117 protein-coding genes and 1 tRNA gene (2 of these 118 cut by a window edge) are annotated in these 115,343 nt (G+C 34.7%); 63 read left to right on the top strand and 55 right to left on the bottom strand.

Features of this window, described 5'->3' with window-relative positions; all coding sequences use genetic code 11:
* The 6 genes from serS to CHB80_RS05885 form a co-directional block, all read right to left on the bottom strand.
* A protein-coding gene (gene serS, locus CHB80_RS05910; RefSeq protein ID WP_089370487.1) for a serine--tRNA ligase crosses the window boundary here: on the bottom strand, positions 1–385 show its 5' portion. Its footprint begins 890 nt before the window's first position; the window shows 385 of its 1,275 coding nt (coding positions 1–385); its start codon is at positions 383–385; its stop codon lies off the left edge, out of view.
* 156 nt (positions 386–541) lie between these two features.
* A complete protein-coding gene (locus CHB80_RS05905; RefSeq protein WP_089370486.1) occupies positions 542–1,885 on the bottom strand; it encodes an HTTM domain-containing protein in 1,344 nt (447 codons plus the stop codon).
* A 17-nt stretch (positions 1,886–1,902) separates the two neighbouring features.
* The gene (locus tag CHB80_RS05900) at positions 1,903–2,838 is read right to left on the bottom strand and encodes a bifunctional riboflavin kinase/FAD synthetase (RefSeq protein WP_089370485.1); all 936 of its coding nucleotides are present in this window, start codon (positions 2,836–2,838) and stop codon (positions 1,903–1,905) included.
* A 2-nt stretch (positions 2,839–2,840) separates the two neighbouring features.
* Positions 2,841–3,470, bottom strand: a complete 630-nt coding sequence (pth, locus tag CHB80_RS05895) for an aminoacyl-tRNA hydrolase (protein ID WP_089370484.1) — start codon at positions 3,468–3,470, stop codon at positions 2,841–2,843.
* 156 nt (positions 3,471–3,626) lie between these two features.
* Complete coding sequence (locus CHB80_RS05890; protein ID WP_089370483.1) at positions 3,627–4,244, bottom strand: 50S ribosomal protein L25/general stress protein Ctc; 618 nt, start codon at positions 4,242–4,244, stop codon at positions 3,627–3,629.
* 26 nt (positions 4,245–4,270) lie between these two features.
* A complete protein-coding gene (locus CHB80_RS05885) occupies positions 4,271–5,212 on the bottom strand; it encodes a ribose-phosphate pyrophosphokinase (protein ID WP_089370482.1) in 942 nt (313 codons plus the stop codon).
* Positions 5,213–5,442: 230 nt separating this feature from the next.
* Here CHB80_RS05885 and CHB80_RS05880 point away from each other — a divergent pair, with 230 nt between their 5' ends.
* The 3 genes from CHB80_RS05880 to CHB80_RS05870 all read left to right on the top strand — a co-directional run bounded on the left by CHB80_RS05880 (position 5,443) and on the right by CHB80_RS05870 (position 6,162).
* Positions 5,443–5,688 (top strand): GIY-YIG nuclease family protein, encoded by a 246-nt coding sequence (locus CHB80_RS05880; RefSeq protein WP_089370481.1) that lies wholly within the window; start codon positions 5,443–5,445, stop codon positions 5,686–5,688.
* A gap of 8 nt (positions 5,689–5,696) precedes the next feature.
* A tRNA-Leu gene (locus tag CHB80_RS05875) sits at positions 5,697–5,776 on the top strand.
* 206 nt (positions 5,777–5,982) lie between these two features.
* Positions 5,983–6,162, top strand: a complete 180-nt coding sequence (locus CHB80_RS05870) for a hypothetical protein (RefSeq protein WP_089370480.1) — start codon at positions 5,983–5,985, stop codon at positions 6,160–6,162.
* Between the two features lie 123 nt (positions 6,163–6,285).
* Here CHB80_RS05870 and CHB80_RS05865 read toward each other — a convergent pair whose 3' ends face one another.
* The gene (locus CHB80_RS05865) at positions 6,286–8,745 is read right to left on the bottom strand and encodes a tetratricopeptide repeat protein (protein ID WP_089370479.1); all 2,460 of its coding nucleotides are present in this window, start codon (positions 8,743–8,745) and stop codon (positions 6,286–6,288) included.
* A gap of 288 nt (positions 8,746–9,033) precedes the next feature.
* Here CHB80_RS05865 and CHB80_RS05860 point away from each other — a divergent pair, with 288 nt between their 5' ends.
* Together CHB80_RS05860 and CHB80_RS05855 are read left to right on the top strand one after the other, a co-directional pair.
* Positions 9,034–9,225, top strand: a complete 192-nt coding sequence (locus CHB80_RS05860; RefSeq protein WP_143337059.1) for a hypothetical protein — start codon at positions 9,034–9,036, stop codon at positions 9,223–9,225.
* Between the two features lie 181 nt (positions 9,226–9,406).
* Positions 9,407–9,616 (top strand): hypothetical protein, encoded by a 210-nt coding sequence (locus tag CHB80_RS05855; protein WP_143337058.1) that lies wholly within the window; start codon positions 9,407–9,409, stop codon positions 9,614–9,616.
* A 110-nt stretch (positions 9,617–9,726) separates the two neighbouring features.
* Here CHB80_RS05855 and CHB80_RS05850 read toward each other — a convergent pair whose 3' ends face one another.
* Positions 9,727–10,764, bottom strand: coding sequence for a hypothetical protein (locus CHB80_RS05850; protein ID WP_089370476.1), 1,038 nt, complete (start codon positions 10,762–10,764; stop codon positions 9,727–9,729).
* Between the two features lie 681 nt (positions 10,765–11,445).
* The gene (locus CHB80_RS05845; RefSeq protein ID WP_089370475.1) at positions 11,446–11,799 is read right to left on the bottom strand and encodes a hypothetical protein; all 354 of its coding nucleotides are present in this window, start codon (positions 11,797–11,799) and stop codon (positions 11,446–11,448) included.
* 273 nt (positions 11,800–12,072) lie between these two features.
* On the opposite strand from CHB80_RS05845, the gene CHB80_RS05840 reads away from it, so the two are divergent.
* The 9 genes from CHB80_RS05840 (at position 12,073) to CHB80_RS05800 (ending at position 20,300) form a co-directional block, all read left to right on the top strand.
* Positions 12,073–12,567, top strand: coding sequence for a CAP domain-containing protein (locus CHB80_RS05840; protein ID WP_089370474.1), 495 nt, complete (start codon positions 12,073–12,075; stop codon positions 12,565–12,567).
* A 135-nt stretch (positions 12,568–12,702) separates the two neighbouring features.
* The gene (locus tag CHB80_RS05835) at positions 12,703–13,242 is read left to right on the top strand and encodes a 3-hydroxyanthranilate 3,4-dioxygenase (RefSeq protein WP_089370783.1); all 540 of its coding nucleotides are present in this window, start codon (positions 12,703–12,705) and stop codon (positions 13,240–13,242) included.
* A 3-nt stretch (positions 13,243–13,245) separates the two neighbouring features.
* A complete protein-coding gene (locus tag CHB80_RS05830) occupies positions 13,246–13,833 on the top strand; it encodes a pyridoxine/pyridoxamine 5'-phosphate oxidase (RefSeq protein WP_089370473.1) in 588 nt (195 codons plus the stop codon).
* 81 nt (positions 13,834–13,914) lie between these two features.
* Positions 13,915–15,468, top strand: coding sequence for an L-piperidine-6-carboxylate dehydrogenase (gene amaB / locus CHB80_RS05825; RefSeq protein ID WP_089370472.1), 1,554 nt, complete (start codon positions 13,915–13,917; stop codon positions 15,466–15,468).
* Positions 15,469–15,812: 344 nt separating this feature from the next.
* Positions 15,813–16,997, top strand: a complete 1,185-nt coding sequence (locus CHB80_RS05820) for an MFS transporter (RefSeq protein WP_229746900.1) — start codon at positions 15,813–15,815, stop codon at positions 16,995–16,997.
* Between the two features lie 191 nt (positions 16,998–17,188).
* Positions 17,189–18,139, top strand: coding sequence for an OmpA family protein (locus tag CHB80_RS05815; RefSeq protein WP_089370471.1), 951 nt, complete (start codon positions 17,189–17,191; stop codon positions 18,137–18,139).
* Positions 18,140–18,155: 16 nt separating this feature from the next.
* Positions 18,156–18,758, top strand: a complete 603-nt coding sequence (locus CHB80_RS05810; RefSeq protein ID WP_089370470.1) for a hypothetical protein — start codon at positions 18,156–18,158, stop codon at positions 18,756–18,758.
* A gap of 134 nt (positions 18,759–18,892) precedes the next feature.
* Positions 18,893–19,555: an inorganic phosphate transporter gene (locus CHB80_RS05805; RefSeq protein WP_089370469.1), complete on the top strand. Its 663-nt coding sequence runs from the start codon at positions 18,893–18,895 to the stop codon at positions 19,553–19,555.
* Positions 19,556–19,571: 16 nt separating this feature from the next.
* On the top strand, positions 19,572–20,300 hold the full coding sequence (locus CHB80_RS05800; protein ID WP_089370468.1) for a glycerophosphodiester phosphodiesterase family protein: 729 nt from the start codon (positions 19,572–19,574) through the stop codon (positions 20,298–20,300).
* A 59-nt stretch (positions 20,301–20,359) separates the two neighbouring features.
* Here the strand turns inward: CHB80_RS05800 and CHB80_RS05795 are convergent, their stop codons facing one another.
* Both CHB80_RS05795 and CHB80_RS05790 read right to left on the bottom strand, forming a co-directional pair.
* Entirely contained in the window at positions 20,360–21,481 is a 1,122-nt protein-coding gene (locus CHB80_RS05795; RefSeq protein WP_089370467.1) for a DNA helicase PriA, read from the bottom strand.
* Between the two features lie 58 nt (positions 21,482–21,539).
* Complete coding sequence (locus CHB80_RS05790) at positions 21,540–22,673, bottom strand: SPFH domain-containing protein (RefSeq protein ID WP_089370466.1); 1,134 nt, start codon at positions 22,671–22,673, stop codon at positions 21,540–21,542.
* Between the two features lie 417 nt (positions 22,674–23,090).
* Between CHB80_RS05790 and CHB80_RS05785 the strand changes: the two genes are divergently transcribed.
* Complete coding sequence (locus tag CHB80_RS05785) at positions 23,091–24,518, top strand: PcfJ domain-containing protein (protein WP_089370465.1); 1,428 nt, start codon at positions 23,091–23,093, stop codon at positions 24,516–24,518.
* Positions 24,519–24,870: 352 nt separating this feature from the next.
* Here the strand turns inward: CHB80_RS05785 and CHB80_RS05780 are convergent, their stop codons facing one another.
* The 4 genes from CHB80_RS05780 to CHB80_RS05765 all read right to left on the bottom strand — a co-directional run bounded on the left by CHB80_RS05780 (position 24,871) and on the right by CHB80_RS05765 (position 28,486).
* Entirely contained in the window at positions 24,871–25,632 is a 762-nt protein-coding gene (locus tag CHB80_RS05780; RefSeq protein ID WP_089370464.1) for a metallophosphoesterase family protein, read from the bottom strand.
* A gap of 1 nt (position 25,633) precedes the next feature.
* On the bottom strand, positions 25,634–26,770 hold the full coding sequence (locus CHB80_RS05775; RefSeq protein ID WP_089370463.1) for an ATP-binding protein: 1,137 nt from the start codon (positions 26,768–26,770) through the stop codon (positions 25,634–25,636).
* A 17-nt stretch (positions 26,771–26,787) separates the two neighbouring features.
* Positions 26,788–27,537: an SDR family NAD(P)-dependent oxidoreductase gene (locus CHB80_RS05770; protein ID WP_089370462.1), complete on the bottom strand. Its 750-nt coding sequence runs from the start codon at positions 27,535–27,537 to the stop codon at positions 26,788–26,790.
* Between the two features lie 76 nt (positions 27,538–27,613).
* The gene (locus CHB80_RS05765) at positions 27,614–28,486 is read right to left on the bottom strand and encodes an aldo/keto reductase (RefSeq protein WP_089370461.1); all 873 of its coding nucleotides are present in this window, start codon (positions 28,484–28,486) and stop codon (positions 27,614–27,616) included.
* A 162-nt stretch (positions 28,487–28,648) separates the two neighbouring features.
* Between CHB80_RS05765 and CHB80_RS05760 the strand changes: the two genes are divergently transcribed.
* From CHB80_RS05760 to CHB80_RS05700, 13 genes are all read left to right on the top strand, one after another.
* Complete coding sequence (locus tag CHB80_RS05760) at positions 28,649–29,653, top strand: AAA family ATPase (RefSeq protein ID WP_089370460.1); 1,005 nt, start codon at positions 28,649–28,651, stop codon at positions 29,651–29,653.
* Between the two features lie 79 nt (positions 29,654–29,732).
* Complete coding sequence (locus CHB80_RS05755; RefSeq protein ID WP_089370459.1) at positions 29,733–30,599, top strand: DUF58 domain-containing protein; 867 nt, start codon at positions 29,733–29,735, stop codon at positions 30,597–30,599.
* An 11-nt stretch (positions 30,600–30,610) separates the two neighbouring features.
* Positions 30,611–32,272, top strand: coding sequence for a BatD family protein (locus CHB80_RS05750; protein WP_089370458.1), 1,662 nt, complete (start codon positions 30,611–30,613; stop codon positions 32,270–32,272).
* Positions 32,272–33,276, top strand: coding sequence for a vWA domain-containing protein (locus tag CHB80_RS05745; RefSeq protein WP_089370457.1), 1,005 nt, complete (start codon positions 32,272–32,274; stop codon positions 33,274–33,276). The genes CHB80_RS05750 and CHB80_RS05745 overlap by 1 nt, the downstream gene beginning before the upstream one ends.
* 37 nt (positions 33,277–33,313) lie before the next feature.
* Positions 33,314–33,799, top strand: a complete 486-nt coding sequence (locus CHB80_RS05740; protein WP_089370456.1) for a hypothetical protein — start codon at positions 33,314–33,316, stop codon at positions 33,797–33,799.
* A gap of 73 nt (positions 33,800–33,872) precedes the next feature.
* Positions 33,873–34,907: a vWA domain-containing protein gene (locus CHB80_RS05735; RefSeq protein ID WP_089370455.1), complete on the top strand. Its 1,035-nt coding sequence runs from the start codon at positions 33,873–33,875 to the stop codon at positions 34,905–34,907.
* A gap of 9 nt (positions 34,908–34,916) precedes the next feature.
* A complete protein-coding gene (locus CHB80_RS05730; protein WP_089370454.1) occupies positions 34,917–35,792 on the top strand; it encodes a tetratricopeptide repeat protein in 876 nt (291 codons plus the stop codon).
* 16 nt (positions 35,793–35,808) lie between these two features.
* Positions 35,809–37,584 (top strand): BatD family protein, encoded by a 1,776-nt coding sequence (locus CHB80_RS05725; RefSeq protein WP_089370453.1) that lies wholly within the window; start codon positions 35,809–35,811, stop codon positions 37,582–37,584.
* A 1-nt stretch (position 37,585) separates the two neighbouring features.
* On the top strand, positions 37,586–38,359 hold the full coding sequence (locus CHB80_RS05720; RefSeq protein WP_089370452.1) for a tetratricopeptide repeat protein: 774 nt from the start codon (positions 37,586–37,588) through the stop codon (positions 38,357–38,359).
* Between the two features lie 45 nt (positions 38,360–38,404).
* Positions 38,405–38,704: a hypothetical protein gene (locus tag CHB80_RS05715; protein ID WP_143337057.1), complete on the top strand. Its 300-nt coding sequence runs from the start codon at positions 38,405–38,407 to the stop codon at positions 38,702–38,704.
* Between the two features lie 133 nt (positions 38,705–38,837).
* A complete protein-coding gene (locus CHB80_RS05710; RefSeq protein ID WP_089370450.1) occupies positions 38,838–40,412 on the top strand; it encodes a SulP family inorganic anion transporter in 1,575 nt (524 codons plus the stop codon).
* A 2-nt stretch (positions 40,413–40,414) separates the two neighbouring features.
* Positions 40,415–41,062 (top strand): carbonic anhydrase family protein, encoded by a 648-nt coding sequence (locus CHB80_RS05705; protein WP_089370449.1) that lies wholly within the window; start codon positions 40,415–40,417, stop codon positions 41,060–41,062.
* Positions 41,063–41,158: 96 nt separating this feature from the next.
* The gene (locus CHB80_RS05700) at positions 41,159–43,057 is read left to right on the top strand and encodes a SulP family inorganic anion transporter (protein WP_089370448.1); all 1,899 of its coding nucleotides are present in this window, start codon (positions 41,159–41,161) and stop codon (positions 43,055–43,057) included.
* Positions 43,058–43,152: 95 nt separating this feature from the next.
* Here the strand turns inward: CHB80_RS05700 and CHB80_RS05695 are convergent, their stop codons facing one another.
* The gene (locus CHB80_RS05695; RefSeq protein ID WP_089370447.1) at positions 43,153–43,686 is read right to left on the bottom strand and encodes a CvpA family protein; all 534 of its coding nucleotides are present in this window, start codon (positions 43,684–43,686) and stop codon (positions 43,153–43,155) included.
* A 50-nt stretch (positions 43,687–43,736) separates the two neighbouring features.
* Here CHB80_RS05695 and CHB80_RS05690 point away from each other — a divergent pair, with 50 nt between their 5' ends.
* Together CHB80_RS05690 and CHB80_RS05685 are read left to right on the top strand one after the other, a co-directional pair.
* Complete coding sequence (locus CHB80_RS05690) at positions 43,737–44,093, top strand: hypothetical protein (RefSeq protein WP_089370446.1); 357 nt, start codon at positions 43,737–43,739, stop codon at positions 44,091–44,093.
* A gap of 6 nt (positions 44,094–44,099) precedes the next feature.
* Positions 44,100–44,651 (top strand): tyrosine-protein phosphatase, encoded by a 552-nt coding sequence (locus CHB80_RS05685; RefSeq protein WP_089370445.1) that lies wholly within the window; start codon positions 44,100–44,102, stop codon positions 44,649–44,651.
* A 126-nt stretch (positions 44,652–44,777) separates the two neighbouring features.
* Here CHB80_RS05685 and CHB80_RS24530 read toward each other — a convergent pair whose 3' ends face one another.
* On the bottom strand, positions 44,778–44,954 hold the full coding sequence (locus tag CHB80_RS24530) for a hypothetical protein (protein WP_179218092.1): 177 nt from the start codon (positions 44,952–44,954) through the stop codon (positions 44,778–44,780).
* Between the two features lie 277 nt (positions 44,955–45,231).
* Here CHB80_RS24530 and pheS point away from each other — a divergent pair, with 277 nt between their 5' ends.
* From pheS to CHB80_RS05665, 3 genes are all read left to right on the top strand, one after another.
* Entirely contained in the window at positions 45,232–46,254 is a 1,023-nt protein-coding gene (pheS, locus tag CHB80_RS05675; protein ID WP_089370443.1) for a phenylalanine--tRNA ligase subunit alpha, read from the top strand.
* Between the two features lie 158 nt (positions 46,255–46,412).
* Positions 46,413–46,937, top strand: coding sequence for a GNAT family N-acetyltransferase (locus CHB80_RS05670; RefSeq protein WP_089370442.1), 525 nt, complete (start codon positions 46,413–46,415; stop codon positions 46,935–46,937).
* A complete protein-coding gene (locus tag CHB80_RS05665) occupies positions 46,930–47,325 on the top strand; it encodes a hypothetical protein (protein WP_089370441.1) in 396 nt (131 codons plus the stop codon). The genes CHB80_RS05670 and CHB80_RS05665 overlap by 8 nt, the downstream gene beginning before the upstream one ends.
* Here CHB80_RS05665 and CHB80_RS05660 read toward each other — a convergent pair.
* The gene (locus CHB80_RS05660) at positions 47,322–48,323 is read right to left on the bottom strand and encodes an NAD(P)H-dependent glycerol-3-phosphate dehydrogenase (protein ID WP_089370440.1); all 1,002 of its coding nucleotides are present in this window, start codon (positions 48,321–48,323) and stop codon (positions 47,322–47,324) included. The two genes, CHB80_RS05665 and CHB80_RS05660, sit on opposite strands and share 4 nt — an antisense overlap.
* Positions 48,324–48,505: 182 nt before the next feature.
* Between CHB80_RS05660 and CHB80_RS05655 the strand changes: the two genes are divergently transcribed.
* A complete protein-coding gene (locus tag CHB80_RS05655; protein WP_089370439.1) occupies positions 48,506–49,471 on the top strand; it encodes a nicotinic acid mononucleotide adenyltransferase in 966 nt (321 codons plus the stop codon).
* 249 nt (positions 49,472–49,720) lie between these two features.
* Positions 49,721–50,329: a hypothetical protein gene (locus tag CHB80_RS05650; RefSeq protein ID WP_089370438.1), complete on the top strand. Its 609-nt coding sequence runs from the start codon at positions 49,721–49,723 to the stop codon at positions 50,327–50,329.
* 63 nt (positions 50,330–50,392) lie between these two features.
* Here CHB80_RS05650 and CHB80_RS05645 read toward each other — a convergent pair whose 3' ends face one another.
* The 11 genes from CHB80_RS05645 to CHB80_RS05595 form a co-directional block, all read right to left on the bottom strand.
* A complete protein-coding gene (locus CHB80_RS05645; RefSeq protein ID WP_089370437.1) occupies positions 50,393–50,704 on the bottom strand; it encodes a hypothetical protein in 312 nt (103 codons plus the stop codon).
* A gap of 2 nt (positions 50,705–50,706) precedes the next feature.
* Positions 50,707–51,288 carry a nicotinate (nicotinamide) nucleotide adenylyltransferase gene (gene nadD, locus CHB80_RS05640; protein ID WP_179218091.1) on the bottom strand — a complete coding sequence of 194 codons (582 nt, stop codon included), beginning with the start codon at positions 51,286–51,288 and terminating at the stop codon, positions 50,707–50,709.
* An 18-nt stretch (positions 51,289–51,306) separates the two neighbouring features.
* A complete protein-coding gene (gmk, locus tag CHB80_RS05635) occupies positions 51,307–51,924 on the bottom strand; it encodes a guanylate kinase (RefSeq protein WP_089370435.1) in 618 nt (205 codons plus the stop codon).
* Positions 51,925–51,934: 10 nt separating this feature from the next.
* Positions 51,935–52,792: a YicC/YloC family endoribonuclease gene (locus CHB80_RS05630; RefSeq protein WP_089370434.1), complete on the bottom strand. Its 858-nt coding sequence runs from the start codon at positions 52,790–52,792 to the stop codon at positions 51,935–51,937.
* A 203-nt stretch (positions 52,793–52,995) separates the two neighbouring features.
* The gene (locus tag CHB80_RS25000; protein WP_089370433.1) at positions 52,996–53,346 is read right to left on the bottom strand and encodes an SdpI family protein; all 351 of its coding nucleotides are present in this window, start codon (positions 53,344–53,346) and stop codon (positions 52,996–52,998) included.
* A 54-nt stretch (positions 53,347–53,400) separates the two neighbouring features.
* Positions 53,401–54,153: a 3-keto-disaccharide hydrolase gene (locus CHB80_RS05620; RefSeq protein WP_089370432.1), complete on the bottom strand. Its 753-nt coding sequence runs from the start codon at positions 54,151–54,153 to the stop codon at positions 53,401–53,403.
* 12 nt (positions 54,154–54,165) lie between these two features.
* On the bottom strand, positions 54,166–55,218 hold the full coding sequence (locus CHB80_RS05615; protein WP_089370431.1) for a sugar phosphate isomerase/epimerase family protein: 1,053 nt from the start codon (positions 55,216–55,218) through the stop codon (positions 54,166–54,168).
* An 80-nt stretch (positions 55,219–55,298) separates the two neighbouring features.
* Positions 55,299–55,850, bottom strand: coding sequence for a hypothetical protein (locus CHB80_RS05610; RefSeq protein ID WP_089370430.1), 552 nt, complete (start codon positions 55,848–55,850; stop codon positions 55,299–55,301).
* A gap of 2 nt (positions 55,851–55,852) precedes the next feature.
* A complete protein-coding gene (locus CHB80_RS05605) occupies positions 55,853–56,992 on the bottom strand; it encodes a Gfo/Idh/MocA family protein (RefSeq protein ID WP_089370429.1) in 1,140 nt (379 codons plus the stop codon).
* Between the two features lie 7 nt (positions 56,993–56,999).
* A complete protein-coding gene (locus CHB80_RS05600) occupies positions 57,000–58,223 on the bottom strand; it encodes a nucleoside permease (protein ID WP_089370428.1) in 1,224 nt (407 codons plus the stop codon).
* A gap of 6 nt (positions 58,224–58,229) precedes the next feature.
* Positions 58,230–59,228 (bottom strand): sugar phosphate isomerase/epimerase family protein, encoded by a 999-nt coding sequence (locus tag CHB80_RS05595; protein WP_089370427.1) that lies wholly within the window; start codon positions 59,226–59,228, stop codon positions 58,230–58,232.
* A 190-nt stretch (positions 59,229–59,418) separates the two neighbouring features.
* Here CHB80_RS05595 and CHB80_RS05590 point away from each other — a divergent pair, with 190 nt between their 5' ends.
* The 4 genes from CHB80_RS05590 to CHB80_RS05575 all read left to right on the top strand — a co-directional run bounded on the left by CHB80_RS05590 (position 59,419) and on the right by CHB80_RS05575 (position 64,282).
* Entirely contained in the window at positions 59,419–61,098 is a 1,680-nt protein-coding gene (locus CHB80_RS05590; RefSeq protein ID WP_089370426.1) for a GMC oxidoreductase, read from the top strand.
* Between the two features lies 1 nt (position 61,099).
* Positions 61,100–61,741: a gluconate 2-dehydrogenase subunit 3 family protein gene (locus tag CHB80_RS05585; RefSeq protein ID WP_089370425.1), complete on the top strand. Its 642-nt coding sequence runs from the start codon at positions 61,100–61,102 to the stop codon at positions 61,739–61,741.
* A gap of 93 nt (positions 61,742–61,834) precedes the next feature.
* A complete protein-coding gene (locus tag CHB80_RS05580; RefSeq protein WP_089370424.1) occupies positions 61,835–62,782 on the top strand; it encodes a hydroxypyruvate isomerase family protein in 948 nt (315 codons plus the stop codon).
* A 261-nt stretch (positions 62,783–63,043) separates the two neighbouring features.
* Positions 63,044–64,282 carry a S8 family peptidase gene (locus CHB80_RS05575; RefSeq protein WP_218823076.1) on the top strand — a complete coding sequence of 413 codons (1,239 nt, stop codon included), beginning with the start codon at positions 63,044–63,046 and terminating at the stop codon, positions 64,280–64,282.
* 79 nt (positions 64,283–64,361) lie between these two features.
* On the opposite strand, the gene azu is transcribed toward CHB80_RS05575, so the two are convergent.
* Positions 64,362–64,871 carry an azurin gene (gene azu / locus CHB80_RS05570; protein ID WP_179218090.1) on the bottom strand — a complete coding sequence of 170 codons (510 nt, stop codon included), beginning with the start codon at positions 64,869–64,871 and terminating at the stop codon, positions 64,362–64,364.
* 145 nt (positions 64,872–65,016) lie between these two features.
* Positions 65,017–65,976 carry a YheT family hydrolase gene (locus CHB80_RS05565; RefSeq protein WP_229746899.1) on the bottom strand — a complete coding sequence of 320 codons (960 nt, stop codon included), beginning with the start codon at positions 65,974–65,976 and terminating at the stop codon, positions 65,017–65,019.
* A gap of 181 nt (positions 65,977–66,157) precedes the next feature.
* On the opposite strand from CHB80_RS05565, the gene CHB80_RS05560 reads away from it, so the two are divergent.
* From CHB80_RS05560 to CHB80_RS05535, 6 genes are all read left to right on the top strand, one after another.
* The gene (locus CHB80_RS05560; RefSeq protein WP_089370421.1) at positions 66,158–66,739 is read left to right on the top strand and encodes a TetR/AcrR family transcriptional regulator; all 582 of its coding nucleotides are present in this window, start codon (positions 66,158–66,160) and stop codon (positions 66,737–66,739) included.
* 49 nt (positions 66,740–66,788) lie between these two features.
* Entirely contained in the window at positions 66,789–67,373 is a 585-nt protein-coding gene (locus tag CHB80_RS05555) for an FMN-dependent NADH-azoreductase (RefSeq protein WP_089370420.1), read from the top strand.
* A 20-nt stretch (positions 67,374–67,393) separates the two neighbouring features.
* Positions 67,394–68,146, top strand: a complete 753-nt coding sequence (locus CHB80_RS05550; protein WP_089370419.1) for an SDR family oxidoreductase — start codon at positions 67,394–67,396, stop codon at positions 68,144–68,146.
* 108 nt (positions 68,147–68,254) lie between these two features.
* Positions 68,255–68,845, top strand: coding sequence for a TetR/AcrR family transcriptional regulator (locus CHB80_RS05545; RefSeq protein WP_089370418.1), 591 nt, complete (start codon positions 68,255–68,257; stop codon positions 68,843–68,845).
* Positions 68,846–68,894: 49 nt separating this feature from the next.
* Entirely contained in the window at positions 68,895–69,749 is an 855-nt protein-coding gene (locus tag CHB80_RS05540; protein WP_089370417.1) for an alpha/beta hydrolase, read from the top strand.
* On the top strand, positions 69,739–70,227 hold the full coding sequence (locus CHB80_RS05535) for an acyl-CoA thioesterase (RefSeq protein WP_089370416.1): 489 nt from the start codon (positions 69,739–69,741) through the stop codon (positions 70,225–70,227). Before CHB80_RS05540 ends, CHB80_RS05535 begins: the two co-directional genes overlap by 11 nt.
* A gap of 44 nt (positions 70,228–70,271) precedes the next feature.
* Here the strand turns inward: CHB80_RS05535 and CHB80_RS05530 are convergent, their stop codons facing one another.
* Positions 70,272–70,643, bottom strand: coding sequence for a nuclear transport factor 2 family protein (locus CHB80_RS05530; protein ID WP_089370415.1), 372 nt, complete (start codon positions 70,641–70,643; stop codon positions 70,272–70,274).
* Between the two features lie 158 nt (positions 70,644–70,801).
* Between CHB80_RS05530 and CHB80_RS05525 the strand changes: the two genes are divergently transcribed.
* The gene (locus tag CHB80_RS05525) at positions 70,802–71,239 is read left to right on the top strand and encodes a DUF1761 domain-containing protein (protein ID WP_089370414.1); all 438 of its coding nucleotides are present in this window, start codon (positions 70,802–70,804) and stop codon (positions 71,237–71,239) included.
* Between the two features lie 51 nt (positions 71,240–71,290).
* Here CHB80_RS05525 and CHB80_RS05520 read toward each other — a convergent pair whose 3' ends face one another.
* Genes CHB80_RS05520 through CHB80_RS05510 form a run of 3 tightly spaced genes read right to left on the bottom strand, consistent with a single transcriptional unit; the run spans position 71,291 to position 73,672 of the window.
* On the bottom strand, positions 71,291–72,427 hold the full coding sequence (locus CHB80_RS05520) for a GNAT family N-acetyltransferase (protein WP_089370413.1): 1,137 nt from the start codon (positions 72,425–72,427) through the stop codon (positions 71,291–71,293).
* Complete coding sequence (locus tag CHB80_RS05515; protein WP_089370412.1) at positions 72,420–73,319, bottom strand: DMT family transporter; 900 nt, start codon at positions 73,317–73,319, stop codon at positions 72,420–72,422. Before CHB80_RS05515 ends, CHB80_RS05520 begins: the two co-directional genes overlap by 8 nt.
* A gap of 2 nt (positions 73,320–73,321) precedes the next feature.
* Positions 73,322–73,672, bottom strand: a complete 351-nt coding sequence (locus tag CHB80_RS05510; protein WP_089370780.1) for an arsenate reductase family protein — start codon at positions 73,670–73,672, stop codon at positions 73,322–73,324.
* Positions 73,673–73,754: 82 nt separating this feature from the next.
* Here CHB80_RS05510 and CHB80_RS05505 point away from each other — a divergent pair, with 82 nt between their 5' ends.
* Positions 73,755–74,213: a DinB family protein gene (locus CHB80_RS05505; protein WP_089370411.1), complete on the top strand. Its 459-nt coding sequence runs from the start codon at positions 73,755–73,757 to the stop codon at positions 74,211–74,213.
* Between the two features lie 77 nt (positions 74,214–74,290).
* On the opposite strand, the gene CHB80_RS05500 is transcribed toward CHB80_RS05505, so the two are convergent.
* Positions 74,291–77,722 carry a T9SS type A sorting domain-containing protein gene (locus CHB80_RS05500; RefSeq protein ID WP_179218089.1) on the bottom strand — a complete coding sequence of 1,144 codons (3,432 nt, stop codon included), beginning with the start codon at positions 77,720–77,722 and terminating at the stop codon, positions 74,291–74,293.
* Between the two features lie 455 nt (positions 77,723–78,177).
* On the opposite strand from CHB80_RS05500, the gene CHB80_RS05495 reads away from it, so the two are divergent.
* Positions 78,178–79,317 carry a cystathionine gamma-synthase gene (locus CHB80_RS05495; protein WP_089370409.1) on the top strand — a complete coding sequence of 380 codons (1,140 nt, stop codon included), beginning with the start codon at positions 78,178–78,180 and terminating at the stop codon, positions 79,315–79,317.
* Between the two features lie 92 nt (positions 79,318–79,409).
* On the opposite strand, the gene CHB80_RS05490 is transcribed toward CHB80_RS05495, so the two are convergent.
* Complete coding sequence (locus CHB80_RS05490; RefSeq protein WP_089370408.1) at positions 79,410–80,234, bottom strand: THC0290_0291 family protein; 825 nt, start codon at positions 80,232–80,234, stop codon at positions 79,410–79,412.
* Between the two features lie 217 nt (positions 80,235–80,451).
* Here CHB80_RS05490 and gdhA point away from each other — a divergent pair, with 217 nt between their 5' ends.
* The 4 genes from gdhA to CHB80_RS05470 all read left to right on the top strand — a co-directional run bounded on the left by gdhA (position 80,452) and on the right by CHB80_RS05470 (position 87,375).
* A complete protein-coding gene (gdhA, locus tag CHB80_RS05485) occupies positions 80,452–81,795 on the top strand; it encodes an NADP-specific glutamate dehydrogenase (RefSeq protein ID WP_089370407.1) in 1,344 nt (447 codons plus the stop codon).
* 160 nt (positions 81,796–81,955) lie between these two features.
* A complete protein-coding gene (gene porZ, locus CHB80_RS05480; protein ID WP_089370406.1) occupies positions 81,956–84,235 on the top strand; it encodes a type IX secretion system anionic LPS delivery protein PorZ in 2,280 nt (759 codons plus the stop codon).
* On the top strand, positions 84,235–84,954 hold the full coding sequence (gene recO / locus CHB80_RS05475; RefSeq protein ID WP_089370405.1) for a DNA repair protein RecO: 720 nt from the start codon (positions 84,235–84,237) through the stop codon (positions 84,952–84,954). Before porZ ends, recO begins: the two co-directional genes overlap by 1 nt.
* Positions 84,955–87,375 carry a TonB-dependent receptor plug domain-containing protein gene (locus CHB80_RS05470; RefSeq protein ID WP_089370404.1) on the top strand — a complete coding sequence of 807 codons (2,421 nt, stop codon included), beginning with the start codon at positions 84,955–84,957 and terminating at the stop codon, positions 87,373–87,375.
* 7 nt (positions 87,376–87,382) lie between these two features.
* Here CHB80_RS05470 and CHB80_RS05465 read toward each other — a convergent pair whose 3' ends face one another.
* The 4 genes from CHB80_RS05465 to CHB80_RS05450 all read right to left on the bottom strand — a co-directional run bounded on the left by CHB80_RS05465 (position 87,383) and on the right by CHB80_RS05450 (position 89,960).
* Complete coding sequence (locus tag CHB80_RS05465; RefSeq protein WP_089370403.1) at positions 87,383–87,958, bottom strand: uracil-DNA glycosylase family protein; 576 nt, start codon at positions 87,956–87,958, stop codon at positions 87,383–87,385.
* Between the two features lie 102 nt (positions 87,959–88,060).
* Positions 88,061–88,741 (bottom strand): 16S rRNA (cytidine(1402)-2'-O)-methyltransferase, encoded by a 681-nt coding sequence (gene rsmI, locus CHB80_RS05460; RefSeq protein ID WP_089370402.1) that lies wholly within the window; start codon positions 88,739–88,741, stop codon positions 88,061–88,063.
* Complete coding sequence (locus CHB80_RS05455; RefSeq protein WP_089370401.1) at positions 88,734–89,099, bottom strand: DoxX family protein; 366 nt, start codon at positions 89,097–89,099, stop codon at positions 88,734–88,736. Before CHB80_RS05455 ends, rsmI begins: the two co-directional genes overlap by 8 nt.
* A gap of 9 nt (positions 89,100–89,108) precedes the next feature.
* Positions 89,109–89,960 (bottom strand): hypothetical protein, encoded by an 852-nt coding sequence (locus CHB80_RS05450; protein WP_089370400.1) that lies wholly within the window; start codon positions 89,958–89,960, stop codon positions 89,109–89,111.
* Positions 89,961–90,062: 102 nt separating this feature from the next.
* On the opposite strand from CHB80_RS05450, the gene CHB80_RS05445 reads away from it, so the two are divergent.
* From CHB80_RS05445 to CHB80_RS05410, 8 genes are all read left to right on the top strand, one after another.
* Entirely contained in the window at positions 90,063–90,719 is a 657-nt protein-coding gene (locus CHB80_RS05445; protein WP_089370399.1) for a thymidine kinase, read from the top strand.
* A gap of 6 nt (positions 90,720–90,725) precedes the next feature.
* A complete protein-coding gene (alr, locus tag CHB80_RS05440) occupies positions 90,726–91,823 on the top strand; it encodes an alanine racemase (RefSeq protein WP_089370398.1) in 1,098 nt (365 codons plus the stop codon).
* 84 nt (positions 91,824–91,907) lie between these two features.
* Positions 91,908–92,312: a large conductance mechanosensitive channel protein MscL gene (gene mscL / locus CHB80_RS05435; protein ID WP_089370397.1), complete on the top strand. Its 405-nt coding sequence runs from the start codon at positions 91,908–91,910 to the stop codon at positions 92,310–92,312.
* A gap of 207 nt (positions 92,313–92,519) precedes the next feature.
* Positions 92,520–93,509 carry an aspartate-semialdehyde dehydrogenase gene (locus CHB80_RS05430; RefSeq protein ID WP_089370396.1) on the top strand — a complete coding sequence of 330 codons (990 nt, stop codon included), beginning with the start codon at positions 92,520–92,522 and terminating at the stop codon, positions 93,507–93,509.
* Positions 93,510–93,590: 81 nt separating this feature from the next.
* A complete protein-coding gene (locus CHB80_RS05425) occupies positions 93,591–94,325 on the top strand; it encodes a hypothetical protein (protein WP_089370395.1) in 735 nt (244 codons plus the stop codon).
* Between the two features lie 10 nt (positions 94,326–94,335).
* Complete coding sequence (locus CHB80_RS05420; RefSeq protein ID WP_089370394.1) at positions 94,336–94,959, top strand: chloramphenicol acetyltransferase; 624 nt, start codon at positions 94,336–94,338, stop codon at positions 94,957–94,959.
* 104 nt (positions 94,960–95,063) lie between these two features.
* On the top strand, positions 95,064–95,441 hold the full coding sequence (locus CHB80_RS05415; protein WP_089370393.1) for a DoxX family membrane protein: 378 nt from the start codon (positions 95,064–95,066) through the stop codon (positions 95,439–95,441).
* Between the two features lie 148 nt (positions 95,442–95,589).
* On the top strand, positions 95,590–97,746 hold the full coding sequence (locus CHB80_RS05410) for a prolyl oligopeptidase family serine peptidase (protein WP_089370392.1): 2,157 nt from the start codon (positions 95,590–95,592) through the stop codon (positions 97,744–97,746).
* A 112-nt stretch (positions 97,747–97,858) separates the two neighbouring features.
* Here the strand turns inward: CHB80_RS05410 and dprA are convergent, their stop codons facing one another.
* The gene (dprA, locus tag CHB80_RS05405) at positions 97,859–98,962 is read right to left on the bottom strand and encodes a DNA-processing protein DprA (RefSeq protein ID WP_089370391.1); all 1,104 of its coding nucleotides are present in this window, start codon (positions 98,960–98,962) and stop codon (positions 97,859–97,861) included.
* Positions 98,963–99,187: 225 nt separating this feature from the next.
* Here dprA and CHB80_RS05400 point away from each other — a divergent pair, with 225 nt between their 5' ends.
* From CHB80_RS05400 to CHB80_RS05385, 3 genes are all read left to right on the top strand, one after another.
* Positions 99,188–100,123, top strand: a complete 936-nt coding sequence (locus CHB80_RS05400; protein WP_089370390.1) for an HU domain-containing protein — start codon at positions 99,188–99,190, stop codon at positions 100,121–100,123.
* Positions 100,124–100,258: 135 nt separating this feature from the next.
* A complete protein-coding gene (locus CHB80_RS05395) occupies positions 100,259–100,768 on the top strand; it encodes an acyl-CoA thioesterase (RefSeq protein ID WP_089370389.1) in 510 nt (169 codons plus the stop codon).
* Positions 100,769–101,036: 268 nt separating this feature from the next.
* On the top strand, positions 101,037–102,092 hold the full coding sequence (locus CHB80_RS05385; RefSeq protein ID WP_089370387.1) for a T9SS type A sorting domain-containing protein: 1,056 nt from the start codon (positions 101,037–101,039) through the stop codon (positions 102,090–102,092).
* 6 nt (positions 102,093–102,098) lie between these two features.
* Here CHB80_RS05385 and CHB80_RS05380 read toward each other — a convergent pair whose 3' ends face one another.
* The 13 genes from CHB80_RS05380 to atpH all read right to left on the bottom strand — a co-directional run.
* On the bottom strand, positions 102,099–102,599 hold the full coding sequence (locus tag CHB80_RS05380) for a hypothetical protein (protein WP_089370386.1): 501 nt from the start codon (positions 102,597–102,599) through the stop codon (positions 102,099–102,101).
* Positions 102,600–102,708: 109 nt separating this feature from the next.
* Positions 102,709–103,296 (bottom strand): hypothetical protein, encoded by a 588-nt coding sequence (locus CHB80_RS05375; RefSeq protein ID WP_143337056.1) that lies wholly within the window; start codon positions 103,294–103,296, stop codon positions 102,709–102,711.
* Between the two features lie 19 nt (positions 103,297–103,315).
* Complete coding sequence (locus CHB80_RS05370) at positions 103,316–104,029, bottom strand: hypothetical protein (RefSeq protein ID WP_143337055.1); 714 nt, start codon at positions 104,027–104,029, stop codon at positions 103,316–103,318.
* A gap of 57 nt (positions 104,030–104,086) precedes the next feature.
* Positions 104,087–105,319: a murein hydrolase activator EnvC family protein gene (locus CHB80_RS05365; RefSeq protein ID WP_089370383.1), complete on the bottom strand. Its 1,233-nt coding sequence runs from the start codon at positions 105,317–105,319 to the stop codon at positions 104,087–104,089.
* Positions 105,309–106,085 (bottom strand): DUF4292 domain-containing protein, encoded by a 777-nt coding sequence (locus tag CHB80_RS05360; protein ID WP_089370382.1) that lies wholly within the window; start codon positions 106,083–106,085, stop codon positions 105,309–105,311. The genes CHB80_RS05365 and CHB80_RS05360 overlap by 11 nt, the downstream gene beginning before the upstream one ends.
* Complete coding sequence (locus CHB80_RS05355; RefSeq protein ID WP_143337054.1) at positions 106,082–107,461, bottom strand: tetratricopeptide repeat protein; 1,380 nt, start codon at positions 107,459–107,461, stop codon at positions 106,082–106,084. The genes CHB80_RS05360 and CHB80_RS05355 overlap by 4 nt, the downstream gene beginning before the upstream one ends.
* 27 nt (positions 107,462–107,488) lie before the next feature.
* Positions 107,489–108,508 (bottom strand): sugar nucleotidyltransferase, encoded by a 1,020-nt coding sequence (locus tag CHB80_RS05350; RefSeq protein ID WP_089370380.1) that lies wholly within the window; start codon positions 108,506–108,508, stop codon positions 107,489–107,491.
* A gap of 47 nt (positions 108,509–108,555) precedes the next feature.
* Positions 108,556–109,731 carry a tetratricopeptide repeat protein gene (locus CHB80_RS05345; protein WP_089370379.1) on the bottom strand — a complete coding sequence of 392 codons (1,176 nt, stop codon included), beginning with the start codon at positions 109,729–109,731 and terminating at the stop codon, positions 108,556–108,558.
* 9 nt (positions 109,732–109,740) lie between these two features.
* Entirely contained in the window at positions 109,741–110,175 is a 435-nt protein-coding gene (gene dut, locus CHB80_RS05340; RefSeq protein ID WP_089370378.1) for a dUTP diphosphatase, read from the bottom strand.
* Positions 110,165–111,643, bottom strand: coding sequence for a lipopolysaccharide biosynthesis protein (locus CHB80_RS05335; RefSeq protein WP_089370377.1), 1,479 nt, complete (start codon positions 111,641–111,643; stop codon positions 110,165–110,167). The genes dut and CHB80_RS05335 overlap by 11 nt, the downstream gene beginning before the upstream one ends.
* 906 nt (positions 111,644–112,549) lie before the next feature.
* Positions 112,550–113,410, bottom strand: coding sequence for an ATP synthase F1 subunit gamma (gene atpG, locus CHB80_RS05325; RefSeq protein WP_089370375.1), 861 nt, complete (start codon positions 113,408–113,410; stop codon positions 112,550–112,552).
* Positions 113,411–113,494: 84 nt separating this feature from the next.
* Positions 113,495–115,072, bottom strand: coding sequence for a F0F1 ATP synthase subunit alpha (atpA, locus tag CHB80_RS05320; protein WP_089370374.1), 1,578 nt, complete (start codon positions 115,070–115,072; stop codon positions 113,495–113,497).
* Between the two features lie 33 nt (positions 115,073–115,105).
* A protein-coding gene (gene atpH, locus CHB80_RS05315) for an ATP synthase F1 subunit delta (protein ID WP_089370373.1) crosses the window boundary here: on the bottom strand, positions 115,106–115,343 show its 3' end. The gene runs 305 nt beyond the window's last position; 238 of the gene's 543 nt are visible here — the last part of the coding sequence; the start codon falls outside the window, past its right edge; its stop codon occupies positions 115,106–115,108.

Raw genomic sequence — 115,343 nt, 5'->3', positions numbered from 1 at the left:
GGAATACTTCTTCATTATCTTCGTCTGTATTTCCTTCTGGAACACTTTCATGTGGAATATTGGGGATGGTGAACAATAGTTTTTCAAGTGCATCACTTGCTTCATTTAATTGCTCTTGCAATACCTTAGATTGCTCTCTTAACCCTGTCGCTTTTTCTTTAAGAAGGTTTGCTTTTTGAGCTTCTCCATTTTTAAAAAGAATTCCGATCTCTTTTGAAAACTTGTTACTATCTGCTAATACTTGATCTAATTGGGATTGTGTTGAACGACGAGTTTCATCTGCAGCAACAACTTGATCTAATAATCCAGCTGCATCTATATTCCTTTTTTGAAGTGCTTTTACATAAGCATCTTTGTGTTCTCTAATTTGAGCTACTTCTAGCATGATAGTATCTTCTTTTTATTGGCACCGCCAAAGGGTTTACTACTTCGAGGCAAGCCTCGAAATTAAAATTCAGTTTCGTATAAATGCCTCATGAGCTTTGCCTAGAGGTCCTTTATTTAAGATGGCAAATTTAAGCAAATAGTAAAACAAGAGGTACTATTCTTTATCTAAATAATCTTTACTATCTAACAACCACGTTGTATGATTCCATGGATCCCATGGAATAGCTGCCAGGTCTACTTTAGGATCTATAAGTCTAGCTGATTTTCTTCCATTTATTCGGACACGACAATTTACAAATACAGAAATATCTTGACCTTTAGCAGCATATTCTCTTTTGAGACGTTGTGCAAATTGCCAAATTACGTCAGGTTTTGTCCTGATATTTCGCATTTGCTTCTTTGATAAATAGTCTTTAAGATTAACATTTTCTTTTTTCTTAGTCTCTTTATCTAGTATTGTAAAATGGCTTGTTCCTGACTTTGTACGTAACATCATACGCCAGCTTAATCGATGCCCTTCTTCAGACCATAATACATTATCATCTATTAACCAATGTCTAGAAGGCAACGCTATTTGTACAATTAAGTATGTGATAATTACTACCAGTCCTATGTTTCTGAGTTTTGGAACTCGAATCTCATCTGTTTTTTGATAAAATAGCTTCCATTTTTTTACAAATATGCGATGTATAACATCCGTAGGAAAGAAAAATAAGGTAAATGCCAGAGACATATATGGGAAGATGCCTATTTGAAATACGACAGAATTAAACAAGTGAAAGAAAATAGAAATTCCAAAAGCCCATTTTCGAGTTTTTTTCCAAAGCAATGCTGGGATAATAAGTCCATCAAAAAGAATTCCTACATATGCTACTACCCAAGGAACCCAAGACCATTGTAACATGTCTCCTATAAGCCAAGTACCTTTTCTTCCTGACATCAGCAAGCGAGTGGCCGTTCCATCAAGCCAATCTGGATATAGCTTTGCAATAGAGGCATACGTATATACAATCCATAGTTGTGCTATAATAAGAATAGGCACCCATCTTGGCATACTCTCATCTCGTATAGTAGGGTTTCTTTTAGCATCTAGTGAAAAAGACGTATGTGCTGGAAATAGGGCCATAATCCATAACAACAACATCAACAAATAATAGTGGTTGTTATAAGCAGATTTTTGCATAAGATATACGGCACTCCACATAATGGCATATCCTATAATGGCTAATCTATAACGATAGCCTAACATGACCATGAGCCCAAAGATACCCATCACTACAAAGTAAACATACATTTGCGGTCCTGTACCCGGAAAGGTTTGTAAAAAATCAAACCCAATAAAATTAAATGTAAACTCCGGATCTACAAAAATGCGTTTTACCCAACCTGTAGCAATCGCTCCCCATGCTTCTAGCATAATTAATAACCCAAAGAACACCCTAAAAACAACTAGTGGGCTATTATCTATACGTGAAAAAAGAAATTGATTCACTTTCATATAGGTTCTTTTTACTATTACACTTTTAGTGATTGGATATACGTCCTCGAAAATATCTCGTCTTCTTTCATTGCTTCTATAAGTAGCTCTACAGATTCAAAATTTTGCTCGCTACGTATTTTACAAAGAATTTCTATAGATAGTCGCTTTCCATACAAATCACTATCAAAATCAAAGAAATAAGTTTCTATCGTTTGTGCTACACCTCCTACGGTAGGATTCGTTCCAATGTTCATCATTCCATATACAATAGCTCCTTCTATATAAGAGCGCACTACATACACTCCTTGCCCAGGAATGAGTTTATAGTCTTCCTGAATGTGAAGATTTGCTGTAGGGTATCCTAATTTCTTACCAAGGCTTTTCCCGTAAACCACATTCCCTTCTAGCATGATAGGATATCCTAAATAGGCATTTGCCTTATCAATATCACCTTCATGTAAAGCAGTTCTAATTTTAGTAGAACTCACCGCTACATCTTCTAGTTCTTGTTTAGAAATCTCTTCTACTTCAAATCCAAATTGTGCTCCAAATTGTTTTAAATCATCAATATTTGCTGTACGATTACGTCCAAAACGATGATCATATCCTATAATGACTTTCTTAGCATGTAAGGCATTTACAAGAATCTCTTCTACAAAATCTTCGGCATGCATTCTCGAAAAATCAATAGTAAATGGGTGTACTACAAGATGATCTAATCCTAGTTTTTCTAATAAATCTCCTCGTTCTGTAATGGTATTAATTAATTTTATATCGGCATCTTTTTGTAATAACATACGAGGATGCGGAAAAAAAGTAAGCACTACAGATTCCCACTGATTTACTTGGGCACTTTCTGTAAGTCTAGCGATGATTTTTTTATGTCCAATATGAACACCATCAAAAGTTCCTATAGTAACTACAGTTCCTTTCTCGCTAGTAAATGTATGTGCGCTTGAATGTGTTTTCAATCTTATTTGCCGTTATATGCATTCATCGTATTCCCTATTCCTGCTCCTATAAAAGAGGTAATTACCTCACAACTTTTTTCTAATCGTTCAGGAAGTGCCGCATCTTCATCTGGGGTCCATTCTCCAAGAACATAATCTACCTGACGTCCTTTTGAGAATTGGTCACTTATACCAAACCGAAATCTATTGTATTTTGTTGTGTTAAGTTGTGCCTGAATATCTTTTAGACCATTATGTCCACCGTCACTTCCTTTGGTTTTTACTCTGATGGTTCCAAATTCTAGATTTAAATCATCTGTGATGACAAGTAGATTTTCTAATGGGATTTTTTCTTGTTGTAACCAGTATCGCACTGCTTTTCCACTTAAATTCATATAGGTACTAGGCTTGAGAAGAACTACTGTTTTTCCTTTTATTTTGGTTTTGACGATGTCGCCTAATTTTTCTGTTTCAAAAGTGGCTTCTTTAGCTTTCGCGAAAGCGTCCAAAACTTTAAAACCAATGTTATGTCTTGTATTTGTGTATTTGGGACCTATATTACCCAAACCTACAATGAGAAATTTTTTCATAGGATCTTCAGCAGGGAGTTTTCTCTCTTTTTTCTTAAAAATGCGATTCAAAAAAGAAAACATAATACGCTGTTCGTTTAAAATATAAAAGTACTAAATGCATCACGCCTTGACAAATATCGCGTGCACTAAAAATCTATTCTTGTATTTGTAAAGCGTACAATAAAAAAAGCGCCCTGATATAGGACGCTTTTAATAGTATTATTTAGAAGAGTATACTTATTCTGCTGCAGCTTCGGCTGGAGCAGCTTCAGTTGCCTCATCTTCGTCTTCTTCTTCATCCTCTGCAACAGCGTTACGAGATGTTCTTACTTGACATACTACTGTGTTATCAGGGTGCATGAACGTGTAATCATCATTCTCAAGTGCAGTTACATATAATTTGTTACCAATCTTAAGCTCTGTAATATCTGCCTCGATAAAATCAGGAAGATTATCTGGTAATGCTTTTACTCTTAATTTACGGTTGTTCTTACGTAGAACACCTCCATTAAGTACACCTTTTGAACTTCCTACAAATTTTACTGGGATGATCATAGTTACTTCCTTGTCATCAAAAATTTGATAGAAATCGATATGTAAGATACGATCTGTTACTGGGTGAAATTGGATGTCTTGAAGGATTGCACGGTAAGTAGCTCCTTCAAGCTCAATCTCTACAGTATGCGCATCTGGTGTGTATACCAAACCTTTAAACGCTAATTCTCCTGCGCTAAAATGCATTGGCTGATCCCCTCCGTAGATTACGCAAGGTACCTGTCCAGCATTACGTAAGGCCTTAGTAGCTTTCTTGCCCACGCTTTCTCTTTTAGATCCTTTGATCGAAATTGACTTCATTTTAAAATATATTAAGTATTAATTAATTACATAACAAACTTAGATGCGATACTCGTGTTGCTATTTACACGGTGCATTACATCTGCAAATAGTGGTGCACAGCTCAATACTTTTACTTTATCGCTTCTGTGCTCTCTAGGAATAGAATCTGTTACGATTAATTCTTTGAGTTTACTATTTTCTAATTTTTCATAGGCATTACCGCTTAAAATTGCGTGTGTACAAATAGCACGTACACTTAATGCGCCTTTCTCCATCATCAAATCTGCAGCTTTTGTTAAGGTACCGGCAGTGTCTACCATATCATCTACAAGCACTACATGCTGTCCTTCTACATCACCTATAAGTTCCATGTGAGAAATCACATTTGCCTTAGCACGTTGCTTATAACAAATCACCACATCACTTTCCATTGCTTTACTATAGGCATAGGCTCTTTTACTACCTCCCATATCTGGAGAGGCAATGGTAAGATTTTCTAATCCTAAGTCTTGTAAGTAGGGTAGGAATATCGTCGAAGCAAATAAATGATCTACTGGCTTCTCAAAAAATCCTTGGATTTGATCTGCGTGTAAATCCATAGTGATAATACGTGTAGCTCCAGCAGTTTCTAATAAGCTTGCTTTTAGTTTTGCTGCGATAGGAACTCTAGGCTTGTCTTTACGATCTTGACGCGCCCATCCAAAATAAGGAATTACGGCAGTAATGTGTCTAGCCGACGCACGTTTTGCCGCATCTAGCATTAACAACATTTCCATGAGGTTATCACTGTTAGGCATCGTGCTTCCAATGATAAAAACTCTAGAACCACGTACCGACTCTTCAAAAGAAGGTTGGAATTCTCCATCACTATAGGTAGAGGTAATAACATTTCCTAGTGGTTGCCCAAAAGCTTTAGCGATTGCATCTGCAAGAACTTTACTTTTTTGACAAGCAAATATTTTAGGTTGTGGTACTGTAGCGGCCATCTTTGGTAACGGTTAAACAGATTGATTATTAATTCCTTTTTCAAAAGGAGGTGCAAAAATAGTAATAAAAATAAGTCTAGCCTTAGAAAAGTCAGTGTTTTATGTTGTTTGATCGAATTTATTCTTTAATTTTGCTGTCCACTTAGCCGAAATGGCGGAATTGGTAGACCTGTCTGCCGACAGGCAGGCGCGCTGCGACTCACTATCGTAGCCATTGAAATTTTGAAGAAATGATCTATGTTTACGCACTCTCTAGTATACATCATAACTATATTTATGTAGGAATGACTGAGAATCTAGAAGAACGTTTTCATAGACATAATACAGGAAGAGAACGTACTACCAAACCGTATCTTCCTTATAAAATTATTTATCAAGAAGCATGTCTTGATAGACCCAGTGCTCGGAAACGAGAAAAATACTGGAAATCTGGGGTTGGAAAAGAACAGCTCAGAATTATCAGAGATACACTTTGATAACAAATGCCTTGGTGGCGGAATTGGTAGACGCGCGCGACTCAAACTCGCGTTCCTAGGAGTGTGGGTTCGATTCCCACCCAAGGTACTAAAGACTTCTTGTTTTACAAGGAGTCTTTTTGGTTTAAGAATACTATTCTAGCATAAATAACTGATAAATTATATTGATAATCTGTCTAAATCTCAAGTCAATTTTTAAAAACACTAACACCACTTATTGTGCATGCTAAATACATAGAAATCAATTAATTTTAATATCTTTAGCTTAGAATACTAACTCTAAAATTAATCATTATGCTAAAAAATATTTCAAACCTTGAAGGAGTTCAAGAGTTAAACAAGCAAGAACAAAAAAATATTAATGGAGGATCTATACGATGTAATTTGACACATAGTTTATGTCATAATCTTTTGGATAGTGATAATAATTATGAGCAATGCATGACGCTACTCGGTTGTGGTGATGAACTATAATAGTGGTGATGAACTATATATAATATATTACAAAGCGAACTTATGTTCGCTTTTCATTTTTATTTTCCCGTTATTTCTTTTTAACTAGGGTAATGATTAATTTGTGTTTTTGTTGCCAGATCTTTATTGATTTTCCATTTCTTTTATTATTACACTTAAATTACCTTTCACAATTTTGGTGTTAGGGTGCTCACCTCCTAGTTTATTTAAAAAGATTTGATAAGCTTTTTCCAATAAAACCTTTGCACCTTCATAATTTCCTAAATCTTTATGTACAGTAGCCAAATTAGAATATCGATTTGCAGTAGCAGGGTGATGTTCCCCAAAGTTCTTTATATCGGATGCTATTGCCTTTTCCAATAAATCCTTGGCGCCTTCATAATTTCCTAAATCTTGAAGCACCAATGCTAAATTTGAATAGCTAGTAGTAGTGTATGGATGATCCATTCCTAAATTTCTTTCATAAGAAGACATCGCCTTTTCCATTAAATCCTTTGCGCCCTCATAATCCCCTATACCTCGAAGTGTGGTTGCTAAATTTAAATAACTAGTCGCAGTATTAAGATGGTGGTCTCCAAAGTTCTTCTCATCTGATACTAATGCTTTTTCTAATAAATTCTTTGCGCCCCTATAGTCCTTTAAATCTTTAAGTACTAATCCCAAAATCGAATAACTAATTGCAGTATTAGGATGATCTTCTCCAAAATTTTTCTCATCAGAAGACACTACTCTTTCTATTAAATTCTTTGCGCCTCTATAGTCTCCTATATCTTGAAGAAAGAGCGCAAAATTAGAATAACTACTAATAGTATTAGGATGATCTTCCCCAAAATACTTCTCATGAGACTCTACTGACTTTTCCAATACACCCTTAGCACCCACATAATCTCCTAAATCCCTAAGTATTAACCCTAAATTATTTTGAATTGTAGATACATTTATGGCTGTATTCTCTTCGAATTGCTTTAAAAACGTTTTCCCATATGGAATCCATTTAAATTTTGAGATGGGATTGTCTTTATTTTCAATATTAAAGCTTAAAACTGATTGCAATGAGATTATAAGTGGTTCCAAAAACTCAGCATCATGCGTAAACTTAGATTTTACAACCTCCTGAATAATTTGATGTAGTTTATAAGCATCTTCCGATGGGTTATATAACACCCATCCTTTTTTTAGTAATTCTGCACGCCCTCTAGGCAAGATATCTGGTAAAAAAGAGAGTACCTCTTCCAAATCTTCATTTTGCAGGTATTCAGAAGGTAATACACTTATATATTTTAATACGGTAATACCATCTTTAGTTAACTCACTCATATCAAAAACAGCTGTTAAATAAGACAAGATTTTACCTATTTTTTTATTGCGATGCCTTGTGATAATATCTGTCTCCATATTGTTTACAATGGCGGCATTCAATGCTGTTGGAGACATTCGCAATTCTTGGGCAGTTTTGGCCAATATTTCTATAGTGAGGGTATGGTATTCAATACCCGCTACCAATTCTTTAATATCCTTATTTTGAAGTTTCTGGTACTTGTAGTGTTCTTTAAAAAGTTGTACGGCTTCGGGTTCACTTAAAAAACCAATCTCCATCGTATCAAAAAAATCAATTTTCTCTCGTGAAGTCACTAGTAAATGCCACTTAGGTTGACTAGGCAAATAAGAAGCATAAATAGCCAGATCTTCTGTAGCATTATCTATAATTAATAAATTTTTGCCTTTGAGGCTGTTCAGCTTTGCTTTTACGGCATTGTATGTTTCTTCTGGAGTACCTCCTAATTCTATTCGTAAAGATTCCAAAAGTCCAGCTGCCGCAACCACATCATTATAGAATCCATTTTGAGTGGCGCTTATCCAAGCAATATGATTATATTCATTAAAAAACTCTGTTAAGTATACGGTCGCTAGGGTTGTCTTTCCTATCCCTCCCATACCATTAACCAAAACGACTTGTTTATTGTCAAATAAGCTTTTTTTAAGTTTTTCCAGTTCTGATCTTCTTCCTACAATTTTCCTTTTTTCTAACTTAGGTAGTAGGGTTGTGAGTTCTTTGGGAATTTGAGAAGAGACCCCTCCGTCTAATCGTTTAATAATTTCTTGAGTATCGTCTTTTACAGAAGTAGTTAAATTAATTAAACTCTTCAGTTTTTCAGTATTGGAAAATATTTGTTTTTGATAATTTTCACTGATAAACAGATCCTTTAGTTTTTGATCTTGAACTACATTGTCCAAAAACAACTGATAGAATGCTTCAAGTTCTTCTTTGGTTGGAGGTATAATGTTTGTGTTTTCTTTAAAGGCAATATCTAACGTTTCCTTTGAGCCTTCATTAAATAAAACATAGCGACTTAAAGCATCAAAAAGCAAGTGACTTTTATAAAAAGGAAATTTACCTGTCACTTTAGAGCTAGGATGTTCTTTTTCAAAATCTTCTATGGTTTTTAAAATCACATGATACAAGCTTGCTTCATACGATTCTTTATCCCCAAAAAGAGGGGTGATTTTATTTTTTAAAGCTGTTTTGAAAGCCAGTCTAGCAATACTCTTCCCTACATATATTAAAATGGATTCTATCGTCATTCTTTCTTATAATTAAAGCTTCATGCATCTTTTTAGATACTAATAAACACTTCTTTTATTGTATTTACAAACCTTACAAATCTTATTGATTATCAAACCTTTAAATATAGAAAGAAAAATACAGAGTATTGTCTTGCCTATCGTACGGTTTCCCTTAATGAGTGATACGCTTTCGCGAAAGCGTATACAACACACTTCATATACACATTACGCGAAAACCGTAACATGTTGATTATCAATTTATTTTAATTATATTAACTGCATTATTAACCCAATAAATCATGAAGTATGTTAAAAAACATGTCAACCTTAGGAATTACTTTAGACAAGGCAGATCAGAAAAAAATAGCTGGAGGTTTACCGCCTCTTATTCCTAATGTATGTGGTGGTACAGGAGGAAAAAGAACAAACTATTCACAAGCTCAATGTTTTGGTTATGGATACTCTTGGGAGTATGGAGCCTGTTATATTTGTTACTAAACACTTCATTTCTAGATTAAGCGAACTTCGGTTCGCTTTTCTTTTACCTTATAATTCCATAAAAATACTCTTATGAAGTGCTCTCTAGCAGTTTTACAGCTTTTACACGCGTATATACATGCACTATTGTATGCATGCTATAGTTGCTTTAATTTCAGGTATTCATCTTAAATATATCATTATGAAAAAAAAGAGTATCAAAAGCCTAGCGCTTAACAAAGAAGTTATTTCTAGATTCAATAGTATGTCAATTCAAGGAGGTAAAGCACTCCCTAAGAGAACAACACCAGGAAATGGGTGTGATACTGCTCAATCATTTTGTGAGGGCGCTACTTGTGGTGTAGATTGTGAGGTTCAAACTGCTTCAGAGCAAACCGTATGTTGCAACTAAATTAATAAAGTGATGCAATCACTTTATTTTTCATAGTAATTTCTAAAAAAAAGCCTTGATGTATTCATACATCAAGGCTTTGTAGGTACTGCATAAAACCATATTAGATTTTATAGAGCTTTAGATGAGAATATATCCATACATCTTTGATAATAAAGAATAGTTTGTCTTAATAAATGTAACCCCTCAAGGAGTGTTTTACAAACAGGAATTAATTCTTTTTCAATTACTACTTTTGACGCTTCTTTTACTTTGTGGAGTATCGATTGTAGCTGTAATGGTTTTTTAACCTCAAATGAAAAGGAAGGAATCTTAACTTGCTCATCAATTTCGTCTCCGGTATAAACATCTATAATTGTTTCCTTAGTGCTTAACACTTTATCTGCAACAAGTGTAATAGTTTTTGTTTGTTGCTGTAACGCCTTGCTAAATCCTTGATCATATTCTTTATCATGTAAGGTGTTTATTTTTTTTAGCTCTACAAATACTTCTTTATACATTTCTATTTTATTCTGTAACAGAATACATTTTTCAATAAACAATTGCTGTTTTTGGTCTTTAATTCCAATCTCAGAAACATTTATTTCTGCATCAAGCAATTCTTTTGTGATGACAACAGTTGCATTTGCTATCATTGTAAACTTTTGATACTGTTCTTCTGTAAATAGCACATCTTCATGATAGGTATCATTTTGCTGACTAAAATCAATAAACGTTTTTAAAAATTCATTGGTTACTAATAAACGGATAAGCGCTTCTTTAACAACTAATGACTGTTTCTCTACAATTTGATATATCAGATTTTCCCATAAAAATATCTCTTGTGCTTCCGATAATAAGGTAGTCTGTTTTATATTTCTTTTAATAGAATGATAGGAAAAATCTTCTTTATGTGCTGCTAGCCATAGTGAAAAGTCATATAATGATGGTAATGCACTACGAATCTCTAAACTGTTTTCAAATACATTATACATTCTTACTGCTTTTTTCATAGCAGCTGCTCTCTTGTCTTGATTTTTTATACGAGTAATCTTAATAAAATGACTTGTTTTATTTGCTGGAGGATATATAAGATACTGGTTATTGCTCTTTGTATTTAATGCTGGGTCAATTAAGGCCACATCTGCCTTTGAAGAATATTTCTTCATGTGAATCTCTTTTTAAATTATTTGTTGTAATTGCTCTTAGGGAGAGCACTAATATGCTTTTTAGATGTGGTGCATAAAAAGTCATAGTACTGATATTTCTCATAAAGAAATACCATCATATCAAGCTATAATACATATGGTTACCTATACTATAGCTTACGATTCATCTAATAGGTATCGTCCCCCAACGACGTCTATTTTAGTCTCGATTTTAGTGCTCTCAAACATAAGAGCAAGTACTTATTTTAAACTTTCCTTAAAGTGTGGTTGTAGAAAAGGAATTATTACTATTCTTTATGATAAAAAGAATATTAGGTTACTGTTTTTAAATCATGCCTTGCACGTAAAAACATAAAGAAGTTTAGTTGCTTTTTCAATACTTTAAAAATTAAATTATACTATGTTTTATTTATAAAAACAAAACGCTTTTCTAAAGTGGTGCATGAAAGCGAACTGATACCTAAAAAAGGAATCTATTGTTTTTGATTTAGGGTGTATTATGTACAACGGACAAATACTAATTATCGTATAAAAAACAGCATGTTACCTCCATTTTTTATATCCCCTCGTATATATATCAAACTTAAAAAATCTTTTTAAAGATTCATAATAAATACGCGTTAAACGTATCACAAAAACTAAGCCACAAGCTCAATAGGTTTTTATAACTGACAATTATTCTTATGTTTTACGTTTCACAAGGGCATAATACTCACCGCCATCTATGGGTAAATATCCTTGATCATACACAAAATAATATATCGTCCCTGCCTTGGTAGTATATATACTAGTGAAATAATTAAAATCAAAACCTGCAGTAGTGAGTTTTGATTTTGTTGTTTTTGTTTTTTCGTCAGGATTAAGCGCTTCTAGAATACGGTAGTTTTTACGTAATCTATTATTTATATTACGCACAAGGTTTTTAGAATCTTTATTGAATTTATTATTATAACTATTACGACACGAATCATTACAAAACTTCTTGTCAGAACGACCTATAATACGTGTTCCGCATTCAAGACAATTTTTCTCCATAGTATATAGTGTTCTTTTTTAGTTGTATACTAATTATTACTTCTAGTGTAAAAATGATAACTTACATTCACAAAACTTCGTTTCTTACCTTTTAAAAGTAATAAATTAATTACTAGTGATTTTTATAATTCCCTTTTCTTCTTGTAAGAATTCCAATAGTTTCATTAAAAATATTGTAGGAATTTGTGTATTTCATCGATTAAATATACAATTATAACGTTTATCTGCATTTTTATTTTATATTAGTAATCCCAAATCATAATACCCCAAATCATGAAGTTAATTACAAATGCCCTGTTTGTCATGGGATTCGTATGCCTTTTCGTATCATGTAGTACAGATGAAATCGATGATCCATCTGCCTCTGTAAATTTTGAAAGCGAATTCATTGTTGAAAATAATGATGCTATGTCTAATGAGATTTTAGCTATTATAAATGACCATAGAGCAACGCTGAATCTTCCACCTTTTTCCCAACACACTTTAGCCAAAGAAGAAGCTTTGGATCATACGGCGTACATGATTGTAAATAATAAAGTAAGCCATGATAATTTCTTTCAACGTTCAGATTACTTAAGAGCAAATGGCGCAGATGCCGTGAGTGAAAATGTTGCCTTTGGGTACCGTACTGCTCAAGCTGTAGTAGATGGATGGTTGAATAGTCCAGATCATAAAGAAGCAATAGAAAGCGATTTTACCCATTCAGGGATAAGTGTCGCACAAACAGAAAGTGGTGTGAATTTCTTTACACACATTTTTGTTAAATAAGAACCCCAAACCATAATTGGTTTACAGCCCCATTAGTATTTTACTGGTGGGGTTGTTTTTTGCATATGAATTAGAATCTTCCATGAAGCTACCTAAAAGAGATTGTTGTATTTTTATACAAATTCTTTTAAGATTATGGCTATAGCAAAACCTTTCAACCTAAATCAATGGATAGAAGAAAATAGAGATCTTCTTAAACCACCTGTAGGAAACAAAAATTTATACAAAGATGCTGGAGACTATATCGTAATGGTAGTAGGTGGTCCAAATGCACGAAAAGACTATCATTACAACGAAACAGAAGAATTGTTTTATCAACTTGAAGGACATATTGAAGTACATATTCAAGAAGACGGACAAAAAAAGACAATGAAATTAGGACCTGGAGATATGTATTTACATCCCGCAGGTGTACCTCATTCTCCTGTACGACATGAAAATTCTATTGGTCTTGTGATAGAGCGTAAACGTATTCATTTAAACGGAAAAGACGGATTACTTTGGTTTTGTGATAACTGTAATACCAAACTATATGAAGTACGCTTTCTTTTAGAAGATGTTGAAAAAGATTTCTTAGGTCATTTTATAGATTTTTACGGTGACGAGAAAAAACGCACCTGCTCTAATTGTGGAGAAATAATGCCTACAGATAAACGCTTTGTTCCGCAAGAATAATTCATGAACAAACAAGAGTATCCAGAACCCATAGATACATTTGCACACTGGCTACAGGAATACGTATCCATTACCAAAAACAACTACCCATCTGCGTGTGTCCTATCTACTCAAGGACTAGATGGTTTTCCTAATGCTCGAAATGTATCTCTCAAATCTATAGAAAAACCATATCTCATCATCACTGGATCTACCTTATCCAGAAAAGGAAAAGAAATCGATGCACATCCCAAAGTAGCACTTACATTTTGGTGGGAAGAAACCAAACGTCAGGTACGCATTCAAGGAACAGCTTCTGTAATTTCCGAAGAAGATGCCCTTTTCTTTTTTAATGATAGGAGTTACGAATCCCAAATTGTGAGTACCATAAGTACACAAGGAGCCCCTGCAAAAGATTTAGAATTATTAAGGGTACGCTTTCGCGAAAGCGTAAAAAGACAGCAACCCATCAATAAACCAGCTCATTGGAGTGGTTGGAAAATCAAACCTTACCGTATCGAATTTTTAGAATTTAATGCCTCTAGGTTCCACAACAGAGTATTATATACACAATCTGAAGAAGGGTGGGATATTATCCAACTGGAACCATAAGAAAGATGCTCTATTCTTTTACAGGCATAGTATTATCTGTATCTTCGCAAACGATTTCTTAAATATAAAAAACGAAACAAAATGAGTACAGTCGCTACAGATTTTGGAATGGATCAAGCTTTAAAACAACTTGGTTTAAAAGATATAAACGATGGAACTTCCACAGGAAATAATTGGTTTTCTAACGGAGCTATCATCGAGTCACACTCTCCGGTTGATGGCCAACTTATAGGAAAAGTAACCAGCACAACACGTGAAGATTATGATCAAGTAATGGATGCGGCTACTGCTGCTTTCAAAACTTGGAGAACAAAACCAGCTCCATTAAGAGGAGAAATAGTACGTCAGTTTGGACAAAAACTACGCGAACTTAAAGAGCCTTTAGGAAAATTGGTTTCTTACGAAATGGGGAAATCATATCAAGAAGGTCTTGGAGAAGTACAAGAAATGATAGACATCTGTGATTTTGCAGTTGGTCTTTCACGTCAGTTACACGGCCTTACAATGCACTCAGAACGTCCTGGACACCGTATGTATGAACAATATCATCCATTAGGAGTTGTAGGAATTATTTCTGCCTTTAATTTTCCCGTAGCTGTATGGGCTTGGAATACTGCACTTGCTTGGATATGTGGAGATGTATGTGTTTGGAAACCTTCAGAAAAAACACCTTTATGTGGTGTTGCCTGCCAAAATATCATTGCAGATGTATTAAAAGAAAATGACCTTCCTGAAGGTATTTCTTGTCTTATTAATGGCGATTATAAAGTAGGTGAATACTTAACTACAGATACTCGAATTCCATTAGTTTCTGCAACAGGAAGTACACGTATGGGTAAAATAGTTTCTCGTACTGTAGGAGAGCGTCTAGGTACTTCTTTATTAGAATTAGGAGGAAATAATGCTATCATTGTAACTCCAGATGCAGATATCAAGATGACTGTTATTGGAGGTGTATTTGGAGCTGTGGGAACTTGTGGTCAACGTTGTACCTCAACAAGACGTCTTATTATTCATGAAAGTATTTATGACAAAGTAAGAGATGCTGTTGTAGATGCATACGGGCAATTACGCATAGGAAATCCATTAGATGAAAATAATCATGTGGGTCCATTAATCGATACAGATGCTGTTGCAAATTATAATAATGCCTTAGAGCAAGTAGTTGCACAAGGAGGTAAAATTATTGTTGAAGGTGGCGTGTTATCTGGAGAAGGATATGAAAGTGGATGCTATGTAAAACCAGCTATTGCCGAAGCAGATAATAGCTTCCCAATTGTACAGCACGAAACATTTGCTCCTGTATTATATCTTCTTAAATATTCTGGAAGTGTAGAAGATGCTATTGAACTTCAAAATGGTGTTGCACAAGGATTATCTAGTTCTATTATGACTAATAATCTTCGTGAGGCTGAGCGTTTCTTAAGTGTTGCTGGGTCTGATTGTGGAATAGCAAATGTAAATATTGGAACTTCTGGTGCAGAAATAGGAGGTGCCTTTGGAGGAGAAAAAGATACAGGAGGAGGGCGCGAGTCTGGTTCTGATGCTTGGAAAGTATATATGCGCCGTCAAACAAATACAATTAATTATACGACACAATTGCCACTAGCTCAAGGAATCAAATTTGATCTATAAGCTATAGGTATTAGTATATAAAACTAAAACCCCCTCATAATATATATTATGCGGGGGTTTCTTTTGTGTAGTTTTGTAGTTTCGATTAAGAATTTCTTAACTGTACTTTCTAAACAGAGATAGCATAAGTAGGATTAAGATCTAGTAGTCTTGTTATGATTTCCAGTTAAAAAAACTTAATTCTAATCAGTAGGATTAATACGTTTGCTTATTAAACAACAGAAAAGCAATAACTCCTACCCTATATTTTCATTTTATTTGAAAAAAATAAAATTGATGTCATAAAATGATAGTAATTCTCTATTTTACAGACATATATTACCACATACTAATCTATAATAGTTTTGATCAATAATACACCCATCCCTAAATGGATTTTACCAGTTATTGTAGTTTCTCAATTTTGTGGCACATCACTTTGGTTTTCTAGTAATGCAATATTACAAGATCTTATTATTCATTTTTCGCTTCCAGAAAACACACTCGCCCATATAACCTCTGCGGTCCAATTTGGGTTTATAGCAGGGACGCTCTTATTTGCTATTTTTACGATTGCCGATAGATTTTCTCCTTCAAAAGTATTTTTAATAAGCGCCTTCATTGCTGCTATTTTTAACCTTGCAATTGTTTGGAATCACAATTCTCTTACAAGTATTCTTATTTTACGCTTTTTGACTGGTTTTTTCTTAGCAGGTATTTATCCTGTAGGAATGAAAATTGCTGCCGATTATTACAATAAGGGATTAGGAAAGTCTTTAGGTTTTCTCGTGGGAGCTCTAGTATTAGGAACTGCCTTTCCACATATTTTAAAAGGTTTTACAGAACAACTTCCTTGGAAAACAATCGTAGTAATTACATCAATTATTGCTTTGCTAGGAGGACTCCTTTTAGCTTTTCTAGTTCCAGATGGTCCTTATAGAAAAAAAAGCGCCACTTTAGATTTTTCTGTAATCCATAACATTTTTAAAAATAAAAAATTCAAAGCCGCAGCTTTCGGTTACTTTGGACACATGTGGGAGTTATATGCATTTTGGGCATTTGTTCCTATGATTATAGCTTCCTATAATACATTACATCCTGAAAGCACTTTAAACATCGCCATTTCTTCTTTTATTGTAATAGGGATAGGAGCTATTTCTTGTATAATAGCTGGTTATGTATCCCTTAAAAAAGGAACAAAAAAAACAGCCACTATAGCTCTTGCACTCTCTGGTGTTTTTTGTTTTATGTCACCCTTATTATTTGAAATACCTTCACAATTGTTATTTATGACCTTACTAGCTGTATGGGGGATGGTTGTTATCGCAGATTCGCCTTTATTTTCAACACTTGTTGCTCAAAATGCCGACCCTGTATACAAAGGAACAGCTCTTACTATTGTAAATTGTATTGGTTTTGCAATTACCATTGTAAGTATTCAATTATTACTTCTATTACAAGCATTTATAAATCCTTCCTATTTATTTTTAGTATTAGGAATAGGTCCATTATTTGGTTTAATTTCTATTTATAGAAAAAGAAGTAATTGATTATTTTTATGATACAACAATGAGCCTTGTATAGTTACTTTATTTAAAACAAAAAACGTTTCTTAAGTTCTTTATCGACAACCGTAGCATCTCTATCGATTATTTACAAAATATTCTTCCAAAAAACGCTAATGCGTTTCTTTAACATTTTTTAGTAACTTTAAAACACTATTAACCAAAAACTAACCAAAATGAGTAAGAAAACGAAATACCTCTTCGGTATTTTGCTTACGATTATTATTGGAATGATTTTAATGTGGTTTTTCTGTTGTAAAGATGCAACACACAAGGAAGAATCTAAAGAAGATCAACACCTAAATAATCAAAAAGAAGCAGTAGCTGAAACAACGCCTCCAACTGCTACAAACATGGGCTTTACTTTTAAAGACCCCGACGGAAACTTTGCATATTCAAGCAATGATAATTTTAACTTTACTATTTCTGACTTTAACCCATTAACCCCTATCTCTGATAAAATAAACATAGGAATAGATGAGTTGCAAAGATATCTTGATGAGAATAATGAGAAATATTTAGATATTACAGGACTTTATACCTCTACTGAAAATAACCCCTCTGCATTTCCTAATTTGGGAGTTGCTAGAGCAAATGCTGTAAAGAATTACTTAAGTTCAAAAGGAATATCTTCTAGGCAACTAAATATTTTTGGAAAAGAAGACAATTCTTTAATAGCAAATGATTCTATATTTAAAGGACCTATAAATTATTTAATACATAATAGAGCCGCAAATACTGATGAAGCCAGTGATTTAAAAGAATTAGAAAATCTCAAAAAACGTATTAATGACGATCCGTTAATTCTTCATTTCGGTAATGCGCAAGCATCCATAAACCTTACGACAGAACAGCGTCAAAAAATAGCAGATATTAGTCGTTATTTAGACAAAGTAGAAGGTTCTTCTATAACTATAGAAGGGCATACAGATAATAGTGGTAGTCGTGCTACAAACATGCCTTTAGGTAAAAAAAGAGCCGATTATGTAAAAGGATATTTTAAAGGTAATGGAATACCTGAATCCAAAATCATTACTACCTCAAAAGGGCCAGACGAACCTATAGCTTCTAATGAAACCGAAGAAGGTAAAGCAAAAAACAGACGCTCTATCGTCAGAATAAACTAACTAAAAAATTAAAGAAATGAATTTATTAATAATAGACTTATCAAACATACCGTGCTGGCTCATACCGCTTCTTGTTGGCCTTATATGCGCAATTTTAGGATACTTATTAGGACGTCTTGCTGGAAAAGGCAATGATTCTAGTGATGACCTCGATTTATGGAAACGTAAAAATGCTTCTTTAAAGGCAGATTTAGAAGCATGCCGTTCACAACTTAAAACAGCAACTGCAGCACCTGTTGCCGCTAGTAGTACTGCGAGTATGTCTTCATCATTTGCGGCTCAAACGGAAACAATTCCTGAACCTACTATTACCATTGTTCCTTATGATCCTGCAGCTGCAAAAGCAGCTTTTGGAAAAACTATTAAAGAAGATGATCTTACCGTGGTAGAAGGAATTGGTCCAAAAATAAGAGAACTATTTCACAATTTTGATATCAAGACATGGGCCTCTTTAGGAGACACTACTGTAGAAAAATGCCAAGAAGTTCTTCAAAGTGGTGGAAAACGTTTTGAAATACATCGTCCTCAATCATGGCCTATGCAAGCAAAACTAGCTGCCGAAGGAAAATGGGGTGAACTTAAAAAATGGCAAGATGAACATGATTACGGGAAAGAATAGACAACTCTTTCTCTAATTTAACACAAAAAGCCTCTTCTATAGAAGGGGCTTTTTATTGCTCTATAAAATTAATGTATATTGATCTCACAAAACCCTCCTATTCTAATAATTAAAAACAATTAACCATTCAAATTATGACAAGAGAAGAACATCTTCAATTTTGTAAAAAATGTACTAACCGAGAATTAGATATGGAACAGGGTCTCTTATGCAGCCTTACTAAAAGGAAAGCTGATTTTGAAGGAGAATGTCGAGATTATAATTACGACGAAACTGTATTAGAACAAATGGATGACACAGAAGCACTTGATAGACAAGTTGCAATGGCTAGAGTCTCAGAGAAAGCATTAGAAAAATACAGATCAGAGCAAAATCTTCCTGCAGCTATAGGCACAGGGGTTTTGGTAGGCTTTATTGGCGCCTTATTATGGGCTGCAATCACAGTGGCCACAGGGTATCAGATTGGTTATATGGCCATTGCCATAGGTGCTGGTGTAGGAATTTCTATGCGTATTTTCGGTAAAGGGATGGATCAAATTTTTGGAATCTCAGGTGCTATTATTGCTATTGTTAGTTGTCTTTTAGGAAACTACTTTAGCCTTGTAGGCTCTATAGCTAATTATGAAAATCTTGGTTATTTTGAGACTTTTAGTTTAATCAATCTTTCCGAAATCATCCCTATGATGAAAGAAACTTTCAGTGGTATGGATTTATTCTTCTATGCTATTGCCGGATATGAAGGATACAAATTTGCTTTTAGAGCTTTTACAGAAAAAGAACTTGCAGAAGAAGCATAATTAACACACCCTTGAAGTGAAAAAGATTGCTACATGGCTTACCACTAGACCTATTGCTCATCGTGGTTTACATGATGGCAATCTTAAAATTCCGGAAAATTCTTTATCCGCTTTCGCGAAAGCAATAAAAGAAAATTACCCGATAGAACTTGACATACAGATTATAAAGGACGGAACCGTTATTGTTTTTCACGATACCGATTTAAAACGAGTTTGTAATAGTTCAAAAAAAACAAAATCACTCACTAAAACAACATTAAAAAACCACTCTCTTTTTAATACATCTCAAACAATTCCTACACTTCAAGAAGTATTGCACTTTGTAAAAGGGCAAGTACCTTTATTAATAGAATTTAAAACACATAGTCTCTCAAAAAAACTAGAAAAAAATACATTGTCATTACTTAAAGAGTATAAAGGCGATGTCGCTTTACAGTCCTTTAATAGATCTTCTGTAAAATGGCTAAGTAAGCAAACTCACACCTACAATGTAGGACAACTTGCAGAGCCTTCTACGTTAATTTTTCCAATAAATCATATCTATAATTATTTTCAATTGAACAAGCGTATGTCTCCTGATTTTGTCGCATACGACATAGACGATTTACCTAATAAAAGAGTGTCTTACTTTAAAGAGAAGGGAGTCCCTATACTATTGTGGACAGCTCGTAGTCAGTCACAAATTGAGCTTTATAAAGCACTTTACGATACTATTATTTTTGAAGGATTTATTCCTAGTTTATAAAAAGGGGTATTATACTTATTTCTTTTGGATCATTTATTAAATAAATAATAGATATAAAATCAGTAAGAAGCACCTTCAGAGGCTTGCGCTATAAACACAATAGTTACAATCAATAGGATAGCAAAGACAACAGCAAAAAAGATTTTCCAAAAAGAATACGGCCTACTTCCAGAAATAGTCCCAGTTTCTCCATTTACAAAGAAATTATATTCTTTTCCATTATATCTATATGAGCTCACATAAACTGGAAGTAATATATGCTTAAAAGTTTCTTCAGAAAGCTTCATATCTATACTGCTTACACGTTGTGTATCTCCTCCTATATCTCTTCTACACCAACGATCTGCTATACGACGTGCTTCTTCTTTGGATTCTAAATGTCCTTCTTGCAAAGGAATTGTATATTTTTCTGTGATAAATCCTCTTAAAAAACTACTATTAAAAGGTTGTAGTTTTTGCAGATTCCATCGTGCAATTTTCTTAGGAATACGCCCTGTTTTTTGTTGTGAAGCTTTTATAAGAGTATCATCTATAAAACCCGATATTCTGCCTGATGCAGGATACCATCGTGTTTTACGAACTTGTCGTGTGCGTGAGTTTCCTTTACTATCTTTATATCGTTGTGTTTCGTAGTAATATACGCCTCGTTGTCCAGTATAAGTAGCTCTTAGCTGTGCATCAAAAGTCCAATAAGGTAAATACAAGCCTTTTGTGAACTGAGGATCAAGAGATGCCTTTTTAAGGTTATTAGGAGCCCACCAAAGACCGCTCACCCATTTTTTAAAGGTTTGGAATGATTGTTTTTGATCTATTTGAAAAGGCAATACAGCACCTGGCAATATCCAATCTTCTGTATACATGTCTTCAACAATTAAAGGCATACTACAATACACACAATGTAGTGATTTGTAATTCTCCTCTATATGTTGATTGGCACCACAATTTTTACAATGTAACATAGAGATTTTCTCACTATGTGACTGTGCTCCCATTTCCTTAAGATATAATGAGAGTTCCAGTTCTTCAAAACCATTAGGATCTACTGTGATTTCTTCTTTGTGACCACAATACTCACAAGTAACAGATGTAGTTCCGGGCTTATATTTAAGCTCGGCTCCACAATTGATACATGACCTTTTAAGTTCTGTGTGTTGTTGTACAGTAGATTCTGGTGTTGACATACATTGAGATAGTTGCGCTTTAAAAAGCGCAACTTATTATGAATTTAAAAATCTCTATTTATTGTTGTGGTAATGGTGGTGGTGTATTTCCTCCCAAGAATGATTTCAATTCTTCAACATCCTTAAGTGCTGTCCAATTAGCCATTCCTTGCTTCCATATTAAACTATCACGATTTATAGTTCTACTTGCAAAAAGCGCTTTCAATTGCTCAAAAGAAACGGGCCCTTGTTGTGTCCCATTTGCCGCATAAAAATACTGTGTTTGTGCTGGCATTGGAGGTGGTACTCCAGGCGCTTGTTGTTGCATCGGTTGTTGTCCTCCCATTTGAGGGCTCATCATTCCTCCCATCTGTTGTGCCAATACAAAGCCCATTCCCATTCCCATTCCTGCTCCTGCGGTACCTCCTTCATTAGCTGCGGCTGCCTCGATAGCCTTAGCTGTTTTGAATTTAGTTAACTTATCTAGGTCCAATTTATCGATACGACTATATTCGAAGATCTCCTTTTTAAGCTCTTCCGGCATAGAGACATTTTCTATATAAAAACGCTCTAATGAAATTCCCACAGAGGTAAATTCAGGTTGCATTACTTCTTGACAGGTTTCTGACAACTCTGAAGTATTTGCCGCATATAACTCTATAGGGAGATTTGCCTCTCCTACCGTATCTGTAAAACGAGTAGCAATTAAACTTTTTAGATGCTCATTAATCTCAAAGTTGGTAAAATTACTATCTGTACCTACAATATCTATAATAAATTTCCCTGGGTCTGACACTTTAAAAGCATACGTTCCAAAGGCACGTATTTCGACAAGACCAAAACGCTCATCACTTAAAGTAATAGGGTTTTTAGTCCCCCATTTCTCATCCGTAAAAAGATGCGTGTTTACAAAATACACCTCAGCTTTGAATGGAGAATTAAATCCATACTTCCATCCCTTAAGTGTTGTTAAAATCGGTAAATTCTGTGTTGTAAGATCATAAGAGCCTGGTGTAAATACATCTGCAAGTTGTCCTTCGTTCACAAAAACGGCTGCTTGTCCCTCTCGTACAATTAATTTTGCGCCATTCTTAATCTCATTCTGATAGCGCTCAAAACGATGCGCTATTGTATCATCTGTATAATCAAGCCACTCAACAATGTCAATAAATTCATTGGTAAGTTTCTCTTTTATTTTATCAAAAAGTCCCATAGTTGATTGGTTTTTAATTGGAGTACTAAATCTACAAAATACAAGGCATATGCAAAAAATAAAATGCCTGAATAAAAATTAGACTAAATATAAATAACACATTAAATTTTGAAATCATAAAAAAGCCTTTAGATTTGCATCCTCATAAACAAAACGTTTATGAGATAAACAAAGAAAAAATGTCAATAGTAATTACATATCAAGAAATTTCCGAGGCACATGCGCAGCTCACGGCACGATATTGTAGTTAATTAATAGTCAACAATATATAGAACCCCAGAGCTTCAAAACTCTGGGGTTTTTGTTTTAAATACAATTAAAAAGCAATCATATGCTATCAAATACAAACAGCAAACTATAGGCTGAAAACATCACAGTGTTTCCAGTCTTTCATCTAAAATTAAAGTTTATGAAATCATGGAAACATTATACAATACACAACCACCCGAAGTAACTACAACTTCAAAAAATAAGAGTAAATACATTCTTCTCGTAGAAAAAATCTACCATGCAGAAAACAAACCTCAAGAAAATAAAGGCACAGTAGAGTCATTTCTATGGAGTTCATTTTCAAAAATGAGCAAAACACGCCATACTTGGAAACGTGCAACATTTAAAGATTTACTTATACTCATGCATACACAAGGGTGTTATAAAATCTTAAGGAGTCCGTTATATATACAAGTACTAGCAAACATAAGTACGTTTGGACTTAAGATAGTACGTCCTATTGAAATGTGGCAACGCCCAAGTTTTGATCCTGAAGAGCAACTGGAAGATGTAATCGACTATTGCTTTGCAAAATATCCTACTCCTGTCTTTTTGATTAGTTCTTTTTATGAATCTTCATTAAGACATCAGCTTTGGTATGTACAGTTAGGTTTTGGTAAAAGTGTTAAATCACTAAGTGGTTTGCCAGATAAATTCACATCAAAAATGATGCACGAGTTTAGAAATACCCCTAGAGGATTTAGTGTGCCAGAAGCGATTGTTCGTGCACAAGCATTAGGATATGGAGCATCACAACAAATGGCTATGGAGCTTACAAGATCAAAATTGCCTCAAATAGAAGGAAACACTTCATTTTGGAGAAGTGTAGTTCAATTTTTTTCAATTCAAAAACAAGTCAATCATTGGGATCTCTATAAAGCATTGGAGTATCTGGAGGCTAGAATTCAAAGAGATAGATATTTTTCTATGAAAGGAAGATCCCTTGAGGCACTTTTAAATCAAGCACAAGAATGGCATCTAGAAATGCAAAAAATGCGTAATAAGGCTAATTACTTATCATGGCTTCCTAGTGGTATCAAAGGGATGCATTTAGAAATTGTAAAAAATGACGCTCCTATTCTATACAGTGCAAAAGAGCTTTTGACTTCTGAAGAGTTATATCAGGAGGGATGTGACATGAATCACTGTGTAGCAGATTATATTGATGATTGTTATGCTAAAAAAACAAGTATTTTCTCACTAAGAAAACAAGAAGGAGATACTATAAAGAAATTAGCAACTGTAGAAATTAATCCATATACACTAGAAGTTTTGCAGGCAGAAGGTAAATGTAATACTCCACTTTCAGAAGAGGCAGCTATGGCATTTAACCATTGGATGCATATACTTGGAAGTAATGAAAAGATAATTGTTTCTCATCAAGAGCAACACGTTGCTCAAGATATGCCGCCGCAAGCTCCTATCGAAAGAAGAGAGGTGGTCCAACATGTAAATTATGGACACGAACCTCCTGCTCCTATTAAAAGTTTCTCAGATATAAATCTAGAAACAAAAGGATGGTGGGTGATTCTATTTTTAATTATTAGAATAATTATAGCGCTTTCTAATCTTTAAAAAGAATACCCCTTTGTGAACTATTAATCAAAGGTGTACATCTTACATATATCCATAAAAAAACGTCCTCTACTCCCCCAAGTATTGGACGTTTTCTATATTCAAAATGACTATAGTGGTGCATATAGTCACATAAGCATTTTTACAAAATCCACGTAAAGCTATTTCCCCTTTTAAACTCTAAACACTAACATACGCTAGCATTCAAATCATTATTTATAAACAATGTCTATAACTCGTGAATAGGATTATAAATAAAGCCTACTATTTTGAATGGTTAATACATTGCAAATATCAAATAGCTTTAGAAGTATCACAAGGGGTAAATGCCCCTTTTTTTATTTATTTCTAGTTATATGAGGGCCTTTGCCCCTAAAAAAGAGTGACTATTTCTCCCTTTTTCTTCTGGATATAGCTCCCAAACTGGGTCACTCTGCCAAAAATCTTTAGTATCTACATCTAAAACCGAGATACTTCCCTTAAAAGCAGCTCCTGTATCTATATTCCAAACATTTGCTTTTTGCAGAGGAACCGTTGCTCCTACTCGTGTTACGGGTGTATGTCCAATATATATTTCTTTAAAAAGCTGTAAACGTTTTGGGTATAGCTTATCTAAGGGTGACAAATCTTCTCTCATTGCACACACCATTTCCCATAAAGTACGATCCCAATAAAATGCGGTACTATGCCATTCATGACTCGGCCCATTGAGATTCTGAAAGCCTGCATGACAGTACATACGATTTTGATCATCTATATAATAATCTTTTAGTCTTTCATAAAAAGGGAGATGTTCATATCGCTCTTCACTTGATAATTTTGCATATGCATCTTTTGTAGTCTGCCCGCCATGTTGTATCCACTTAGCACTCATCTCTTTGCCTTTCAACCATTGATATACTAAATCATCATGATTCCCTCTAATTAAAGTAATTTCCTGATGTAATGACATCTCCGTAAGAAAATCAATAACACCAACACTATCACTCCAGCCATCTACATAATCTCCCAAAAAGACCAGATGATCTTCTTTTGTCACTTCTGCTCTCTTCAACACTTGCTTCAGCGCTAGTAAGCCTCCATGTATATCTCCTACAACTAATGTTCTTCCCATATTAATTATATCTTACTTTACGCAAAATGCGCATTGTCTCTTTATAACGACTATAAATAGCTCCTTTGTATTTTTTAAGAAACGGTTTTACTTCTTCTAATTTATGAATGGCGCCTTCAAAACCATTAAGATAACATATCAAATAGGTGTTAGGCAACTCATACAAATCATTATATTCCCCCTGATTCAGAGTTATTTGACGTTTCATTTTATAAAAAATAACATTGTTATTATTATATATATGATACAATGTACGTTTATCTACTTTTGGAGGATCAAAAATTAATTCCGTGTCAATCGTGTAGGTTCCGCTTTCGCGAAAGCGTATCACTACTTCTTCCAAAGGGTAATATTTAAACTGCTCTTGAACGCCTAAATGCACATACTCTAATATAGAAAACGAATCTTCGTCATAATGTATAGACACCTCATCCAGTGCCGAATAAAATAATCGTACTTGCTCATTAATAAGTTCAATATCTACTCTTGAGTAATAGGTTTCTCCTTTAACTACCTTTTTATGTCCTGCCCAACAAAGCACAAATTGTTCTTTAAACACCTTGTACCGACTCTCCATATCGTTATGACGATGATTTATAAAATCAATCACCCCATCTAATGTCAACTCAATACTATTTTTTGCGTGATTTTCTATGGAAGCAACGATCTCGCTATTTACATCTTCTACATCAGATTTAAAAACCTTAGGCATAGACATACTTCCATCTCTAAAAAAAACAGTTCCGCCCCAGTATTTCCAAATATTCTTTTTTAATGCTGTAAGCTTATCCTGCTCCCTAATAGTAACTAAACCTACCACTCTATCTTCTGGCAAGTGTGGAAAAGGGATATTCTCATATGATATGAGGGGTGGGTTCTCTAAATAGGCGTTAATAAGATTTTGCAACTTACTATCATCAAAGAAAGGAACGCCTATAATTTTATTTTCACCATCATCTACTCCTATAACAATAAAAGAATTGTTTTTGGGATTTGAATTAGAAAGTGCACAAATGTGTTTTAAAAACTTAGCCTTTCCCTCTTTACTTCCAATATCAATCTTACGCTTCTTATCATAAAAGCTATTCTCATCATTATGAGAAAGTAAGTTTTTAATAAGTAGTCGTTTATTAATCAAAATAGGAGAAGGAGTCTTTAGTTCTTATTAATAATTGTACTACTAGCTTGTGCTGTAGACATCACGACAAGGTCTGCAATATTTACATGATAAGGTCTTGATACTACAAAATAGATAATGTCTGCAATATCTTCTGGTTTTAACACATCAAAACCTTGATATACTTTATCTGCTCGTTCTGTATCTCCTTTAAAACGCACCTCACTAAATTCTGTATGGACCATTCCTGGATTGACCGCTCCTACTTTAATATTATGTTTATTAAGATCTATGCGCATTCCCTGATTGATAGCATCTACTGCATGTTTACTAGCACAGTATACATTTCCGTTGGGGTATACTTCTTTCCCTGCTGTAGATCCTATATTAATAATGTGCCCTTCTTTTCTATCTGTCATTTGTGGGATAATGGCTTTACTCACATATAATAATCCCTTTACATTTATATCTAACATCGCATCCCAATCATCGGTATTCCCCGTTTGAATAGGGTCAAGACCATGAGCATTTCCAGCATTATTAATCAAAATATCTATGCGCTTAAAGTCATCAGGTAATCCAGCTATTGCTTGTACTACTTTTTCTTTATCACGCACATCAAAATTTAATGTATGTACTTTTACCTGACTTTGAAAAGCTTGTTGCAATTCATCAAGACGTTCTTGTCTTCTTCCGCAAAGAATTAAGTTAATCCCTTCTTTAGCAAACCGTTCTGCCGTTGCTTTTCCGATACCACTGGTGGTCCCTGTTATTAATGCTGTCTTCATATATATGCCCGCAAAGACGGGTATCTTTTAGTATTCAAACTAATTTTAACTAATTTTTTCTGTGGTAGTTAGATAATTACGGCACTTTATGTCCTTGACTTTCTATCAATAATGCAAACCAGTCTTGTAACTCAAGTGTAATGCTTACTGCTTTTACAGCGTTAGTAATACGCTCTTTATTGGTTGTCCCAATTACTGGATGTACTCCAGATGGATGTTGCATAATCCATGCAAGTAACAATTGATCTTCTGTTGCATTGTATTTTTCTGTCAATGTACCTAATAAAGTTTTGATACGCTGTGTTTGTGGTGTCTCTTCTCTAAATACACTTCCTAAAGGACTCCAGCTCATGGGTACAATACCTTTGGTTTGCATATGATCTAACGTTCCATCATGCATTGCCGTATGTTGCGTCAAGCTAAATTCAATTTGATTTACAGAAATAGGAGATTTTGTGCTAATCAAATCTATTTGAGAAGGTGTAAAATTAGACACCCCAAAGTCAAGTATTTTACCAGAAGCTTTTAATTGTTCAATGGCTTTTTGAACTTCATCAGATTGCATTAAAGGACTTGGGCGATGCAATAATAAGAGATCTAAATACTCTGTTTGTAATAATTGAAGTGACCTTTCTGCACTCCAAATAATATATTTTGCTGTATACTCATAATGCTTTACACGATTTTCTGGTCGTGCATTTCCGGTATATTGAATACCACATTTTGAAATTAATTGAATAGTAGATCGGTCTATATTCGCTTTCGCGAAAGCGGTTCCAAAATCCTCTTCTGTGCTGTAATCGCCATAGATGTCGGCGTGATCAAACGTAGTGATGCCCTGTGATATACAGTGATTCATCAGATCAATCATTTGAGTGTCATTGAGTTGTTTCCCCCAAGCACCCCAGGTCATACATCCCTGAATTATTTTTGAAAATTTTTTATTCATTTTATATTTTGCGTTCTCATTAAAAATACGGGTTACCAAGATAGAAAAATACGTGTGAAGCCCTTTATTTAATAGAATTTTTAACCAATTGTTAACAAGAAGTTTGGGAATAAAACCCCACTTTGCAATGTTTTAAAATCCCACTAAATTTAATTTTAAAGTATGGAAGAAAATATGACGACGATAGATATAAGCGCTATCAACGAAAAGATAGAAAAAGAAAGTGCTTTTATAGATATCTTGACCATGGAGATGAATAAGGTGATTGTAGGTCAAAAACACATGATAGAACGGTTACTTATTGGGCTTCTGGGTCGTGGCCACATCTTACTAGAAGGTGTTCCTGGTCTAGCAAAAACACTTGCTATTAATACACTTGCTCAAGCAGTACACGGTTCTTTTAGTCGTATACAATTTACTCCTGATTTACTTCCTGCCGATGTAGTAGGTACCATGATATATAATATGAAAGTCAATGACTTTAGTATTAAGAAAGGTCCCATCTTTGCCAACTTTGTACTTGCCGATGAGATTAACCGTGCTCCTGCAAAAGTGCAATCTGCACTCTTGGAAGCTATGCAAGAAAAGCAAGTAACTATAGGTGATGAGACGTTTATATTAGACAAGCCATTTTTAGTAATGGCAACTCAAAACCCAGTAGAACAAGAAGGAACATATCCATTACCTGAAGCGCAGGTAGACCGTTTTATGCTTAAAACAGTGATTGATTATCCTAAAATACAAGATGAGCAAATGATTATTCGTCAAAATCTAAAAGGTGGTTTTGAAAAAGTAAATGCTGTCGTTTCTGTAGAACAAATACTTCGTGCGCAAGAAGCAGTAAAGGAAGTATATATGGATGAGAAAATCGAAAAATATATTCTAGATATCATCTTTGCTACACGTTATCCAGAAAATTACAAATTGGCAGATCTAAAACCACTTATCAATTTTGGAGCTTCTCCTCGTGGAAGTATTAACCTTGCTACTGCAGCAAAATGTTATGCTTTTATAAAACGTCGCGGATATGTTATTCCTGAAGATGTAAGAGCTGTTGTACATGATATTTTACGTCATCGTATTGGTATTACGTATGAAGCAGAAGCAGAAAACATTACTTCTGTAGATATCATTAACAAGATTGTAAACCAAATTGAAGTACCATAGGATTTAAGATCAACGAATGTTGATTGCTGATTTAAAAATTGGCAATCGTAAATCGTAAATCAACAATCTAAAATCAATAATGGATACAAAGGAATTACTTAAAAAAGTACGTAAGATCGAGATCAAGACACGACGCCTGTCTGATCATATTTTTGGAGGAGAGTATCACTCTACTTTCAAAGGTCGAGGTATGACTTTTAGTGAAGTAAGGCAATATCAGTTTGGAGATGATGTGCGTAATATCGATTGGAATGTTACGGCTCGTTATAACGAACCTTTTGTCAAAGTTTTTGAAGAAGAGCGAGAGCTTACCATGATGCTTGTAGCCGATGTAAGTGGTTCTGAGTTTTTTGGAACAGATAAACAATTTAAAAATGAAATTGTAACTGAAGTAGCCGCTACATTAGCATTTAGTGCGATGCAAAATAATGATAAGATAGGACTGATCTTATTTACTGATGAAATAGAACTATTTATTCCACCTAAAAAAGGAAAATCGCACGTACTGCGAATTATACGCGAACTTTTAGAGTTTAAGCCAAAGTCTAAAAAAACAGACATTGCCCAAGCTATTAAGTTCTTAAGTAGTGTCATGAAGAAAAAAGCAATTACGTTTATCCTTTCTGATTTTATTGCCGACGGGTATGAACAAACACTCAAAATTGCAGGTAATAAACATGATATTACAGGGATTCGTATTTATGACCAACGCGAAGAAGTCATTCCTAGTTTAGGGATGGTACAAATGGAAGATGAAGAAACTGGAGAATTGATGCTCATAAATACTTCTTCAAAAAAAGTACGAAGAAATTATGAAGCGTATTATAAAGAACGTGTTTCTTATTATGAAGAAAGTTTTAGAAGAAGCGGTTCGGGTGTTATAAATGTTCGTACTGACGAGAGTTATGTAAAAAAATTATTAGGTTATTTTAAACGAAGAGGATAATAAAAAAGGAGATGACATACCCCCATAATAACATATCAAGAACAAAAAACACAACCTATGCATATGGCATGGCTGTACTTTTTATTCTTTTCTCTTTTTTATCAGTAAGCGCTCAAGTGGAGCCTACTGTAAAATCAAAGATTGACACTACCAAAATTCGTCTTGGTGAACAAATTAACTATACCGTAATTGTAGAAGCAGATCAACTTGCCAATGTTATTTTTCCAGAAGGACAAACATTCTCTCCTTTAGAAATGATTGAGAGTTATAAAGTAGATACTTCTTTCGCGGAAGCGAAAATGACATTAATTAAAAAATATGGTCTTACGCAATTTGATAGCGGATCCTATAAAATTCCAAGACAACGTATCATTATAGGCGATCGTACTATACAAACAGACTCTTTTCAAGTAGATGTTGCCAATGTAAAGTTAGATACTTTAACACAAGGTCTATATGATATCAAACCTGCTATAGAACTTCCTACAGATTATAGTAAGTTTTGGAAATATCTCTTATGGATACTTCCTATTTTAATTGCTATAGCTTTATTTTTATTTTGGTTATTACGCAGGCACAAAAAACGCATTGAAGCAGAAAAATACATTCCACCTTTTGAACAAGCATTAGCTTCTTTACGCCAACTTGACCAAACAGATTTTATCGTTTCTGCAAAGTATAAAGAATACTACTCTACTCTTACAGATACTCTACGTCGCTATTATGAAGAAAAAGTATACGACAGGGCACTAGAAAGTACTACAGATGAGCTTATAGCAAGATTAGAAGCAGAAAAAGATAGTGGTCACATTGATTTCAATCCAGAAACAATACAACAACTTAAAGATATTTTTAAACGTGCAGATCTAGTTAAGTTTGCGCGTATTAATCCCCCTTCCGGGAAAGCAGAAGCAGACCGCCATGCAATAGAGCAAATTGTAAAAGAAACCAAAGAAGCACTTCCTGAGCCAACGATAGAAGAGCTCATGAAAGATCAAGATTTTCGGGAAGCGATGGAACGCAGACGCACTCGTAAATTATGGCTTACGGGAGTTTCAGGTGTCTTGGGAATTTTATTAATAGCACTTATTGCAGGAATTGTGATAAAAGGATATGATGAGGTTAAAGATTATCTCTTAGGGAATCAAACAAGAGAATTAGCAGAAGGTAATTGGATCACAAGTGAATATGGCTATCCAAGTGTTGTAATAAGCACACCTAAAGTATTAGAAAGACTAGAAACCCCAATTCCAGATGATCTTAAGGATAAAATGCAAGCTAATGCTTTTGGTTGGCAAACAGATCCTCCAGCCATTAGTGTTGCTGTAATTCAAATAATTCTTCCTAAAGGCACAGAACCTCCTATAAAAGAAATTATAGACGGACAAGTTGCCAAATTAGAAGAGAAAGGATTTGTAGCAGATATTGTAAAACAAGAAGAGTTTAAAACCCCTAATGGAGCAGAAGGTATTAAAACGTTTGGTACTGGAAAATTTATGATTGATAAAGAAAAAAATATTTCTATATCTGGAGAATATGCAATGTTAAATTTTGTAGCAGAAAATATTATTCAACAAGTGATCATTACTTGGGACAAAGACGATACTTACAGTTCCGAAATAGCAGAACGTATTATCAATAGTGTTGAACTTCAAAAAGCCGAAACAAAATAATGTTTGATAATATTGAGTTTTCTAATCCGCAGTTTTTCTGGTTGTTTTTAGCATTACCAGTAGCCATTGCTTGGTATATATGGAAGCGTAAAAAACAAACTCCATCGGTAAAGCTTTCAACCATAAAAGGTTTTAAAGTAACAAATAGCATTTTACCTAAACTACGCCCTTTCTTGTTTTTATTAAGATTGCTTGCGATAGCTGCTCTTATTACAGCAATGGCACGGCCTCAAACAAAGGATGTTTCTACCCGTACTAAAAGTACAAAAGGTATTGATATTATTATTGCCATAGATGTCTCTGCAAGTATGCTTGCAAAAGATTTACGCCCTAATCGCCTGGAAGCTTTAAAACTAGTCGCTGCAGATTTTATTAAAGGTAGACCTAACGATCGTATCGGACTTGTAGAGTATGCAGGAGAAAGTTATACAAAAACACCTATCACAAGTGATAAGAGTATTGTGTTAAGCTCCCTTAACAGTATACGATATAATAATATTATAGAAGGTGGTACGGCTATAGGAATGGGACTATCTACTTCTGTAAATAGGTTAAAAGATAGTAAGGCCCTAAGTAAAGTGATTATTTTAATGACAGATGGGGTTAATAATGCTGGTTTTATAGATCCTAAAATAGCTAGTGAGCTCGCTTTAGAATTTGGTATTAAAACCTACACCATTGGTGTAGGAACTAATGGAACGGCACGATCACCCGTTGGAATAAATAACAATGGATCTTTTGTATATGACAATGTCCCTGTAGAGATAGACGAAGATTTATTAAAAGAAATTGCAGAAGTTACAGGAGGAAAATACTTCCGAGCAACAAATAATGAAAAATTAAAAGAAATTTACGACGAAATAGATAAACTAGAAAAAACAGAAGTAGAAGAGTTCAAGTACACCAATTTTGAAGAAAAGTACCGCCCTCTTATTCTATTAGCTGGCATCTTATTGCTACTAGAATTACTACTTAAGTTTACGGTGTTTAGAAGTTTTGTTTAATAAAAATAAATACGCTTTCGCGAAAGCAAAAAAAACGATGAAACATGTACTGCTCATATTCATAATAGTGACTTTTAATAGCACATTTGCCCAATCACCTAAAGTTTTAGTAAAAACAAATAGTGAAGGGAATGTATCTGAAGGATCTATAGAATCTTTAATACAAGCCATTCGGGAAGGAAATGACATACGTGTTGGTTGGTCATTAGATTTTGATAAAGATGGAAAACCTGATGTAGAACATCTAATAGACGCAAAATTTCTAACAATATTAAACGGTCATGTTTTCAATCAGATTGATCCTATTTATGCTCAAGCACCTAACGCAAAGATTCCTCAAATACAAATAGGGAATAATAATATAAAGTGGATGGCAATCATAGGAACCAATGGCGTTCTAATGAGTCGTTTTATAATACCAGATATAGAAGATCAAAAAAATGAAGATTATAAAAAACAACTAGAAATGATGTCTAAAGTATCAGAAGATATTGTGGAAACAAGTTGGTATTTAAAATCATAATAAAAAATAAATACGCTTTCGGCATAGTCAAAGTTGATATTGAACCTGTCGAAGTACGAAAGCACCTATAACAATGTATCTATTAGAAGAAAAAATATGGTTTTGGTTATTACTGGCAATCCCAGCAATAATCTTATTATTCTTAGGCGTTCTTTTCTGGCAACGTACTGCACAAAAACGCTTTGCAGATAGTGCTTTGCTAAAAAAATTAAGCCCAGAACGTTCCCTATTTAAACCAGCGCTCAAAATCCTCGTAATAAGTCTTTCTATTTTTTTCCTAGTTGTTGCTTTAGTAAACCCTAAAATGGGAACAAAACTAGAAACTGTAAAACGAGAAGGAGTAGATGTTGTATTTGCTATTGATGTTTCAAAAAGTATGCTGGCAGAAGATATTGCTCCCAATCGTATGGAGAAATCCAAACAGTTAGTTACTCAAATTATCAATAATCTAGGAAGTGACCGTATAGGGATTATTGCCTATGCAGGAAGTGCTTATCCTCAATTGCCTATTACTACAGATTACAGTAGTGCAAAATTGTTTTTGAGTCAGATGAATACTAATATGCTTTCCAGTCAAGGAACTGCAATTAGTGAAGCCATAGAACTTGCAAAGACCTATTATAATGATGAAGAGCAAACAAATAGAGTACTCTTTATTGTTTCTGATGGAGAAGATCATGTAGGAGAATCATCAAATATTGCAGAACAAGCGAATCAGGAAGGAATTCGCATTTTCACAATAGGAGTAGGCGAAACTACAGGAGGTCCTATCCCTCTAAAACGTAATGGTGTTATCCAATCTTATAAGAAAAATCAAAACGGAGAAACGGTTATCACAAAACTGGACGAACAAACCCTACAAGATATTGCTTCAGAAGCCAATGGAGAATATATTTATGGGAAAAACACCGCAGATGTTACTGAGAAAGTAAAAGAAATTCTTAACGGAATGAACAAAAAAGAATTTGAAGCAAAACAGTTTGCAGATTTTAAAGATCAATTCCAATGGTTTTTAGGAGCTGGGTTATTACTTCTTTTTTTAGATATCTTTTTACTAGATCGCAAAACGAGTTGGCTAAAAAAATTAAATTTATTTAATGAAAATTAAAAGAACGTCATGAAACACCTTCTTTACATATATTTTATAAGCTTTTCTTTGACAGTAATTGCTCAGAATAAGAACAAGAAGCAAGCTCCTATAAATCCGTATGCAGATACGGCAAGAGAACTTGTGCTAGATGGCAATGAGCATCTTACTGACAACGCTTTCGCGAAAGCGGAAGTAGCCTATAGAGAAGCTATCGCATTAGACCCTTCTAGTGTTCCTGCAAAATACAATGCTGGAAATAATTACTACCGTAATGAAAAATACGAAGAGAGTACTGCTTCTTTAGTAAAAGCAACGGGAGTAGCCCAAACCAAAAAAGAAAAACACAAAGCCTACCATAACTTAGGAAATGCATTATACCAACAAGAAAATTGGGAAGGTGCCGTAGAAGCGTATAAAAATGCATTACGTAATGATCCTACAGATGAAGAAACACGTTATAACCTTATGTTAGCCAAAAAAGAAAAAGATAAAAATGGCGGCGGTGGCGGTGGCGGTGACGATGAAAACGAAAATCAAGATAAAGATCAGAATCAAGATAAAGATAAAAACGAAAAAGATAAAGACGGAGAAGGAGACGAGAAAGAAAGTGACGACGGCGAAAAGAAAGAAACTGATGATGAAGGAGAAGAAAAAGAAGATAAAGGAGAACAGAAAGAAGATGAAAATGGAAAGCCTGAGGATAAAGAAAAAGAAGAATCTAGCGACAAAGGAGAAGAAAAGAAAGAGAAACCTAAACAACAAGCTCCTCAGCCTGGTCAATTATCACCTCAACAAGTACGAAGTCTCTTAGAGGCGATGCGTAATGAAGAGCAAAAGACGCAAGAAAAAATAAATGCCAAAAAGCAAAAAGGAGCAAAAGTAAAAACCGAGAAAGATTGGTAAATTCGTAAACATTTATATGAAACTAAAACTGTACATATTCTCTATCATATTGTTATCTATAGCAACGGTATCTGCACAGGATGTGTCCTTTAATGCCAAAGTAAATAAGAAAAAACTAGGTGTTAATGAACGATTACGTATTGATTTTGAGGTAAATCAGGATGGAGATAATTTTAAAAGACCTGATTTTAAAGGATTCACTGTGTATTCAGGCCCCAATCAAGCGGTGAGCAGAAGTTGGGTAAATGGCAAAGGAACCTATTCTAAAACCTTTAGCTATATTCTCATTCCTACAAAAAGAGGGAAATTTACCATAGGACAAGCAGAGATTACGATTAAAGGAGAGGTGTATAAGTCTCCTCCTCTAGAAGTAACAGTAACTGCTGCTGTAGATAAACCAAAAGACGGAAATGATGCTGCATACATAGCTTCAGAAAAGATTCACCTTGTTGCAGAAGTCTCTAAAAACAATCCATATCTCAATCAAGCATTTACTGTTGTTTATAAATTATATGTATCACCAGAAACAAGTGTAAGTAACTGGAGAGAAATAGATTCTCCAAAATTTGCCGATTTCTGGAGTCAAAATATAGACGAAAAACAATTTAAAATATACGAAGGAGAATATCAAGGCGAACCTTATAGATATGTGATTTTAAGACGTACTGTACTATATCCTCAAAAAACAGGAAAACTCAATATTGAGCCCTTAAGCCTAAGCGTATCTGTTGCAGTACCCACAAACAGACGTGATCTTTTTGGACGTTTTTTAACCCAAAACGCAAACATTACAGTAGCTGCAAAAAACAGAACTGTTGATGTAAAACCACTCCCGTTAGACGGAAGGCCTGATGACTTTACAGGAGCTGTTGGAGAGTTTGACTTTACTGTAAAAACAGATAAAAACTCACTTGATGCATCTGAAGCTTTTCAATTAAGTGTTGAAGCAAAAGGTAATGGGAATTTAAAACTCTTTAATCTTCCAAAACCTAATTTACCAAGTAAATTAGAAGTATATGAACCAGAAAATGCAGATAGAGTACGTACTAATTTAAGCGGAATGAGCGGTCTTAAAAGAAGTACATATACAGTAGTTCCTGCTTATAAAGGAAAATACCCTATTCCGCCTATATCATTTAGTTACTTCAATCCAAAAACAGAGCGTTATGAACGTAAAACTTCTGATGAGATTGTTGTTGAAGTAATGAACGGTCCTGTAGACTCAAATGCAGATGCAAACACCTCTGCCACTACTAGTGGAACAAATAAGCAACAAGTAATTGCTGCCGACAAGCAATTTGCCTATATAAAATCTACTCCTAATCTTCAATCTATAACAAAAAAGCAATTCTTTAAATCTGGGCTATTCTGGACCTTATTAGGAGCGCCTTTTTTATTGATTCCTATCGCGATGTTTGTTCGTAAAAAACGACAAGCCTATACAAGTGATGTGCAAGGAAATCGTATTAGAAAAGCAGATAAGCTTGCACGTAAGTTCTTGAGTGAAGCTAAAAAGAATTTAGGAAGTCAAAAAGAATTTTACATTGCTATGGAACGCGCACTTCATAACTATTTAAAAGCAAAACTCAATATCCAAACTAGTGAGATGAGTAAAGATCGTATTACACGATTGCTTAAAGAGCGCGAAGTAGATACTTCTAACACTATTGAATTTATCGGACTTTTAGAAAGTTGTGAGTTTGCTAGATATACACCTTCTAGTAATGTAGCGATGCAACAAGATTATGAGAAGGCAGTACGCGTAATATCAACCATGGATAAACAGTTATAAGATGACAAAAATTTCAAAATTCCTTCTTGTTGTCGTAGCTTTTCTTTTAAGTTGCACAACCTATGCGCAACAAACAGACTTACTGTTTAAAGCTGGTAATGATCACTATGCACAAGGAAGATTTCAAGAAGCAATAGACGCTTACAAAAGAATATTAGATCAAAAAGTAGAATCTGCTGCTCTTTATTATAATCTTGCAAATGCACATTATAAATTAAATAATGTAGCACCCACCGTATATTATTATGAAAAGGCATTACAACTTGCGCCAGGAGATCCAGATATACGTAATAATGCAGCTTTTGCAGAAAACATGAAAATAGATGCAATAGAGCCTCTTCCAGAAAATACACTTCAGGAATGGACCAATAGTGTTATTAGTCTCTTTACAATAGATGGATGGGCAAAAGCCGCGGTACTATGCGTTATTCTTTTTATCCTCTTTTTCTTAGGGTATTATTTCTCATATACAACTATCAAAAAACGTGCATTTTTTATTTCATCTTTAGTCGTATTTATCATAGCTATTATGAGCGTTAGTTTTGCTTATACCGCTTTCGCGAAAGCGCAACAAGATAATCCTGCTATTGTTTTTACTCCTGAAGTAGAAGTAAAAAGCGAACCCAACTTATCTAGCACCTTAGCTTTTACTTTACATGAAGGGACTAAAGTTTTTGTGCTAGAAGAAGTAAATGAATGGAATCGCATCAAACTCATAGACGGTAAAACTGGCTGGATCCCAACTGGAGACATCAAACTATTAAATAATTTTTAAATCTCTGTAACTTAATTTACCATAAATTTATTTAACTTAGTTTTTTTGAAAAGTATCGCTATCATATCATTATCATTTATGTTGTCCCTTTCTATTTTAGGGCCTTCTTTTTTGATGCTTATTGATGGTCACTGTGATATAGAAATTGCATTAGATTTAGGGGAAGAAGAAAACAAAAAGGATACAAAGAAAGAACTTGATGAAAAAGACGCTTTTTTTCAATTATATACAACACCTATAATTGCTAAAAAATGTCATCAAATTTCTCTAAATAATCATATACTACATCAGTATAGAAGTCATATAGTTGATGTACAGTCTCCACCTCCAAAATATTTTATCTAGGTATTAAGCTGTATTCATACTTTGATAGGAAAAGAAGTACCATTCATTATTTTCTATCTTAGCAACATACCCATTATTATTTTAAACTAAACAGCTATGTGTTTTTTTAACCATAGCATTATATGTATTTATCATGTTCAAATATTTAAAGAACGATCTACCTGCTAGTATCGTTGTATTTTTTGTAGCACTTCCCTTATGTCTAGGGATTGCGCTTGCCAGTGGCGCACCTCTTTTTTCAGGGCTTATTGCTGGAATTATTGGAGGTATTGTAGTAGGAGCCATAAGTGGTTCTCAAATAGGGGTTAGTGGTCCTGCTGCTGGACTTGCCGCTATTGTATTTGCTGCTATTGATCAATTAGGGTTTCAAATTTTTCTGTCTGCTGTCGTAATAGGAGGTGTTATTCAAGTACTTTTTGGTATAGCACGATTAGGAATTATAGGATATTATTTTCCTAGTTCTGTAATACGAGGAATGCTCACAGGTATTGGAATCATTATTATATTAAAACAAATACCTCACTTCCTTGGTGATGATGATGATCCAGAAGGAGATTTTGCATTTTTTCAAATAGATGGAGAAAACACTTTTACTGAAATTATAAATGCTATTGGAGATCCTAGTCTTGGACCTACTTTAGTAGGTTTAATTTCATTAGCAATACTCATACTATGGAGTAATGTTTTAGCTAAAAAATCTAAAATATTTCAATTAGTTCAAGGACCATTAGTTGTAGTTGTTATAGGTATTGTTTACCATTTATTAACTCAAGGAACTGATTTTGGGATTTCTCAGCAACATTTGGTTTCTCTAAGTGAAGATAGAAATACTGATAATTTATTAACACAGTTCGTAACACCTGACTGGAGTCAAGCATTTACTACTCCTGTTCTTATTACGGCTTTTACAATTGCATTGGTGGCGAGTTTAGAAACCTTACTGTGTGTAGAAGCGACTGACAAGCTAGATCCAGACAAACGAGTAACTCCTACAAATCGTGAGTTATTAGCACAAGGAGCTGGAAATATTATTTCAGGATTTATAGGAGGATTGCCAATTACTCAGGTAATTGTACGTTCATCTGCCAATATTCAATCGGGTGGAAAGACAAAATCGTCAGCTATTATTCATGGATTTCTATTAATTGCATCTGTAGCAGCTATACCTTTTTTATTACAAATGATTCCGCTCTCTGTTCTAGCTGCGGTACTATTTATTGTAGGATATAAATTAGCAAAGCCTTCAACTTTTAAAGCTATGTATGATGGAGGTTGGACACAGTTTGTTCCTTTTATAGTTACTGTATTAGGTATTGTTCTTACAGATTTACTAAAGGGACTAGCCCTAGGATTAATTGTGGGGGTTGTTATTGTGCTCTATAAGAGTTATAAAAATTCACATTTCTTACATAAAGAAAATGATGATCCTACAGATGGAAAAGTAAAAATGACACTTGCAGAAGAAGTAACTTTTTTTAATAAAGGTTCTATCTTAAAAGAATTAGATGCATTGCCTGAAAATTCATTCTTAGAGCTTGATGTCAGAAAAACACGTTATTTAGATCCAGATATTGTTGAAATACTTGAAGATTTTGCTCATAAAGCAAAACAACGTAACATAGATATCAAACTCGTTTCAGAACGTGGGATTGTAGAAAACCCACCTAGTTACATTGAATTTTTTAAACTTAGACCTAAAACATCATAACTATGAAAGCATTAAATAAAGATACACAAGCAGCAATTACGCCTTCAGATTCATTACAAAGATTAAAAGAAGGTAATACAAGGTTTACTTCAACTTCTCCGGCGCAACGCGATCTACTACAGCAAGTAAGTGATACTTCTGGTGGTCAGTGGCCTCATGCAGTTGTTTTAAGTTGTATAGATTCTCGTGTTCCAGTAGAAACTATTTTTGATCAAGGGATTGGAGATGTTTTTAGTGCAAGAGTTGCGGGTAATGTAGTAAGTCCTGATATTACAGCAAGTATCGAATATGGATGTAAAGTTGCTGGATCAAGAACAGTTGTTGTACTTGGTCACACCGGTTGTGGAGCTGTAAAAACAGCCATCCAAGATGCTAATTCAGCAAGCCCTTTACAATTAGGAAGCATTAGATCATTACTTGATGGGATAAAACCTTCTGTACATGCGGTACAAACACCAGATAAAATTAGTGAACGCACGTATGAGAATAAAGAGTTTTTTGATGCTGTTGTCTATAAAAACGTTGCTCTTACTATAGAAAATCTTAGAAATGATTCTCCAGTATTAAAAGAAATGGAAGATAATAAAGAGATAAAAATCGTAGGTGCTGTATATAGCGTAAGCGATGGAAAAGTAACTTTTATGGACTAATCACATAAAATGTAGTATTTTTAAAAGGCTGATTTTTTAAAATTAAAATAATCAGCCTTTTATTTTTTTATCTAATTAACCATAATCAGTAATTCAGTGAAAGATTTTTTTAAACATTTAAAAGGAGATGCCTTTGGAGGTATCACAGCAGGTATTGTTGCATTGCCTTTAGCACTAGCTTTTGGGGTATCTTCTGGTTTAGGGCCTAGTGCTGGACTCTACGGTGCGATATTTATTGCTTTTTTTGCAGCACTTTTTGGAGGTACTTCTACACAAATATCTGGACCTACAGCTCCTATGACTGCTGTAAGTATGGTCGTAATAGCAAGTATCGTTTCTACTAATGATGGAGACGCCTCTAAAGCATTACCGATTATACTAACAGTTTTTCTATTAGCAGGACTCATACAGATAGGATTAGGTCTCTTAGGAATTGGGAAATATATTAAATACATCCCCTACCCCGTTGTATCAGGTTTTATGACTGCTATTGGGGTCATGATTATCATTACACAAATCTTACCTGCATTAGGGTATTATCCTAAAGAAGACACTACCTATGTAGACACTTTTAAAGCTCAGGCAAACGAAGTTATTCTAGAGAATACATTAAAAGAAGAAAAAGGAGAAGATTTCCTTGTGCTAAATGATTTTAAAGAAACTACTAAAGCAGGCGAAGCTATTACGCAAGATCAAATCAATACAGAAGCCGAAACATTGGCTGCTTCAAATGCATCTGGGGTTGTAGGTGCTGTAAAACTTTTGCCTAGAGCTATAAAAAACATGAACAATCCGGAAAAAAATAGTTATCTGGAACTCATTCTAGCATTAGCAACTATTTTAATTATTTACGGTTTTAAAAGAATTACCAAAGCTATTCCTAGCACCTTGGTCGCATTAGTCGTAGTTTCTGGCATTGCATATTTTGCAAAACTAGAGTATCGCTCTATTCAGGAAATCCCTTTTGGGTTTCCTTTACCAAATACCGAGATCTTTACCAGTTTTAGTCTAAGTGCCATTACGCCTTATATACTAGCCTCTGTATCTTTGGCTTTTTTAGGAACTATAGATTCGCTACTTACTTCTGTGATTGCAGATAATATGACCAAAACCAAACACAAACCCAATAAAGAACTCGTTGGTCAAGGAATTGGAAATGCTATAGCCTCTATCTTTGGAGGAATTCCTGGAGCTGGAGCAACCATACGTACTGTTGTTAATATTAATGCCGGAGGTAAAACAAAACTTTCGGGTATGATTGCCGCTGTCCTTTTATTAGTGGTTTTATTAGCATTAGGTCCTGTAGCTTCAAAAATTCCAGCTGCCGTTCTTGCTGGTATCTTACTAACAGTTGGTATTGGTGTTATGGATTATAAAGGATTAAAAGCTATACCTGATCTTCCAAAAGATATTAAACTATTAGGTGGTATAAAACTAAGCTCTGAAGTGCTTATCATGCTTATTGTTTTAATTCTATCTGTATTTTGGAATTTGATTAATGCCGTAGGTGTTGGGCTTATTCTCTCTTCATTAATGTTTATGAAAAAAATGGGAGATTTTACTGCAAGACAATCTAAAGTGCTAAATTATATAGATACTCAAGAAAATGAAATCTTATGGAGTGATGAAGCTTCATTCCCAGAAAGTTTAAAAGAAGAAATCTTTATAAAACACTTAAGTGGCCCTTTATTTTTCGGTTATACTAATGAGTTTCAAGAGTTATCACAACAAATACCGGATACTGCATCTCACGTGATTTTACGTATGGACAAAGTACCTTATATGGATCAATCGGGTGTATATGCCGTAGAAGACACGGTGCTGGCATTACAGCTACGCGGCATTAGTGTTTATATTGTTGGGGTTCAAAAACAACCGTTGTTTATGATGGAACGTATTGACATTATCCCAGATTTAGTTCCAAAGGAATGTATTTTTAAAACATTTGATGAGTGTATGAATTACTTAAAGACTTTTGTGAAAAATACGAATTAGTCCTTATACGCTTTAACGCTTCGCTCTCCCTTAGGTCGTGAATCTCAAAAATTCGATTTCGCGAAAGCGTACTCAGCAAAACTTAAAAGGGGAATCTATTCAGATTCCTCTTCTTTTTTATCTGGATTGTATATATTCTCTTCTTTCGCTTTGGCTAAAATAGAAGGAAGGATAAGTGGTGCAACTGATTTTACAGGGTTAAAAAGAACAGATTCTTCCATAGCTTCTTCACTTACAAAACCAATACGATCATTTGCGGCATTTAAAAACATAATCACGACACTCAATAAAAAAGCAAATTTGAGTACTGAAAAAACAGCTCCTGCAATTTTATTAACGATACCAAGCATGGCAAAATCTGCAATTTTAGTAAGGAGTTTCCCAGCCATAGAAATCGCTACCACAATAATAATAAAGGTGATAGCAAAAGCCGTAAGATTAATTACTTGCTCGCTCCAAGAGGTTTTTTCTGCAAGCCAATCTCCCACAAAATGGGAAAAATAAATAGCTCCAAAGATTCCTGCAATAAGCCCTACCAAAGATGCCAATTCTACAAATAAGCCTTTTTTATACCCTTGTATAGCCCCCAAAATGAGAATAATCCCAAAAACAATATCGATCGTATTCATAGCATAAATATAGTAATTTAACCTATGTAAAGTTATCTTTGCGATTATCTATGGCAAGAGACGAACAATTAAAAGAACGATGGGAAACTGTTGTAAGTCTACTTTCAGAACGTTTTGCTGAAGGAGACACATTAGATCTTGATAGTATTATATACTTAATAGGCATTCAAGAATTAGGACAACTAGGAACTACCTTTAAAAAAGACGATAAGGTCAATCTTATGCATATTGCAATATGTAGACTACTTGAGCCTTTTGGGTATTATCAATTTGATTTTGAAGATCCTGATGGGTGGCCGCATTATAAAGTTATAGAACCATTACCTCCCTTAAAAGCGGGCGAGCAACAAATTTTAATGAAAGAAGCTATTGTCCAATATTTTATTGAGAAAGAATTGATTTCATAAAATACGATGGGCTTAGATTATACAGATGGTTGTGTAAATTTTAGAGATGTAGGTGTTTTTATACATCTAATTTCTGGAAATAAATTACTTCCCGAACAACGTATTTATAGAGGAGGCAGTATTGATTATGTAACAACACATAAAGAAATTGACCACGTAAAATCGGTTATTAATCTTAGAAATGGTCCAGATCCTGATGAATTTGATATAGATTATCTACACTTCCCTATGTCAAACAAAATTGAAAAATACGATACCACACAAAAAGAAGTTCGCGTTTGGCTGAATAAAATTATAGGTGCTTTCGAAAACCCAAATCTAAGATTTCCTGTATTAATACATTGTCTTTCAGGAAAAGATCGAACAGGTATTGTCATAGCTGCCATATTGCTCATTTTAGGAATCGATAAAAAAATAATTATAGAAGAATATTTATTAAGTGATGGAGATGTAAATGAAGAGCTTATCTCAATGTCTATAGAAGGAATGAAAAATATAGATGAATATTTTAATAGAGTAGATCTTGTAAAAGTTAAAGAACAACTACTTAAAAAGTAATACACTAAAACACACTATTATTTATTGGAATTTATTTCTACTTGAGGGACTTTATTCTATAGAGAGAGAAGAATAAACAAGTTCTTAGAAATAAAGGTGCATTTTAGTATATAATCTACTCCTTATTTACCAAGGAATACACTCTCCATTTAAACATGATCCTGGGCAATGTTTTCCGCCTCTGTAGCAGTTTGATCCATTTGGCCCGCTACATGGATAAGGTACATAACCTCCGCTTACTGCTTTTTGATCATTTGAACTAATCTCCTTAGCTCCTTTAAATTCTAACATTTTTTTTAACATAATATAAATTTTTGATTCCTTATAAAGATAGTCAAAAAAGGTGTTGGACATTGTTAATTTTATTTTTTAACTATTTGTTTTTCAGACATAAACAACACTTTTAATTCTTTCAAAAAGAAACTTATTTGTAATAAAAATATCGACTACTTAAAGAAAGATTCCTATTTTTATTTATAATCATTTACTAAAAAGTATTATTCTTTAGATATCAACCACAAATACACCTTTTTTACTAAATTTGCACCTCCCGATTTTTAAAGGGATAAAATGAGGAATTATGTTAGATAGAATAAAGCAACTTATGTCCGAGGTAGAGGCTTTTACAGCAAACTCTAAAGAGGAGGTTGAGGCATTCCGTATTAAGTATTCTGGAAAGAAAGGATTGGTTAATGATATTATAGCCGATTTTAGGGACGTTCCTAATGAAATGAAAAGGGATTATGGGCGTGCAATGAACATGCTTAAGAGTGCTGCTTTAGAAAAAGTAAATACACTTAAAGAAGCATTAGAAGATGCTAATGATATATCTTCAAGTAGTATTAATGATACTTCTAGACCCGGTGAAGCGATAGAGATAGGTGCACGTCATCCTATATCTATTGTAAAAAATCAAATCATCGATATATTTTCTCGAATTGGGTTTAATGTTTCTGAAGGTCCGGAAATTGAAGACGATTGGCATAATTTTACCGCATTAAATTTACCTGAATATCACCCTGCTCGTGATATGCAAGACACATTCTTTATTCAGACAGATCCAGATGTGTTATTACGTACACATACCTCATCGGTACAAGTACGCTATATGGAGAATAATAAACCTCCTATACGTACTATATCTCCAGGACGTGTATATCGTAATGAAGCGATAAGTGGTCGCTCTCACTGTTTTTTCCATCAAGTAGAAGGACTTTATATAGATAAGGATGTTTCTTTTGCTGATTTAAAACAAACACTTCAATACTTTACAACAGAAATGTTCGGGAAAAGTAAAATCAGATTACGTCCTTCTTACTTTCCTTTTACAGAACCTAGTGCAGAGGTTGATGTGTATTGGGGTCTGGAAACAGAAACCGATTACAAAATGACTAAAGGAACAGGGTGGTTAGAAATCATGGGTTGTGGGATGGTAGATCCTAATGTACTTGAAAACTGTGGTATTGATAGTAAAGAGTATAGTGGGTTTGCATTTGGTATGGGAATAGACCGTATCGCGCTATTACTGCACCAAATTTCTGATATCCGTATGCTTAGTGAAAATGATATACGTTTCTTAGAGCAATTTAAAAGTGCTTTATAAGCTTTCGCGAAATCGAATTCTTGAGACCTGACTACCGTCAAGCAAGTTCGCGATCTAAGGGAGAGTGAAGCGTTAAAGCAGAATAAAAAAGCCTAAAATCCAAAGTCAAAAGTCTCTAGTTTAAGTGATCATTTTGTCTTATCCTGAAGTTAAAAGCTATGGAAGAGTATACTTTTGAAACTGAACGTCTTTATATGCGACCTACGTCTATAGAGGATGCTTCTTTTGTTTTAGAATTACTCAACACTCCAAAATGGCTTCAATACATAGGAAATCGTAAGGTATATACCGAAGAAGACGCTGTACATTATATCACATCAAAAATGCTCCCTCAGTTTGAAGAAAAGCGGTTTGGCAATTACACCGTCATTAGAAAAGAAGATCATCATAAAATAGGGTGTTGCGGTCTTTATGATAGAGAAGGCTTAGAAGGGATTGATGTTGGTTTTGCCTTTTTGCCCTCGTATGAAGGAAAAGGGTATGGATATGAGAGTACTGCTAAACTCATGGAGTATGGGAAAGAAGTACACGGGATTACCAATGTAAACGGAATCACCGTTAAAGAAAATATAGGGTCACAAAAACTGCTTGAAAAGTTAGGGCTCCATTATATAAAAACAATTACGCTCCCTAAAGACCCTGAGCCTCTATTATTTTATTCTAATTCTAAAGATCATGCGTAAAGACATAGATATTCCTGAAGTAAAAGATGTATACATAGCTGCTGTAAAAGAATTCAATGACAAATTCAAAACAGACGATTGGAACGTCTATATCGTTAATAATGGAAATGAACCTCTAGAAATTGTTCTTATTATAGCACAAGGGTATAATAAAACACAAATGACCTCACATATGCGTCATAAAATTGAGGTGCTTCCTGCAAAAGGATTTGCTAAAATTGAATTTATAGAAGAGAGTGTCTTTACATTAAACAACTTTTACTCTGTCACCTATTTTTTAAATAACAAGATGTATGAAAAACGTTGGGAGTTTCCTGCAAATAGTATTAAAGATTCCAATGTTGCAATGGTGCCAGTTATGAATAAAAAAGGGGTTTTAGCTATCTAATCCAATCTATCTGCAAGCTTTTTAAAAACCTTTTTAGGTTCTTTCCCTTTATATAAGATACTATGCACTGCTTCTATAATAGGAATACGTGCTTTTTTCTCTCGAGTATTATTAAGATCTAAAGCGCTTTTTGCCGCATAATATCCCTCGGCAACCATAGACATTTCCATTTGTGCACTCTTCACGGTATATCCTTTCCCTATCATATTACCAAACATTCTATTTCTACTAAAAACAGAATACCCAGTTACTAATAAATCACCTAAATAAGCAGAACCATTAATATCACGTTTCATCTTGTGTGCACGCTTTACATACCGTTTAATCTCTCGTATAGCATTACTCATTAAAACACTCTGAAAGTTATCTCCATACCCTAAACCATGTGCAATTCCTGCTGCAATAGCATATATATTCTTTAAGGTAGCTGCATATTCTATTCCTATAATGTCATCACTTGTCGTACATTTTATATAGTGACATGATACATGGTCTGCTACTGTTTGAGCAATCTCATTGTTTGCACAAGCAATGGTTAAATATGATAATCGTTCAAGCGCTACTTCCTCTGCGTGACAAGGCCCAGAGATAACGCCTATATTCTCAAATGGAATATCATAAATGTCATGAAAATGAGCCCCAACTAGCTTACCGCTTTCTGGCATAATTCCTTTAATGGCAGAAAAAATGATTTTCCCTTGTAATGAAGCCGTCATGTTTTTAAGTTCACCACCTATAAAAGCAGAAGGAACAGCAAAAACAATAATATCTGCATAGTTTATAATCTCATTAATATCATTACTTAATAGCAATTGATTAGGATCAAACTCTACAGCACTTAAGTAACTAGGGTTATGTTGCTCTCTTTTTAAATGCTCTATAGCATATACACTTCGCATATACCACCCTACTTGATCTAAATTTTCGCAAAGCATTTTTACAATAGCTGTTGCCCAACTTCCCCCTCCAATAACCCCAAATGTTGGTTTTTGTTTCATCTATCTAAAATTATGACTATGATGTAAAAATAAGACATTTTTATCATTAGCTCTTATAGATTTAGGGCTAAGTACGCTTTCGCGAAAGCGTAAAAAATAATATTAAAATATTGATTATTAGATATTTATATTTTTGGCACGCCATTTGGTTTTATATAAGCAAATCAAAAAACAGCAAGATTATGAAGACGATCAAACTCCTTTCGGCATTTGCACTAGTGGCAACTTTATGTACTTCGTGTTATACAGAAGTAGTTATTGAAGATGATATTGTGGTAGTAGATGCGCCCGTAATTACATTAAATGACGTATTAAATGATTATGAAATCTGGTATGTAGATATTAATCGCTCATCAGGTAATACAGCGATTCCTTTTTTACAGAAAGCATTTACGATCTCTTTCAGAAACGGAAATATCTTTGCAAATAATAATCTTTCAGGTATTGGTAGTAACGGAGGAGGTTTTGGGATAGATGTAGGGTATTATGATACTTTTAATTTTGAATTAGATGCATTTCATGACCTAGACGGATCTTATAGTTTTGATGTGCGCCAGCTGTCTGTAAATGAAATAGAATTATTTCATCCTAATACTGGAGCAACCTATATTTTAGAAGGATATCAAAGAAGCACTTTTGATTATGACCTTGTATTTTATGAGAACATCCATTACTTCTTACAAGAGTTTGAAGCTTGGGAAAAAACCTATACAAGTGATGAAGGAACTATCAATCCATTTGATAATGAAAACTTCCTTCAATTCCTTCCAGCTGGACAAAGTGGTAATTTTAGGAGTTCAGAAGATGTAAATGGCACGGCTATTGATAATATATTTTGGGATTATGACGGTATTTATGATGTAGATGATATTCCTGGAAATTTGTATCAAAAAACTTTAACATTAGATTATAACTTTCCAGACAATGAATTTTTTGAACTGATCGTTATAGATGACGAAACCATAGAATTGTTTCAAGTAAGTACTGGAACAACCTATGAATTTAAAGGAAGAGGTTACATACAGTTTAGAACCTCTGAAGAAAATAAAGATAAAAATGTTCCTAAGTATAGAAAGAAAACGGAGGACATTAAAAAAGACATACAAGCGCTTAAAACAAAAAAGCTTCAAAAGCTAACAGCGCTATAAAAATTTTGGTTGGTTATTTAGTTTGAAACCGCTCACCTAGTGTTAATTTATAGTGTGGGCGGTTTCTTTTTGTGTAAAATATTATTCATAATAAATAACAAAAACAGTACTGTTTATCCGTAATATTTTAACAGTTTTTCTATAGATTTAATAATAATTTGTGTATTACATCGAATAATTATGTTTTTTGCCGATTATATTCTTCTTAATCTTTAGATTTAGCCCGATTAACCCCAAATCAATATTATTATGAAGAAAATTACTTTGCAACTTTTTGCATTAGTTACATTCCTAATGCTAAGTTGTTCCCCTGAACAAATTGAAGACGATTCTCTGAATCTTACACTAGATCCTAATTTTAGAGTTGCTGATGCTACAATTAAAGACGCAACTGAGTACAATAGAAATGCAGAAGAAGAACATTGTCTTACTACAAATCTTATTGCTGGACAACATCATATTGCTGGAACTGTTACTGTAGATATAGATGGCGATGATATTATTATCACTTATACTACAAATGAAGATTGGAGCATTGGAGCTACACATTTAAGTATAGGTAATTGTGCAGAACAAAGCATTCCTACTACGGGTTCTGGAAATCCTAAAGTAGGTCGCTTTGAACATTCAACCACTCATAGTGATGGCACCAATCAAGTAGTGTATATCTTCGATGCCTCTGTCTTAGATGACAATTATTGTTTTGCAGCACATGCTGAAGTTTCTGGGCCTACAGGTGGAGAAACAGCATGGGCAGAAGGTGAAGATTTTGATGGTAACAACTGGGCGATGTATGTAAGCGCTCTGCTATCAGATTGTGATACAGGTTCAAATGACGATAATCCAATTATCTTTTAAAAGAATATTCTTAATTACATTTTTTATTCATAAAGGCTGGTTATTTATAATCAGCCTTTATTTTTAAAGACTAACTGAGAATAACTCTCTAATTAAAAGAATAATATAAACCACTGACCCTATCGCTAAAAAAGTAGCTACTACTTTTTTTATAGAATTATGTTCATTTCTAGCCTTGTAAATAGCATACATACACATAAAACTACAAAAGAGAAATAGAATGGTAAGTATTAAAGGGAGTATAATAGGAAGCTCTAGTCTCGCATACTTATCCAGACTTAATAACCCTTGTGTTGCAAGAAATGATATCAAAGCAATAATCCCAAAGTAATAAGCTCTTTTAGTGTATAAATGACCGTCATCTAGTTTAGGCATACTTATGATTTATAAAAATTCATCTCATCAAGATATTGAAACACCTCATAAGGAAGTAAGGGACGTATACTTTTCTTTTCTTTAATCCCATTGCGTATCGCAGTAGAAGAGATTTCCATAATAGGGGCAGCTACTCGATGTATTTTAGGGTGATTATCAAATCGAGTTTCTATCACACCTTCAGAAATGCGAGGGTATACGTACACCTCATGGTTTTCTAATATAGCTTCATAGTTTTTCCACTTATGCAAGCTTTTCAAGTTGTCTTCTCCCATAATGAGACAAAACTCATGATCTGGATATTTTTCTTGTAAATGCACCAGTGTATAAACTGTATAATTAGGTTGCGGGAGGGAAAACTCTATAGTGCTTGCTTCAATTTTTGGATATTCCTCTAATGCCCTTTGTACCATCTGATATCGATGATGGTTATCGAGTAAACTACTTTTCTTCTTAAAAGGATTATGTGGGGTAATGACCATCCATATTTTATCTAAGTCACTATACTCTGCCATATGATTTGCAATAGCGAGATGTCCTACATGTATAGGATTAAATGTGCCAAAATACAGTCCTATTTTCATAATTAATCGTAGGCTTATTTATTCTTCCTCTTCTTCGTCTCTTCGCACGGGGACTTTAAGAAATTCTTCTACAAGATTTTCTGCCTCTCCTAATGCTTTCTCTAAATTGTCATTAAGAATTATATGGTCAAACTGAGGCGCCGTTGCTAGTTCTACAGAAGCTTTTGCAATACGCATATTGATTTTATCTTCGCTCTCTGTTTTGCGCTTTTTAAGGCGTATTTTAAGTTCGTCCACACTAGGTGGTTTTACAAAAACTGCCAGTGTTCTCTCAGGAAACTTCTTTTTAATACGTAATCCGCCTACTACATCAATATCAAAGATTACATGCTTTCCCATCCCCCAAATACGATGTACTTCCTCTTTAAGAGTGCCGTAAAAATTATCTCTATATACTTCTTCCCACTCTAAAAAGTCTTCATCTTTAATATGCTGCTTAAACTGTTTAAGAGAGATAAAGTAATAATCTTTTCCGTCTTGTTCTTCGCCTCTAGCCTCACGGCTTGTTGCAGAAATACTAAATTCTAAATTGAATTCTTCTTGTGCTAAAAGATGTCGCACAATGGTTGTTTTACCACTTCCTGAAGGAGCCGAAAAAACAATAAGTTTGCCAAAATGTTCTTTTACTTCTGTCACGTTTTATCCCTTAAAGTACGTTAAGCATTTGTTCTTTTACTTTCTCTAATTCGTCTTTCATTTGTACAACTAATTGTTGCATTGGTGCATAATTAGATTTTGAACCTATTGTATTGATCTCACGACCTATCTCCTGACTGATAAATCCTAATTTTTTTCCATTTGAATTCTCAGAGTTTAACGCCTCCGTAAAATATTCTAAATGGTTTTTAAGACGCACTTTTTCTTCAGTGATATCATATTTTTCTAGGTAATAAACAAGTTCTTGTTCAAAACGATTTTCATCAAGCTCTACCTTAAGATCTGCTACCGCTCTTTCTAAACGTACTTTTACAGTATCCAGACGGTCTACATCCATCACAACCACTTTCTCTAATAGTTCTTGTAAATTTTTAATGCGAAGGTCAAATTCAACTTTTAGTGATGCCCCTTCATCAGATCGGTATACATTAATTTCTTCTAGCGCTTTATCTAATGTAGTGACAATACTTTTATATTCATCCTCATTCATCTCTTCTCGCTCCGTTTTTAAAGCATCTGGAAGACGTACTGCCATTTTTAAGAGTTCTGTGTCGTCACTGTTAGTTACATTTCCTAACTGCCTCATATACTCTTTTACAATGGACTCATTCACCTTGGTATTTGTGTTTTCACCTGTGCTTTCTACATATAATGCAAAGTCTACCTTGCCACGCACTAATGATTTTGCTACACGATTACGCATTACAAGTTCTTTTTCTCTATACGTAGATGGGATACGCGCGTTTAAGTCTAAACTCTTACTATTAAGAGATTTAATCTCGATTGTGATTTTCTTTCCGGGAAGTTGTATAACACTTTTCCCAAAACCCGTCATTGATTTTATCATATGAGCAAATATACGGGTTTTGAAATCACTACATCAGCTATTTTTTTTAAGAAAAAGATGGCTATATATGCTTTCGCGAAAGCGAACTCATAAGATTCACAACCACTGAGAGAGCAAAGCCTTAAAGCGTATTCTTAAAGAAACTTCTATACAGTCCGACAGGATGTTCAGATTATAAAAATCACAGAGAAGTATTGAAGGGTTTATCCTTTTTTATTTCCGTTTTTATCGAAAAATTTATCAATCTCTTTTTCAGTGTGCCATACAGAAATACCTAATCCTATAAGCAATACGCCAACTTGTATAAACACTTTAAAAGAAATGTCAAAGAGGAGTAAGATGACTCCTATAGCTACTGTAGCAATCGCTACACGCCAAAAATCCTTAGCGCTTTGACGGTTTGCAAAATCCCAAATTTCTTGATTAGCCATAGATCGCCTAGTGCGATACCCATACAAATGGTTGATCTTTTTGGGAGGTTTTTTTAGATAATAATAAGCAAGTGATAAAAACAAAATCCCTTGAAATAAAAGTGCACTATTTTCTACAGTCATACACGATCAGGATTTGTTTTTATCACTTGTTTTTTTGTTTCTTTCTAGAAACAATTAATCAATTCTTTTAATCTTAATATTACGATACCATACTTTATCACTATGATCTTGTAGTCCAATATGGCCATTTTGATATTTACCAAATCCTTTCCACTCTGCAAATTTAGATGTCGCTACCATAGCATCCCATTCTGCGCCATGTGCAGGAAACGTATACATTTCTGTACCGTTCATAGTTACTTTCCCTAGGTTTGTTTTATGATTTACTTCTAGCACAACAGCATTCCATTCTCCTGCAGGTTTTACAATATTATCCATAGGAGCTATCATATCATAGAGAGCACCCGCTCTATGCGTTTTTCCTCCTCTATTTGCATCTGGATGCTTTGCATCGTCTAATACTTGGATTTCTGGTCCTGTTTCATAGGCTTCTTTAAAATCTGAAGACTCATGGACTCCCCAGAAAATACCACTATTTCCCGCTTCTGAAATTTTCCATTCTAATGAAAGCACAAAATTCTCATAGGTGTCTTTTGTAATAATATTTTTACCTCCTTCTTCTCCTGGAGTAAAAGCCATAGCGCCATCTACAATTTCCCATTCTGAGTGCATCGTTTCAGAACCATATCCTCTCCATTGGTCCATAGAAGTTCCGTCAAATAATGTAATCCATTCGGATGTGTTTTCTTCCATTTTTTTCTCAACTACGGTTGTGTCTTCGGTAACAGCTTCTGTTTTTGTGTCTTTTGTTTCATTTTTACAACTAAATAGAGCCACAGCTACAGAAAGTACGATTAGTTTTTTCATTGGTTTCAAGTTTTATAATCCTAATATTTTCTTTAATAATTCTTTATCGATATCAGCTCCTGCAAAATCATCAAATCGTTTTTGTGTAGCCTCTATAATATGGCTTGCGATAAATGGAGCACCTTCTCTAGCTCCTTGCTCTGGGCTTTTTACACAACATTCCCATTCCATAACAGCCCAAACATCACAACCATATTCGGTCAATTTTGTAAAGATAGTTTTAAAATCTATTTGTCCATCACCTGGAGAACGGTAACGCCCTGCCCTGTCTTGCCAGTCACTATAGCCTCCAAAAGTCCCTCGTTTTCCATCGGGTTTGAATTCAGAATCTTTTACGTGAAAAGCCTTTATAAAGGAATGGTAATGATCTATATATTCTATATAATCTAATTGTTGCAATACAAAATGGCTTGGATCATAAAGTATATTAACACGCTTATGATTATGAGTAGCTTCTAAAAAACGTTCAAAGGTAACACCGTCGTGTAAATCTTCTCCAGGGTGGATTTCATACGCAACATCAACCCCATTTTCATCATACTCATTTAATAGTGGAAGCCATCTATTTGCGAGCTCTTCAAATCCTAATTCTACCAATCCTGCGGGACGTTGTGGCCATGGGTGCATGGTATGCCATAGTAGAGAACCGCTAAAAGTAGCACTTACATTCAATCCTAAATGCTTACTTGCTCGTGCAGCACTTATCATTTGTTGGCGTGCCCATTCTGTACGTTTTTTAGGATTGTTTTTGCAATCATCTGGGGCAAAATTATCAAACATCAAGTCGTATGCCGGATGTACCGCCACAAGTTGTCCTTGTAAGTGTGTAGAAAGCTCTGTGATTTCAAGGCCATAATCATTGATTTTCCCTTTCAGTTCATCACAATACGTTTTGCTTTCTCCTGCTTTGGTTAAATCTATCAATCTACTTTCCCAAGTTGGGATTTGGATTCCTTTATATCCTAAATCTGCTGCCCATTTACAAAGTCCGTCTAGTGAATTAAACGGTGCTTTATCATCCATAAATTGCGCTAAAAATACCGCTGGTCCTTTTATTGTTTTCATAGTATTCTTTTCATTCCTATTTCCGCGTAAGCAGAAATCTTTTATTTATTTTCCTTTATACGCTTTCGCGAAAGCGTATACTACATTTTTTTCATTCTTTCCCAAGCGTTAGGGTCTACCTCTGTCCAGTAGGCTTCATAAAAATCTCTTTTTTTACTATCGTTATCTTTAATTAACTGAGACAGTTTATTTATTATTTTCTTATTCTCTGAAGAACTCAACATATCTTCTCCTGAATTATTAAAAACCATCGCAGATGCATATACCGTATTTTTCTTTTCAGCGCCATAAGCAGCTATGTTATATTGTTCTATTTGTCCTGCAAATAGCATGCGATTGTTCCATATAAGAATTGGGTGTTTTTGACCCTGTACATAAATGGCCTTATCCCAAACTCCATAGGTATCATACAAACCTTTTTTTATTGCAAATGAAGTGTTTATACATTCAAATCTGGCTTCGGTGAGTTGCAAAGAATCCTTGGTAATTGATTTCGAAAATTGTACATATACAATTCTCTTAAAATCATTCTTATACGTTTTCGAACATGCTTTTTCTTCTTGTTTTGTGTTTGAAACAGAACATGCCACAAACAAAAAGATAATTCCGAAAACGTATATTAAAAATTTCATGCTTAAGATTCTAACGTCACCCAGACATTCCCATCACGATGAGACTGCACGGATTTTTCTATAAAATTCATTCCGCGTACGCCGTCTGTCATTCCTGGGAATTCACCTTCATGGAATTTTTCTCCACGTATGGCTTTTGCAACACCTTTATAGATATTACCCATCGCATCAAATATCCCTTCTGGATGCCCAGGAGGAAGCTTGGTTCCATCTAATGAGAACTCACTATTATAACCATGCCCAGGTTTTAAAACACGTAAGGGTTGTCCTTCTTCCAGTAAATACAAGTAATTAGGATTTTCTTGCTCCCATTTTAATGCTGCTTTTTTACCATAAATCGCAACTGTAAAGTTGTTTTCTTCTCCAGTAGCAATCTGACTTGATCGAAGTACTCCTTTAGTATATTCTCCTAAACGGAGTAATACAGTACCATCAATATCCATTTGATTATCGGCATATAGATGATTTAAATCTGCAAGAATGGATTGTACCTTCTGACCCGTCACATATTCTAACATTTGATAGGCATGTACCCCTATATCTCCCATACAACAGCTTATTCCTGATTTTTCAGGATTTAAACGCCATGTCGTAGCGCGTTGCTCTTGGTCGTGTATTAATGGATTGATCCACCCTTGATAATATTGTGCATCTACTTTTTGAACAGCACCTATCTCTCCATTGGCAATCATTTGTTTCATTTGACGCACCATCGGATATCCCGTATAGGTGTGTGTCAACCCAAAGATATTTTCATTTTTTTGTTGAATTTTCTGTAGCTCCAATGCTTCTTCATAGGTCATGGTCATTGGTTTTTCACAAATCACATGAAATCCAGCTTCCAATAGCTGTTTTGCCATTGGGAAGTGTAGAAAGTTAGGTGTTAATATTGAAAATACTTGAATACGATCTTCTTCAGGACGTGCTAGTTCTGCAGCAATCATATCATCTAGATTGGCATGAATACGATCTGTAGAGATCCCTATTTGTTTCGCGAAAGCGAGACTTACATGTACATCAGGATTAAAAACAGCGCCTGTAAGTTGATAGGCATCAAACATACTGGCTGCCACACGATGTAGCACACCTATCAAGCTGTCACCCCCGCCACCTAAGACGCCCCATTTTATTTTATTACTCATAGTCTATTTATTCTGTGTATTCTATTTTTTCATTTTTAAATGCTAAGGCAAAAATTACAAATACGGCCGCCGCAAAAATCGCTGGGAAAATCCATATTGAATTCCAATCATGACCTTCTCCTACAATATTAGCATCTGTTATCCTTCCTGCAACATAAAACCCAACAAGCATTCCTACTCCATAGGTTGCAAGTGTGATTAATCCTTGTGCTGCGCTTTTAATTTTTTCTCCAGCTTTACTATCTGTATAAATCTGTCCTGACACAAAAAAGAAATCATAACAAATTCCGTGTAACACAATTCCAGTTATAACCATAAAGAATAAATCTCCTGTATTTCCATATGCAAATAAAAGATAGCGAAGAGTCCAAGCCAGCATTCCTACTAAAATGGTCTTCTTAAAACCATATTTTTTAAAGAAAAATGGTAGTAACAGCATAAATACAACTTCAGATACTTGACCAATAGATGCTAATGCTGTAGAATTTTCAACTCCAGATTCTGTTAAGAAAGGGCTTAAATTCTGATAATAAAAAGCCAGTGGGATACATATTAATACTGAAGAAAGAAAAAATACTAGAAAGTTTCTATCTTTTAATAGTTTCAATGCATCTAATCCTAAAATATCTGAAACACTTACTTTTTCTCCTTTTCCACTAGGAGGAGTTTTAGGTAATGTAAAACTAAAAATACCTAGCAAAGCAGACGCAATAGCAGTCATTAAAAATGTGTTTGCTAATAATCCGTTTCCAATACTCTCTGCAGAATCCCATTTGAAAGCAAAACTAATTAATAGTCCTGCAACAATCCATCCTATAGTTCCCCATACACGAATGAATGGAAAGTCTTTTGATGGATCTGTCATTTGGTTAAAGGATACAGAATTTACTAAGGCTAATGTTGGCATATAGGCAATCATGTATCCTAATACGTATGGATAAAACACATTAAAATCTGTTGTCTGCGACATTTGATACATTAGTACAGCTCCAATAAGGTGTAATACTGCTAGAATTTTTTCTGCGTTAAAAAAACGATCTGCAATCAATCCTATAATAAAAGGGGCTATGATAGCTCCCCATGATTGTGTTGAATAAGCCATTCCTGTTTCTGCTCCAGAGGCAGATAAGTTATTACCTAAAAAAGTTCCCATGGTTACAAACCATCCTCCCCAAATAAAGAACTCAAGGAACATCATAATGGATAACTGTACTCTAGTTGATGCTTTCATAATATATTATTTAAGGTTATTGATTGATTTTTCAACCAATGCTTTGGTTAATTTAACGCCTTCTTTAGGATCTTCAAGAGGTCCTTCATATTCTGTTCCTATATAATCACGGAAACGATCTGTTTTAAAATCATTTACGATTTGTATAAGTTTTTGGTAATCTAGTTTTGTTTCATCCCCATTTTCATCAAAGTTATAGGATTTTGCACTTGCACCAACCGCAAATTCCATAAGCTCTTGAGTACCTTTATACGTATCATACTCTTCTACACACGGTGCTCCCCAGCGTTCTCCTCCTTCACGTTTCACACAAAAGTTTCCAAAATCAGGAAGTGTTCCTACGGTTTCCATATTCACTTCTTTCATAACTGCAACAAGTTTAGAAGCATCGCTAGACCATCCACCATGATTCTCAATAATAATATTAACACCTATTTCTTTACCGTAGGCTCCTAACTCTTTAAGTGAGGCAACTGATAATGCATGCCATTTTACAGGATCTAATTCACCAAAAAGATTGGCTCTTACCGAGTGTGCTCCCATAAGATTTGCTGCATCCATCCAAATTTTATGATTTTCGATAGCTTCTTTCAGTTTCTCTGGATCAGGATCTGCTAGCTCTCCAGCATGATCTACCATAATAAGTACGTTATCCATTTCGGCTTGTTTACTTATTTCATGAAGTTTACTGGCTAGGGTCATTACACGTTCTTTATAATTATCTCCAGTCTCAAGTACAGATGGATATAATTGTGTCACATACTCTACTCCTGTAAACCCTAAATCTTTTGCTATATGAGCAAAATCCATAGGATCCATACTTCCGTCTCGGAATGGTTTATTTAATGACCATTGTGCTAAAGAATGTTTGAAATCATTGTTTTTTGTCACAACTTCTGTTTTTGGTTCTTCTTTTTGCGTGTTTTCATCCTCTTTTTTTGCATCATTTTTACAAGAAATAAAGACAAATACGCATACTAATGCAATCGTAAAATAATTTTTCATGGAGTTCTAATTAATTAATGCCGTACTATAACGTTTTCGCTCGCGATCAACTGTTAAATCTACGGTTTGACTAAGTTAGTCTTTTTTTAAAATTGACAAAAAACAACTTAAAATTTATATATTTGGTAAAATAGATCACAATATTTTTTCATAAACATATATTATAGTGAATACAGTTACAGAAAACGAAATGTACGACGCGATTGTCGTAGGTTCAGGAATCAGTGGTGGATGGGCTGCTAAAGAACTATGCGAAAACGGTTTAAAAACGCTCGTTCTTGAACGAGGTCGAATGGTTAAGCATATTGAAGATTACCCAACAATGCATGTAGATCCATGGGACTCTAAATTTAAAGGAGAAAACACTGCCGAAATTAATGCTCGTTACGAGAAACAATCTCGTACAGGATATGTTCATAAAGCTGAACGTCGTCACTTTTTTGTAGATGATATAGATCATCCTTATAATGAAACAAAACGTTTTGACTGGATACGTGGGTATCACGTAGGAGGTCGTTCTATTATGTGGGGAAGACAAAGTTATCGCTTATCTGACATTGACTTTGAAGCAAATAAAAAAGAAGGAATCGCTGTAGACTGGCCTGTACGTTATAAAGATATTGCACCTTGGTATGATAAAGTAGAAGAATATATTTCTGTTTCTGGGGAAAGCTTAGGGTTGGAAGTCTTACCTGATGGTAAATTCTCTCCTCCTATGGAATTGAACTGTGTAGAAGAAGTGCTCAAAAAGAATATGGCAGAAAGCTATAAAGATGGTCGCTTACTTACTATAGGTCGTGTTGCACATATTACAGGTAACAAGACATATGACGGTCGTTCGGCTTGTCAATTTAGAAATAGATGCATGAGAGGATGTCCGTTTGGAGGTTATTTTTCAAGTAACTCATCTACACTTCCTGCTGCCGAGCGTACTGGAAATATGACACTTCGTCCATATTCTATTGTAACCGAAGTGATGTATGATGAAAAAACTGGAAAAGCAACAGGCGTTAAAGTGACTGACCAAGAGACTATGGAAAAGCTAGAATTTAAAGCTAAAGTAGTTTTCTTGTGTGCATCGGCTATTGCAAGTGCTAGTATTTTAATGCAATCTAAGAGTGATCGTTTTCCTAATGGAATGGGTAATGACTCTGGAGAACTTGGACATAATTTAATGGATCACCACTTCAAAGCAGGAGCTACTGGAAAATGGGATGGTGATAAAGACAAATATTATAAAGGACGTCGTCCTAATGGAATATACATTCCTCGTTTTAGAAATTTAGGAGGTGAGACAGATCAACCTAATTTTAAGAGAGGATATGGATATCAAGGAGGTGCTGGACGAGGAGATTATCAACCTCAAATTGCAGAAGCAGGATATGGAGCAGGCCTTAAAAAAGTAATTCAAGAACCAGGTGGTTGGACTATGGGATTAATGGGCTTTGGTGAATGTCTTCCATACCACGAAAATAAAATGACCTTAGATTATGATGATCTTGATAAATGGGGATTACCTAAGGTAAACTTTGATGCAGAGTGGAAAGAAAATGAGTGGGAAATGCGTAAGGATATGATTGCAAGTGCAAAAGACATGCTTGAAAAAGCTGGATTTACAGATATTCAACCAATGGATGACCCAAGTGCTCCTGGAAATGGAATTCATGAGATGGGAACTGCTCGTATGGGTCGTGATCCTAAAACTTCTGTATGTAATGGAAATAACCAACTACATGCAGTCCCTAATGTTTACGTAACTGATGGTGCGTTTATGACCTCAGCAAGTTGTGTAAACCCTTCACTTACGTATATGGCATTTACCGCACGCGCTGCAAATCACGCTGCTGCCCAATTAAAAAAAGAAGCATAAGATGAATAGAAGACAAGTACTTAAAAATTTAGGGTTAGGAGCCACAGCACTTGTAGCTACACCTGCGATAATGAGCTTATTACAAAGCTGTACAAATGAACCTGAGTTTATTCCAAACTTTTTAACAAAAGGAGAAGGACACGCACTACGTCGTATTGTAGATCTTATCATTCCATCTGATGCTGCTATTCCTGGAGCTGTAGATGTAGGTGTACATCAGTTTATAGATAATTTCTGGAATGAAGCAATTCCAGAAGAAGGAAAAGCACAAGTACGTATGGGATTCAAAGGCCTCGCTGAAGAGTTTAAAAAAACATTTTCAAAAGAATTAGAAGCTGGGAAATCTGAAGAATTTGATCAATTATTAGGAAAATATCTTGCCGTAGATAAAGAAGAGCAAAAAGCATTTAACAAACGTTTTGGAGAGTTTTATCAAGGGTTTGTAAAAGATCCAAGTACTAAGCTAGATAGTGATCTCGCCTGTAATCAATTATTTGGGCAATTAAGAGGAATGACTATCTGGGGATGGAAAAACTCTGAAGAAATTGGAGAAAAAGTCTTGAAATATGAACCTATTCCTGGGCAACAAGTTGGGTGTCTTCCTGTAAGCGAAGCTACTGGAGGAAAGGCATATTCTTTATAATTAATTCCCGCGTAGGCGGGAATCTCAGACATATAACTAAGTAATAGCGATGACGGTATAAGATATCCGCCTTCGCGGATATGAAACCACATTATGAAACGAAGAAAGTTTATTCAAAAAGGAGCCCTCACAGGTTCCTTTTTGTCTTTAGGCGGATTAGGAATCCATGCTATGGCAACAACTGAGCATAATTCCGCTTTCGCGAAAGCGGACACAGCATCACACAATTTCAATTTAAAATATGCACCACATATAGGCATGTTTAAAAACCATGCTGGTGAAGATCCTGTTGCGCAATTAGAATTTATGGCCGCACAAGGGTTTACTGCTTTTGAAGATAATGAAATGCGTAATCGTCCTATAGCACAACAAGAAGCCATGGCAAAAACCATGGCAAAACATGGTATGACTATGGGTGTTTTTGTAGCACATAAAATCTATTGGACAGAACCTAATCTTGCCAGTGGTAAACAAGCGTGGCGTGATGAGTTTCTAGCTGATATTAAAAGTTCTATCGATGTTGCCAAGCGTGTAAAAGCAAAATGGATGACTGTTGTACCGGGTCATATAGACTTACGCCAGAATATGGCATATCAAACTGCTCACGTAATTGAAACACTCAAACAAGCCAGTGCTATCCTTGAACCACACGGTATTACGATGGTATTAGAGCCTTTGAATTTTAGAAATCATCCTGGGCTTTTCTTATCAGAGTCTCCGCAAGCGTATCAGATATGTAAGGCAGTAAATAGTCCTTCGTGTAAAATACTCTTTGATATTTATCATCAACAAATTCAAGAAGGAAACTTGATTCCGAATATTGAAAAATGTTGGGATGAAATCGCGTATTTCCAAATAGGTGATAATCCTGGACGTAATGAACCTACCTCCGGAGAAATTAACTATAAAAATGTATTTAAATACATTCATAGTAAAGGCTTTAATGGTGTATTGGGTATGGAGCATGGAAATTCTATAGATGGTACAACTGGAGAGCAACGTGTGATCGACGCATATAAAGAGTGTGATCAGTTTTTATAAACACAAATTCCTCTCAATACAAAAAGCGCTGTTATTTTAAAATAACAGCGCTTTTTGCATGAAACTTAACACTCATTATAGATGAAGCAAAAATCAATAACGTTAAACAAAATAAACATCATACGCAATCGATTTCGTAAATGTTGATGTATTTTTAATTAAAAACGTGTATTTCGTCGAAAAATACTACAGTTGTTAATTTTTTTAACAATTATTCCTATATATTGTTTAACTATTAACAACAAAATCAAAATATTTATTATGAAGATTAATTTTTTTAAGTACACAATGTTAACAGCATTAGGTGTAGCAGTAATTAGTTGTCAACCAGACAGTGAAGATGGTGCAGTAACCGATAGTGCTTCTTTAGAAGTTCAAGTACAAGTAGAAACTGTTACTGGTGATAATGTAACACCTATAGAAGGACGTTATATAATCACTTATAACGATATCAATAACCGAATGCCTTCATTAAAAAAAGCAACTTCAATACAGGATTACAAAACGCAAATTAATTCTAAAAAGGACATTTTTATTAGTGAGTTTTCTAAAATTGGACTTACTGAACAAAACATTAAAGCTACTTACGGATATACTTTTAATGGGTTTGCAGCAGAATTATCTGATGTACAACTTAACGAGTTAAGAAAAGATCCTCGTGTGGCTAGTATTGAGCAAGACTTTACTATCAAAATGGGTAAACCAGGAAATGGAAATGGTGGCGGTGGTGACCCAGCGCAAGTAACTCCTTATGGTACAACAAGAGTAGGCGGTGGTACAACTGCTTCTTCTAACACTGCTTGGGTAATTGATAGTGGTATTGATTTAACACACCCAGATTTAAATGTTGATACTGGACGTAGTATTTCTTTTCTTTCTGGATCTCCTAATAACCAATCTCCTAATGATCAAAATGGTCATGGTACACATGTAGCTGGAACAATAGCAGCTATCGATAACGCAATAGGATCTGTAGGAGTTGCTCCAGGAACTACTGTAGTTGCTGTAAGAGTATTAGATAGAAGAGGAAGCGGTTCTAACTCTGGTGTAATTGCAGGTGTAGATTACGTAGCTGCAAATGGAGCTAATGGAGATGTAGCAAATATGAGTTTAGGTGGTGGTGTTTCTACAGCACTTGATAATGCTGTGATTTCGGCAGCTTCAACAGGTGTGAAGTTTGTACTTGCTGCTGGTAATGAATCTCAAGACGCTAATAATTCTTCTCCTGCAAGAGCTAATGGAAACAATGTATATACGATCTCTGCAATGGATATCAATGATAACTTTGCTAATTTCTCAAACTTTGGATCTCCTGTAGATTATGCAGCTCCAGGTGTTGCTGTATTTTCAACTTGGAAAAGTGGAGGATATAATACTATAAGTGGTACATCAATGGCTGCTCCACATGCCGCTGGTGTTCTTTTATTGAGTAATGGTTCTACTGATGGTTTTGTAAACAATGATCCTGATGGAAATCCTGATCCAATCATTCACCTATAAGGTATTATACTAATAAACTAATAGAGCGGTTATCTTCATAAAGATAACCGCTCTTCTTTTTATGAGTATTTCGTAAAGATTATTCTACAATAAACTTTCCTTTCATAAGACCCGAATGTCCTGGAAAGCTACAGATAAAATCATAGGTTCCGGCAGCAGGTGCTGTAAATGTAACCGTAGTCGTTTGTCCTCCACCTATCATTTTTGTATGAGCAATCACATCTTTTCCTCCATCAGGAATCCAATCTGATCCTTGTCCTGCAGAAGCAGCACTAGCAGAAAACGCAGGAATTTCAGTCCCTGATTTTAACAGTACAAAATTATGCCCCATCACCTTCACATCTATCTTTCCTGTATGGCGTAATGTAAGTGTTACTTCTTGACCTGCTTTTACCTTAAATTCTTTTTTGTCAAATTGCATAAGGTCATTTCCTGAAAGCGCAAGATTTACTTTAGAGTCATCTTTTTTCTTTTCAGTTTTAGCACCACCTATTTTTACTTTTTCTTTCTTTTCTTCTTTTGTATCACCACCACAACTCACCAACAGCCCTATAAGAGCAAATGCCATTAAAATTCTTGTCATTTTCATTTTTTAGTCGTTTTATTGGCACCGCCAAAGGGTTTAATATCCAAAAGCTTGCCTATAAATTAGAATTCAGTTTTGTATAAATATCTCGGGAGCTTGTCTCGAGGGAACTTATTTTAGAACGTCGAAGATACTAAACTTCCTTATTTTACGGGGTTTTTTCTTCAAAAAAGTCTAGTGTACGCTGCTCACTATAGTAAAATTCACCTCGTTTATAAAATCCTACATGGCCTCCATGATCTGGAGTTTCTAAAAATAGATCATTGGAAGAAGTGGCATGCTCATACGGATAACAATCTCCGTGTAAAAAAGAGTCGTTTTTTGCATTCAAAATTAATGTAGGTAATTCAATTTCAGGAAGTAACTCAAAACTACTTGCTTTCTCATAATAATCCAATGCATTTTTAAAACCATGAGCTGGTGCCGTGTATACATCATCAAAATCTTTGAGGGTTTTTATAGTTGCATATACCTCTGAAGTCATGAGTTCTGGGTATTTTACCATTTTCTTTCTATATTTTCCTCTTAAATCTACAAGAAAAGAGGTGCGATACACCCAATTTTCGCTATAATTTAATTGTTCAAGAGATGCTTTCAAATCAGCTGGTACACCTACAGTAGCTATTGCTTTTACTTGAGACGGTATCCCTTTCTTTTCTCCAGCATATTTAAGGAGTGCATTTCCTCCAAGGCTCACTCCATATAGAAAAATCTCATTATAGAGATCTTTTTCTGCAATCATTTGTATAATAAAGCGCATATCGTCTGTCTCTCCACTATGATAGGAACGATACAATAGGTTATCACTGCCACTGCATCCTCTAAAATTTACGGCAGCAACATCATATCCATTTCGGATCAATAATTTTGCCATGGCAAGCATGTAGGTGCGTTGCGCATTTCCTTCTAACCCATGAAATAGTAAGGCCACTTTCTGAGTACGCTTTCGCGAAAGCGTATACGACCAATCTATATCTACAAAATCCCCATCTGGCAATGTAACACGCTCACGTTCTTGATGCACTCCCTTTACTTGCCGAATTTTAGCAGAGTAAATGGTAGAAAAGTGTGTGTTTTTAAAGAGTCCGTTTGCACGAAACTCAGACATTACTAAAGGCATTGATTGAGTATAAGTGATTTTCTACAAGACGATAAAAATACACATTTGATACACAGAAATCAAAGCATTTATAAAGCCGCTTATAAAACATTGAAATCATAAATTTTTCTAAAAATTCATTTTGTACCAATCGTTTCAATTATATTTGTACCAATCATTTCAAATAAAAATGCCAAGAGTCGAAGTTTTTGATAGAGTTCAAGTGTTAGAAAAAGTAAAACACTTATTTTGGGACAAAGGTTTCAATGGGACATCTATGCAAGATCTTGTAGATGTTACTGGACTTAACAGAAGCAGCATTTATAATTCTTTTGGAAATAAAAAAGCACTTTATGAATTGGTTTTAAAACAATATCAAGAAGAAGGGAAAGCGCTTTTTGAAACGGCATTATCACAAACTGAAAATGCTTTTGAGGGAATCGGTCTTGTATTTGATAACATGATTCAGGCTATTTTACAAGACGTAGAAGGCAAAGGGTGCTTTAATATGAATTGCACAACAGAATTATCTCGTGCTGATATAAGTATAAGAGGATTTTTGACGTCTAGACAAGAATATACTATCTCCATTTTTAAGGATTTAATAGATAAAGGTCAAGAACAAGGTGTGATTAATAAAGATGACTCTTCAAATAATTATGCGTATTATTTATTTAGTGCTTTTCAGGGGTTAAGAATGACAGGTATGCTAACACGTGATGAGCAAAAACTAAAAAAAATAGTAGCAAACACATTAAAAATATTAAACTAAATTTTTTTGAATCTTTTTGGAACGATTGTTTCAAATAAAAATATATACAATGAAAACACTATTAAGAATAGACGGTAGCCCTAGAAAAGAAACTTCGATTAGTCGCCAACTTGCCACTACCCTTCAGGAGCATCTTCAACGAGAAGGAGATATCGTTTTACATAGAGATGTATATTATGATGACCTCGTACAGTTAGGAAACCAAGATCAGGTAGATGCATTCTTTACTCCTGAAAATCAACAAACAGAAGCGCAAAAAGCTGCTGTATACAATTCAAATGTACTTGCTCAAGAATTTGCAAATGCAGACACCTATATTATTACATCACCTATGTATAATTTTTCGGTAACCGCAGGACTTAAAACCTACATAGATTCTATATCTAGAGCTGGTATTAGCTTTCAATACACAGAAAATGGTCCTATAGGTTTACTTAAAGACAAAAAAGCATATGTGATTATAACAACGGGAGGCACAAAATTAAAATCTCCTGTAGATCACGTGACCACCTACCTTACCACTTTTTTAAACTTTTTAGGTATCACAGATATCACATTTATACCTGCCGATGAAGTAGTGGCAAATCAAGATCTAGCTATTTCAAACGCAAAAGAATTAATCTCAACATTTTAAACAATCAAAAATTAAATACTATGAAAAAATTAGAAAATAAAGTTGCTGTAATTACTGGAGGTAATTCAGGAATAGGATTTGCAACAGTACAACGTTTTTTAGAAGAAGGAGCAAAAGTTGTTTTTTCAGGAAGAAGACAAGAAGCATTAGATGAGGCTTCTTCATTATTAGAAGGTGATTTTAAAGCCGTACTTTCAGATCAATCTAATCCTGCAGATAGCAAACGTCTTATCGAAGAAGCAGTAAATACTTATGGGAAAATTGATGTGCTTTTTGCAAATGCAGGTGTCGCTCAATTTGCTCCCTCTGATCAAATTACTGAAGACTTTTTTGACAATCAATTTAATACAAACATTAAAGGCCCTGCTTTTCTTGTAAAAGAGGCAATTCCTAATCTTAATGATGGAGCTAGTATCATTTTTAACACCTCTATTGTTCATCAAAAAGGATTTGAAGGTGCTGGAGTTTATAGTGCAACAAAAGGTGCCTTACGATCCTATGCACGTGTTTTGACAAGCGAACTTGCTTCTAGAGGGATTCGTGTGAATAGTATTGCTCCTGGACCTATAGGAACACCTATTTACAATAAAATGGAAGGTATGACAGAAGAACAAGTACAAGAAATGGGCGCTAGTTTTGCTCAAGGCGTTCCTCTTAAACGTTTTGGAGAAGCAAGAGAAATTGCCGGTGCAGCAGCTTTCTTAGCAAGCAATGATGCTAGTTATGTAAATGGTGTTGAAATTGAAATTGATGGAGGAATGAGTCAAATCTAATATTGATCATTATAAAATCTATACCCCCTTTTTTAGGGGGTTTTTTATTTAAATACTTCTCAAAAATAAAAATATTGCATATATAGATACCAATCGGTATCTTTGTGTATGCGAAATCCTGAAGCTACAAAAGAACTTATTATATTAAAAAGCGCCGATCTCTTTAATACACAAGGATATAAAGCCACTTCCCTATCTGATATAACGAAAGCTACAGGATTTACAAAAGGAGCTATTTATCGTCATTTTGAAAACAAAGAAGACTTAGAACGGCAAGCTTTACATAGCCTTTCTAAACGTATGTTTAAAGAGATAAGTACTTCTATAAAAGCCGCCACCAATTTCCAGGAAAAAATGGAAGCTATTTTCATTTTCTTTGAAGGTTATATGGAAACACCTTTGTATCAAGGAGGCTGTCCTTTACTAAATGCCGCTATAGAATCTGATGATGCAAATCCCATTATAAAGGAACAAGCATTAGTAATGTTGTCTCGCTTAAAGGAGTCTATGCATATTTTATTCCAAAATGGGATTAAAAACAACCAAATAAAATCAACAATAGCTATAGATTATTATATAACTATTTTTATTGCAATACTAGAAGGAGGTATTATGATGAGTAGGTTAGAAAATAATAAAACAGCTATTACACATGCCATTAATCATTTAAGAAATCTTGTAAAAGAAATCGTAATCTAAAAAAAAATTTAACCTTATAGATACCGATTGGTATCATAAATAAATCGTTATGGAAAAATTAGTATTAAAGTGTATCGGTTTTTACATTAATGCCACTACTATATTCACAAAGTATAATCAAGAGCTTCAATTTAAGTTACTTTGTAAAGTAAAGAAACCTCCACTAAAGCCTGCTACAAAAGCTTTTTTTGAAAAAGGCACGACTATCCTATTACCAACTTCTAGGGGAACAAATGTGGCTTTACATCATTGGGGGACGGGAGATAAAAAACTACTATTCTTACATGGTTGGACGAGTAATAGCAAACAATGGCAACCATATGTAGAGCAGCTAGATTTACAAGAATATACCATCTATGCGTTAGATGCGCCCGCTCATGGCGCTTCTGAAGGAAATCATCTTAATGTAGAATTATATAGAGAAACCATTCAATCTGCAGTGTATCATATAGGGGAAGTAGATTGTGCCATTTGTCATTCTTTAGGGTCTCTATCTACGAGTTACCAATATTTATTAAATTCTAAAACGCCTATAGGTGCTTATGTCATCATGGGAACTCCTACAGGAATAGATGCTATTCTGCAATATTCCAAAGAAATGCTTTTTCTTTCAAAAAAGGCATTAAAAAATCTTCGTAATAAAATAGATACAGTCCTTAAAATTCCTTTTGAGGAAGTAACTTTGCAACGATTCTTTGAAAAGGTAGATGTTCCTTGTTTAGTCATTCACGAGGAGTCAGATAGTGTAACTCCCTTAGCACCTATTAAAGATGCAATTAAGCATTTACCGCACATAGGTCGAAAATATATTCAAGGTCAAAATCATATGTTGAAAGGCCAAGAAACTATAGATAGTATTAAAGAATTTTTAAAATATAAAACGGTAAATAATTATGTACTTTAAAGAGTTTGATATCCGATGGAGTGATATAGATGCAAATAGGCATCTAGCCAATAGTGCTTATGTAAATTTTATGAGTCACACCCGTATGGGTTTTATGATTGAAAATGGATTAAGCCAAAAAGAAATGGTCATTCATAACATTGGCCCTGTTGTATTTCATGAACAATTATTCTTTTTTAAAGAAGCCTTTCAAGGCAAACCTATTCGTGTAAGTTTTGAATTAGGAGGTAGTAGTCCAGATGGTATGTTTTTTAAGTTTGTACACAATTTTTACGACTACAAGGGACGTAATATAGCTCGTGGTACTATGCAAGGAGGATGGATAGATCTAACTACACGTAAATTATGTGGTCTCCCCGAGGCATTACTACCTATGTTAGAAAATGCTCCAAAAACACCAGATTATAAAGTATTAACCAAAGAAGATATGCGTGCACATGGACAAGCCCCTGTGCATTTGGAAGAATCGGTTTCATAAAAATAAAAGCCTGAGTACATTTTCATACTCAGGCTTTTTTATAACTACTCACTAGGTGGCATATCATAAAAGAACTGTTCTTTTACAATTTTGCCATCTTGTACTTGGTATACTGCAATTTCTGAAGATTGAGAGCGATGTCCGCTTGGTCGATGTGTGGTATCCATTTCAAAGCGTACAGAAAACCAATTATCAGCCACCGTAGGTTCACTTACTTTACTACTGTGCACTTCAAAGGTTTCTTCCCACCAAGCTCCTTTTTGAGCTACGGCTTCCATTCCTTGTACTTCTTCCATTTGGGCTCCTTTGGGTTCAATACTTACAATATTTGGGCTATACAAATTTTGGTAACAACTAGCATAATCTCCTTGATTACACCAGCTCACTAATTTTTCTGCGATTTCTTTTGTCTCCATAATTATAGAATTGTTTTTTATTTATCTATTGTGTATATAACACCTTGTTTTGTTTAAAATTACAATCCTTAAAGCAGCATTACAAGTCTTTTATGTTAAACAAAGTTTACTTTTTTTAGTAACTTTAATTCATAACTAATCAAAAAATATTAAAATTTATGGGAGATTATGACATTAATTGGATAGCACTTCTAGTAGCTGCTGCTTCCTCTCTGGTTGTAGGTTTTGTATGGTATGGCCCCTTATTTGGCAAAGCCTGGATGAAAGAATCTGGGATGACTGAAGAAAAAGTGAAAGAAGGCAATATGGCGCTTATCTTTGGATTGAGTTTTATTTTTGCTTGTTTTCTATCATTCACTATGTGGGCGCAAGTCATGATAGGTGGTGGTGGTGGAGAAATCCATGGGCAAGAACCTTTCCTTACATTTAAACATGGGGCTTTTCATGGTACACTCATGGGGCTTTTTGTAATACTCCCTGTTCTTGGAACTATCGCTTTATATGAACGTAAATCTATCAAATATGTTTTGATTGCTGCTGGATATTGGACAGTAACACTAGCTATAATGGGAGGTATTATCAACGCTTGGATATAATTACATACTGAACTATACTACAAAAGCTCATTAAATTATTTAATGAGCTTTTTATATTTTAAAAGGTGTATGCTGTTTGTACTCTTTCATCTTGATCTGTCTAACCAAAGGCTTAAATAGTAAGGTCGCCACAGTTCTGCGATGTCGCACATAGCACGTAAGATTTTCTGGGACGGCACCTAGCGTACTTTTAATTTCTGATGAGGTTCTTCCAAAGTTAACTTCTTTAGCTTTCGTTTCGATTCCTAGACGTACATAATCATTTAGAATTCTAGGATAAATGGACAACTCTTTATTGTAATCATAATCTATCCCAATAAAGTGTGCATCTACTCTATTTTCCACCATAAATGCGGTTGCAAAGCCTACGATACGATCCTTAAACCAGTAGGTGTTTATGAGTACGCTTTCGCGAAAGCGTAACTTCAATAATCGATACGTTTCAATTTCTAAATCTATGGTCTTAAACAATGCCCGATCTGTGATATTGCAGTATAGTTGTTGCAATTCTTTACGGTGTGTGTCTATGTCTTCTGATTCAAAAGATCGTATAGTTAATGGTGCGCTTTTTTTATCTGCCTTATTAACTTTTACACGATACTTTGACTTTAACGAAGCCTTGTATTGATCAAAATCTGTCCATTCTTCTTGTATACTAAGACACATATTTGGTTCTACCGCAAATGGCTGAAACTGGTGTTTCTCTACTTCAGAAACTACCGGAATATCAAGACTAGTAAAGTCTTTAAAGAAAAAAACAGAGGCTTTCTTTTTTGTGTGAACCTTCTTTATTTCCTGAGCAACCTTCTTATAAATGGGATTTTGAGGAATTTCATCTTTTATAATAACTCCGTAGTTTCCACTTAAAAATACGTTACCACATACGATGGTGTGTATTTTTCGAGCGCTTATATAGCATTGTAACGAGCGTGCTATACGTTCTGAAAAAGGAAGATGCTCTTGTGCATTGTCTATAGCCACACTCATTCGTTGTAAAATAGCTAAAGACACAACTTCATTATCTTGAGAAAGCACTAAATAACAGTATTCTATTTTTGGGTTTGCTTTTTCAAAAGCATAAAGAAATTCCTTTGTAAAATATAAAGTGTGATTACATGCTAATGTTTCGAATACCGTATCAGAGACTTCTTGTACCGTAGTATAATATGTAACTTTTAAATCACTCAACCGTAGTAGTTGTTTTACGTTTTGTACTTAAATATACTCCTAAAAAAATCAATGCTGCCGCAAAAACACGAATTCCGGTTAAAGAATCTGCTCCTAGGACTATAGCTACTAATGTTGCTAATAACGGCTGAAGGTAAATAAATGCTCCAATGGTAGATGGCCTAAGTGTACGTAATGCAAAAACATTAAATAGGTATGTAAGATAAGTGGTTCCAACTACTACAAAAATCATTACTCCAATTACTGACATTGGTAATGTAGACCACTGTACTTCCATAAATTCAGGTAATGCAACGGGTAAATTTGTAAATACAGCTATTAAAAAAAACCATTTCATTAGTGTAATGGATGAATATTTGGCAGTCAATGGTTTTACTATAATTAGATACACAGAATATGCTGTAGCATTTACTATAAATAAGATATTTCCTAAAGGGATATTAGGGGCATTCTCTTGTGTTTTTGCTCCAAAAAGAATCAAAACAAGTGCTCCTACTAATCCTATACCGATACCAGAGCCTTTAAACCATGTGATTTTTTCTTTTAAAAAAATAGCAGATAACACCAATAAAATAACCGGAGATAATGTAATGACTACACTACTATTTATGGGAGTAGATAACGCTAGTCCTTTAAAAAACATGAGCATATTGATAGTCATTCCAAACAAAGCACAAAGAACAATACGCCCCCAATCTTTACGATCTATCTTTTCTTTGGGAAAAAATAAACTAGTCATCCAAAACAACAGTGCAGCTCCTAAAACTCGTAGCATAATAAACCCAAAAGGTTTAATATATGTGGGCATTAGATCTTTTGCAAGTGTATGGTTTACACCGTAAATAAAACTAGCTCCAAATGCTGCTAGTAATGCTAAATGACGCTTACTCATGATTATTTAAACGCCTCTATAGCTTGTGCAACTACTTTTTTGCTATTTCCAACAAAAATGGCATCATTTACAATCATTACTGGGCGTTTTAAGAAGGTATAATGCTCCAAAATAAGGTTTTTATAATCTTCTTCAGAAAGGGTTTGTTCGTTTAAATTACGCTGACGATATAGCTGCGCTCTTTTACTAAACAAAGCTTCATAGCTTCCAGTAAAAGCATGCATCGCTTCCAATTGCTCTTTAGTAATCGCTACAGTTTTTATGTCTTGTAATTCTACATCATTGCTTGTATTAATTTCTTGTATAATACGTTGGCAGGTATTACAAGTAGAGAGATGGTATATTTTTTTCACAACAAAATAGCTATATGAGTTATCATCACAAAATTCGGTCATTTATTATGAAATAAACTACTTTTAATAAAAAATTCACATCATGATTTACGACTTTGACATTTGTCAAAAAAACCGACAATTACTACACAATCTAATGGAGAAGTTAACTCCTGAGCAACTCAACAAAATTCCCGATGGTTATAATAATAACATTCTTTGGAATATTGGACATAGTATAGCGACACAACAGTTGTTAGTATATGGGCTATCTGGAGAAGATATTCAGATTCCAAAACATATTATTGATCTCTATAAAAAAGGAACAAAACCTGAAAAACCAGCCTCCTTAGAAGAAATAGAAGAAATAAAACAGTTATTATTTTCAACAATAAACCAGTTAGAAAAAGATTATAGTGAGGGTGTTTTTAAAACGTTTAAAACTTATACTTTAAGTACAAGTGGAGGAACGCTTCATAAAGTAGAAGATGCTATCGCATTTAATAATTTTCATGAAGGTTTACACTTAGGGTACGCTATGGCATTAGTAAAAGCTATTTAAAACACAGATACCATTAAAAAAGAAAGCCCATCACTTTCGAGTGATGGGCTTTTTAAGTTTAGTTTTTAAGAAAATTACTATTTCTTAATCACTCTATATACTCCTGTTACACCATTAGAAGTTACTTGCATTAAGTAAGTTCCTTTAGCCATAGTACTTACATTTAATTGATACGTAGATGATCCATCTACTTTTTGTTCAAGTACTTTTTGACCTAATAGGTTAAACATTGTTACATTTTCTATTCCTGTTCTAGCATCAAGATTAATTACATCTTGTACTGGATTAGGGAAGAAGTTAAATCCTTCTAATGTATTCTCTTCTACAGATAAAGTACAACTAGAAGTTAATGTTCCTGACTCAATATTATTATCTGCATCACCAGATGCGATAACAGTAGTTCCATCAACTGCTAAAATGTTATAGCTTATTTCTTCAGGGAATCCTCCTGGTGTTACTAGAACTGTTGTAATATCTTCACCTGGGTTGATCTCAAAAGGTATAGATCCTGTAGTTCCATCATTAGCTGGATCATCATCAAGAGAAACACCATTAAGAATGATCAATCCATCTCTTAAAACATTGATAGTTGCTCCATTCCATCCGTCACCAAATGAATCAAACATCTCTAATGTATACTCACATTCTCCTGGAGGAGCTGCTTCTTCACAAGATACAGCTAGAGAGAAATCTCCTACTGATGCTCCAAATCCTTCAACCATTATAGTATAAGTAGTTGTTCCATCTGAAGTAAATGTTACTTGTGATTGAAGTCCACAGAAATCATCATTAAAAGCAATTTCGTTTACTAGTTCACAACCATCATCAAATACACGGATAAAAGAGTCATATGTTGTTAATCCATCACATAAAGATAACGTAACAAATTCAGTAGCCCCATTTCCTGTGTAAGTATAGAATACATCTGCAGAAGGGTTCTGTCCAGAATCCATTCCTCCTAATGTTGTTCCTGCAACTGTAGTACCACATTCTAATGCAATAGCTTCTTCACAATCATCATTAGGTGGAGGTAATAAGAATTGGAAATCTATAGAAACAAATATACTAGAATCGTCTTCTGTACAGAATGATTGTACGTATAATGTGTAGAAGTTTCCACTTATGAAAGGTCCAACAGCTGAATCTGTTGTCATATCAATTGTAGAACCAGAAGCGATAGGATCTGGAGTACCTTGTGGCACACCTTGATCTTGAATCTCCCAGATATATCCTAATGCATCCATAAAAGGATCCCAAGAAATATCAACAGTACCAGGCATAAAGTTACCTGCCATTAAGTTTTGAGGAGCTACACAAGAAGGGCAATCAGCTGTAAGTGTTCCTGACATAATATCAGTAGCAGGATCTGCTGTACCACTTGCTACTTCTATACCATTAACATCTAATATTCTATATGAAACCTCTCCTGGGAATCCACCTCCATCTATAAACATTGTAGTAACATCTGCTGTAGAGTTTACTGGGAAAGTAAGAATTCCTTGTACTCCGTCATTGTTAGGATCGTCATCTAAAGAAACGTCATCTAAAACAACAACACCATCTACAAGAACATCCATAATTGCTCCATTCCATCCATCTCCAAATGAGTCATTCATTTCAAGTGTATATTCACACATTTCACAAACTCCTCCTTCGTCAACTCTATCTATAAGAATTGGGTTAGAAAGATCAAAACATCCATCAAGATCTCCTATGTTAGCTCCCATATCAAGACCTACAAGTCCATCTTCATAACGTACATAATATACAGCGCAAACTCCTGGCTCAACACCATCTAAATCAAATGGAGGTGCCATAGGTAATCCTAAAATCTCTCCTGTTGCATTATCTGTAATAATCCATCCATTATTTGTTCCAACTGGATCTCCAACGATAGTAACATCAATTGGGTCTGGCATATCATCACCAACACAAATGCTTACTTCTGTATCACCTGTAGAAGTTTCGATTTCTGCAGCATTTACTGGACAATTACTATATGCAGCAACTTGGAAAGGTCCGAAGCCTCCGCCTCCCCATTCCCAAACGCGAACGTAAAGAACAGCTCCAGGCTCTTGATCAGTTAAATCTACTAAAGAAAATAATCCGTTTCCACCATCATCATCACATCCTATTTCAACTAATGCTCCTATTTCTCCACTATATAGAGCCATACCGGTATCAGTAATACCACCTGCAGTATCAGTTTCTATTGTTAATTGTCCTGTACTTGGAGGAACAACAGTAAACCATACGTCAGCTCCACCATAGTTTCCACAAGATGGATCATCTATTGCTGTATCTGTAGCACTTACATTAGAAGCAGTTACTGGGAAATCTGTAAATACAGCTCCTAGTGTTAAAGGAATAGCTCCTTCTGGATCATCATTTGTTGGAGGAGGTGTATCGTATGCAGACATTTGGAAAGTTCCTAGAGAACCTCCGTTCCATTCCCATACACGTGCATATAGTACTTCTCCTGGTGTACGTCCTTCTACTTCTGCTAAAGAGAATAAGCCAATTCCACCATCATCATTACAAACTACTTCAACTAAAGAACCTATTTCTCCTTCATATATACTTATAGCTGTATCTGTAATAGAACCATCATCTTCTTGAGATTCTACAGTAACAGAACCACTATCAGGTACTACAAAGCTATACCATAAATCTGCTTCAGTAAAGTTTCCACAAGATGGATCATCAATAGCCGTTGCTGTTGCTTCTGTATTATCTGCGATAACTGGGAAATCTTCAAAAACTAATCCTACTGTTAAGCTTGCAGCCGTTTCAGGATCGTCATTAAGTGGTGGTGGTGCACAAGTACCATATAATAGTTGAGCAACAAGCTCTACATTTGCTCCACTAAGATCTTCTAATTCTAAACTTACAATAGTTTCTGCTGCTAGAATACCTACAAAAACAGGTCCTGTACTAGTAACATCTACTGTTACAGTATCTATTAATCCTCCTTCTCCAATCACTCTAATATCTACACTAGATCCACCAGTAAGAGAATATAAGTCAAATCCCGTACTTGTTACTGGATCAGCTCCTGTAAAATTAATGACTGTAAAATCAGTAAATGTGTTAGAACCTACTGCTGGGTCTAGAGTACCAAATCCATCAGCTGGATCTAAGTATACAGTTACGTTTCCAGGAGTATTTACAGTAATTTCAAACCCTTCCTGTAATTCACCAGCTGGATAACAAGTATCTCCTGCAGAGCTTAATATTTCTCCACATCCTATAAGAGCTCCAGGACCTCCTGCAAAATCTTCTAGTATTAACATGTCTCCATTTGAACAGTTTGCTAGATAATCGTCTCTGTCATCAAAAGTAGTAACATTTGCTCCTCTAGCTTGAATAGAAGCAACAGAACCATCTGGTTTGTCAATAGTTGCTACCTCTTTTTGTAAACCAGCGTCTACATACTCTTGAAGAGTAAGAGGATTTTGCCCAAATGCCGCGACGGCAAAAAGGCATAGTAATAGTGTAATTTTTTTCATGTTTGGTTTATTTTTAAAGTGAAATCGCATAAAAATGCGGACCTAAAAGATAAATACTCTAAATCTTTTTTAAGAAAAATGTAACATATTTTCGATGAGTGACACCTATTAATCGCCATAAAACATAAAATTTTACCAAAAGGCTACAATATTAACATCAAAAACGCGTTTACGAATATCTCATTTATGCCTGAAAATGTTAAAAAACAGACATCTCATTTCTTGATTCTTCTAAATAAATCAAATAATCAGTCTTTTTTCATTTTTTAAAAACAGTTTTCTCAAATACTTATATATAATATATGCTTTCGCGAAAGCGTATACCTTCTAATACGTAACCTAAGTCATAAACAGTTCTTTTGTATATAGTAATGTTTAATTGTATTTTGAGCAGAAAAGAAAGTCAAGCAACAGTCTAACGTCTTTTTGTTTTCTTAAATAGATGATACATTATTATGAAGTTCAACACCAAAACGATACACGGGGGTCAAGAATATGACAAAGCCTATGGCGCTGTAATGCCACCTATATACCAAACATCTACATATGCACAATCTACCCCTGGTGGACACAAAGGCTATGAATATAGTAGAACACATAATCCCACTAGAGCCGCTCTTGAGAATGCCTTTGCCAGTATAGAGAATGGAAATCATGGTCTTGCCTTTGGATCTGGTCTTGCTGCAATAGATGCTATCTTAAAACTTTTAAAGCAAGGGGATGAGGTTATTTCTACAAATGATCTTTATGGCGGAACTTACAGACTATTTACTAAGATATTTGAAAGTTTTGGTATCAAGTTTCATTTTATAGGAATGGAAAATGCCAATGCTATAGAAAACTATATCACTCATAAAACAAAACTCATATGGGTTGAAACTCCTACAAACCCTATGATGAATATTATAGATATTAAAGCGACTGCTTTCATTGCAAAAAAACATAATATCCTTCTTGCTGTAGATAATACTTTTGCCACACCTTATTTGCAACAACCATTAGATTTAGGAGCTGATATAGTCATGCATAGTGCTACAAAATATATAGGTGGTCATAGTGATCTTGTCATGGGAGCACTTATTGTAAAAGATAAGGCACTTGCTGAAAAATTATATTTTATCCAAAATGCAAGCGGTGCCATATGCGGTCCTCAAGATAGCTTTCTTGCATTAAGGGGGATAAAAACATTACACGTACGTATGCAACGCCATTGCGAAAACGGAAAGGCAATTGCACATTTTTTAAAAACACATCCTAATGTAGATAAAGTATACTGGCCTGGATTTGAAGATCACCCAAATCATTCTATTGCAAAAGAACAAATGAATGATTTTGGAGGAATGGTATCATTTACGACAAAAGAAGATTCTTATGAAGGTGCTGTAAAAGTTGTAGAAAAATTAAATGTATTTACCCTAGCTGAAAGCCTTGGTGGTATTGAATCTCTTGCAGGTCACCCAGCATCTATGACACATGCATCAATCCCTAAAGAAGAACGAGAAAAAACAGGAGTTAAAGATTCTTTAATCCGTTTAAGTGTTGGGATTGAAGACATAGAAGATCTTATTGCAGATATTGAACAAGCATTAGCTTAATTCTTATGTTATCATAATAAAAATGGTTGCTATGTATAGCAACCATTTTTATTATTTATATTTTTTTATACGCTTTTGCGAAAGCGTATACATTATTCTATATAATATATGTATCCTACGTTTAGCCAGAAAATCCAATCATTTGCTCGATTTACTGGTCTAGGGTCAGGATTTAATCCGTCTACCCAGTTTGAGGTGTAATAATGCCACCTAGCATCTAGCACTAAATCACTAAGGGGAGCTAGCTTATATCTAATTCCAGCACTCCAAGTAATAGCCCAAGTAGAGCCTGGTCTATCATCAATACCACTATTATTTTGTCCTTCTCCTTGTGCAAAGCCTTGAAAAAGAGTGGGTGCTAATTCTCCACTAAAAGGATTTATAAACTGTCCTTGAATATCTCCAAGTTCAGAAGTAGCTTCGGGATCATAGGAAACAAAGTGAACACCAAGACTTACATAAGGGGCTACTCTATATGCGCCCGCAGTAAAATCTCGAATACTCATTGGAAAGTATTCCAATTGAGAACCAATCTCAAAGACATTGGCTTTTCCTTTATGACCTCTAAGTTGTAAACCTCCTAGATCATTATCTTCAGATTCTTCTCCAAAATGGTCAAGATTTGTGACGTGATAATCTATTTCGTTCCTTACTTTAAAGTGATCATTAAAGTATGTATCCCTAGAATAGCAGTTACAATCTGCTCTATAAGCGAAGTTTAAATAATGGACAATACCGATACCAAAACCGATATTTCCGCGGTTTGTATCGAAGTTATTACGCAATCCGAAATCAGATTGAAATGCTACAGGACCAGTGATAACGCCGACTTCGTGGGAAAAGCCTAACTGCGCTTTAAGCTCCTGGTGAGCAAAGCAAAATGAAATAATTGCCATGAGTAGGTATCTGGCTTTCATGAAAATAGGTAATTTGAGACAGCAACAAATATATAAAAACTAGGCTAACGGCGAAATTTTATGTCCATCGGCTTTCAAAAAACCAAGTAAATTTTTAAAAAAACGCAATATTTTTATGAATTTCGAAAAAAAAACGACTCAATTTTCAGGATACGTTATATTTGCACCCTATTAGAAACGTATTTTTAATATATAAATTATCTAACACCTAAAAGATATGTCAGACAGCATTAAAAACTTTGTCGATTATGTTGCTAAAAGCAATCAGAATGAACCTGAATTCATGCAAGCCGTTCATGAGGTTGCAGAAACAGTTATTCCTTTTATAGAAGCAAACCCAAAATATCAAGGTAAAAAATTATTAGAGCGTATGGTAGAGCCAGAACGTACTATTATATTTAGAGTGCCTTGGACTGATGACAGTGGAGAAATTCAAGTAAATCGTGGCTATAGAGTAGAATTTAACAGTGCTATTGGCCCTTATAAAGGAGGATTGCGTTTTCATCCTTCAGTAAACCTAAGTATTCTTAAGTTTTTAGGTTTTGAACAAGTATTTAAAAACAGCCTTACTACACTTCCTATGGGTGGTGGAAAAGGAGGATCTGACTTTAACCCAAAAGGAAAGTCTGATGCAGAAGTAATGCGTTTTTGTCAAAGCTTTATGACAGAATTATCTCGTCATATAGGACCAAATACAGATGTACCCGCTGGAGATATTGGAGTAGGTGGTCGTGAGATTGGATATATGTTTGGTCAATATAAACGATTACGTAATGAGTTTACGGGTGTCCTTACTGGAAAAGGATTATCATACGGAGGGTCATTAATTCGCCCAGAAGCTACTGGATATGGAGATGTATACTTTGCACAAAGTATGCTTAAAACAAAAAATGAATCTTTTGAAGGAAAAACAGTAGTTATTTCTGGTTCTGGAAATGTAGCTCAATATGCTACAGAAAAAGCAACACAATTAGGAGGGAAAGTTGTAACACTTTCTGATTCTAGTGGTTTTATACATGACAAAGACGGTATTGATGCTGAGAAATTAGCATATGTCATGGAAATTAAAAATGAGCGTCGTGGTAGAATTAAAGAATATTTAGACAAATATCCATCTGCCGAATATCACGAAGGGCAAAAGCCTTGGGGTATTACATGTGATGTAGCACTGCCATGTGCAACTCAAAACGAGTTAGATCACGATGCTGCAAAAACATTGATTGCTAATGGGTGTATCTGTGTGGCAGAAGGAGCAAACATGCCTTCTACACCAGAAGCTATTGAAGCTTTCCAAAATGCTAAAATTCTTTTCTCACCAGGAAAAGCATCTAATGCAGGAGGTGTTGCTACTTCAGGTCTTGAAATGTCTCAAAATAGTTTAAGATATAACTGGACAGCAAAAGAAGTAGATGAAAAACTTCATAATATCATGCTAGATATACATGAGGCTTGTGTAACATATGGGACACAAGAAGATGGATATGTAGATTATGTAAAAGGAGCTAATGTTGCTGGTTTTGTAAAAGTAGCAGAAGCAATGATGGCACAAGGTGTGGTCTAAGTTTTAGAAACATATAAAACAGTAAAAAGGCGACATATGTCGCCTTTTTTTTAAATATATTTTCGCTTTAAGCGAAAAAAAACAATATCTCACTCCCTTATTTAAAGACTAAGGCAATAATTGTATTTTTGAACGGTTTTAAAAGAAGAAATAAAAACACGTGAAACAACTCTATATACTTTTAATAGTACTGTTTTCCCTGCCTCTATATAGTCAAGATTTTTCTGATGAATGGACAGGATACTTTTCTTTTGCTTCTGTAGGAGATATTGATGAAGGAAATGGACGCATTTATGCTGCTTCAGAAAATGCAGTATTTATATTTTCTACCATTGACGGAAGCACCATCACTAGATCAACAATCAATGGTCTTTCTGGAAATAATATTTCTTCTATTTATTATAGCGAAGCTTTTGACACCTTACTCGTAGGGTATGAAAATGGAATTATAGATGTTATTGTAGGCAATAGTGAAAATGTGATTACTGTTGTAGATATATTTAATAGAGTTTCTATCCCTCCAGATAGAAAAAGAATCAATCACTTTACAGAATTTAATGGGTTTGTATATATCTCTACTGGGTTTGGTATTTCATTATATGATTTAGGCCAATTAGAATTTGATGATTCCTATTTTATTGGAGATAATGGTTCGTTGTTAGACATTACACAAACCGCCATTCTTGATGATTATATTTATGCTTCTAGTACGGAAGGTGGTTTAAGAAGAGCCATTGTAAATAATACAAACATTATAGATTTCAATAATTGGTCTACTGTTTTAAACGGTTCTTTTCAGGGTATTACTGCTCTTGATGATACTGTTTATTTAGCCAATGGCTCACAATTATTAGAATCTACGACAGGAACAAGTTTTTCTCTTTTCCAACAACTTCCAGAACCCATAGAAGATCTTGAAGCAAATGGTGTAGAATTAAGTGTTATTACAGAAAACACAGCTTCTATTTATAATGCAGGAGGAAATCTTATTAATTCCTTTTCAAATATTGCTGATTTTGATGATCCCTACAGTGCTTCTGTTATTGTAAATGGATCTCTATTTATTGCTACTATAGGCTCTGGAGTGATTAGAGTGCCTCTTAATGGAAATGAAGCATCTCAGATACTACCTAATGGCCCTCTGTTTAATAATCCTTTTAATATTAGTGCTACATCTAATGAATTATGGGTAGTATATGGAGAATATAGTGTTTCATACGCTCCAAGAAATAGAAGAAGAGGCATAAGCCATCTTGTTACAGAAACTGGATGGAATAATATTTCGGAGGATAGTATTTTTGGTGCTAGAGATCTTTCTTTTGTCGCCATTAATCCTCAAAATACTAGTCAAGTTTTTGTAAGTTCATTTGGATCTGGATTATTAGAAATTAATGAAGAAGTACCAACGGTTCTTTACGATGAGAACAATAGTCCTTTAGTAGGTATTGGAGCAAATAACAATAGTGTAAGAATAAATGGAACTGCTTTTGACAGAGAAGGAAATTTATGGGTTTCAAACTCTAGAGTTCCTAATATTCTTAGTAGACTTTCTCCTGATAATGGCCAGTTTAATACTGTCAATTTCTTTGATGACCTTCCTACATTGGTAGAAGAAGCAAATGGTATAGATGATGTTACCATTGCAGGAGATGGCAGAATTTACATTGGAACTAGTAATCAAGGTGTTGCTGGTTATGATCCAAATACCGGAAGTTTTGCTCGTATTGCAGGAGAAGAGGGTGCTGCAAATCTTCCTAATGATGACATTAGAGCACTTACCATAGACAGAAACGGGTCTTTATGGATTGGAACTCGAAGAGGGCTTCGTGTTTTATTTGCGCCATCATCTATATTTACAGAACCTAATGTATCTACAAATGCGATTATCATTTTACAAGATGGTATTCCTCAAGAGTTACTTAATGATCAGATTATAACAGAAATTGTTGTAGATGGTGCCAATAACAAATGGATCTCTACGGTAGATTCTGGCGTTTTTCTATTTTCTCCAAGCGGGCAAGAAACCTTGCAACACTTTACAGAAGATAACTCTCCACTACCATCAAATAACGTACAAGATATTGCCCTAGATCCCGAAACAGGAACTGTGTATTTTGCAACACTTCGAGGGCTTGTTTCTTTTGATGGATCAAACACAGGACCTGCAGAAGACTTAGAAGAGGTTGTGGTCTACCCCAACCCTGTTAGACCTACTTTTAATGGAGAAGTGACTATAGAAGGGCTTACAGCTCGTACCAATGTAAAAATCACAGACATCACTGGAAATCTTGTTTATGAAGAAAATACCGTAGGAGGAAGTATTACTTGGGATACTAGAGCTTTTGGAAGACACCGTGTTGCTTCTGGAGTGTATCTTATTCTTATTACGGGTCCTGATGCATTAGAAACACAAATTGCCAAACTGATGATTATACGATAATGCTTATTACTACCCAAGCAATTGTAATCTCTGCTATTAAATATAGTGAAGCAGACCTTATCGTTAAATGCTTTACAAAAAGTAGTGGTCTAAAATCATACCTACTCCGTAATATCCTAAAATCCAAAAAAGGGAAGCTCAGAACAGCAATGTTTCAACCGCTAATGCAGTTAGAAATAGAAGCTAATCATAAAGATAAGGGGACTTTAGAAACCATACGTGAAGCAAAAGTAGCCTATCAATACAGAAATTTACATACTGATATTACAAAAACAGCGCTTGTTTTCTTTATTGCAGATATGCTCAGAAGCACAATTATAGAAGAAGAGGAAAACAGCTTTTTATTTGATTACCTAACCACAGCGATCATATGGTTGGACACTCATGATACCATTGCAAATTTCCATCTTTTCTTTTTACTTAAACTCACTCAATATCTTGGATTTTATCCTGACGAGACACATATTGAGTTCGAATACTTTAATCTTATAGAAGGAACATTTGAGCCTTCAGAAATAAATATATATTGTCAAAACGGCAAGCAAATAAAAATTCTAAAAGAGCTATTAGGCATAAAATTTGATACACTACCAGAAATCAAACTAAACCAGAAACAACGTAGTGATTTCCTCACTATGTTATTACAGTATTATGAGCTACATTTGCACGGTTTTAAAAAACCTCGCTCACTTGCTGTGCTTAATTCAATTTTTACCTAAATGCGCTACCTATTTATTCTATTTTTATTTATAACTATAGCATCGCAAGCACAACAAATCACCGTTCTTGATATAGACACTAGAGAACCTATCATTAGTGTTGCTATTTATAATGAAGATAAGAGTATAAGTACTATTACCGATTTTGATGGAAAGGCAGATATAACCGCTTTCGCGAAAGCGGAAAAAATCATTTTCTCTGAAGTAGCTCATAAACAAGCGATTTATACAAAAGCTCAAATAATTGCCTACGGGAATAAAGTTTTTTTAAAACAATTAGAAAACACCCTTGGTGAAATTGTATTATCCGTATCAAAATTTGGTCAGAAAAAAAGTGAAATCCCTCAAAAAATTGTTGGTTTTTCTAAAGAAGATATCGAATTATATAATCCACAAACTTCTGCCGACTTATTACAAACAAGTGGGCAAGTATTTGTACAGAAAAGTCAGCTAGGAGGAGGTAGTCCTTCCATAAGAGGGTATTCTACAAATAGGCTCCTTATTACCCTAGATGGTATTCGTTTCAATACAGCCATTTTCAGAGGTGGAAATGTCCAGAATATTATCTCTATAGATCCTTTTGCTTTAGAAAGAACCGAAGTGATTTTGGGTCCAGGTTCTGTGGTTTATGGAAGTGATGCAGTAGGAGGTGTTTTGAATTTCTACACAAAAAAACCACAGCTTTCTAAGAAAGATACGTTAGGGGTTACCGTTTCTGGAAATGCACTTGCACGTTACAGTACTTCTAACAATGAAAAAACAGGACATTTTGATTTTAATTTAGGGTCTAAAAAATGGGCATTTCTTACGAGTGCTAGTTATTCTGATTATGGAGATCAAAGACAAGGACGCCATGGACCAGATGCTTTTTTACGAAACGAATTTATACGTCGTATTGATGGGGAAGATGTTGTTGTACAAAATGAGGATCCTTTACGACAAGTAAGCACGGGCTATAGTAGTTATAATTTCATGCAAAAAGTACGGTATGTGCCTAATAATACATGGGATTTTAATTTTAATGTTTCGTATGTCACCACTTCAGATTATGATCGTTATGATAGACTTACACAAAGAGATGATGATGGCAGTTTTAGATCGGCGCAATGGTTTTATGGACCTCAAAAGTGGTTCTTAGCCAGTTTACAAGTAAATAAAGAAGGAGGAGGTCCTTGGTATGATAGAGTGCAAGGAACTGTTGCGTTTCAAAATTCGGAAGAAAGCAGAAATGATAGACGGGTAGGAAGAACAGATCTTCGCACACGAACAGAACGCGTAAATGCACTTTCTGGAGCACTTGATTTTGAAAAAACACTTAAAAACAGAAAGACAAAACTTAATTACGGTCTTGAATATGTTTATAATTATGTAAACTCAAATGGCTCTATTACCGATATAGAAACAGGTCAGTTTGAACTCACAGATACACGCTATCCAGATGGATCTGAATGGCAATCGCTTGCCGCCTACGTAAGCGGTCAATTTGACCTTAGTCCAAAACTAAAACTAAACTCAGGTTTACGTTATAACCAGTTATTTATTTTTACAGATTTTAGAGATAATAATCAGTTTTTCAATTTTCCATTTGAAAAGTCACGTGTTAATTTTGGGAATGTAACGGGAAGTGCTGGTCTTAATTACCAACTTTCTAAAACAGTGCTTCTTAAAACCAATTTATCTACTGCCTTTAGAGCTCCTAATATAGATGACATAGGGAAAGTATTTGATAGTGGTGATGGAGACCTCATCATTCCTAATCCAGATTTAAAAGCAGAGTATGCTTATAATGCAGAAATAGGAACGGTTCTTAACTTTAATAATGTGGTCACTTTTGATGCCAATGTATATTACTCTCAACTAGAAAATGCATTAGTGCGTAGGGATTTTACGCTTAATGGTTCTTCAACAATAGAGTTTGAAGGAGAAACTGTAAATATAGAAGCTATTCAAAATGCAGGCACAGCTCAAGTATGGGGTTTTGAAGCTGGTATTGACATTAAACTACCTCATAACTTTAATGTGACCTCTCAGTTTAATATTACTAGAGGCGAGCAAGAAGAAGAAGACGGATCATTACTTCCCGTAAGGCATGTGGCTCCTACCTTTGGGAACACACATCTTATCTGGAAAAAAGACAGATGGACTTTAAATGCTTTTGTAAATTATAATGGCGCATTAGATTTTCAAGATTTATCTCCAGAAGTAAGTGACAGCCCAGAACTATTTGCTGTAGATGCAGATGGAAATCCTTTTTCTCCAAAGTGGTATACACTTAATGTATCTAGTCAGTTTAGATTAAATGATCAATGGAATTTTACTGCTAATCTAGAAAACATTACAGATCAGTTATACAGAACGTATGCTTCAGGTATTTCGGCAGCTGGACGTAATCTTATTCTTGCGGCTAAATATTCTTTTTAAAAGGGAATCAATCTGAGACCGCTTTCGCGAAAGCGGACTGAAGTTTAGGCACAACTTCTACATCAAACCAAGGATTTTTTGTGAGCCAAAACCTATTACGAGGTGAAGGATGCGGTAATGGAATAATTTTAGGAGCATATGCTTCATGATTTCTTACCGTTTCTGTAAGCGTCTTTTTTGCTGTGTCTTTTAGGTAATATTTTTGAGCATACATCCCAATAAGAATGATCAATTGTATATTGGGCATTTTACTTAATAATTGTTCATGCCATTGAGGAGCACATTCTGGTCTTGGTGGTAAATCTCCTGTTTTTCCTTTTCCTGGATAACAAAATCCCATAGGAACTAAAGATACCTTTGTAGGATCATAAAACACCTCTGAGTCACAGTCTAGCCACTTTCGTAATTGTTTGCCACTAGGGTCATCCCAAGGAATAGAGGTCGCGTGTACTTTTGTGCCTGGAGCCTGTCCTATAATAATCACACGTGCATCCGGATGTGCTGTGACTATAGGATTAGGACCTAAAGGAAGGTGTTCTTTGCATATTTCACAAGAACGTATTGAGGATAATAATGTTTCCATAGGAATTGAACTTTAACATACTACTTATTGTCATCACAATGATACTAAGATTAAGCACAACAGCAGCTACTAGAAAAGGAATGTAAATTGTACTTTTTGCTGTTATTTTTTTCCTGCTAGCACGATTACGATTTCTCCTTTAGGCGGTTTTTTTGTGTAATGTGCTAATACTTCTTTTACTGTACCTCTAATAGTTTCTTCATGGAGTTTTGTAATCTCTCTAGAAACCGATACTTGACGCTCTTCTCCAAAAAACTCAGCAAAATTTCCTAAAGTCTTTATGAGTTTATGAGGAGATTCATAAAAAATCATAGTTCTTGTTTCTTCTACTAATAAGAGAAGACGGGTTTGTCTTCCTTTTTTTACAGGAAGAAATCCTTCAAAAACAAATTTATCATTAGGCAATCCACTATTTACCAAGGCAGGTACAAATGCAGTTGCCCCAGGAAGACAATCTACTGTAATACCTGCTTCTACACATGCTCTCGTTAATAAAAACCCAGGATCAGAGATCGCTGGAGTTCCTGCATCGCTTATCAAAGCCATGGTCTCACCCGCTTGTAATCGTTTTACAAGGTTTTCTACTGTCTTATGTTCATTATGCATATGATGACTCATCATCTGCGTTGAAATCTCAAAATGCTTTAATAGCTTTCCGCTAGTTCGTGTATCTTCAGCAAGAATAAGATCTACTTCTTTTAAAACACGGATAGCACGCAATGTGATATCTTCTAAGTTTCCAATAGGTGTAGGAACGAGGTATAATTTGCTATTTTCAGTCATACATAGGTCGTATTCTTTTTCCTAAGAAGTATGATATTGGCAAGAAAATTAATACGATCAAGGAAAACAGATATTCACCATCGGCTGCATGTGTATGTGCTGCAAATGCTAAGACAGCATCAAAAAACAACCCTGCATATGCCCATTCTGTAAGCCAAGGAATGCCTCTCCATAATACCATCGCAATACCTAATACTTTTGCAATCGCTAGTGGAATTACAATATAAGAAGGATATTGAAGTGCTTCAAAATAGCTCTCTACCATGGCTGTATTTATAAAATACATTTGTGCCGAAAATATAAAAATACCACAGGTTATCACTGTAGCAATCCAATAGCTGATTTTTTGAACTTTCATTAGGATGTATTAATTAAACTTACTCTCAATAATCTGTATAAAACGTTCTTCGTATTCTTCTTTCCCTTCCCAAGAATCATAATCAGGCTTTACCATCTGATATATAAATTGTTTTGCCTCTTCTAAAGACCTAAAAGTGCTTAATTGTGACAATACTCTATTATAGTCGGCATCACTACCTTGGAAGAGATGTTTTATGAAAGCAAGCTTATCATTGAGTCCTATTTTAAGACCACTTTTAAGTTTATCATTAAGGTTTTTAGGAATTACATCTTCTTCGGCTACTGCGACAGGTTCAAAAACAGGTGTTTGAGCAAACTCCCTCCCTATTTCTAGCATATCATTTTTTTGATAGCGATCTTGAGGCTCTATAGAATCTACAAGCTCATCTATAACCGAAGCTTCTGGAGGCATTTCGGCTACGATGTCTTTAATTTTTTCAATTACAGGTTCGTGTACAGGTTCATCTTGATTAAAAACAGTACCATCTGGCCTATGCCTGTCATTTGCTCTTGCTTCAGCAAATCGCGCTTCATTTTCGGCAACAATTTCTGCTGGTGTTTTTACTTTAACAGGTTCAGGCGTCTCTATTTTTTCTTCTTCGTGTACTTCTTCTAATATTTTCTCAATAACAGGAGCTATTGCCTCTTCCTCATGTATTTCATTGATTGTTGCTTCAATTTTAGACAATCCAATAGTAGGTTGGCCAGATTGTTCTAGCTTTTCTGCATAAGATAGCACCATCAATTTCTCATAAAGCGCTCTAGATTGCTCTGTCATTTGCGCATATGAAGTATCATCTTTAAGTTGTAATATTTTGTGTGCGAGACTTATTAATTCTGCTTTAATAGATTTCTTCATAACTTTCGAATACTTAACGTTGATTACGTCTCTTTTTTGATAAATTTACCCTGACCTAAAACCAAACGTCAAAAAAGACGTTTTGGTCTTGAAAAGTACAAAATGTTTCTCGAAAACACAGTAAATCATAAGGAGCAATTCGGTTGGATTGAAGTAATTTGTGGATCAATGTTCTCTGGAAAAACAGAAGAACTCATTCGCAGGCTTAAACGCGCCCAGTTTGCAAAACAAAAAGTTGAAATCTTCAAACCTGCTGTAGATACTCGCTACGACGAAGAAATGGTAGTATCTCACGATGCTAATGAAATACGTTCTACACCCGTTCCTGCGGCAGCAAATATCCCTATTCTTGCAGATAATTGTGATGTGATAGGAATAGATGAAGCACAATTTTTTGATGACGAAATTGTAAAAGTATGTAATGACCTAGCAAATAGAGGCATTAGAGTTATTATTGCTGGTTTAGATATGGACTTTAAAGGAAATCCTTTTGGACCTATGCCTGCATTGATGGCTACGGCAGAGTATGTTACTAAAGTACATGCCGTATGCACACGTACGGGTAACTTAGCCCAATATAGTTATCGTAAAGCACAAAATGACAACATTGTACTTTTGGGAGAAACCGAAGAGTATGAACCTCTAAGTAGAGGCGCTTATTACAAAGCCATGTTGCGTGATCGTCTTAAAAAAATGGAGGTAAATGATCCTACCGAAGTTTCTATAGAAAAAATACCTGATACAAACACCGATAAATAATCTCTTATGGGGGTCACCCGTCTAGAAATAAACCTCAATGCATTAAAACATAACTACGCCTATCTCAGGTCTAAACTTGCTAAAGATGTAAAAATGATGGGGGTTGTAAAAGCTTTCGGATATGGAAGTGATGCCTGTGAAGTAGCGCTATTCCTAGAAGAATTAGGAATTGATTATTTTGCTGTAGCGTACGCTCATGAAGGAGAAGCTTTACGTAAAGCAGGAATACAGATTCCTATTTTAGTATTACATCCTCAACCTGATAATTTTAAAGTGGTTATTGAAAATTGTCTAGAGCCTAGTTTATATAGCGCCCGTGTTTTTCGTGAATTTTCCGCTTTCGCGAAAGCGCATAAACAAAAACACTATCCTGTTCACTTAAAATTTAATACCGGTCTTAACCGTTTAGGTTTCTGGGAAAATGACACCGACTGGATTCTAGAACGTCTTAAAGAAACAGATGCTATTAAAATCACCTCTATTTTTTCACATTTAGCGGCTAGTGAAGATTTAGAAGAAAAAACGTTTACCCAACATCAGATTGCTAGTTTCACAAAAACTGCAAATACTCTTTTACAAGCATTGGATGATACTCCTTTCTTACATCAGAGTAACACCTCAGCTATTATTAATTATCCGGAAGCTCAGTTTGATATGGTACGCACGGGTATAGGATTATACGGCTATGGCAATACTCCTAAGGAAGATCAAAATTTACGTCCTGTAGCATGCCTTAAATCCGTCATTTCTCAAATACATATGATTGAGCCTAATGAAACTGTAGGATACAATCGTGCCTATACAGCTACTCATTATGAAAAAACAGCCACGATTCCCATAGGACATGCCGATGGTATTTCCAGAGCTTATGGTAATGGTAAAGGATATGTCACTATACAGGGAGAGAAAGCGCCTATTATAGGGAACGTATGTATGGACATGCTTATGGTTAATATTACAGGTATTGATTGTAAAGAAGGAGATGATGTCACTATTTTTGGAGAAGAAGTCTCTGCTGTTGATGTGTCTGCTAGGATTCATTCTATCTCATATGAACTACTCACCGCGGTATCTCAACGGATAAAACGTGTCGTTCTTCGATAGCAACTTGTATATTCTTAAAACTTTGTTAATTGAATTTGTTTTTTTAGTACCTTAGAGATTCATTAACCTTTAAACCAAATTAAAATGTTAAAAGAATTTAAGGATTTTATTATGACGGGTAACGTCATTGATTTTGCTGTTGCAGTAATTATGGCCGGAGCAATGGGAGCAGTGATTAATGGGTTCGTCTCTAAAATTGCTATGCCTCTTATTGGTCTAATAACTGGAGGTGCAAGCTTTTCAGATAAGTTCTGGACTCCAGGAGATGTAGAATATAAAACTGTTGAAGCAGCAAAAGAAGCAGGGGTTGCAGCAGTAGAATATGGAGCTTGGATCGATACTATAATTAGCTTAATCGTTGTAGGATTTGTTATGTTCTTAATTGTAAAAGCATACAATAAAACGAAGAAACCAGCTGAAGAGCCTGCTCCAGCAGGACCATCTGAAATTGATTTATTGACTGAAATCAGAGATGCACTTAAAAAATAAACATACGTAGCCACCGCTACAGTACATATTTTTAACCGTAAACTGCCTTAGTTATCTAGCTAAGGCAGTTTTTTGTTAGTAATTATACATTTTTTAATTCTTTTGTGTAACCTTCAAATATTATGCATTTTTTATTTGTTTTAAAGTTCATAAATCAAGTACATCTCCCTAAATTTGAGGTTTTAATTTAAAAACATTCATATTCTAATGAGAGTAGCCGTAGTAGGTGCTACCGGAATGGTAGGCCAAGTGATGTTGCAAGTGCTTGCAGAACGTAATTTTCCAATAACAGAATTAATTCCTGTTGCATCTCCACGATCGGTAGGAAAACAGGTGCTATATAAACAGAAGGAGTACACTATTTCTTCTATGGAAGATGCTATTGCTGCCAAACCAGATATTGCTATTTTTTCTGCTGGAGGAGACACGTCTCTTGAATTTGCTCCAAAATTTGCCGAAGTAGGAACTACTGTAATTGATAATTCATCTGCATGGCGAATGGATTTAACAAAAAAACTGGTTGTTCCTGAAATTAATGCAAATGCTTTAACTAAAAACGACAAGATTATTGCAAACCCTAATTGCTCTACGATACAAATGGTATTGGCACTAGCGCCATTACATAAAAAGTATGGCATTAAAAGACTGGTAGTTTCTACATATCAATCAATTACTGGAACAGGTGTAAAAGCAGTACAGCAATTAGAAAACGAGTATGCAGGAGAGAAAGGTGAAATGGCATATCCATACCCTATTCACCGTAATGCGATTCCTGCTTGTGATGTTTTTCAAGAAAATGGATATACCAAAGAAGAATTGAAACTTGTTAATGAAACTCAAAAAATACTAGACGATCGTACCATTGCGATAACGGCAACTGCGGTACGTATTCCTGTAGTAGGAGGCCATAGTGAGTCTGTAAATCTAGAATTTCATAATGAATATGATCTTACTGATATACGCAAGCTGTTAAGTGAAACTGATGGTGTTACTGTACAAGACAATCCAGATACAAACACCTACCCTATGCCTATTTATGCTGAAGGTAAAAATGATGTATTTGTAGGTCGCATACGCCGAGATCACTCACAAGAAAATTCATTGAATATGTGGATTGTCTCTGATAATCTTCGAAAAGGAGCAGCAACTAATGCTGTTCAGATTGGAGAATACCTTGTAGAAAATAATTTGGTGTAATATCAAATACTATATAATAGAAAACCTCCCTTGTGGAGGTTTTTCTTTTTAGTACATTGTCATAAGTAAATACCACATATAATGAAATCTATTCTTTCACTTTTGCTGCTTTTGTATAGTTACGCTACTATGAATGCTCAATCTTTTGAGTATTCTGGTGATTTTAATCAAGATGTAGTGTTTTTACTACCTGAAGGGAGAGTAGATTTTGAGATTATGAATGGTGTCTCTATGTCTGATAGATCAGAAAAAATTATTGAAAAATTCACAAAAGCGTTATCAGAAAATAAAGAATGGTTTAATCAACAAGTGAATAACGTTCTTGCAAAAGAAGGTGAACCTATGCCTTATGATAAAAGGATGGGAATTACTAAGGAAGAATATGAATATATGGTTACTAAAAAATTTGATGTAAAAATAAATTCTACGGGACAATTATACTTTGATATTTCTTATTCTAAAAACAAAATCTATCTGAAATCATCAGATACAACAGACTTTACATCAATCGTTATTGATTTAAAATCTAAAAAAGCTCGTATTAATGAAAAGACACTTGCATTTGATGGCCCTCTCATTATTGAATCTCCTGATAATGTATTTAATAGTAGCTGGAGAGGATATAAATGGATTAATGAAGAATCAAATAGTACAACTATCGATTTTGAAAACATAGACAATATGGTTATAAAAGTATATAGCATTACTCTTGGCTATATAGATGTATCAAAACAATTATATATTGATATTAAAGGTGGAGAATTTAATGAAGGAGAAAAAACAGTAGATTTTAAATATAGATTACTCTCAAAATAAATTAATCCCATTGAAAACAATCGATCTTTCTACTTGGAAACGCAAACAACACTTTGATTTTTTTACGCAATTTGAAGAACCTTTTTTCGGAGTCACTGTATCTGTAGACGTTACGAAAGCTATGCGCGTTGCAAAAGAAAAAGGATATTCTTTTTTTTCATATTACTTACATAAATGTGTTCTTGCTTCCAATCAAATAGAAAACTTTAAATATCGTATCACTCCCGATAATCAAGTGGTTTTATATGATCATATTGGTGCCTCAGCAACATTGATGAGAAAGAATGAAACATTTGCATTTAGTGATATTCCTTATGCAGAAGATTTTAATGAGTTTGTGACTTCTTTACAAAAAGAAATAGAGCGTATTCAAGAAAGTGACACACTGTTTCCTCCAGAAAATCCAGAAAATGTAATCCATTATTCGGCGATACCATGGCTTAATTTCAGCTCCATCACCCATGCCAGAATGTTTAAAGCTAAAGGAAGTGAGCCTAAAATTTCCTTTGGAAAAGTAACAACTCAAAGTGAAAAAAAGACAATGCCTGTAGCGATATACGTTCACCATGGTCTTATAGACGGCCTTCATGTAAGCCGTTTTATAGATGTTTTTCAAAATCTGCTTAACGCCTAAACAAAATGCCTTAAGGTCAAATTGACAATTTTTTTGAAGTTTATTTGTAATCGATGGTATTCTCTTGCGTCTAAGTCGCTATAATAACCAAAACAAACAAACTCATGAAAATAGTAAATACAATTATTAGAATCGGACTTGGACTTATGTTGCTTGCATTTGGACTTAATAAATTTTTCTGGTTTATGCCAGACTTTGAATTTGGAGAAAATGTAGGTGCTGCAAATTTATTTCAAGCATTTACAGATAGTGGTTATATGTGGCCATTAGTAGGAGGGCTTGAGGCTGTTGTCGGGATTCTTTTTATTACTAAAAAAGCATTTCCAGCTGCATTATTAGCATTACTACCTATCTCTGTTAATGTCGTTCTTTTTCATGCTGTTTTAGACCCACCAAATATAGTACCTGCATTAGTAGTAGCTATTGTAAACATCTATTTTATTTATAAGAACTGGAATAATTACAGACACTTAATACAATAGATAAACATCTTAATATATCATAACAATCCTGCCTATTTTTGGCGGGATTTTTTATGCTTTCGTACTTCCACGAACTCAGTATAAACTTCACTTTCGTGAAAGCGAACAAATCCCTATCTTCACTCTTTCAATTTTATACCACACCCTTATGAAAAGAGTCCTTTTTTTAGCCTTTGTGAGTAGCGTACTATTCTCTTGTCAAAATGATGTAAAATCTATAGAAAATTCTATTGCAGTGACCTATACCCAAACCCAAAAAACTGATACCGTAGACACCTATTTTGGTACTGAAGTGCCAGATCCTTATCGTTGGTTAGAAGATGATCGCAGTTCTGAAACTGAAGATTGGGTAAAACGTCAAAATCAAGTGACCTATGGATATCTTGACACCATTCCTTTTAGAACACAACTTAAGGAAAGGTTAGAAAAACTATGGAATTATGAAAAAATAGGATCGCCTTTTAAAGAAGGAGATTACACTTATTTTTATAAAAATGATGGATTACAAAATCAATATGTCATCTATCGTTATAAAACAGGAGACGATCCAGATACGGCTACTATATTTTTAGATCCAAATACGTTTGCAGAAGACGGTACCATTTCATTAGGAGGTGCTAGTTTTTCTGAAGATGGAGGGACACTCGCGTATAGTATTTCTGAAGGGGGAAGTGATTGGCGTAAAATCCTGATCATGGATACAGAATCTAAAAAAATTGTAGAAGACACCCTAGTAGATGTAAAGTTTTCTGGAATGAGCTGGTATAAAAATGAAGGTTTTTACTACTCAAGTTATGATAAGCCTGAAGGAAGTGCACTTTCTGCCAAAACAGATCAACATAAAGTATATTATCACAAACTGGGAACACCTCAATCTGAAGACGCCCTCGTTTTTGGAGGAACCCCAGAAGAAAAACACCGTTATATCTACGGAAACGTTTCTAGAGACAATCGTTTTTTAACCATTAGTCCAAGAGTAAGTACTTCTGGTAATAAACTATACATTAAAGATCTTACAAAACCTAACAGTGGTCTAGTAACTATTCTAGATCATACAGATAGTGATACATACCTTATAGATAATGTAGGATCAAAACTTATTTTATCAACAAACCTTAATGCTCCAAACCAACGTGTTGTTGCTGTAGATGTAAGTGACCCGCGTCCTGAAAACTGGGTAGATATTATTCCTGAAACAAAAAATGTATTGAATGCTAGTACTGGTGGAGGGTCTATTTTTGCCCGTTATATGGTAGATGCTGTTTCTAAAGTAATGCAATATGATTATGATGGAAAATTGATTCGCGAAGTGGAATTACCTGGGGTAGGATCTGTAGGTGGTTTTGGTACTAAAAAAGAAGAAACAGAACTATATTATAGTTTTAGTAATTACAAAACACCCGGAAGTGCTTATAAATATGATATAAAAACAGGGACTTCAGAATTATTTAGAAAACCAGATATTGATTTTAATTCTGATAATTACGAAAGCAAGCAAGTATTTTACACCTCTAAAGATGGGACAAAAGTACCTATGATTATTACTCACAAAAAAGGATTAGAACTCAATGGCAAAAACCCAACTATACTTTATGGTTATGGAGGGTTTAATGTAAGTCTTACACCTAGTTTTAGTATTACAAATGCTGTATGGATGGAGCAAGGCGGTGTGTATGCTGTTCCTAATTTACGAGGAGGTGGTGAGTATGGAAAAGAATGGCATGATGCAGGAACTAAAATGCAAAAGCAAAATGTATTTGACGATTTTATAGCTGCTGCAGAATATCTTATAGCACAAAAATATACCTCAAGTGATTACCTAGCCATACGAGGAGGATCAAATGGAGGATTGCTTGTAGGAGCAACGATGACGCAACGTCCTGATCTTATGAAAGTAGCCTTACCCGCTGTAGGTGTAATGGATATGCTTAGATACCATACTTTTACCGCAGGTGCAGGATGGGCATATGATTATGGGACTGCAGAAGACAGTAAAGAAATGTTTGAATACCTGAAAGGATATTCACCAGTACACAATGTAAAAGAAGGCGTTTCATACCCAGCAACACTTGTAACAACAGGTGATCATGATGATCGTGTAGTGCCCGCGCACTCCTTTAAATTTGCTGCCGAATTACAAGCAAAACAGGCAGGAAGCGCTCCTACCCTTATCCGTATTGAAACCGATGCAGGTCACGGTGCCGGAACTCCCGTAAGTAAAACTATAGAGCAGTATGCAGATATCTATGGATTTACACTTTATAATATGGGATATAAAGCATTACCTGGGAAAATAAAAGGGTAATCGAAAAACGAAAGTAGAAAAACGAAATCAGGAATGCATATAATAAAGAAACTCAAGTACTACTTGGGTTTCTTGCTTTTTTCGCTACTTCCAAAATAGCGTATATCTGAAATTAAACCACCTCAAACAACTTTCCTGGTAAAGGGCGTATGACTCCTTTTAATTCCATACTGAGTAAAGTTCCTGCGATCTTATGTGTAGGCATTTTGCATTGCAACGCAATGATATCCAATTGTTCTTTCCCTTGTTCTTTTAGAAAATTCCAAATCAATTTTTCGTCATCTTCTAGGGTTACAAATAGTTTTTTCTGAACTGGTAATGGTGTTGTTTCTTCCAACTTCCAATTAAGGATATAGGCAATGTCTGCTGCCGAAGTAAGCATATGTGCTTTGTGTTGTTTAATCAAATTATTACATCCTATGCTTAATGGATCTGTGGTTCTTCCCGGAACAGCAAACACATCGCGATGATATCCATTAGCAAAATCTGTAGTTACCAATGATCCTCCTTTAGCGGCACTTTCTATCACAATAGTCGCTTCACTTAGACCTGCAATAATACGATTACGTTGTAAAAAATTAGTATGTACAAACGTGTCTGATGTCCAAAAATCGGTCATGAAACCGCCATTTTGCTCTACCTCTTTTACATATTTACTATGTACTTTAGGGTACATGGTATGAAGTCCGTGTGCTAAAACACCAATAGTTTGTAAATTATTAGCCAGTGCTGCTTTATGTGCCGTAATATCTACCCCATACGCAAATCCAGAAACAATAACAGGATTAAAAGGAACGAGTTCTTCTATCAATTTTTCGACAAACGCAGTCCCATAAGATGTCACTTTTCGAGTGCCAACTATACTTATAATTTTACGTTGTTGTAAGTCTATGTTACCTCGTTGAAACAACACAACAGGACCATCAATACAATGCTTTAATCGTTGTGGATAGTCATTGTCTGTATAGCAACTATAAGCGATCTTATGGGTTTGGATGTGTTCTAATTCTGCTTTCGCGAAAGCGGCATGCTTTTCATTCCAAAAAGATTGAAGTTTATGTTCTCCTATGCCATCTACTTGAAGAAGATCTTTCTTTTTTTGTTGCAAAACAGCTTCTGCACTCCCAAAATGCTGAATCAACTTTTTAATACTTCCATCTCCTAAATGCGGAATATGTTGAAGCGTTAATAAAGAAAGGAATTCGTTTTCAGGCATATGTGTCGTTTACAAATACACAAGAAACAATTTTTATTGATGAGATAAAAGCACATTCTATCATTTTCTAAGCATGTCTAAAACATCAAAAAACACTTATAAATAGCAAACCATACTTTTAAAGTAACACACTCTAAATCAAGAAGCCGTGCCCCTATCTTACTTTTGTTAATAAAATATCATTATGAGTGTTTGCAAAGTTTTAAAAAAAAGTATCTTTATTTTATGCAATTAGACCAATACATAAGTGACCTTTTATATCGTTATGAGTGTGTAATCGTGCCTGGTTTTGGGGCGTTTTTAACTCAGTATCAATCGGCTATCATCCATGAGAGCACAAAAGCTTTTTACCCACCAAAAAAGAAGCTTTCTTTCAATGCACAGCTTACAGATACCGATGGACTATTGGCAAACTACATTGCTACAAAGGAAATGATCCCTCATGAAGATGCAAATACTAAAATTGCATCGTATGTACGTTTCTTATTTGACAATTTACACAAAGGGACTCCTATTGAGTTTAAAAATGTAGGTTCTTTTAAAATGAGTGAAGAAAACACACTGCAATTTGAACCTTCATATCACCTCAACTATCTTACTTCTTCATTTGGACTATCTTCATTTACCTCTCCTCAAATTGCACGTGAGGTATATAAAGAAGAAATAGCAGCGATAGAAGAAAAAACACCTATTGCATTTACACCAGAAAGAAGAGCTTCTTTTGGATGGATGAAATATGCAGCAATTGCTGTTATAGGTCTTGGCATGGCTGGTTTTGGAGGGTTTAAATACCTTAAAAATATAGAAGAACATAATTATGCTGCAGAACAGGAAGCAAAAACTCAGGTAGATGAAAAAATACAACAAGCTACCTTTGTTATAGAGAATCCGCTACCTGCTATAACACTAGATCTCATAAAACCTAAAGGAAAGTATCATGTAGTTGCAGGTGCTTTTAGAATTCAAGAGAATGCCGAAAAAAGAATCCAACAACTTCAAGACAAGGGATACACTAAGGCAAGACTTGTAGGAGTTAATAAATTTGGTTTACACCAAGTAGTATATGGCAGTTATTCTGATGCTCAAGAAGCATTAGCTATTCTTCGCAATGTCAGAAAAGAAGATAACAAAACAGCTTGGCTTGACGTAAGAGAACTCTAGTTTTTATTCCCATTTAGTTTACTTGTTTATAACGCATACTTATACTATAAAGCCTCTATAAATATGTTTTATTTTATGGTTGCAAACTTCATATTTCGATAGATACCCCTACCTTTGCCAAAAAAATAAGAATCTATGGAATCACGTACGCCTAGCGAATCTAAAACAGTACTTACAGATCTTGTTTTACCTAGTGAAACAAATCCTTTAAATAATCTTTTTGGAGGTGAGCTTCTCGCTCGTATGGATAGAGCTGCTAGTATTGCTGCCAGAAGACATTCTCGCAGAATTGTGGTAACAGCTTCAGTAAATCATGTTGCTTTTAATAAAACAATTGCCCTAGGGAGTGTAGTCACTGTAGAAGCTAAAATCTCTAGAGCATTTAAAACCTCTATGGAAATTTACATTGATGTATGGATTGAAGATCGTGAGAGTGGCATCTGTAGCAAAGCCAATGAAGCAATCTATACATTTGTAGCTGTAAATGAACAAGGACAGCCTGTTCCTGTTCCGCCGGTAACTCCAGAAACCGATAATGAAAAAGAACGTTATGATGGTGCTTTACGTCGTAAACAATTAAGTTTAGTGCTTGCTGGTAAAATGCAACCTAACGATGCTACAGAGTTAAAAGCGCTTTTTACATAAATTAAATAGCCCAACAATATAACAGAAAGCCTTTATACGTATAAAGGCTTTTTTTGTATCTAATTTTAATTCTATTGATGTTTTATACGCTTTCGCGAAAGCGAATTTGTGAGATTCACGACCGTAGGGAGAGCGAAGCGGTAAAGCGTACCCAGCAAAGAACAAAATCATATTATCTGTAAGCATTCTTTTCGCAATAAGACTACACTATAAATATGCATATATCATTGTGTATATGTACTAATAACTACCTAATATCCTACCTATTATGAAAAAAACTACATTCTTATTTTTATTGATTATTCCATTTCTGTCTATATCACAGGTTTCTTCTGTTGTCACAGGGCTTTCTGATCCTTTTGATGTAGTCATACAAGGTTCTGATGCGTACGTTGCTGAGTTTTCAGGTAATGCCATAGTACGCGTTGATCTTACTGATACAAATCCAACTGCCGAAGACGTCATAACAGGCATTAATGGACCTACGAGTCTTCTTTTTGATGGAGATGATGTGTATATTTCTCAAGTAGGAGGCGTCATCACACGTAGAGATGCTAGTGATCTCATATCAAATCAAGTCACCATTGCATCTGGACTTGTAACACCAGTCTCTATGGTACGAATTGATAATGACTTGTATTTTTCTGAATTTCAAGGCGGAAGAATTGGTCGTGTTGATCTTACTACTGGAGCAGTATCGACAGTTATTAATGGACTTAACTTTCCTGAGCAAATTGTACTTATAGGCGATGAGTTATTTATAGCTCACGCAGGCGCTAATCGTGTTTCAAAGTTTAACGTGACAGAAACCACTCCTGTACTAGAAGATGTCGTTACGGGGCTTAATAACCCAGCAGGAATACATGCAGAGGGCTCTATACTTCTTGTTACTGAGTTTGTGACGAACGGATCTATTTTTAGAATAGACACCTCAGAAACCTCTCCAACTGCAATAGAGCTTGTAAGTAATCAAAACAATCCCTTTGGTGTGAGTTTTTATAATGATGATTTATACTTTGTTCAAAATGGAGCGGGTATCTTATCCAGGTTTCAGGGCAATGTACTTTCTGTATCTGACCAGATTCTGGCAAATACAATTACGGTTTTTCCAAATCCAAATCAAGGACAATTTTCTATTAAAGGGTTACAAGGGAAAACTATTAATGACATTGCTATTATAGATGTAACTGGACGTATTGTAAAACAATATAGATCTCAAGACAATATTCAAAACGTACTTGAACATACGCTTTCTAGCGGGACTTATTTTTTAACGATTAATACCTTAGAGGGAAGATTCACAGAGCGAATTATTATACAATAAATGATATCAAAATTTAAACCCTGTACGTAATCGTATGGGGTTTGGAACAAAAGGACTTGAGCTTTCAAATGCTTTTCCTTTGATAATTGGTAGTACAAATTGTATGCCCGCATCCCAATTTTCTGTAAACTGATAATCAACTCCTGTAGAGAAGGATACTCCTCTTACTGTAAATATGCCAGTTTCTCTATCTCGGACCATCTCAAATTGAGAACCTCCTGACGCTTTTAATCTTGGTGAAAATTGATATTGAAAAAGTAACGGAAACTCTAGAAAATCCTTATTTTCAATACTTGAATAATTTAACCCTGTTAGTATACTTATAGAAGGGCTTATCGTTTTTTTAAAGAACACACCTCTATATTGCTCATATAGCTCAAATTGTGTTTTATCTTTACTAACGATCGTAGCGCCTGTAGGTACTATCTCAATTTTTTCTTTTGTTTGTGCATGACTATGACTGCTATACAAAATAACTAAGGATATAAATAATAGACTGTTTTTCATGCTTGATTCTTTTAGTATAAAACAAAGAAAGAATCAAAAAGTGTTAAGTTTTACTAACCTGCTCATAAACAATAGCTAAGAAAAGGTTAAACAAACGTGAAGAATGTAATTAGACTTTATCTAATAAAAATCGCAATCCTATATAAGGATATACAGATTGTGCATTATTAAAAAAAGATCGAACATCGGAGGGTGCGTCTATACGTATAAAATCAAAATAATTTCTGGCACCTAACGAAATATCTATCCAACCAAAAACTGCGTAATAAAACGCTACTTCTGGAGCTAGAAAAACCCCATCATCTCTAAATTCTCCATCAAAACCGTTTTGACCTATTTTTAAATATCCTATGTGCAATGACGGTATAAACTGGAGCTTGTCTGTTATATCAAGAGGATATCCTATTCCTCCAGAAATCCTTGTAAAAATTGCAGATCTAATATTTCCAACCAAATCGGGTCTTGTAACATCTCCAGATGCAATGTTTACATCAAAATGTAACGTTGTGTTATAGTAAAACGCTGTTGTAATTCCTACATCTATAGTACCGCTAAGATCATATCCTTTATTTATAAAATTATCTCCATAAGATACTGGTTGTGTATAGGCAATTTCAAAAAATGTTTTTGAAAATTCGTTTCTTGTATGTGTCGTATCTTTTACTTTTTCTTGAGACCAACCTAGTTGAGTACACAAAAGAATACATGCTAAAACCTTAAAACTCGAATGCATACTGAACTGTTTCTTGATTAATAGGAATTTCAATAGTATCTGATTCTGTTACTCCATTGGAGGTAATAAAATATGTGAATAGTGCTGTTGTGTTTTGAAGAGTTTCAAGCACAAGTATTTCTGAAGACTCCAGAATTCCTGAGCCTTCTATTGTTTCGCTAATAGCTTCTTCCCCAGAGGGAATCTGAAATTTTTGGACTCTAGCAGGATACGTAATTGCATAGCTTAAAGTTCCCTCTAAAGTAGGAGTATCTATAATTTCTATTTCTAATGTGGCGCTTCTTTTTAAGACTACATCTGGCAGTACAGTATTTCTTGTAATAATACTATCTAATTGATAAATCACAACGCCATAGTCTTCATTTAATGGAGTTTCAGCAGATTGCTCTTCACTGTTTATTAAGACTCCTATCCTACTTATCGTTTCATCGGGACTTAGAGAAATTAAATTGGCTTCACCTTGATTATCTGTAGTTCCTACACCTAAAACACCTTCAAAGCTTGGTATTATGGGAATAAATATACTTACCCCTGATCTTAGTGCAGATGCACTTACGCCTATATCAGAAATAGGTTGATTGGATTCATTAATTACTTTAAAATCAAAAGAGATTCGGCTATTGTTTTGTATCGGATCACTACAACTTACCATAAAGAAGTATGAGGTAAGTAATAGAAAGGGTATTTTTTTATACATACATAATAGATGTACAAAAAGGCATTTGGTTGCGTATAAATTTATAAGGAGGAAAAATTACATCCCTTTTACCCAATCTGAAGGGTCTAGTTTTGTGTTGTTTTTTCTAACCAAAAACTTAAGAATTGTTTTGCCATTAAAAGCATTAAGGCCTACTTCTCCAATAGATTGCTTAAAATCCACCTTATCTCCTACTTTTACTGTGATCTTTTTGATGTTATAGTATACAGTAATATAATCCCCATGCTTTATATAAACTGCCAGATTACTTCCCGAAACATTTTGTATTTTTAATACCTCTCCTTTAAAAACAGCTCTTACTTTTTCGTTTGGAGATGTTTCAATTTCTACTCCACTACTATACGTTGTAATATTAGGCAATGTAGGATGCCTAGTTTTACCAAAACGTCTAGATATACGCCCTCTTTCTACAGGCCAGATTAAACGCCCTTTATTGGAAGCAAAATTGGAAGCCAACGTTTTTTCTTCAGGTGTAAGTGCAAATTTCTTATTAGACTTTGATTTTCCTGCTTTTACATTACTTGCTGCAATTGCATCCGCAATAATTTTATCTATTTGGCGATCAATTTCGTCTGTTTCTTGCTGTTTTTTTCGAATTTGAGCAGCATATACATTAGATTTTTTACGCACTTGAGCTACTAGCGCATCTTGGGCTTGTTTTTCTTTGTCAAGTTCTTTTCTAGCAAGTCTATTTTCGGCAATCAATGCATCTTTATCTTTCTTTTGCTGTATAAGATCTGTATTTACTTGTTGCAATAGTGCCGTACGTTCTTTTATTTGATCTCCTTGTTTTTTTCGATAGTTTGCATATTGCTTCATATACTGCATACGCTTATAAGCCTGTTTAAAGCTCTCACTAGACAAGAGAAACATAATCTTACTTTGTCCGCTTTTACTCTTATAGGACTTTTGAATCATCAATGCATAATCGTCTTTAAGATCTTTAAGTTCATCCCTCAGGTTATCCATTTTATTGAGGTTTTCATTAATCTCTTGTGTGAGGAGGTTTGCCTGACGATTTGTAACTTTTATGATATCTGAACGTACTTTTATTTGTTGATCTAGATCTTCAACCTGTGTCAATAGAGAGATTTCTTTCTTCTTATTGGTTTCGCGCAAGCGTGATAACTGTTGCATTTCTGCAATTAAAGAAGCTCTACGTTCTTCTAGTTGTTTACGAGTTGGTTTTTGAGCATAACCTGTTTGTAGCATCCCTAAGAAAAGGCATCCTATAAACATCAATATATAGTTCTTTTTACTAGAACTCATCTAACGCTATCTTTTTATAACCAGAAGGTATAGAAAATGGGAACCGTACAGAAACATCTGTTTCAACACTCCTATATTCTATATCTATATTTGTTTGATCTGTATTTTCTAATACCTCAATTGCAATATTTTTAGGGAATAACTTTCCTTTCACTTGTTGATGTGTAATATAGTTTACATCTAGTGAGAGGTTATCTTGAGGTTGTGTTACCTGTTGTTTTTTGATTAAGAAATCTTGAGGTTCCATAAAGAAGAAGAGGTTCAAAATATCTAATTGTTTTTTAGGAGTAATCTTATATAAACCTTCAACCTGATCTACCTGATAATTTCCATCTCTTAAATTATATACGGTTTGTCCAATAAGTAGGCGTTGTAATTGTTCAAAATCCATCTTAACACCAAAATATTGACTTAAAAATGAAAAATCTCCTTCAAAATAACGTCTATTAATCTTCTCATAAAAAGATATTTTCTCAGGAGTAATAAGTGCTTTTGCTCCTGTTATTCCTAGAATAGAAGCACTCATCCATATCTTTTTATCTTTTTCCATTCGGATATTTACAGTAACCGTTTGCCTTGATTTTTTGTCTTGATATCGTACTCGCGTACGAGCTACCAATGTTGTAAAGTCAAAGCTATTTCCATAATGATTTTCAATAAGACGTGCCGTAGCAATATCTTCTGTAGTTACATTGCTGGTCGTTTTTTTTGTACCTCCGCAACTAGCTAGAATACTAAATACGAGAAGAAATGCTATCTTTTTCATTTATCCATTTGTGCTTTAAGCGCAGTTGCTTTGTTCATATACTGTTGTCCTTTTGTGGCATTTCCAGTTCCTATATACGCTTCTCCTAATTGTTGGTAAAAATCAGATTCCATTTTTACATCGTCTATAATGTAATCTATCCCTACTTCAAGTTGTTCTATGGCTTCTTTAAATTTAGATTGTCTGTTAAGTGCTACACCATACGTAAGATATAACAATGGCTGAGCAGGATATAATTCTAATCCTGCCGATGCTACTTCTTCTGCTTCTGCATATGCTCCTGTATCTAACTGTAATAAGAGTGTGCTTTTTATAATATCTATATTTTCAGCATCATTTGCGAGTGCTTTTTTAAGGTAAGGCAATGCTTTATCCTTAATCCCTTTGTTAATATAGTAACTCGCTAGTTCTTGATTAATTTTTGAATCAGCAACTTGAGAGTCAAAAAGAGAAATTGCTTCTTCTAATTGTGTCTCATATTGAGGGTTACTATTTACAAAAAGTAAGAAATCATTTAAAACTCTATGTTTAGCCTTAGGTGTAATTTTCTTGCTTTTTATTGTATTTTTCATTGCTTCAATAGCATCATCTGTCTTTCCGTCTTCTAGATAGAGTTTATATAAAGCAAGGTTTACTTCTTCAGCATTAGGGTTGATTTCCTTTAGTTTTAACGCTGTTTCATATGCCTTTTTAGTTTCTCCCTGCTCGCTATATAAGTATATAAGTTTTAGATAATCTGCTTCGGCGGTAGGATTACTTGCGATCTTTTTTTCTATAGCATCAGTGCGTCCTTTCTCATTTCCAGAAAGTTTATAGATACGATCTCTTAACTCTTCTCGATAAACATCACTTCCTTTTACGGTATCTAATTCATCCAATAACTGTAAGGACTCATCATATCGTTTTGTTGAGACATATATTCTTGCAAGATCTTCTTTGTATTGTACATCAAAAGGAATAAGCTGTTTTACTATGTTTTCTGCTTTCTCATAGTCTCTGTTTTTATAATACACTTCATATAGTGATTCTAAAACAGGTTCTTGATTAGGTTTTAGAGAAAGTGTTTTCAAAAAATCTTCTTCGGCGAGATCATATTTTTTGAGCGCTTCGTAGTTTTTACCTCTCTCAAAATACAAAATCGCTCTTGCAGGCTCCATAGCTATACATTCATTAAGTGACGTAATTGCTAGTTCATAATTTTCTATTCCTTTTTGTTTTAAGGCTTCAAAGAACGCTTCTTGAAATTGATCAGATACATCACCGAGGTCATCTACATTTTGATCTGCAAATGGCGTTGGGTCTTGTGCATATATATGCTTTCGCGAAAGCATACTAAGACACAAAAACAATAATAATATGTACTGATTCTTTTTCATTGTATATGTTATTACCAAAAAGGGCTACTATTCTAAAACGGTATAATCACCAAGGCTTACTTGTGTGAATTTACCATTGTATTTTACATGATTTCCTATCATGGCTTGATCTAATTGTACATTTTTAATAACACTATTAGCTTGAATCAAGCTATTTTTTATGGTACTGTCTTCAATTACCGTATCTGCTCCTACTGAAACGTATGGACCCACTGTAACATTGCGTAACACTGCATTTTCTGAAATATAACATGGCGGAATAATGCTTGCATTTTCTAAAACAGCGCTATCTGCCACCAATTTTTCTTCTCCATCATCATGTAAAAACTGAAGCATTCTACCATTTGTTTCTACCGTAACGACTTTATTTCCACAATCCATCCATTCATCTACCGTTCCTGTTTTAAAGATACGTCCATCTGCCATCATTTTCTTAATACCATCATTAATTTGATATTCTCCTCCATTCATGATATTTTCTTCAAGTACTTCTTGAAGCTTTCCTTTAAGAACGGCTACATCTTTAAAATAATATATTCCAATAACTGCTTGATCAGAAACAAAGCTTTCTGGTTTTTCTACAAGTTCTACAATTTCTTGTTGTTCATTTAGTTTTACAACACCATATGCTTCTGGGTTATCTACTTTTTTAGTCCAGATTACGCTATCTGCTTCTGGGTCTAGGTCAAACTCTGCACGTATTAATGTGTCTGCATAAGCTATTACAGCGGGCCCTGAAAGTGACGGTGCAGCGCTCATAATAGCATGTCCTGTTCCTAAAGGTTGATCTTGACGATAAATAGATGGTTTTGCTCCTAAGCTTTTTGCAAGTTCTTCTAGACTCTTAACCACATCATCTCCAAACCAGGCAGGATCTCCCAGTACAAAAGCGATCTCTTCTATGGGTTGTTTTAAAACTTTCGCAATATCGCGTACAAGTCTATGAACAATAGGTTTTCCTGCTACAGGTATTAATGGTTTTGGTACTGTTAAACTATGTGGGCGTAAACGGCTTCCGCGTCCAGCCATAGGTACTATTATTTTCATATATGGGAGTTAGTAGGTTTTATTTCTCACTGCTTAAAATGAGCATTTTAATTAAGTTTTATATCTCGTTCTTCACATATTTCTTTAAAACGATCTGTTTTGTTTTGCTTTTCAAATAATGTGTATAAATAATTCATCACTTTTTCTGCATCTGCCGAATAAGGTGATTTTGATTCTTTATACAATTTGTAGGCATCAATAACACTGTTTAGTGAAGCTTCTAGTTTATTTCTATTCATATATACTAAAGAAAGCCCATAGTGTCCTTCTGGATCTTCGGGATATGCTTTTTTTAATTTAGTATACCAATATTCTGAATTCTCAAAGTCATTTTTGTAATTATATGCAACTGCAATATTCATTAATGAGGTTCTGTTTAATGAATCTACCGCTATAGAACTTTTATAGGCACTTATCGCATTATCATATTCATGTAATTCTCTATACGTTCTTCCTAAATTATCCCAAGCAAACACAAATTCATCGTCTAGGGCTACAGCTTTTTTATAATATTTTATAGCTTTTTTAAAGTTCCCTTTTTCACTCTCATCAATACCTTGGCTATAAAATTCCATGGCTTTTTTATTAGAAGAATAGGAGTTTAATTTTTCTTCATCACTAGCAAAAGTTACTTTTTCTAATGCATCACAATTATTTACAAGCGTGCGTTGTATATCATCATAAAATGCTCTGATACCTTCTACTGTATTTAAATCTATATGCTCTCTCGCTTCAGAGGCAGAGACGGCTTTTACAATACATTCTGAAATAAGGTTATTCTTTTCATCTAGTCCTAATGCGGTCGGAATTTCACTTATACAATCACATGCATGATTTGCAGATTTTATTACATATTCTTCCTGAGCACCTTGCTGATTTACAAAGCTTTTAAATACATCACAATCTTTCTCTAATATCTTAACTGCTTTGTTAGTGTCTTCTTTAGATACCTCATCAGAGCTTCCATCTGAGTTTAATGTTATAGTCGAATCTTTATCGGTAGGTAATCCTGAAAGTAATGCTCCTAAAACACTAGCTTTATGGCAATCATCAAATTCCTTTGCAAAATCTTTAGTTAAATCTTCTGAAGGTGCATTTTCTAAACATTCACAGATAATGGTTGCCATTACCTCTTCTTTGTTTTGCTTTTCAGTTTGGGCTTGTATAGTGATAGCTAGACACAACAAACTTAAAGCAATTCCTTTTTTAAAAACACCTTTCATATCTTTATTTTATTTAGTTCCTGTACTTCCAAAACCTCCTGTTCCCCTTTCTGTACTTGAGAGTTCAATCACTTCTTTCCAGACAGCTTGTTCATGTTGTGCAATAACCATTTGAGCAATGCGCTCACCGTTTTCTACAGTAAAAGATTCGTTAGAAAGATTTACTAAGATCACACCTACTTCGCCTCTGTAATCAGCATCAATCGTGCCAGGTGCATTAAGAACTGTAATTCCTTTTTTTGCAGCAAGACCACTTCTAGGACGTACTTGTGCTTCTACCCCAATAGGAAGTTCTATAAAAAGTCCTGTAGGGACAATAGCTCTTTCTAATGGGCCCATCGTAATTGGCTCAGATATATTTGCTCGTAAATCCATACCAGCACTAGCTATAGTTTCATAATGTGGTAAAGCGTGACTTGATTTATTTATGATTTTAACTTTCATTCTTTCTTCGTAATATTTGTTGTAATAAAGGTTGCTCTCTATACCAAATAACACCTACTAAAATAGCTGTCATAAGGATGCCTGCAAGATAAAGTTGTATACTCCCTATTCCAAAATAATCTCTTAAAAGATAGAAGAAAACAGACGAAAAACCAACAGACAAAATAATATATAAAACAATATTTTTTATATCATAAGGAATAGGCATATGTTTTCTCCCCATACTATAAGATACAATCATCATTAAACCATATGCTGCACAGGTAGCCATTGCACTTGCCATATATCCTATGGTAGGAATACATACTACATTTAAGACAATCGTTAATACTGCTCCTGTTATAGAAATATAGGCTCCATATCTTGTCTTATCTGTTACTTTATACCAAACAGACAGCGTTTGATAAATGCCAAAAAAGAAGAAGGCAAACACAACAATAGGTGTAATTTTCATACCTACTAGATAACTAGGTTTTCCAATCAATAATGGTTTGATAACATCTAGTAAAACAATGTAAACAAACATTCCTATGGCTCCTAGCACGACAAATGCTTTTGTAATCATGGCATACTGCTGAGATGCATTTTTATCTTTAGACTGACTAAAGAAGAAGGGTTCTACTCCTAATCTAAATGCAGTTGCATATAAGGTCATCCCAATCGCTAAACGATAACACGCCGTATAAATACCAACTTGCTCTTTTGCTGCTTTTTCGTCAAGCGGCAATAACCATTGAAGTAACACTTTATCTAAGGCTTCATTTATTGCAAATGCAAGACCCGCAATAAGTATAGGCCAACTGTATCGCAACATTCTTTTTAGCAAAGAAATATCTATATAAAACTTACTTATATATGGTTTACTTACAAAAAGTAATGTAAGAGCACTAGCCATACAGCCAGAGATAAAAAAGAGTTCTTTCTTATCATTAGGAAGCCATGTAAAAAGGCTTGTCATTTTTTGAGTAGCGATTAAGAAAACAGCTGATGTTCCTACTGAGATAACCACGTTTATCATTTTAATAATCGCATATTTCAATGACTGATTTTTTGCTCTCATTAATGCAAACGGAATCACCATTAGGGTGTCAAAACTTAAAATCCCTACAACCCATCTCCAATAAGATACATTTATATCGCTTAGCCTTGCTACAGGTTCTATCCAAAAAATAGATGATATAGCAAAAACTAATGTCGTTACTACAAGAGTCCAAAGTGATGTTTTAATTGTTTTCTCAGTCGCAGATTCTCCATTGTAAAACCTAAAAAAGGCTGTTTCCATACCGTATGTAAGTACTACATTAAGTAAAACGATATAAGTAAAAAGTATAGACACTTCTCCAAAATCACTCTCAGTATCTAAATATTTGGTAAGTAACCATGTTAGCAATACAGTAAGTACTCTTGGTAATACAGTAGCTAAACCATAGACAAATGTGTGTTTAAAAAGGTTTTTAAGTGTACTCAAAAAAGGAAGTATTATCTATTGTTAAAAGTAACAAATTTATAGGTGCCTCTATGGCATATATGACAAAACTATAAACAAGATATTAGTAATAAAATTATTACGATACATTCTTATTGTGACTCTAGTCATATGATTAAAAGATTTGAACTAAACCAGAACGAGACTCCCGTCTTCATAAGAAAAAGATAAGCCCCAAGGAATGTTACATCTCGGGGCTTATAACTCAAACCAAAATATTTGTGAAGAAAGTGATATAAATGTATCTATAAGTTTCAGGATATCAGTCAAACCCGATAATCGTTTACTAAAATTTGTATTTAAATGCTGTTATAATTTTAAAAAATGCAATGCTATGGTATACGCTTTCGCGAAAGCGGAAAAACATGGTATCATTCTTATTCATTTTAAGGCCCTATGAACGCTTTAAACTATCAATCTTGGGGTTTTGTTATAAAAAAGAAGAAAACCACTCTATAGTGTCTAAACATGCATTTGATAGGGAAAACCTAACGTCACTTATGAAAAAATGTTACTATATCTAAAAAGGCAAGTAATATGAATGTAAGATTACAGTCAGAGTTTATCTTTAGGATAGCTTAAGGACAAGAAGAAGTCTTTGCTATACCGTAGTGAGATTTCCGTCTTTACGGAAAAAAGATAAGCCTCGAGGAATGTTACATCTCGAGGCTTATAACTCAAACCAAAATATTTGTGAAGAAAGTGTTGTAAATGTATGTGCAACCTTCACAAAACCAGTGAGTCCCGATAATCGTTTCCGAAATTAAACATCGTAATTGGCTTGTAAAAGTTAGATAAGCCCTTTAAAAATAAGGCATAACAAAAAAATCCCGATCTTAAAAAAGATCGGGATTTTTATATCGAGATTCCCACCTTCGTGGGAATGAATTAATTGTTTAATGCTTCTGCTCCACCAACAATCTCTAAGATTTCATTGGTAATAGCCGCTTGACGTGCTTTGTTATACTGCAATTTAAGTGCATCTCTAAGCTCTGTTGCATTATCTGTTGCTTTATGCATTGCTGTCATACGTGCTCCATGCTCACTCGCTACAGAGTCGCGTATTCCTTTAAACAATTGCGTTTTTAAAGCTTTAGGAATTAATCCTTCTACAATTTGTTGCTTAGATGGCTCAAATATATAATCAACATTAGAAGTAGTTCCTTGTTCTACTGGAAGTATTGGAAGGAATTGTTCTGTCGTTACTATTTGAGTTGCTGCATTTTTAAACTTATTGTAGATGATTTCGATTTTATCAAATTCACCTGTCGCAAAACGCTCCATTAAGTCTTCTGCAATAACAGCTACATTATCAAAAGTTAAGTCGTCAAATATTTCATTATTGTTTGTAATCACGTTTTGTGATTTTCCAATAATATCATTTGCCTTTTTACCTATAGTCACAAAACTAACTTCTTGATTAGCATAGGTTTCTTCTGCTAGTCGTTTTGCTTCTTTGATGATGTTAGAATTGAAAGCTCCTGCAAGACCACGATTAGATGAAATAGCGATAATAAGCACTTTATTCACCTCGCGGTTTTCTGCATAATTACTTCCAGAATCACTGTCTAGTCCAGAACTTAGGTTCTGCAATAGCTCAGTAAGCTTATCTGCATATGGACGCATTGCTGTAATAGCGTCTTGCGCTTTCTTCAATTTTGCAGCAGATACCATTTTCATGGCACTGGTAATCTGCATCGTTGAAGATACGGAACCAATTCTGTTTCTAATTTCCTTAAGATTTGCCATTGGCGCTCTTGTTAAGGGTTATTATTATACTACTATTTTCGCTACTTCTACTGTGACTAAGACAGCTTTCGCGAAAGCGTACTCTTAGTTATACTTAGCCGAAAGATCTTTAGCAACAGCTACTAACGTGTCTGTTACTTCGTCTGTAAGTTTTCCTGATTTTAATGTATCAAGAATACCTCTGTGCTTTGCATTTAAAAACTCTAAATACTCTGCTTCAAATTCTTTTACTTTATTTACAGGAACATCACGTAATAAGTTCTTAGAACCTGCATAAATAATTGCGATCTGATCTTCTACTGTAAATGGCGTATTTTCAGATTGCTTAAGAATCTCAACGTTACGCTTTCCTTTTTCAATTACATTTAACGTTGCTGCATCAAGGTCTGATCCAAACTTAGCAAATGCTTCTAATTCACGGAAAGCTGCTTGATCCAGTTTTAAGGTACCAGATACTTTCTTCATTGATTTAATCTGAGCGTTACCTCCTACACGTGATACCGAGATACCTACGTTAATTGCTGGACGTACACCAGAGTTAAATAAATCTCCATCTAAGAATATCTGACCATCTGTAATCGAAATTACGTTAGTTGGGATATATGCAGATACATCTCCTGCTTGTGTTTCAATAATAGGAAGTGCTGTAAGAGATCCTCCTCCTTTTACGATAGGTTTTAAACTATCAGGAAGGTCATTCATATCTGCTGCAATAGCGTCATCATTGATCACTTTTGCGGCACGCTCTAATAATCTTGAGTGAAGGAAGAATACATCTCCTGGGTATGCCTCACGTCCCGGTGGACGACGTAATAAAAGAGATACCTCACGGTATGCTACCGCTTGCTTAGATAAATCATCATAAATGATTAATGCAGGGCGTCCTGTATCACGGAAATATTCTCCAATCGCTGCTCCAGCAAATGGTGCATATACCTGCATTGCTGCTGGATCTGATGCGTTTGCTGCAACAATAGTTGTGTATGCAAGTGCGCCAGCATCTTCTAATACCTGAGCAATGTTTGCTACAGTAGAAGCTTTCTGACCAATCGCTACATATATACAATATACTGGCTCACCAGCATCGTAAAATTCTTTTTGATTAAGGATGGTATCAATACAAACGGTAGATTTACCTGTTTGACGGTCACCAATTACCAACTCACGTTGTCCTCTACCTACAGGAATCATAGCGTCAATAGACTTAATACCTGTTTGTAATGGTTCAGTTACTGGCTCACGGAAGATAACTCCTGGTGCTTTACGCTCCAATGGCATCTCATAGGTTTCACCAGAAATAGGTCCTTTACCGTCTATAGGTTGTCCTAGTGTATTTACTACACGTCCTACAATACCTTCTCCTACATTAATAGAAGCGATACGTTGTGTACGTTTTACAGTATCTCCTTCTTTAATATCTGAAGAAGCTCCTAGAAGTACAACTCCTACATTATCTTCTTCAAGGTTCAAAACGATAGCTTCAAGGCCGCTTTCAAACTCTACTAATTCTCCGTATTGAGCATTAGAAAGTCCGTATACACGAGCAATACCATCACCCACGGTTAATACAGTTCCTACTTCGTCAAGTGAAGCTGCTGCTTCAAATCCTGAAAGTTGCTGTTTTAAAATTGCTGAAACTTCTGCTGGTTTAACTTCTGCCATTTTATATTGGTTTTACGCTTTCGCGAAAGTTTATTATAAACTATTACTAAATTCTCTTTTTAATTTGCCTAACTGGCTAGCGATACTCGCATTATATTGTGTATCACCTACACGTAATACAAAACCACCAATGATACTTTCATCAATGATGTTTTCTAATTTTACGTTTGTACTTCCTGTTAACTCAGTCACCTTTGCTAACACTTTTTTCTCTATTGCTGCAGTTAAAGGTACTGCTGTTGTTACTAATGCTAATTGCACTCCTTGACTT

Source organism: Dokdonia pacifica, assembly GCF_900188275.1.
GTDB lineage: Bacteria > Bacteroidota > Bacteroidia > Flavobacteriales > Flavobacteriaceae > Dokdonia > Dokdonia pacifica.
This window is presented reverse-complemented; position numbering and strand designations above follow the sequence as displayed.

Bases quoted from the DNA above. Each gene is read 5' to 3' on its own strand.
- CHB80_RS05905 (WP_089370486.1), bottom strand. From the start codon at position 1,885: ATGAAAGTGAATCAATTTCTTTTTTCACGTATAGATAATAGCCCACTA.
- pth (WP_089370484.1), bottom strand. From the start codon at position 3,470: ATGTTTTCTTTTTTGAATCGCATTTTTAAGAAAAAAGAGAGAAAACTC.
- CHB80_RS05890 (WP_089370483.1), bottom strand. From the start codon at position 4,244: ATGAAGTCAATTTCGATCAAAGGATCTAAAAGAGAAAGCGTGGGCAAG.
- CHB80_RS05885 (WP_089370482.1), bottom strand. From the start codon at position 5,212: ATGGCCGCTACAGTACCACAACCTAAAATATTTGCTTGTCAAAAAAGT.
- CHB80_RS05880 (WP_089370481.1), top strand. From the start codon at position 5,443: ATGATCTATGTTTACGCACTCTCTAGTATACATCATAACTATATTTAT.
- CHB80_RS05870 (WP_089370480.1), top strand. From the start codon at position 5,983: ATGCTAAAAAATATTTCAAACCTTGAAGGAGTTCAAGAGTTAAACAAG.
- CHB80_RS05865 (WP_089370479.1), bottom strand. From the start codon at position 8,745: ATGACGATAGAATCCATTTTAATATATGTAGGGAAGAGTATTGCTAGA.
- CHB80_RS05860 (WP_143337059.1), top strand. From the start codon at position 9,034: ATGTTAAAAAACATGTCAACCTTAGGAATTACTTTAGACAAGGCAGAT.
- CHB80_RS05855 (WP_143337058.1), top strand. From the start codon at position 9,407: ATGAAAAAAAAGAGTATCAAAAGCCTAGCGCTTAACAAAGAAGTTATT.
- CHB80_RS05850 (WP_089370476.1), bottom strand. From the start codon at position 10,764: ATGAAGAAATATTCTTCAAAGGCAGATGTGGCCTTAATTGACCCAGCA.
- CHB80_RS05845 (WP_089370475.1), bottom strand. From the start codon at position 11,799: ATGGAGAAAAATTGTCTTGAATGCGGAACACGTATTATAGGTCGTTCT.
- CHB80_RS05840 (WP_089370474.1), top strand. From the start codon at position 12,073: ATGAAGTTAATTACAAATGCCCTGTTTGTCATGGGATTCGTATGCCTT.
- CHB80_RS05835 (WP_089370783.1), top strand. From the start codon at position 12,703: ATGGCTATAGCAAAACCTTTCAACCTAAATCAATGGATAGAAGAAAAT.
- CHB80_RS05830 (WP_089370473.1), top strand. From the start codon at position 13,246: ATGAACAAACAAGAGTATCCAGAACCCATAGATACATTTGCACACTGG.
- amaB (WP_089370472.1), top strand. From the start codon at position 13,915: ATGAGTACAGTCGCTACAGATTTTGGAATGGATCAAGCTTTAAAACAA.
- CHB80_RS05815 (WP_089370471.1), top strand. From the start codon at position 17,189: ATGAGTAAGAAAACGAAATACCTCTTCGGTATTTTGCTTACGATTATT.
- CHB80_RS05810 (WP_089370470.1), top strand. From the start codon at position 18,156: ATGAATTTATTAATAATAGACTTATCAAACATACCGTGCTGGCTCATA.
- CHB80_RS05805 (WP_089370469.1), top strand. From the start codon at position 18,893: ATGACAAGAGAAGAACATCTTCAATTTTGTAAAAAATGTACTAACCGA.
- CHB80_RS05795 (WP_089370467.1), bottom strand. From the start codon at position 21,481: ATGTCAACACCAGAATCTACTGTACAACAACACACAGAACTTAAAAGG.
- CHB80_RS05790 (WP_089370466.1), bottom strand. From the start codon at position 22,673: ATGGGACTTTTTGATAAAATAAAAGAGAAACTTACCAATGAATTTATT.
- CHB80_RS05785 (WP_089370465.1), top strand. From the start codon at position 23,091: ATGGAAACATTATACAATACACAACCACCCGAAGTAACTACAACTTCA.
- CHB80_RS05780 (WP_089370464.1), bottom strand. From the start codon at position 25,632: ATGGGAAGAACATTAGTTGTAGGAGATATACATGGAGGCTTACTAGCG.
- CHB80_RS05770 (WP_089370462.1), bottom strand. From the start codon at position 27,537: ATGAAGACAGCATTAATAACAGGGACCACCAGTGGTATCGGAAAAGCA.
- CHB80_RS05765 (WP_089370461.1), bottom strand. From the start codon at position 28,486: ATGAATAAAAAATTTTCAAAAATAATTCAGGGATGTATGACCTGGGGT.
- CHB80_RS05760 (WP_089370460.1), top strand. From the start codon at position 28,649: ATGGAAGAAAATATGACGACGATAGATATAAGCGCTATCAACGAAAAG.
- CHB80_RS05755 (WP_089370459.1), top strand. From the start codon at position 29,733: ATGGATACAAAGGAATTACTTAAAAAAGTACGTAAGATCGAGATCAAG.
- CHB80_RS05750 (WP_089370458.1), top strand. From the start codon at position 30,611: ATGACATACCCCCATAATAACATATCAAGAACAAAAAACACAACCTAT.
- CHB80_RS05745 (WP_089370457.1), top strand. From the start codon at position 32,272: ATGTTTGATAATATTGAGTTTTCTAATCCGCAGTTTTTCTGGTTGTTT.
- CHB80_RS05740 (WP_089370456.1), top strand. From the start codon at position 33,314: ATGAAACATGTACTGCTCATATTCATAATAGTGACTTTTAATAGCACA.
- CHB80_RS05735 (WP_089370455.1), top strand. From the start codon at position 33,873: ATGTATCTATTAGAAGAAAAAATATGGTTTTGGTTATTACTGGCAATC.
- CHB80_RS05730 (WP_089370454.1), top strand. From the start codon at position 34,917: ATGAAACACCTTCTTTACATATATTTTATAAGCTTTTCTTTGACAGTA.
- CHB80_RS05725 (WP_089370453.1), top strand. From the start codon at position 35,809: ATGAAACTAAAACTGTACATATTCTCTATCATATTGTTATCTATAGCA.
- CHB80_RS05720 (WP_089370452.1), top strand. From the start codon at position 37,586: ATGACAAAAATTTCAAAATTCCTTCTTGTTGTCGTAGCTTTTCTTTTA.
- CHB80_RS05710 (WP_089370450.1), top strand. From the start codon at position 38,838: ATGTTCAAATATTTAAAGAACGATCTACCTGCTAGTATCGTTGTATTT.
- CHB80_RS05705 (WP_089370449.1), top strand. From the start codon at position 40,415: ATGAAAGCATTAAATAAAGATACACAAGCAGCAATTACGCCTTCAGAT.
- CHB80_RS05695 (WP_089370447.1), bottom strand. From the start codon at position 43,686: ATGAATACGATCGATATTGTTTTTGGGATTATTCTCATTTTGGGGGCT.
- CHB80_RS05690 (WP_089370446.1), top strand. From the start codon at position 43,737: ATGGCAAGAGACGAACAATTAAAAGAACGATGGGAAACTGTTGTAAGT.
- CHB80_RS05685 (WP_089370445.1), top strand. From the start codon at position 44,100: ATGGGCTTAGATTATACAGATGGTTGTGTAAATTTTAGAGATGTAGGT.
- CHB80_RS24530 (WP_179218092.1), bottom strand. From the start codon at position 44,954: ATGTTAAAAAAAATGTTAGAATTTAAAGGAGCTAAGGAGATTAGTTCA.
- pheS (WP_089370443.1), top strand. From the start codon at position 45,232: ATGTTAGATAGAATAAAGCAACTTATGTCCGAGGTAGAGGCTTTTACA.
- CHB80_RS05670 (WP_089370442.1), top strand. From the start codon at position 46,413: ATGGAAGAGTATACTTTTGAAACTGAACGTCTTTATATGCGACCTACG.
- CHB80_RS05665 (WP_089370441.1), top strand. From the start codon at position 46,930: ATGCGTAAAGACATAGATATTCCTGAAGTAAAAGATGTATACATAGCT.
- CHB80_RS05660 (WP_089370440.1), bottom strand. From the start codon at position 48,323: ATGAAACAAAAACCAACATTTGGGGTTATTGGAGGGGGAAGTTGGGCA.
- CHB80_RS05655 (WP_089370439.1), top strand. From the start codon at position 48,506: ATGAAGACGATCAAACTCCTTTCGGCATTTGCACTAGTGGCAACTTTA.
- CHB80_RS05650 (WP_089370438.1), top strand. From the start codon at position 49,721: ATGAAGAAAATTACTTTGCAACTTTTTGCATTAGTTACATTCCTAATG.
- CHB80_RS05645 (WP_089370437.1), bottom strand. From the start codon at position 50,704: ATGCCTAAACTAGATGACGGTCATTTATACACTAAAAGAGCTTATTAC.
- nadD (WP_179218091.1), bottom strand. From the start codon at position 51,288: ATGAAAATAGGACTGTATTTTGGCACATTTAATCCTATACATGTAGGA.
- CHB80_RS05630 (WP_089370434.1), bottom strand. From the start codon at position 52,792: ATGATAAAATCAATGACGGGTTTTGGGAAAAGTGTTATACAACTTCCC.
- CHB80_RS25000 (WP_089370433.1), bottom strand. From the start codon at position 53,346: ATGACTGTAGAAAATAGTGCACTTTTATTTCAAGGGATTTTGTTTTTA.
- CHB80_RS05620 (WP_089370432.1), bottom strand. From the start codon at position 54,153: ATGAAAAAACTAATCGTACTTTCTGTAGCTGTGGCTCTATTTAGTTGT.
- CHB80_RS05615 (WP_089370431.1), bottom strand. From the start codon at position 55,218: ATGAAAACAATAAAAGGACCAGCGGTATTTTTAGCGCAATTTATGGAT.
- CHB80_RS05610 (WP_089370430.1), bottom strand. From the start codon at position 55,850: ATGAAATTTTTAATATACGTTTTCGGAATTATCTTTTTGTTTGTGGCA.
- CHB80_RS05605 (WP_089370429.1), bottom strand. From the start codon at position 56,992: ATGAGTAATAAAATAAAATGGGGCGTCTTAGGTGGCGGGGGTGACAGC.
- CHB80_RS05600 (WP_089370428.1), bottom strand. From the start codon at position 58,223: ATGAAAGCATCAACTAGAGTACAGTTATCCATTATGATGTTCCTTGAG.
- CHB80_RS05595 (WP_089370427.1), bottom strand. From the start codon at position 59,228: ATGAAAAATTATTTTACGATTGCATTAGTATGCGTATTTGTCTTTATT.
- CHB80_RS05590 (WP_089370426.1), top strand. From the start codon at position 59,419: ATGTACGACGCGATTGTCGTAGGTTCAGGAATCAGTGGTGGATGGGCT.
- CHB80_RS05585 (WP_089370425.1), top strand. From the start codon at position 61,100: ATGAATAGAAGACAAGTACTTAAAAATTTAGGGTTAGGAGCCACAGCA.
- CHB80_RS05580 (WP_089370424.1), top strand. From the start codon at position 61,835: ATGAAACGAAGAAAGTTTATTCAAAAAGGAGCCCTCACAGGTTCCTTT.
- CHB80_RS05575 (WP_218823076.1), top strand. From the start codon at position 63,044: ATGAAGATTAATTTTTTTAAGTACACAATGTTAACAGCATTAGGTGTA.
- azu (WP_179218090.1), bottom strand. From the start codon at position 64,871: ATGAAAATGACAAGAATTTTAATGGCATTTGCTCTTATAGGGCTGTTG.
- CHB80_RS05565 (WP_229746899.1), bottom strand. From the start codon at position 65,976: ATGTCTGAGTTTCGTGCAAACGGACTCTTTAAAAACACACACTTTTCT.
- CHB80_RS05560 (WP_089370421.1), top strand. From the start codon at position 66,158: ATGCCAAGAGTCGAAGTTTTTGATAGAGTTCAAGTGTTAGAAAAAGTA.
- CHB80_RS05555 (WP_089370420.1), top strand. From the start codon at position 66,789: ATGAAAACACTATTAAGAATAGACGGTAGCCCTAGAAAAGAAACTTCG.
- CHB80_RS05550 (WP_089370419.1), top strand. From the start codon at position 67,394: ATGAAAAAATTAGAAAATAAAGTTGCTGTAATTACTGGAGGTAATTCA.
- CHB80_RS05545 (WP_089370418.1), top strand. From the start codon at position 68,255: ATGCGAAATCCTGAAGCTACAAAAGAACTTATTATATTAAAAAGCGCC.
- CHB80_RS05540 (WP_089370417.1), top strand. From the start codon at position 68,895: ATGGAAAAATTAGTATTAAAGTGTATCGGTTTTTACATTAATGCCACT.
- CHB80_RS05535 (WP_089370416.1), top strand. From the start codon at position 69,739: ATGTACTTTAAAGAGTTTGATATCCGATGGAGTGATATAGATGCAAAT.
- CHB80_RS05530 (WP_089370415.1), bottom strand. From the start codon at position 70,643: ATGGAGACAAAAGAAATCGCAGAAAAATTAGTGAGCTGGTGTAATCAA.
- CHB80_RS05525 (WP_089370414.1), top strand. From the start codon at position 70,802: ATGGGAGATTATGACATTAATTGGATAGCACTTCTAGTAGCTGCTGCT.
- CHB80_RS05515 (WP_089370412.1), bottom strand. From the start codon at position 73,319: ATGAGTAAGCGTCATTTAGCATTACTAGCAGCATTTGGAGCTAGTTTT.
- CHB80_RS05505 (WP_089370411.1), top strand. From the start codon at position 73,755: ATGATTTACGACTTTGACATTTGTCAAAAAAACCGACAATTACTACAC.
- CHB80_RS05500 (WP_179218089.1), bottom strand. From the start codon at position 77,722: ATGAAAAAAATTACACTATTACTATGCCTTTTTGCCGTCGCGGCATTT.
- CHB80_RS05495 (WP_089370409.1), top strand. From the start codon at position 78,178: ATGAAGTTCAACACCAAAACGATACACGGGGGTCAAGAATATGACAAA.
- CHB80_RS05490 (WP_089370408.1), bottom strand. From the start codon at position 80,234: ATGAAAGCCAGATACCTACTCATGGCAATTATTTCATTTTGCTTTGCT.
- gdhA (WP_089370407.1), top strand. From the start codon at position 80,452: ATGTCAGACAGCATTAAAAACTTTGTCGATTATGTTGCTAAAAGCAAT.
- recO (WP_089370405.1), top strand. From the start codon at position 84,235: ATGCTTATTACTACCCAAGCAATTGTAATCTCTGCTATTAAATATAGT.
- CHB80_RS05470 (WP_089370404.1), top strand. From the start codon at position 84,955: ATGCGCTACCTATTTATTCTATTTTTATTTATAACTATAGCATCGCAA.
- CHB80_RS05465 (WP_089370403.1), bottom strand. From the start codon at position 87,958: ATGGAAACATTATTATCCTCAATACGTTCTTGTGAAATATGCAAAGAA.
- rsmI (WP_089370402.1), bottom strand. From the start codon at position 88,741: ATGACTGAAAATAGCAAATTATACCTCGTTCCTACACCTATTGGAAAC.
- CHB80_RS05455 (WP_089370401.1), bottom strand. From the start codon at position 89,099: ATGAAAGTTCAAAAAATCAGCTATTGGATTGCTACAGTGATAACCTGT.
- CHB80_RS05450 (WP_089370400.1), bottom strand. From the start codon at position 89,960: ATGAAGAAATCTATTAAAGCAGAATTAATAAGTCTCGCACACAAAATA.
- CHB80_RS05445 (WP_089370399.1), top strand. From the start codon at position 90,063: ATGTTTCTCGAAAACACAGTAAATCATAAGGAGCAATTCGGTTGGATT.
- alr (WP_089370398.1), top strand. From the start codon at position 90,726: ATGGGGGTCACCCGTCTAGAAATAAACCTCAATGCATTAAAACATAAC.
- mscL (WP_089370397.1), top strand. From the start codon at position 91,908: ATGTTAAAAGAATTTAAGGATTTTATTATGACGGGTAACGTCATTGAT.
- CHB80_RS05430 (WP_089370396.1), top strand. From the start codon at position 92,520: ATGAGAGTAGCCGTAGTAGGTGCTACCGGAATGGTAGGCCAAGTGATG.
- CHB80_RS05425 (WP_089370395.1), top strand. From the start codon at position 93,591: ATGAAATCTATTCTTTCACTTTTGCTGCTTTTGTATAGTTACGCTACT.
- CHB80_RS05415 (WP_089370393.1), top strand. From the start codon at position 95,064: ATGAAAATAGTAAATACAATTATTAGAATCGGACTTGGACTTATGTTG.
- CHB80_RS05410 (WP_089370392.1), top strand. From the start codon at position 95,590: ATGAAAAGAGTCCTTTTTTTAGCCTTTGTGAGTAGCGTACTATTCTCT.
- dprA (WP_089370391.1), bottom strand. From the start codon at position 98,962: ATGCCTGAAAACGAATTCCTTTCTTTATTAACGCTTCAACATATTCCG.
- CHB80_RS05400 (WP_089370390.1), top strand. From the start codon at position 99,188: ATGCAATTAGACCAATACATAAGTGACCTTTTATATCGTTATGAGTGT.
- CHB80_RS05395 (WP_089370389.1), top strand. From the start codon at position 100,259: ATGGAATCACGTACGCCTAGCGAATCTAAAACAGTACTTACAGATCTT.
- CHB80_RS05385 (WP_089370387.1), top strand. From the start codon at position 101,037: ATGAAAAAAACTACATTCTTATTTTTATTGATTATTCCATTTCTGTCT.
- CHB80_RS05380 (WP_089370386.1), bottom strand. From the start codon at position 102,599: ATGAAAAACAGTCTATTATTTATATCCTTAGTTATTTTGTATAGCAGT.
- CHB80_RS05370 (WP_143337055.1), bottom strand. From the start codon at position 104,029: ATGTATAAAAAAATACCCTTTCTATTACTTACCTCATACTTCTTTATG.
- CHB80_RS05365 (WP_089370383.1), bottom strand. From the start codon at position 105,319: ATGAGTTCTAGTAAAAAGAACTATATATTGATGTTTATAGGATGCCTT.
- CHB80_RS05360 (WP_089370382.1), bottom strand. From the start codon at position 106,085: ATGAAAAAGATAGCATTTCTTCTCGTATTTAGTATTCTAGCTAGTTGC.
- CHB80_RS05355 (WP_143337054.1), bottom strand. From the start codon at position 107,461: ATGAAAAAGAATCAGTACATATTATTATTGTTTTTGTGTCTTAGTATG.
- CHB80_RS05350 (WP_089370380.1), bottom strand. From the start codon at position 108,508: ATGAAAATAATAGTACCTATGGCTGGACGCGGAAGCCGTTTACGCCCA.
- CHB80_RS05345 (WP_089370379.1), bottom strand. From the start codon at position 109,731: ATGAAAGGTGTTTTTAAAAAAGGAATTGCTTTAAGTTTGTTGTGTCTA.
- dut (WP_089370378.1), bottom strand. From the start codon at position 110,175: ATGAAAGTTAAAATCATAAATAAATCAAGTCACGCTTTACCACATTAT.
- atpG (WP_089370375.1), bottom strand. From the start codon at position 113,410: ATGGCAAATCTTAAGGAAATTAGAAACAGAATTGGTTCCGTATCTTCA.
- atpA (WP_089370374.1), bottom strand. From the start codon at position 115,072: ATGGCAGAAGTTAAACCAGCAGAAGTTTCAGCAATTTTAAAACAGCAA.